Annotated in this window: 79 protein-coding genes, 3 tRNA genes and 1 pseudogene (2 of these 83 only partly in view); 20 read left to right on the plus strand and 63 right to left on the minus strand. The window is 48.1% G+C overall.

Going from position 1 to position 115343, the window contains the following annotated elements; all coding sequences use genetic code 11:
* The 3 genes from IPM52_02100 to IPM52_02110 form a co-directional block, all read right to left on the minus strand.
* Positions 1-281, minus strand: partial view of a hypothetical protein gene (locus tag IPM52_02100; protein MBK9290415.1) — the 5' portion only. The gene continues 529 nt to the left of window position 1, outside the view; 281 of the gene's 810 nt are visible here — the first part of the coding sequence; it begins with the start codon at positions 279-281; the stop codon falls past the left edge of the window.
* A 339-nt stretch (positions 282-620) separates the two neighbouring features.
* Entirely contained in the window at positions 621-2315 is a 1695-nt protein-coding gene (gene ggt, locus IPM52_02105; protein MBK9290416.1) for a gamma-glutamyltransferase, read from the minus strand.
* Complete coding sequence (locus IPM52_02110) at positions 2312-3505, minus strand: aspartate aminotransferase family protein (GenBank protein MBK9290417.1); 1194 nt, start codon at positions 3503-3505, stop codon at positions 2312-2314. The genes ggt and IPM52_02110 overlap by 4 nt, the downstream gene beginning before the upstream one ends.
* 197 nt (positions 3506-3702) lie before the next feature.
* Between IPM52_02110 and IPM52_02115 the strand changes: the two genes are divergently transcribed.
* Entirely contained in the window at positions 3703-4512 is an 810-nt protein-coding gene (locus tag IPM52_02115; GenBank protein MBK9290418.1) for an SDR family oxidoreductase, read from the plus strand.
* Here the strand turns inward: IPM52_02115 and IPM52_02120 are convergent, their stop codons facing one another.
* From IPM52_02120 to IPM52_02130, 3 genes are read right to left on the minus strand one after another with little or no spacing between them, the layout of a single operon-like run.
* The gene (locus IPM52_02120) at positions 4513-5136 is read right to left on the minus strand and encodes a redox-sensing transcriptional repressor Rex (GenBank protein MBK9290419.1); all 624 of its coding nucleotides are present in this window, start codon (positions 5134-5136) and stop codon (positions 4513-4515) included.
* Positions 5133-5879 (minus strand): outer membrane beta-barrel protein, encoded by a 747-nt coding sequence (locus tag IPM52_02125; protein ID MBK9290420.1) that lies wholly within the window; start codon positions 5877-5879, stop codon positions 5133-5135. The genes IPM52_02120 and IPM52_02125 overlap by 4 nt, the downstream gene beginning before the upstream one ends.
* Entirely contained in the window at positions 5876-6646 is a 771-nt protein-coding gene (locus IPM52_02130) for a sulfite exporter TauE/SafE family protein (GenBank protein ID MBK9290421.1), read from the minus strand. The genes IPM52_02125 and IPM52_02130 overlap by 4 nt, the downstream gene beginning before the upstream one ends.
* 23 nt (positions 6647-6669) lie before the next feature.
* Between IPM52_02130 and truA the strand changes: the two genes are divergently transcribed.
* A complete protein-coding gene (gene truA, locus IPM52_02135) occupies positions 6670-7503 on the plus strand; it encodes a tRNA pseudouridine(38-40) synthase TruA (GenBank protein ID MBK9290422.1) in 834 nt (277 codons plus the stop codon).
* A 1098-nt stretch (positions 7504-8601) separates the two neighbouring features.
* Here the strand turns inward: truA and IPM52_02140 are convergent.
* Positions 8602-9666, minus strand: coding sequence for a linear amide C-N hydrolase (locus IPM52_02140; GenBank protein ID MBK9290423.1), 1065 nt, complete (start codon positions 9664-9666; stop codon positions 8602-8604).
* A gap of 104 nt (positions 9667-9770) precedes the next feature.
* Positions 9771-10997 (minus strand): aminotransferase class I/II-fold pyridoxal phosphate-dependent enzyme, encoded by a 1227-nt coding sequence (locus IPM52_02145; protein MBK9290424.1) that lies wholly within the window; start codon positions 10995-10997, stop codon positions 9771-9773.
* 145 nt (positions 10998-11142) lie between these two features.
* Here IPM52_02145 and IPM52_02150 point away from each other — a divergent pair, with 145 nt between their 5' ends.
* Positions 11143-11616, plus strand: coding sequence for an Lrp/AsnC ligand binding domain-containing protein (locus IPM52_02150; protein MBK9290425.1), 474 nt, complete (start codon positions 11143-11145; stop codon positions 11614-11616).
* A gap of 78 nt (positions 11617-11694) precedes the next feature.
* The gene (locus IPM52_02155) at positions 11695-14205 is read left to right on the plus strand and encodes a tetratricopeptide repeat protein (GenBank protein MBK9290426.1); all 2511 of its coding nucleotides are present in this window, start codon (positions 11695-11697) and stop codon (positions 14203-14205) included.
* A 206-nt stretch (positions 14206-14411) separates the two neighbouring features.
* Here IPM52_02155 and IPM52_02160 read toward each other — a convergent pair whose 3' ends face one another.
* From IPM52_02160 to IPM52_02230, 15 genes are all read right to left on the minus strand, one after another.
* Positions 14412-14645: a hypothetical protein gene (locus tag IPM52_02160; GenBank protein ID MBK9290427.1), complete on the minus strand. Its 234-nt coding sequence runs from the start codon at positions 14643-14645 to the stop codon at positions 14412-14414.
* 285 nt (positions 14646-14930) lie between these two features.
* Complete coding sequence (locus IPM52_02165; protein ID MBK9290428.1) at positions 14931-18083, minus strand: metallophosphoesterase; 3153 nt, start codon at positions 18081-18083, stop codon at positions 14931-14933.
* Between the two features lie 12 nt (positions 18084-18095).
* Positions 18096-19256: a restriction endonuclease subunit S gene (locus IPM52_02170; protein MBK9290429.1), complete on the minus strand. Its 1161-nt coding sequence runs from the start codon at positions 19254-19256 to the stop codon at positions 18096-18098.
* Entirely contained in the window at positions 19253-20821 is a 1569-nt protein-coding gene (locus tag IPM52_02175) for an N-6 DNA methylase (protein ID MBK9290430.1), read from the minus strand. The genes IPM52_02170 and IPM52_02175 overlap by 4 nt, the downstream gene beginning before the upstream one ends.
* A gap of 135 nt (positions 20822-20956) precedes the next feature.
* The gene (gene tnpA, locus IPM52_02180) at positions 20957-21418 is read right to left on the minus strand and encodes an IS200/IS605 family transposase (protein ID MBK9290431.1); all 462 of its coding nucleotides are present in this window, start codon (positions 21416-21418) and stop codon (positions 20957-20959) included.
* Positions 21418-24207, minus strand: a complete 2790-nt coding sequence (locus tag IPM52_02185; GenBank protein ID MBK9290432.1) for a DEAD/DEAH box helicase family protein — start codon at positions 24205-24207, stop codon at positions 21418-21420. Before IPM52_02185 ends, tnpA begins: the two co-directional genes overlap by 1 nt.
* 1192 nt (positions 24208-25399) lie before the next feature.
* On the minus strand, positions 25400-26467 hold the full coding sequence (gene rsgA, locus IPM52_02190) for a ribosome small subunit-dependent GTPase A (GenBank protein MBK9290433.1): 1068 nt from the start codon (positions 26465-26467) through the stop codon (positions 25400-25402).
* A gap of 6 nt (positions 26468-26473) precedes the next feature.
* The gene (locus IPM52_02195) at positions 26474-27085 is read right to left on the minus strand and encodes an N-acetyltransferase (protein ID MBK9290434.1); all 612 of its coding nucleotides are present in this window, start codon (positions 27083-27085) and stop codon (positions 26474-26476) included.
* A gap of 60 nt (positions 27086-27145) precedes the next feature.
* A complete protein-coding gene (locus IPM52_02200) occupies positions 27146-27910 on the minus strand; it encodes a response regulator transcription factor (GenBank protein MBK9290435.1) in 765 nt (254 codons plus the stop codon).
* Between the two features lie 11 nt (positions 27911-27921).
* Positions 27922-30045: a PAS domain S-box protein gene (locus IPM52_02205; protein MBK9290436.1), complete on the minus strand. Its 2124-nt coding sequence runs from the start codon at positions 30043-30045 to the stop codon at positions 27922-27924.
* Positions 30046-30077: 32 nt separating this feature from the next.
* Positions 30078-31178, minus strand: coding sequence for an alpha/beta hydrolase (locus IPM52_02210; protein MBK9290437.1), 1101 nt, complete (start codon positions 31176-31178; stop codon positions 30078-30080).
* Between the two features lie 46 nt (positions 31179-31224).
* The gene (locus IPM52_02215; protein ID MBK9290438.1) at positions 31225-32052 is read right to left on the minus strand and encodes a GNAT family N-acetyltransferase; all 828 of its coding nucleotides are present in this window, start codon (positions 32050-32052) and stop codon (positions 31225-31227) included.
* A 39-nt stretch (positions 32053-32091) separates the two neighbouring features.
* Complete coding sequence (locus IPM52_02220) at positions 32092-32508, minus strand: hypothetical protein (GenBank protein ID MBK9290439.1); 417 nt, start codon at positions 32506-32508, stop codon at positions 32092-32094.
* Positions 32509-32519: 11 nt separating this feature from the next.
* The gene (locus tag IPM52_02225) at positions 32520-32885 is read right to left on the minus strand and encodes a hypothetical protein (GenBank protein ID MBK9290440.1); all 366 of its coding nucleotides are present in this window, start codon (positions 32883-32885) and stop codon (positions 32520-32522) included.
* A gap of 70 nt (positions 32886-32955) precedes the next feature.
* Positions 32956-33543, minus strand: coding sequence for a porin family protein (locus IPM52_02230; protein ID MBK9290441.1), 588 nt, complete (start codon positions 33541-33543; stop codon positions 32956-32958).
* 391 nt (positions 33544-33934) lie between these two features.
* Here IPM52_02230 and IPM52_02235 point away from each other — a divergent pair, with 391 nt between their 5' ends.
* Together IPM52_02235 and IPM52_02240 are read left to right on the plus strand one after the other, a co-directional pair.
* On the plus strand, positions 33935-35815 hold the full coding sequence (locus IPM52_02235; GenBank protein ID MBK9290442.1) for an ABC-F family ATP-binding cassette domain-containing protein: 1881 nt from the start codon (positions 33935-33937) through the stop codon (positions 35813-35815).
* Positions 35816-35832: 17 nt separating this feature from the next.
* Complete coding sequence (locus IPM52_02240) at positions 35833-36174, plus strand: DUF2750 domain-containing protein (GenBank protein MBK9290443.1); 342 nt, start codon at positions 35833-35835, stop codon at positions 36172-36174.
* 1 nt (position 36175) lies between these two features.
* Here the strand turns inward: IPM52_02240 and IPM52_02245 are convergent, their stop codons facing one another.
* The 11 genes from IPM52_02245 to IPM52_02295 form a co-directional block, all read right to left on the minus strand.
* Positions 36176-37093, minus strand: coding sequence for a hypothetical protein (locus IPM52_02245; GenBank protein ID MBK9290444.1), 918 nt, complete (start codon positions 37091-37093; stop codon positions 36176-36178).
* Positions 37094-37137: 44 nt separating this feature from the next.
* On the minus strand, positions 37138-37974 hold the full coding sequence (lgt, locus tag IPM52_02250; protein MBK9290445.1) for a prolipoprotein diacylglyceryl transferase: 837 nt from the start codon (positions 37972-37974) through the stop codon (positions 37138-37140).
* Between the two features lie 104 nt (positions 37975-38078).
* On the minus strand, positions 38079-39098 hold the full coding sequence (locus IPM52_02255; protein ID MBK9290446.1) for an HmuY family protein: 1020 nt from the start codon (positions 39096-39098) through the stop codon (positions 38079-38081).
* Position 39099: 1 nt separating this feature from the next.
* Positions 39100-41337 carry a TonB-dependent receptor gene (locus tag IPM52_02260; protein MBK9290447.1) on the minus strand — a complete coding sequence of 746 codons (2238 nt, stop codon included), beginning with the start codon at positions 41335-41337 and terminating at the stop codon, positions 39100-39102.
* 5 nt (positions 41338-41342) lie between these two features.
* The gene (locus tag IPM52_02265) at positions 41343-42599 is read right to left on the minus strand and encodes a T9SS type A sorting domain-containing protein (protein MBK9290448.1); all 1257 of its coding nucleotides are present in this window, start codon (positions 42597-42599) and stop codon (positions 41343-41345) included.
* Positions 42600-42712: 113 nt separating this feature from the next.
* Entirely contained in the window at positions 42713-43048 is a 336-nt protein-coding gene (locus IPM52_02270; GenBank protein ID MBK9290449.1) for a hypothetical protein, read from the minus strand.
* A 181-nt stretch (positions 43049-43229) separates the two neighbouring features.
* Positions 43230-43952, minus strand: a complete 723-nt coding sequence (locus tag IPM52_02275) for an MBL fold metallo-hydrolase (protein MBK9290450.1) — start codon at positions 43950-43952, stop codon at positions 43230-43232.
* 82 nt (positions 43953-44034) lie between these two features.
* Positions 44035-48261 (minus strand): alpha-glucan family phosphorylase, encoded by a 4227-nt coding sequence (gene glgP / locus IPM52_02280; protein ID MBK9290451.1) that lies wholly within the window; start codon positions 48259-48261, stop codon positions 44035-44037.
* 57 nt (positions 48262-48318) lie between these two features.
* Positions 48319-49911: an alpha-amylase gene (locus IPM52_02285; protein MBK9290452.1), complete on the minus strand. Its 1593-nt coding sequence runs from the start codon at positions 49909-49911 to the stop codon at positions 48319-48321.
* Positions 49912-49944: 33 nt separating this feature from the next.
* The gene (locus tag IPM52_02290) at positions 49945-51249 is read right to left on the minus strand and encodes a glycosyltransferase family 4 protein (GenBank protein ID MBK9290453.1); all 1305 of its coding nucleotides are present in this window, start codon (positions 51247-51249) and stop codon (positions 49945-49947) included.
* On the minus strand, positions 51246-53207 hold the full coding sequence (locus tag IPM52_02295; GenBank protein ID MBK9290454.1) for a glycogen debranching enzyme family protein: 1962 nt from the start codon (positions 53205-53207) through the stop codon (positions 51246-51248). Before IPM52_02295 ends, IPM52_02290 begins: the two co-directional genes overlap by 4 nt.
* Positions 53208-53631: 424 nt before the next feature.
* Here IPM52_02295 and IPM52_02300 point away from each other — a divergent pair, with 424 nt between their 5' ends.
* Positions 53632-56391, plus strand: coding sequence for a S9 family peptidase (locus IPM52_02300; protein MBK9290455.1), 2760 nt, complete (start codon positions 53632-53634; stop codon positions 56389-56391).
* 131 nt (positions 56392-56522) lie between these two features.
* On the opposite strand, the gene IPM52_02305 is transcribed toward IPM52_02300, so the two are convergent.
* The 8 genes from IPM52_02305 to IPM52_02340 all read right to left on the minus strand — a co-directional run bounded on the left by IPM52_02305 (position 56523) and on the right by IPM52_02340 (position 65612).
* Complete coding sequence (locus tag IPM52_02305; protein MBK9290456.1) at positions 56523-57074, minus strand: 2-oxoacid:acceptor oxidoreductase family protein; 552 nt, start codon at positions 57072-57074, stop codon at positions 56523-56525.
* A gap of 9 nt (positions 57075-57083) precedes the next feature.
* Positions 57084-57869, minus strand: coding sequence for a 2-oxoglutarate oxidoreductase (locus IPM52_02310; GenBank protein MBK9290457.1), 786 nt, complete (start codon positions 57867-57869; stop codon positions 57084-57086).
* Positions 57870-57882: 13 nt separating this feature from the next.
* Positions 57883-58971, minus strand: coding sequence for a 3-methyl-2-oxobutanoate dehydrogenase subunit VorB (locus IPM52_02315; GenBank protein MBK9290458.1), 1089 nt, complete (start codon positions 58969-58971; stop codon positions 57883-57885).
* Positions 58972-58989: 18 nt separating this feature from the next.
* The gene (locus IPM52_02320; protein ID MBK9290459.1) at positions 58990-59217 is read right to left on the minus strand and encodes a 4Fe-4S binding protein; all 228 of its coding nucleotides are present in this window, start codon (positions 59215-59217) and stop codon (positions 58990-58992) included.
* Positions 59218-59429: 212 nt separating this feature from the next.
* Complete coding sequence (locus tag IPM52_02325; protein MBK9290460.1) at positions 59430-60779, minus strand: pyridoxal phosphate-dependent aminotransferase; 1350 nt, start codon at positions 60777-60779, stop codon at positions 59430-59432.
* Between the two features lie 132 nt (positions 60780-60911).
* Positions 60912-61598, minus strand: coding sequence for an Mpv17/PMP22 family protein (locus tag IPM52_02330; protein MBK9290461.1), 687 nt, complete (start codon positions 61596-61598; stop codon positions 60912-60914).
* 2 nt (positions 61599-61600) lie between these two features.
* Positions 61601-63661: an acetate--CoA ligase family protein gene (locus tag IPM52_02335; protein MBK9290462.1), complete on the minus strand. Its 2061-nt coding sequence runs from the start codon at positions 63659-63661 to the stop codon at positions 61601-61603.
* A 157-nt stretch (positions 63662-63818) separates the two neighbouring features.
* Positions 63819-65612, minus strand: a complete 1794-nt coding sequence (locus IPM52_02340) for a DegV family EDD domain-containing protein (protein MBK9290463.1) — start codon at positions 65610-65612, stop codon at positions 63819-63821.
* A 280-nt stretch (positions 65613-65892) separates the two neighbouring features.
* Here IPM52_02340 and IPM52_02345 point away from each other — a divergent pair, with 280 nt between their 5' ends.
* The 3 genes from IPM52_02345 to IPM52_02355 all read left to right on the plus strand — a co-directional run bounded on the left by IPM52_02345 (position 65893) and on the right by IPM52_02355 (position 73543).
* Entirely contained in the window at positions 65893-68310 is a 2418-nt protein-coding gene (locus IPM52_02345; GenBank protein ID MBK9290464.1) for a DUF5060 domain-containing protein, read from the plus strand.
* Positions 68311-68499: 189 nt separating this feature from the next.
* Complete coding sequence (locus IPM52_02350; protein ID MBK9290465.1) at positions 68500-72069, plus strand: T9SS type A sorting domain-containing protein; 3570 nt, start codon at positions 68500-68502, stop codon at positions 72067-72069.
* Positions 72070-72088: 19 nt separating this feature from the next.
* Complete coding sequence (locus tag IPM52_02355) at positions 72089-73543, plus strand: hypothetical protein (GenBank protein MBK9290466.1); 1455 nt, start codon at positions 72089-72091, stop codon at positions 73541-73543.
* A 79-nt stretch (positions 73544-73622) separates the two neighbouring features.
* On the opposite strand, the gene IPM52_02360 is transcribed toward IPM52_02355, so the two are convergent.
* Positions 73623-74153: a YceI family protein gene (locus tag IPM52_02360; protein MBK9290467.1), complete on the minus strand. Its 531-nt coding sequence runs from the start codon at positions 74151-74153 to the stop codon at positions 73623-73625.
* A 24-nt stretch (positions 74154-74177) separates the two neighbouring features.
* Positions 74178-75053: a pirin family protein gene (locus tag IPM52_02365; protein ID MBK9290468.1), complete on the minus strand. Its 876-nt coding sequence runs from the start codon at positions 75051-75053 to the stop codon at positions 74178-74180.
* A 210-nt stretch (positions 75054-75263) separates the two neighbouring features.
* On the opposite strand from IPM52_02365, the gene IPM52_02370 reads away from it, so the two are divergent.
* Positions 75264-75337 (plus strand) — tRNA-Asp (locus tag IPM52_02370).
* Positions 75338-76074: 737 nt separating this feature from the next.
* Here IPM52_02370 and IPM52_02375 read toward each other — a convergent pair.
* The 14 genes from IPM52_02375 to IPM52_02440 form a co-directional block, all read right to left on the minus strand.
* Entirely contained in the window at positions 76075-76986 is a 912-nt protein-coding gene (locus tag IPM52_02375; GenBank protein ID MBK9290469.1) for an IS3 family transposase, read from the minus strand.
* A 2-nt stretch (positions 76987-76988) separates the two neighbouring features.
* Positions 76989-77324, minus strand: a complete 336-nt coding sequence (locus IPM52_02380; protein ID MBK9290470.1) for a transposase — start codon at positions 77322-77324, stop codon at positions 76989-76991.
* Between the two features lie 687 nt (positions 77325-78011).
* Positions 78012-81242 (minus strand): type I restriction endonuclease subunit R, encoded by a 3231-nt coding sequence (locus IPM52_02385; GenBank protein MBK9290471.1) that lies wholly within the window; start codon positions 81240-81242, stop codon positions 78012-78014.
* Positions 81239-82198, minus strand: a complete 960-nt coding sequence (locus IPM52_02390; GenBank protein MBK9290472.1) for a virulence protein RhuM/Fic/DOC family protein — start codon at positions 82196-82198, stop codon at positions 81239-81241. The genes IPM52_02385 and IPM52_02390 overlap by 4 nt, the downstream gene beginning before the upstream one ends.
* A 19-nt stretch (positions 82199-82217) precedes the next feature.
* Entirely contained in the window at positions 82218-82658 is a 441-nt protein-coding gene (locus tag IPM52_02395) for a GxxExxY protein (GenBank protein ID MBK9290473.1), read from the minus strand.
* 29 nt (positions 82659-82687) lie between these two features.
* Positions 82688-83833, minus strand: a complete 1146-nt coding sequence (locus IPM52_02400) for a restriction endonuclease subunit S (protein MBK9290474.1) — start codon at positions 83831-83833, stop codon at positions 82688-82690.
* Complete coding sequence (locus IPM52_02405; GenBank protein ID MBK9290475.1) at positions 83830-84375, minus strand: ORF6N domain-containing protein; 546 nt, start codon at positions 84373-84375, stop codon at positions 83830-83832. The genes IPM52_02400 and IPM52_02405 overlap by 4 nt, the downstream gene beginning before the upstream one ends.
* A gap of 4 nt (positions 84376-84379) precedes the next feature.
* Complete coding sequence (locus IPM52_02410) at positions 84380-86518, minus strand: N-6 DNA methylase (protein ID MBK9290476.1); 2139 nt, start codon at positions 86516-86518, stop codon at positions 84380-84382.
* Between the two features lie 535 nt (positions 86519-87053).
* Positions 87054-88109 (minus strand): DUF1848 domain-containing protein, encoded by a 1056-nt coding sequence (locus IPM52_02415; protein ID MBK9290477.1) that lies wholly within the window; start codon positions 88107-88109, stop codon positions 87054-87056.
* Complete coding sequence (locus IPM52_02420; protein ID MBK9290478.1) at positions 88109-90223, minus strand: hypothetical protein; 2115 nt, start codon at positions 90221-90223, stop codon at positions 88109-88111. The genes IPM52_02415 and IPM52_02420 overlap by 1 nt, the downstream gene beginning before the upstream one ends.
* Complete coding sequence (locus IPM52_02425) at positions 90220-91278, minus strand: ATP-binding domain-containing protein (GenBank protein ID MBK9290479.1); 1059 nt, start codon at positions 91276-91278, stop codon at positions 90220-90222. The genes IPM52_02420 and IPM52_02425 overlap by 4 nt, the downstream gene beginning before the upstream one ends.
* A 15-nt stretch (positions 91279-91293) precedes the next feature.
* Positions 91294-92601 (minus strand): hypothetical protein, encoded by a 1308-nt coding sequence (locus IPM52_02430; GenBank protein ID MBK9290480.1) that lies wholly within the window; start codon positions 92599-92601, stop codon positions 91294-91296.
* A 974-nt stretch (positions 92602-93575) separates the two neighbouring features.
* The gene (locus IPM52_02435) at positions 93576-94424 is read right to left on the minus strand and encodes a LexA family transcriptional regulator (GenBank protein MBK9290481.1); all 849 of its coding nucleotides are present in this window, start codon (positions 94422-94424) and stop codon (positions 93576-93578) included.
* Between the two features lie 175 nt (positions 94425-94599).
* Positions 94600-94770 carry a Lacal_2735 family protein gene (locus IPM52_02440; GenBank protein MBK9290482.1) on the minus strand — a complete coding sequence of 57 codons (171 nt, stop codon included), beginning with the start codon at positions 94768-94770 and terminating at the stop codon, positions 94600-94602.
* A 321-nt stretch (positions 94771-95091) separates the two neighbouring features.
* Here IPM52_02440 and dinB point away from each other — a divergent pair, with 321 nt between their 5' ends.
* Positions 95092-96237 carry a DNA polymerase IV gene (gene dinB, locus IPM52_02445; protein ID MBK9290483.1) on the plus strand — a complete coding sequence of 382 codons (1146 nt, stop codon included), beginning with the start codon at positions 95092-95094 and terminating at the stop codon, positions 96235-96237.
* 186 nt (positions 96238-96423) lie between these two features.
* On the opposite strand, the pseudogene IPM52_02450 reads toward dinB, so the two are convergent.
* A pseudogene (locus IPM52_02450) lies at positions 96424-96789 on the minus strand (pentapeptide repeat-containing protein).
* On the opposite strand from IPM52_02450, the gene IPM52_02455 reads away from it, so the two are divergent.
* The 8 genes from IPM52_02455 to IPM52_02490 all read left to right on the plus strand — a co-directional run bounded on the left by IPM52_02455 (position 96718) and on the right by IPM52_02490 (position 108198).
* Entirely contained in the window at positions 96718-99657 is a 2940-nt protein-coding gene (locus IPM52_02455; GenBank protein MBK9290484.1) for a DNA polymerase III subunit alpha, read from the plus strand. The pseudogene IPM52_02450 and the gene IPM52_02455 sit on opposite strands and share 72 nt — an antisense overlap.
* Before the next feature lie 88 nt (positions 99658-99745).
* Positions 99746-101221 (plus strand): hypothetical protein, encoded by a 1476-nt coding sequence (locus IPM52_02460; protein MBK9290485.1) that lies wholly within the window; start codon positions 99746-99748, stop codon positions 101219-101221.
* A 16-nt stretch (positions 101222-101237) separates the two neighbouring features.
* Complete coding sequence (locus tag IPM52_02465) at positions 101238-101720, plus strand: chemotaxis protein CheW (GenBank protein ID MBK9290486.1); 483 nt, start codon at positions 101238-101240, stop codon at positions 101718-101720.
* A gap of 3 nt (positions 101721-101723) precedes the next feature.
* Positions 101724-103124, plus strand: a complete 1401-nt coding sequence (locus IPM52_02470) for a tetratricopeptide repeat protein (GenBank protein MBK9290487.1) — start codon at positions 101724-101726, stop codon at positions 103122-103124.
* Entirely contained in the window at positions 103117-103626 is a 510-nt protein-coding gene (locus IPM52_02475; protein MBK9290488.1) for a chemotaxis protein CheW, read from the plus strand. Before IPM52_02470 ends, IPM52_02475 begins: the two co-directional genes overlap by 8 nt.
* A complete protein-coding gene (locus tag IPM52_02480; GenBank protein ID MBK9290489.1) occupies positions 103623-105878 on the plus strand; it encodes a response regulator in 2256 nt (751 codons plus the stop codon). Before IPM52_02475 ends, IPM52_02480 begins: the two co-directional genes overlap by 4 nt.
* A complete protein-coding gene (gene cheB, locus IPM52_02485) occupies positions 105875-106942 on the plus strand; it encodes a chemotaxis-specific protein-glutamate methyltransferase CheB (GenBank protein MBK9290490.1) in 1068 nt (355 codons plus the stop codon). Before IPM52_02480 ends, cheB begins: the two co-directional genes overlap by 4 nt.
* Positions 106939-108198 carry a response regulator gene (locus IPM52_02490; protein MBK9290491.1) on the plus strand — a complete coding sequence of 420 codons (1260 nt, stop codon included), beginning with the start codon at positions 106939-106941 and terminating at the stop codon, positions 108196-108198. The genes cheB and IPM52_02490 overlap by 4 nt, the downstream gene beginning before the upstream one ends.
* Before the next feature lie 495 nt (positions 108199-108693).
* Here the strand turns inward: IPM52_02490 and IPM52_02495 are convergent.
* The 4 genes from IPM52_02495 to IPM52_02510 all read right to left on the minus strand — a co-directional run.
* Positions 108694-108782: transfer RNA gene (locus IPM52_02495), tRNA-Ser, on the minus strand.
* Between the two features lie 24 nt (positions 108783-108806).
* Positions 108807-108881: transfer RNA gene (locus IPM52_02500), tRNA-Pro, on the minus strand.
* A 193-nt stretch (positions 108882-109074) separates the two neighbouring features.
* A complete protein-coding gene (locus IPM52_02505; protein ID MBK9290492.1) occupies positions 109075-113928 on the minus strand; it encodes a T9SS type A sorting domain-containing protein in 4854 nt (1617 codons plus the stop codon).
* 241 nt (positions 113929-114169) lie between these two features.
* A protein-coding gene (locus IPM52_02510) for a TonB-dependent receptor (GenBank protein ID MBK9290493.1) crosses the window boundary here: on the minus strand, positions 114170-115343 show its 3' portion. It continues 1112 nt past the right edge of the window; only the last 1174 of its 2286 coding nucleotides appear in the window; its start codon lies beyond the right edge, outside the window; it ends in the stop codon at positions 114170-114172.

Raw genomic sequence — 115343 nt, forward strand, 5'->3', positions numbered from 1 at the left:
ACGCTTTTATTTTGCCAGTAGAAGCGCCGATCGCCTTTTTCAAGCACATAATCTTTCCAGTCAATCTTTAGTGAGAAAGCCGACTGACGATGGTTTTCAGGAAAAGGCATTCCCGGATTCGACATCATTGATCGCATCAACCCAAAACCCCAACGGTCGTACTCGTAAAAAGTGTACTTGCCGAATTTGAAGTCGTTGAGTTGCTGGGTGAATACAGCGTTGGAAATGACAAAGAGCATAGCCAACAGGCTAATTTGTCGGATAAGTGTGGGCTTTTTCATCGGGCTTAATTTGTTTGTCCAAAGAAAGCCTCAATATCACCATTTGTACATACGCTAAACACCTTAGTAGCACGGAATTACCAGGTCAGATTCTACCGGCATCCAGTTTAGGGGCACTATGCCAGTTTTTTTAATCTGCACAAAAAATCAAGCAAGAACAACCATGTTGAAAATCAAAGTTATATATGAATTTGCGATCAGTGACAACAAGGTGCACAAAGCTTTTTCGTGTCATGATGAAGGCTTGAAAAAACCGCATCTAAAACTGCATGATGCAAAACCGCACCTTCTATGGTGGTGCCAGGTTCGCAATTCGCCGGTCATGCTATGAAGCTATGCTTAATATCCTGCTGCCTGACCGTCTTTTCGCGATTCGGATGCTCCGTAATAGACGCCCGTTTTGGGGTCGCGCATGATGGCCTGGTATCCGCCATAGCCTCCCATGTCGAATTTGATGCGGTGCCCCATCTTCATCAATTCGCGTATGGTTTCATAGTTGAAACCCGATTCCAGGTTGACCCAGCCTCCGTCGCTCATTTGTCCGCCGGTGGGTTCGGGGCTGCCTTCGTGGCTGATGCGCATGGCATCGCCTGCTTCCTGCAGATTCATGCCGAAATCGATCAAGTTCACCAGGATCTGCACATGGCCCTGAGGCTGCATGGCGCCACCCATAAGGCCAAAGCTGAGCCAGGGCTGGCCGTCTTTGGTCACAAAACCCGGAATGATGGTGTGAAATGGGCGCTTGCCGGGCGCATATACATTGGGATGTCCTGGCTCGAGGCTGAACGATTCGCCCCTGTTTTGCAGTACAAAACCCAGGCCGGTGGGGGTCATGCCGCTGCCCATGCCACGGTAATTGCTCTGGATAAGCGAGACCATATTGCCCCATTGGTCGGCCACCGTCAGGTAAATGGTGTTGTCGGTTTCAAGTAGGCCGGCCGGATAGCTTTTTCCGGCCTTATTGGGGTCGATGAGTTTGGCGCGCTCCCGGGCGTACTCCTTCGAGATGAGGCGCTGCACCGGAATGCTGGCAAAGTCAGGGTCGGCATAATACCTGGCCCGGTCTTCGAAGGCGAGCTTTTTGGCTTCCACAAAAGTGTGGATGTAGTCGCGGCTGCCAAATCCCATGCCCTTGATGTCGTAGAGCTCGAGGATGTTGAGCATCTGCAGCACCGCAATGCCTTGTCCGTTTGGTGGAAGCTGCCAGACGTCGTACCCACGGTAGTTGGTCGAAACGGGCTCAACCCATTCCGATCTGTGTGCGGCAAGGTCGGCGGCACTAAGGAAACCCTCGTTGTCGCGCATGTAGCGCTCGATGGTGGTAGCTATGCTGCCCTCGTAAAACGAACGAAAGCCTTCGCGCGCTAGAATCTTGTAGGTATTGGCCAGCCAGGGGTTGCGAAAGATATCGCCTTTTACGGGGGCGGTGCCATTGGGGAGGAAGACATGCGAAAAACCGGGATAGGATTTCAGCCGCTCGGCATTGATTTTCCAGTAATATGCAATCACGTCGGTAAGTGGAAAGCCTTCCTCTGCATAGCGGATGGCAGGCTCGAGCAGGCTTGCGTGTGGCAGTTTGCCAAAACGTTTGTGCAGTTCATTCCAGCCGTCCACACAACCCGGAACTGAAACCGACAAGGGGCCATAGGATGGAATCGTCCTGATTTTGTTCTTCCTGAAATAGTCGTAAGTGAGTTTCATGGGCGAACGGCCGGAGGCGTTGAGGCCATACAGCTTTTTGCTTTCTTCGTCCCATACAATGGCAAAAAGGTCGCCGCCAATGCCGCATCCGGTTGGCTCTACCAAACCCAACACCGCATTGGCTGCAATGGCTGCATCCACCGCCGAGCCACCTTCGCGCAAGATCTGGAGGGCAACCTGGGTGGCCAGCGGGTGACTGGTGGCAGCTATACCGTTGCGGGCAATCACCTCCGAACGGGTTGCGAAGTTCCGGCCTGTGATGCGGTCCTGCCCATAAAGCAGCGAAAACATCGTAACAAGCAGTAAGGTGAGGGGGTATGCGAAAGTTCTCATGCAATACATTGGTTTAGTGATGCTTCAACAAGTGATATGGCTTCTTCTATTTCGTTTTCGTTGATGGTGAGCGGAGGAGCGATGCGGAAGCTGCCCGGGTTGAACAGAAACTGATCCACCACAAGGTGATGTTTCTTGAATGCTTTCATCAGTTGGTCAATGCTCACCTCAGGCTCGAGCCCGACACCCAGCATCAGTCCCTTACGCCTTATGGTTGCTACAGCCGGATGGGCTTGCAGGCGTTGTTCAAAAAGTTTTCCTTTGTGTTCGGACTGGATATGAAGTTGTTCATTCAGAATCACTTCCAGTGCAGCCAGCGATGCGGCGCAGGAGACTGGATGGCCTCCGAAGGTGGTGATGTGTCCGAGCTCCGGGAGATAGGTAAGCAGGTGCATGAGTTGTTTCGAAGCCACGAAAGCTCCGATGGGCATGCCACCCCCCATGGCCTTGGCCAGGCAGAGGATGTCGGGCACCACGCCATAATGCTCAAAGGCAAACAGTTTTGCTGTGCGCCCGAATCCCATTTGTATCTCGTCGAAGATCAGCAGTGCACCTGTTTCGTTGCAACGTTGGCGCAAGGCTTCGAGGTATCCGGGGACGGGCAGGATGATGCCGGCTTCGGCTTGTATTGGCTCGATGAGCACGGCGGCAGTGTGCTTGCTTATCAGGGAAATCTGATCGAAGTTGTTGAAGTCGAGCATCCTGCCACCGGGAACCAGCGGCCGGAATGCGTTTTTCATGGCTTCGTGGCCCAGCACGGAAAGCGCACCTGCCGTGCCTCCATGATATGCGTTCCGGAAATAAACAACCTCGGAACGGCCAGTGGCACGCCTGGCCAGTTTGAGGGCTCCCTCGATGGCCTCGGAACCTGAGTTGACAAAATAGACACTGTCGAGCGTGGCAGGAAGATTTTCGGCAAGCCTGGCAGCCAGTTTCACCTGGGGCGAATGCACAAATTTGCCATACACCATCACATGCATGTATTGCTCCAGTTGCGCATGGATGGCGCGCAGCACATGCGGATGCCGGTGCCCTACATTGCTCACCGAAACGCCCGAGACCAGATCAATATGCCTGTTTCCCTGGTCATCGTAAAGATAGATGCCTGATGCTTCGACTATTTCAACCGGGTCGTCAACCACCGATGGCAAACCCATATGCAACTGAAACAGCTGTCGATTGCTGAGCATAAGCCGAATTTTAGGTCAAAGTTATGCCAAAGTCTGATTCGCCGATGCGGCGCCTCAAGTTAACGTCCTGCAGCAACCCATTTTAGGTTGCCAGACTTATCAGCTGATTGAATGATTGAATTCCACGGATTTTTATATGTGCACATGGCTGTTGGCCGTAAAGCTTTGCCGGCTTACATTTGCCAAAAATCCGAAAGATGAGAAACAAAGTTGTACTGATCACCGGGGCATCTTCGGGCATCGGTAAGGCAATGGCTGTGGAAGCTGCCCGACGCGGCGCACGCCTGGCCATCATGGCCCGAAATGCATCAGCACTCGAAGAAACAGCATCCCGGTGCCGGAAATTGGGTGCAGAGGTCTTGGTTTTTGCCGGAGACGTCAGCCAGGAGGCCGACTGCAAAGCTTTTGCTGAAAAAAGTGCAGAGACTTTCGGCCGTATAGACGTGCTCGTCAACAATGCGGGGATTTCGATGCGTGCCTTGTTCAACGACCTGGACCTGAGTGTGATTCGTAAGGTGATGGATATCAACTTCTGGGGAACGGTTTATTGCACCAAATATGCCTTGCCCTACCTGCTCGAAAGCAGGGGAACCGTGGCGGGCATTTCGTCTATTGCGGGCTACAAAGGCCTGCCCGGGCGCACAGGTTATTCGGCTTCCAAGTTTGCCATGCATGGATTTCTGGAAGCCCTGCGCATCGAGAACCTGCATCGCGGTTTGCATGTGCTCATTGCCTGTCCGGGATTTACAGCCAGCAATATCCGCAATGTGGCTCTGGCTGCCGATGGTTCGGCCCAGGGCGAATCGCCACGCGATGAGGCAAAGATGATGCCGGCCGAAACGGTGGCTGTGCATGTGCTCGATGCCATCGAGAAGCGACGGAACTCCATCGTGCTCACATCGCAGGGCAAGCTGACAGTGTGGCTGAATAAGTTTTTCCCGAAGCTGGTGGACAGGCTGGTATTCAACCATATGGCCGAGGAACCCGATGCGCCCTTTGCAAAATAGTCAGCGGGCCTTGCGCATGAAATAGGCTATTTTTTCGAGCTTGGTGTTCAGGTCGAAGTTTTCAACCATCACATGAGGAGGCACCTGCAGCGAAACGGAAGTGAAATTGAGTATGCCGATGATGCCGGCATTGACCAGCAGGGTGGTGATTTCGCGGACGTATTCGCGGCTGACAGCCAGCACTGCAATGTGGATATTCTCTTCACGGATCACACGGGGCATTTCCACAATGTTATAGGCCGGAACAGAAGTGAGCGAGTGGTCGTTGTGCCCCAGAAAGAACTGGGCTTTCAGCACCAGGGCGGTGCCAGGTTCGAGAAACGACTCATACAAGGCCAGGCCGGGTTCGCCCATGCCCACAAAGCACAGGTGACGAGGCTGCGAAAAATCGAGCGCCGCGTTGATCTTTCCAAGCAGATGCCCGATGGGGTAGCCTTTGTGCACATCGCCCTCGGCGCCCAGAAGCATCAGGTCGCGGCGCACATTGGCTGCACTGGTGCGCGCCAGCCGGGCAAGATTATGCGAAAAAATATAGCCGTACTGCAAATACTGGTATTGCAACAGCACCCGACGGTAGCCGATGAGGCGCTCCACAGTTTTTTCCGGAAGATGGTACGGACTCATTGGCGGCCTATCGTTTGCATTATCCCCAAACGAAGCAGATAACTTTTGTAGCTCACCAGCGGCATATTGGGGTTTTCGTAAATGCCCGCAAAACCAATCTGGGTGCGTCCGTTGAGCATCAGTGCGGTATTCGGTAGCATGTTGTAAGTGAGACCAATGCCAAGCAGGAAACCGGCATCGTAGGTGTTCATCAGGTTGCTGCTCAGCCCGCTGTAAACCGTACGGTATAAACCCGGTTCCATGATGGGTTGCGAGATGCGCTTCATATCCTCGGCATCGAGGTAAAGCTCTTCGAACCCCTCGTGCGTATTGGCCAGCAACAAAGCGAAAAAGATTCCTGCCTCGGCCTGGATACCCATGCTATTATTTTGCCTGACATACATGCCTGTGAGTGGAACCATCAGAAAATCGGACTGATACGCCACGCGGCTGCGGAAATAGCACCTCCAGCAAACCTTGGTAAAATCCTCCCCGGGACGCAGCCCCATCAGGCTGGTGTTTGTGCTGAAATTGCGTCTTTCCCAAAGCAGCTCTGCCTGAACGGCGAAATCGTCGTTCAGACCATATCTCAGCAATGCTCCTGTCTGCAAACCGTTTTTATCCTCAAAATTGGTCAACAGGCTGGCATTGGCTATATCGCCTTTGATCAGCCCGCCGGTCAGCCCGAAACTCAGGGTTCCACTTTGTGACCGGGCAGCTGCAAAAGCTAAAACACATAAAGCAATGAGCCACAATCTTTTCATAGCCACATCATGCCAATCCAGATAAACCCAACCACAACCGACAGGCTGGCGCCTGCAATCTGGAGTCCCCGCGAAAAGGAGGGTTTGTAGCGCTCGCTGCCATGTTGCGAAACATAACCAAGCAAATAGCTGAAAACAACCATGGCTATGATGGTACCCATGCCAAAGGCTATGAGGTAAAGCGCTGAATCGGAATTGTTTGGAAAAGCAAGCGTAGGCAGCACGCCCAGGAGGTGCGATACCCCTGCAAACCCATGTACCGTTCCAATCAAAAACGCTGGTGCAAAGCTGTGGGAGCTGCTCACTTCGGTGTGTTCGTGCGAATGCGCATTTGTGTTTTCGTGTGCGTGCGGGTGCACATGGGTGATGATCCTGCCATCGCCGGTGATGTGGCTGTGCGGATGGCTGTGCGCTTCGGGCTTGGTCCCGAACACACGCCTGAAAGCCCACAATCCGATTCCGATAAGCATGAGGCCCACAATGACCTCGCTGTAATGCGAGATGGCCTCGACCGGAATATAGGCCCGGAAAAGATAAAACAACAAACCAATGAGAAGCATCCCTGCTGTATGGCCCAGGCCCCATCCCAGACCCGTAATCCATGCCTTCGTTTTGTTGACAATAGCCAAAGGAGTTACCGCAGCAAGGTGGTCAGGTCCTGAAACAACATGCAATATGCTGGCTATCAGTCCTATCAAAAATGGGTGAAGATGCAGGTGTGGCTCATGGTGTCCGGCGTGGAGGAGCATGAAAAGCAGGGAATCCATCTGTCCAAATTTTGGTTAAAGGTATGAAATCTGATGCTTTGGCCAGCCAAGTGCAAACTCATGGTATTGTGAAGTCCTGTTATCTTTGTCCGAAAAAAGTGCCAAGATACTTTGCACATCTGGCCTACGACGGCACAGCCTACCACGGTTGGCAGGCTCAGGACAATGCCCACAGCGTGCAGACAGAACTGGAAAAGTGCCTGAGCCTCAAGCTGAATGAAGCTGTCCGGCTCACGGGCTGCGGAAGGACAGATACGGGCGTCCATGCCAGAAATTTCTTTGCCCATTTCGACCTGGAAGCGCCCATTGATGCTGACAGAAAAAATAAACTCGTTCAGGAGGTAAACCATTTTCTGCCAACGGATATAGTGCTTTTCGACCTGATCAGCGTTGCGCCGGATGCGCATGCCCGCTTCGATGCCACAAGCAGGACATATAAATATTACATCAACACGGTGAAGCAGCCTTTTTCCCGGCATTATGCCTGGTATGTCTATGGCCACCTGGATGTGGAACTTATGCAGCAATGTGCTGATTTCCTGTGCACTGTGGACGACTTTACGAGCTTCAGCAAGCTGCATTCCCCTGCCAGAACGAATATCTGCAAACTATCCGAAGCTTCATGGACGAAAACTGATGGCGGCCTGGTGTTTACCATCATTGCCGACCGTTTTCTTCGCAACATGGTCCGGGCCATCGTGGGCACCCTGGTTGAGGTGGGCAGGGGCCGACGCACCTACGACGATTTCGTGGAGCTTACCCTTGCCCGCAACAGAAACAAGGCAGGCTTATCGGCGCCTGCCCATGGGTTGTTTCTGGAAGAAGTATGTTATCCGGGATCAGTATTTGTCCTTTAAATGCAGGGCTGGTTTTTTGTTCGAAAAGAAAAATGTTAACTAGCTGTTAACACTAAAATTTTTCTATGCCTCTACATTTGTTAGTTCTTAAGACTTCATTTAGTATGAAACGTCTAGTGTTTCTTACCAACCTATTGCTTGCTGCAAGTTTTTTAAAAGCTCAAAAGACCGAATATTTGTGGCGATACTACACTCCGGGTAATACCGGAATTATGGGGATTATTGTGAAGGATTATGGATCGATCATGATGCGAACCCTTATTTTTCAGCTTACGTTCCCGCCTGGGAGGAAGGAGGTTTTTCAAAATTTTTGGTCAGCGAAAACCGGTGGTTGAATTATTCAAATGTGCAGTATCCGGTAATAGGCAGCACTGCTGATGTCGGAGCTTATCCGAAAGCAACTTTCTGAGCTTGCTGTAGAAATTATCATTACAAACTCCATTGGACAGGTTGTCAATCACTTAGTTTATTCCCGGGACAGTGATATTCGCCAACAGGTTCAATGGGATAGAAGGGATATGAACGGGAAGTGCTGTCCGCCAGGAGTTTACACGTGCTTTCTTAAGGTTGGTAGTTACACAGGTTTCGTAAAACTCGTTGCACTGTAAACTGAACAGCATACGGGCTTCCGGAATGAGGGCGCAAAGCTCGGAGTTTCTGGGTTAAAAATATGCACTGATCATATGCATAAATCCAGAAGTTCAGATCGGAAGAAATACATGATAAAACTCTGAAGCATCGAAAAGTTGCCCGGAAGCCGGTAGGCCCGAAGTACGTTCCGTGTGGCTTGTAAAAAGATGGTTTTTGATGGGCGTTGATACTTGTCCGGATCGTACTTCTTCCTGCCGGAAAATAACTTTCAGACGAACCTGCGCGAGCTTTCTATACGGATGAATGACCTTCGAACAGCAACCACCACATGTTTGCCAGCAGATTATCGGCTTTTAACCTGATTGATGCGGACAGGTCATGAAAAGTGCTGTTGGTGAGGAGCAAGGAAGATTATGGACAGGTTAAGTGGTGACCAAAGGATAAAATCCAATTCACCATGCAACAGGTGTACCAACCGACAGAAAACCAATTTCGTGAATCAGATTATCAGATACCCTGAAACTTGAATGGGGTAGCCTTAATAAACTTATCCGATACTTCACCGGCATAAGGCTGTCCTTTGATTACCGGAAGCATGCGCACGCCGGATTTAGGGGCAAAATCAATTTTCTTCAGATCAACCCAAATGGTGCTTGGATAGAGGACATCCTCATAATAATACACCAGGTCGGTTTGATTAGCCACAACGCGCCAGCGGGTTGTACTCAGGTCGAGGGATTGGCCGGATTGGATGCCAAAAGGCACACTCAAATTGCGAATCAGACTAAATACAGCAGCAGTGGCAATGTGGGTGCTGTCCACCTCAGGCAGGTATTTCAGATAAAAATTAGCGCGCACAAATCTGTCTGCAGCTTTGTTGGTTCCAGGCAAAAATTCAAATCCGTTGATGGCGTCCCAGTAACTGTTGATTGCCAATTGTTTCTCAAAAGTCGGGGAGTTTGTGAGTACATTATAGTCTCGATCGTGGTAAATGTGTAACTTCCCTTCGACATATTCAAGGATCGCATTATCGCCTGTGGCATCCGATAGGGAAAGGTGAATGGTAGTTTTTATATTTGTGCCCGGTATGTTATCGGTCACTACAACAAATTTCTCTTTCCTGAACTCCTCTACAGCCTCGGCAACAGTGGCAAAATTATCGAGTGCATACTGCGCCCACATTGAAATGGCCAGACCTGGCTTGTCGCCGTTTTTTACAAAATCCGGATAGATGGATTCCGTCAAAAAAAGCATGTTGGCCATAAGACCTTTTTCGTTCATCCCATCCGGAATCCCTAAATCCCATGAACTTATACATACACTGCCATATTTGGAAGTCCAAACAATCGATGATTTTTCACCGGTTTCGCCATTGCGTTGCATGCCTCGTGGAAAAATCCACATGTTTCCTGGAATGGGGATGGAAAAATCCATGCTCCGGCCAGTGATTATTTTTCCTTTTTGCTTCTTGTAAACAAACCTTGTACACGCGTCGGATTCTGTTCCAGTGAGAAGCAGGCTGAGCGTAATAGCAACAGTTGCAAGAGACCAAAGAAAAGTTCTTTTAAACATGATAATGATGATTATAGGTTGTGGGCGCAAATGTAAAAGAAAAGCCGGATTTTCGGATCCGGCTCAAAATAATTTAACATACCATTTTTTGTGAAAGTTAAGTCTCAGGCCAATTCGTGGCTTGGCAGCAATCGGGTTTCTTTCAGGCATTGATAGATGCGTTTCCAGGTATTTTCGATGTCGAAGTCGAGGCCCACGCTGAAGCGGATCAGGCCTTCCGACATGCCCATTTTGCGCTGCAGCTCTTCGGGTACTTCCGACGAAGTGCTTTTGCCGCTGTTGCTGAACAGGGTTTTGAAATATCCCAGGCTCACAGCTAAATAACCCACATCGGCCAGTTCCATGCTTTCCATCAGGCGGGCCGCATTCTCGGCAGTTTCCATATCAATGGCGATCATGCCACCGTAACCAAAGGCCGGATGCATCATTTTTTTCAGGACTTCGTGGCCGGGATCGTCCTCAAATCCGGGATAACGGACTTTGATGCCGGCTTCTCTGAATTTTTTGGCCAAATAAGCGGCATTGCGGCTATGCTGCTGCATGCGGATATGCAGGGTGTGCATGTTTTTGAGGATCGAAGCGCTGCGGAAGGGGTCGAGCACGGGTCCGAGGAGCATGGCGGTGCCCTCGTTCACGTCGATCAGAGCGTTGATAAATTCCTTGCTTGCACAGATAGCGCCGGCCACACAGTCGTTTTTTCCGTTGACGAATTTGGTGAGGCTGTACACCACCACATCGGCGCCCAGCAGGGCAGGGGCTACTATCAGGGGCGTGAAAGTGTTGTCCACCACCAGTTTGATGCCTTTTTCGTGGGCGATTTGTGCCAGTGCGGGGATGTCGCTGATCTGCAACAGCGGATTGGTCATGGTTTCGGTGTAAATCACTTTGGTATTGGGTCGTATGGCTGCCCTCACTGCATCGTGGTTGGTGATATCCACAAAACTTACGCTGATGTTGTAGCGCGGCAACCAGTTTTGCATGAATGCAAATGTGCCCCCGTAGGTTGTCAGGCTGCAGACGATATGGTCGCCGCTCTTGCACAACTGCAGCAAAGCCGATGTGATTGCTCCCATGCCACTGGCCGTAATCCATGCCATCTCGGTGCCTTCCATGGCCGCCATGGCCTCGGCCAGGTATCTGTTGCTCGGATTCCAGTGCCTGGAATACAGAAAACAGCCTTCAGCCTCACCATGAAAAGTGTCGGTCATCGTTTTGGCCTGCATGAAAGTGTAAGTGGCCGAGTCGGTTACGGAGGGATTCACGTCGCCGAATTCGCCAAATTGCTTGAGCTCGAAAAGGGCGCGCAAGGGGTTGTGATTTTTATGCGACATAGTGTGAATTTTTTATCAAAGTTAGGAATAAAACGGAATTCAGGATTGTTGTATAGCACTGTAAAACCGTTTTTTTGAAAAAAAATAAAAAGTGTAAGTGCAAAACTCTATTTTTGCAAAAAATCGAACAAAAACCACCTCAAACATGCACGATGACTTTCATATTGATAGCCTCGACCGCCGCATCCTCTCCATTTTAATCGAAGATGCACGCACACCTTTTGTCGAAATAGCCCGCCGTTGCAACGTTTCAGGAGCTGCCATACACCAGCGTGTAGCCAAGATGCAGGAAGCCGGGCTGATCAGCGGGGCACATTTCAAGCTCAACCCCAAAGCCATGGGCTACCATACCTGCGCCTTTATCGGCATACAGGTCAACCTGGTCTCGAACAGCACACACAACAAAGTATATCAGCAGATTATGGAAATCCCGGAGATTGTGGAATGCCACCATATCAGCGGAAAATATTCCCTGCTGGTTAAAATTTACACCCACAACAATGAGCACCTGAAGAAAATTATCGTCGAAAAAATCCAGAGCATACCCGAAATCACCTTTACCGAGACCTTCATCTCGCTTGAAGCCGGATTCGAGCGCAGTTTGCCAGTGGAGACATAATAATAAGGTGCAGCTAAATCTTTTGCGCAAGGTGTTTTTCGGCTTCGCCGTAACACAGCAAATGCTAATTTTGCCCTGATGACAGGCAAGAAACTACTTTCGGGCATCCTGCCGGCGTGCTTACTCATGTGCTTTGCGCTGACCGGAAACAGCCAGCAGCTCAGGCATGTGTTCCAATACCAGATCAATTCCAGGACCAATGCCCAGCATCAGCTGCGGGGCAATCAGGCTGTGCTCAGCGCCCTGGCAGCCTCGGGAGACAAAGACGTGCAGGACCTGGAGCTCAGATACAGGCTCAGCCTCGAAGCCACACTCAGCCAGGCCGGCAACGACTTCTACGAATGGAAGGTGCAGCTTATCCCCGAATTCACCGGTGGCGATGCAACATACCGCCAGTTTGACCTGAGCAGGGTGCTCGTGCCCGACCGTTGCAGGTTGCAGGCCGACGGAAGGGTGTATGCCAACGTGCAGGGTTCCGACGAAACAAGCCTCGGAAGCGCCTTCAGGCTCCGCCTGCCAGGCCATACCAGGCACCCTGTTTTTTCGGTGGACTATCTGTCGTTCTCCGGTCAGCGACGCGACGAAATCATCCAGCATATCGGCAATGTCAATCAATACTGGGCTTCTGTGAAACTGCTCGACAGCCTGCTCCTGCATGCCGAACGCGGAGAAGCCGACCTGAGGGCAGGATTTGCCGGCTTGTTTGCTGCACGCGACAAACTGCGCAAAGCCATACTCAACGCCAGACAATCGCTCGAGAAGTCTTATCAGTACGGCGCCAACGACCCGGCAGACCTTCAACAGCGCCTCCATGCAGCCGAACGCTTCATGACCCGCTACAAGACCCTGCTTCAGGACTACCGCGACCCCCGCGATAAAAATGCACGCCTGATCGCACGAGCCATCGGCCAGGCACAGACCACCTACCTGCGTGCCTCCATCAAAGGCGATTATCGCGATAACGAGCTGATGCTGAGCATGTCGCGCCTTTGGCCCGACGACCAGCTGCTGGCACAGTTCGAACGCATGGGCTCCGACGAAAGCGAGATGCCCGGCACCCAGGCCCTCTTTGCCGAGGAAGTTCGCCTGGCCGACTCGCTGCTCGCAAAATCGGACTATGCCTTTGCTCTCAACTTTTACGAAGATGCACTCAGCTGGGCAAAGCTGAGCGGACTGCAGGTGAATGCCCCCTCGCTGAACGAAAAAATGGATGCTGCACGGCTTGGTCTGCTCCGCTCACACCTGCATATTGCCGCCAGGGCAGTGGCCACAGGAAATATGCAACTGGCCGAAAACTACCGCGACAAGGCCGCACAATATGCCACCGTGCGCAAATCGGAACAGCTTGCACAACAACTGCCCCGTCAGAGCGACGACCTGGTGAAAGCCTACATCCGCCAGGCTCAGCAACTCACCGACCAAAAACGTTACCAGGAAGCCATACGCATGTATGAACAGGCCGCCGCCGCTGCCCGCGACTTTTATAACATCGAGCATGAGCTGGCCATCACCGAAGGGCTTTTCCGGACACACCGCATGGTCTATATGGACCTGGTGAAAGAAGCCGAAGAGCTGCACAATGCCGGCCGTACCGAAGATGCCCGCAGGAGACTTCAGCAGGCGCTGGCCTACCGTGCCGACCATCCGGAATACCTGCGCACCTCGATGGAAGCCGTACAGCTGCAACAAAAAATAGGACAGGGCAGCGCCATACCCCTCCCGCCCACCAACGAACGCCGCACCTTTCCGCAAACATCGGCACAAACACAGGCCGCACAGGAAGCCAAACGCGAAATCCTGCGCCGCATCCCTGAGGTGCAACTCAAAGCCTGGACCAACGACCTGCCCGAAGCCTGGCGCATGTACGACGAACTGCTCCAGCTTCAAAAAACACACCTGCTCGACAACGATGCCGAGCTGCGCAAGGCCTTTGTCGAACTCGACGAGCGCCTTATCGAACGCATCTGCCTCAACCACAGGCTGAACATCCAGGAATGGACGCAGAAAGCCCGTCAGGACCTTCAACGCGGCATCCTGAGCGGGGTGGAAAAGATGCTCACCGATGCCGTGGAAGTGGCCAACAGCAACCGCGGCTGCAAACTCGATGCCACCGAAGCCCAGCAAATGCTCGAACGCCTTGCGCCCGTCTTCGCCTACCAGCGCGAATACCAGCAGGTGCTCGACGCCATCGCCACACGGGGCATCAGGGAAGCTGCACCTTTATATATTACTTTCGACCGCAGTGTGGCCGCTTCCAATGCCGAACGCTTCGGAATCAGGCACCAGAATTTCGACAGCTTTGTCCGCAGCCAGAACAGCCTGCAGGTGCTCCTTCAGGCGGCTGAATATTACCTGGAACAAATGAACGACGAGGCCCTGCTGGGACTCATCGCCTTGCTGCCGGAATACCAGTTTCGCCGCGATGAGGTGATGCCCTTGCTGCAACGTGCCGCCACCCTGTTTGCCGTTGCCGACCGTACCAAAGGCGTGGGACGCAACGGCATGGCCATCAGCGACCTGGCCCGCACCGACCAGCGACTACTCCCCCTGCAAAAAGCCTACCGCCAGGCCATCAGGCAGTTAAGGTGAGGGATGAAAACCACTCCTCCCGATTGCCGACCAAGCTCCATGCCGATAAAAACAAGCTGTTCACTGACTCACATGAGGATATAAAGCACGCATCTGTGATGTATTCTTTTCCAGCTGCATGACAACACATTGAAGTAGAGTGGTTTGGTAGGCTCAGTCAGACCCTCGAGAAGATTCAAGGCCGCCCGTCCAACCAAATGTACAAACTACTCCCAATAAAAAATCCTAAATAACAAGCAACACGCTCGTGGCCGAAGGGTTACGTTCAACTGCACAAAGGCTCCTGTTGCCTGCTCCTTTGAACGATACTTATTTACCCAGTAACGAAATGTGTAAAGCTTCATCCCATTTGCCATTGCAAACGACCTTTGACTTTGACCGCTTTGCTCCCACTGCTCAACCAACAAAAACATTTTGTCTTTGCGCTCTTTACGAATCATATCCCAAAAATTTTAAGCGCAAATATCTGCAACCCAACCCCATCCTAAAATATGCTCATGGCTGAAGGGTTACACAAGTTTAACCATCCAGTTAGGATCTGCAATAAACTGCCCGATTGCATGTCTGTCGTGGGTTATGAGGATGCAAAAAAATCAAACCACCGAAGGGTGGGAGAAAAAATAATTGAATTTATTCTTGGGTAGGTGAAAAGCATACTCTTTTGCAAGCTTTGGTTTGTGTCAGGGCTTGTGCGGATTGCTAATGTGCTTACACCTGTGCGTTGGCTATTTTTTATCATGTTTCTTTCTGTCTGCTTCAAGTCTTAATTGGCTTTCAATTGGTATTCCTAAAAATGCACAAATTCTTTGTCTATCTCTAAAGTCAACTGGGTGTCTGTGTAGGTGATTAACTACCATTCTTTTCAGCAAGTAATAAGACAATGGATGTTTCTCAACATAATCTTTCAATGTTTGCATATCTCTGTCGGGGAAACCTGAAACTTGGTCGAGTTTAATTAAGAAATTAATTAACCTAACAGAGGCAAAATCAAATTCACTCTGAACCATTTGATATTTGTCCATTAATTTACTTGTGCCAACAGAATCAGAAATCTTCTTAACAAAAGTGTATGAGATTTGAGTGCAAAGTGAAAACAAAAGTTGTCTAGCAATTTTCTCTACCTTTTCTTTTTCAACTTCTCTTTTTTCTCCATCTGTTCGATTTTCATTCCGTTTTTCTTCAATCTTTGAAATTATTTCTTGTAGTTGATTTATTATAAAGTCAGTGTTGTCGTTTAATACGGAGAAAAATACATTCAATGTCCTTAGTCCAAGGGTGTATGTTTCTTTAAGTAGTTGATATTTCACAGGACCAGTCAGTGAGCCACTTGGATTGTTCTTTAAAATTTGTCCTATTATTTCAATCAGTTTAAAACTCAAATTCAATTTTGAAACAATATCAATTTCGCTAACATCTTCATCTAAATCCCATGTTGGTTTATCTTCTGTTTCTTTTTGCTGCAACTCTAAAGAATCTTGCTTTGAATTTTCTTCGTTTCGAACTTCTTCAACAGATTTTGATTTAAGATACAGTTTTGGCAATTCAGTAACTAATTCATGTAAATGAGAAATGTCGTTTTCAAGTTTACAAGGATTCAGTTCTTTAAAAATGTCACTTGCATTCTTTATCAATTCAGTAATTATAAATTCATCACTACTAAAGTGAATTAAAAACATGAGAATGTTTGCAAACTCTGTTCTGTAAAGTCGTTGACATAATTTTGAAATTACTTCTCTGGTTTCTTTCTTGGCGATGTTTTTAGCCAAGTATTGAGCCTTAAAATAGTAATAGGTATATTGGTATTTAAACTCAATTGTATCTCCAAAGGAATTTAAGACACCCACCTTAAAAAGCGTTTCAATTGTTTTATCTGCCGTCATTGAAGCAGGCAAATCCATTTTTGTAAATTGACTTATATCCTTATGAAAGGTGTCAAATTCATTGCGAGAAATGATTGTTGTCTTTTTATCAAAGAAAAAGTTTGCTAATTCAGCACAATAACTTTGATAAGTGTTTAGCTCAGATTGTTCTCTGATATTGTCTGTAAGCGATTTTAATATTAATAGTTGATAGTAGTTTCCGTATGAACTTACTTGCAAATCATGAGGATTAGTTGACTCTAATGCTTGCAAAAGAATTAAAAGGAAAATTGGATAATTGGGGACAATTCTTTGACCCATCGCAATGCTAATTGAACGCATTGCATTGTCAATTTTCTTATAAGTTTCCTCGTCTGTTACAAAATCCTCTCTCCCCAATGTATACCAACGATGAATAAGTTTAGAACGCATCGAGTGATTGAATTCGAGAATCTCGTATTGATGAAAATCTGAAAACAAATCGCCAGGAGTTTCTTCATCTGCAATTATTTCTTCAATTGCCACTAATTCGTTACCGATAAAAAGTAAATTTTTGTAGTAGCTACAAATGCTTTTAATAAAGCGGCCTTTTGCCTTTTGATTTTTAAGTGGATTCTTATCAAAATCATCTATTAAAATAAAGACATTTGAAATATCTTCCTGCTTAAAATCTTCTAAAGCATCTGTTCCATATTGATTGATAAACTCTTTTTCAACGAGTTTTTTGAAATCGTCAAGCCCCGAATTTTTTATGCTTTTACCATCAATTATTATTGGCACATAATTTTTTTGGTAAAGTGTTTTAAATACTGTTCTTAGAAGTGATGTCTTGCCAATATTCTCACCTCCAAATAACAAGTATTTTGAGTTAGGTTTAATATTCCTGATAACACTTTCGGCATTTTCAAGAAGGATTGAAATGTTTTCTTCGCTACTTTCTTTCGTGTTAAAGTATCGGAGTGTCGGATAAACATAAATATCACCTAGTTTAATATCTGATTTGTATGGGTGCCTGAATTTGCCACCAACGTCATTTAAAACTTCTGAAAACTCACGAGTAACATTGTATTTAGATTTGAGTTTTATTTTGCCTCTTTTGTAATTTACCCATTCAGCATCACTTGCAGACAATTCATATTTATCTTCATTCCAAAAGAACGTGTCAATTTTAAATGATTGTGTAGATAGGTCGAAGCCTATTAGATGAAATTCGCTCTCAAAGATGTTGCCTGAATCCTGCAAAACAGAACCTTCAATATGATAGACAGTATTTTCTTCAAGGTCATCAATCATTTCTTTTGATGCCGTATGTTCATGCCCTGTCAAATAAAAATCGGCAGTTTTATGAATATGAGTTGCAAATTCTCTCCTGTTTGTAGGATTTAACCAATGAAATGGGTGATGGAATAAACTGATAACTAAATCTGCTTTAGCATTGAATACTGTTTCAGGAAAAAGCGTAGTTGAATAAAACATTTTCCCGTTCTGTTCATGTATTTCAGACATATAGGCGGTATTGTAACAATGAAATACAATTCGTTTCTCGCCATAGTCGAAAGGATAAACAGAAAGTAATGGATGGTCGTAAGCAGGTTTTACAGTTTCTTGAATTGAATCTCTAAAAGAAAAGTAGTTTTTCTGAACTTCAACGCATTGATTAATAACCGAATCATCAATCGCAGAGTCACCGAGGCGTTGTATGATGGTTAATTGATTTTGTCTTGCTTTTGTGTCAATGCCAAAATCACAATCATGATTTCCGGCTATTGTAAGTATCTGAATTTTCTTCTTACTATATTCTTCAAGTTTTGCTTTAAGGCCTTTTAGGAAATTTGCACCAACCTCATATTCCTTTTCTTTGCCCGAAAATGCAATGTCGCCAGTTACTACAAGAAATATTCCCTCATATTCTAATGTAGTATTCCTAATCGCTTCAAACAGTTTTTCTTCTTTTTTGAGAACAGAATTTTCACCTTCTTTAAAGTGAATATCCGATAATTGAATTAGTAATATTTTCATTTGAATATTTTTCTATGATGTTATTGAATTGTTTTGTTTTACACTCAACTCCCCCCTAAACGCCTTTTGGCTTAAACTGCCATACAATTTCTCCAACTCCTGCAAGCTTTGTTGGTATTGGGTTTTGAGGGATTCTGTTTTTTCTACGATGCGGGCAAATTGGGTTTGGAGTTCGATTGGTGGAATCAGAATTTTTATTCCTTGTAATTCTTGTGCGTTTATATTTGCCATTCCTACAATGCTTTTACACATACCGAGCAATGTTTTTTTACCATGAATAGAATTCAAATAGCCCCATAAAAACCAAGGATTTGCCTTTTCATTCGTCCTAACACGAATTAAGTAACCAGCAATTATCATTTCTGAATCTTCATTGAAGACACCAGTTTTTCCGACTAACTCTTTAGAATTAGTTCGATTGAAAAGTAAATCCCCTTTTCTAACAACATATTTTTCTTTCTCCTTATCGTCAACAATATTGATGTATTTCAACTTTGAATAATCCATGTAACCATCAGGTGTGATATTGTTCATTCTCAGATATGGATACAATCCTTCATCTTCGGCTGGACTGCTTGTGCCATATTTTACTTCGGTAACAACATCTTTTATTTTACCCTTCGTAAATTTCTTTCTGTTTGTTGATGGGTCTCCAAACATTTCCAAAAACGTGCTTTTCAAAAATTCATCCAGCAGGCGGATGCTTTCTTTGCGTTGGGCTATCAGGTTTTCGGCTTTGCTTAATATGTTGGCGATGTGGAGTTGGTCGTCAATTTCTAAATCAGGAACTTCAAGTTGTTCCAATGACTTCCTGTTTATGTGCATGATGGTTGAACCAGTAGCTTTCCGCTTTAGATATTCTGATTTGGTTTGCAGAAAACGATAAATGAAAAAAGGTGAAAACTGTTTTTTGTTTTTCACTTTCAATTTTACCATAGTGCTTCCTACATAACCACTTTTGCCAATACCCATTTGCCCAACAGAACCGTCCCAAACCAATATAATATCATCTTCTTGAGCTAAAACTCCATCTGCATCTAACGTGTAAAGAGGTTTGTTTTCATTTCGGAAATCGTTTGCTTGAAACACACGTATTGCGCCTTCCTGCTTTTCTTCAAGCAATTTGTATTTTCTGCCTTTCTCTATTTGAACTATGTCTTTTAGTAATGTCATCGAATCAATGACTTTAGTTCTTTTAAACCACTTTGAATATACCCTTCAATGCTTTCCAATTTTGCGAAAATCACATTCGGTTTTTCATATACCACTTCTTCATACACTTCCTCTTTGTAGGTGCTCAGGTTTAGGTTGTAGTTGTTTTCTACAATCTCTTTTTTCGGCACCATAAAGTATTTTTGCTTTCGGTCGTTGTCTTTTTTTGGGTCTCTTGCTTTGTATCGGTGCACAATGTCGGGTAAATCGCTTTCTGCAATTTTATTTCGCTTATCGTCTAAGCTGTAGCCGTCTGCTTGCATGTCGTAAAACCATACATGGTCGGTTTCACCGCCTTTGGTAAAAATCAAGATGGCTGTGCTTACACCTGCATAGGGTTTAAATACTCCACTTGGCATAGTAATCACAGCTTTCAGTTCGGCTTTTTCAATAATCAGTTTTCGCACCGCCTCAAATGCTTTTCCGCTGTTTTGTATCACACCGCTTGGCACAATTACGGCAGCCGTTCCGCCCTTTCTCAGCATGTTAAAAATGCGTTCTACAAACAGCAGTTCGGTTTTGGTAGTGGGTATTTTCAGCCCTTCATTAATATCGCTTTTGTCTATGTTTCCTGTAAAAGGCGGATTGGCTAAAACAATATCAAACTGGCTGTCTTCATTGTAGCTTTTGCTCAGGGTATCTTTGTAATCAATTTTAGGTTCATCAATGCCGTGCATCATCATGTTCATCAACCCCAAACGCACCATGGTAGTGTCAATGTCATAACCTACAAAGCTTTTATCTAAAATGTCTTTTACCTCCTGTGTCAGCACGACACTAATGGCGGCACGTTCAAAACCGTCTTCGTCTTTCTGCAACTTGGCAGGGTCTTTTTTTCTTACCAAATCGGTAAGGATGTATTGATAAGCACCCAACAAGAAACCGCCCGTTCCGCAAGCAGGGTCGGCAATGCGTTGCCCCAATTGCGGAGCAACCAATTCAACCATCAGTTTAATAATATGCCGTGGAGTGCGGAACTGTCCGTTTTTACCTGCTGTGGCAATTTCACTCAACAGCATTTCATACACATCACCTTGTATGTCCTGAAAAGCATGTCCGCCTTCGGTGGCATCTCTTTCAATTTCTTTGAATATTTCCTCTATAATGTTGATGGCAGAAACCAGCAAACTGGCTTTGGGCATAATAAAAACAGCGTTTGCCATGTGTTTGGTAAAAGGAGAAGTTCCTCCGTTCAGTTCTTTTAAAAACGGAAACACTTTCATTTGCACATGCATCAGCATTTCGTCTGCGGGCTTGTGTTTAAAAACACTCCAACGCAATTCGTTTTTATCAATGCTTTCGTTGCTGCCCGGAATATTGAATTTGCCCGAAAACCGGGAGACATATTGTTCGCCTGTCCATTCGGCATCCCGTTCCCGTTTGGCTTCCAAATCGTCCAAACGCTTCATAAAAATGAGGTAGGTAATTTGCTCAATGGCGGTTAAAGGGTTGGCAATGCCGCCTTCCCAAAAGTTTTGCCAGAGCTTGTCTATAAGCGATTTAAGCGTTGAATTATTTTGCAGCATAATGTTTTGTATTTAATCCCGAAGGGATTTGATGTTTATAGAAAGCGCCAAAATGGCAAATATGCGACCCCGAAGGGGTCGTATGAATCATGGTCAATTCATTGCTATAAACATGTGAACCCTTCGGGTTCTTGATCATTCTATCCATTTGAACAAATAATCTTCTTTAAATTCTATTTCAAACTTTTTCAAAAAATCAATATACTCCTCTCTGAATGTTTGCTTCTTGTGATGTTCCTTTTGGTTCATAATGTATTTCACTACAGAATCAATTTGCGAATGACTGTAAGAAAAAGCCCCGTAACCCTCCTGCCAATTGAATTTGAATTTTGACAGTTTCTTTTCCTTGATAAACTCCGTTGAGGATTTCTTTATTTCTCTGACTAAATCAGACAGGCAACACGAAGGTTTCATTCCTATAAAGAAATGAATATGGTCGGGCATTCCATTAATGGCCAGCAACTTTTGTTCTTTGTTTCTGATGATTCCTGAAATGTATTTATACAATTCTTCTTCCCACAATGAATTAATCAAGCATTCACGATTCTGAACGGCAAACACGACCTGTACATATATCTGTGAAAATGTTCCCGCCATTAAGCTGCTATTACTTGTTCGGTTAAACTTAAAATTTCGTCAATCTCTTTTTGATTAAAAATGCCTCTGATCCCTTCGGGGTGAAGCATGGTAAAAGGAGATTCAATCAGGTTGCGTTTACTCACATTACCTTTCTCCAAAACGAAATTCTTGAGCAAATCAAGAAATTGAAGCTGTCGGCTGGTGAGGTAGCTGTGTTTGGAAACAAAATCATCAAATGCTTTGGTAACTGTTTCGGCAAATGTTTCCAATTGCTCAATGCCCAAAATGTGTTTGATAAATTGCACCAATACCGCTTTGCGGTGGTTGTAAACCTTACGAAGCAAATCAATGGTAATGTGCGGATACTCGTTTTGCAGTTCTTCTGCCAATTGCTCGGCTTCATCCGTTGTGATTTCTTGCCCTTGTTTAAGTTTTTGTAAAATAGGACTGCTTGAAACTAATTCATTGATTTTCTTTTCTACCAGTTCACGGTATTTTGCCACACTCAACGCTTCGTGTTGAGGACCAAACTCCACAAATTCCTTTTCGGCAACAATGTCTTTCAAATTGAATTTTGCAGGTGCTAAAGGAATTACCGCTTCACGGAACTTCATCAACGGTGAAAGTTTCTGAATTAATTCATCAAACTTGTCTTCGTTGATGGTTTCCCAAAAATGATTGCTTTGTGCTTGTTGAATCAATTCCTGCTCTCTTGCTACAGTGTTGATGCTCAAAGGCAGTTCGCCAATTTCTTCAATGATGCTTTCTTTAAGTGTTTCAAACTTTTCTGTTTCACCAGCCAAATGTGCCAATGAAAGTTCTACCATGTCTTTTTCAAATCGCATGGCTTTGAAATCAACATTTGAAACCGTGCGAAGCAAGGGTTTTACAACGGATTTCAAAAAATCCATTTTGTCTGGTGTGAGGTTGCTCCAGAAGTTATCATCCGCTAGGCGTTGCAATTCATGTTTGGCTTCCATAATCACTACCGAATTTTTCGGCAGTTCTTCCACTTGCTTTCTGATTTTCTGAACCTCTTTGTTCACAATTTCAGCATTGCTTTGTGTTTGGGCTTCTTCAATCTTTTCCAATCGCACGCCAAACAAGCGAACAGGCAAAGGAATTTGTCCTTTCAGTTCTTTACCTCTCGGGTTGAGTTTGAAATATTCAAAGTTGTCCCAACAATCCAGAATCAGGAAATTGTCTTTTTGTGTGCACCAAGGTTTTATTTTTTCAGGTTCGAGTAAACGAGTTCCTCTGCCTATCATTTGCCAAAATTTGGTGTAGCTGTACACAGGTTTTGCGAAAACCAAATTCACCAATTCACGAACATCAATACCCGTGTCGAGCATGTCCACACTAATGGCAATTCGTGGCATGTCATTACTCACAAACTGGTCGAGTAATCCGCCTTTGCCATAAACCCGTGGGTCTTCGCTTACCAATACTTTGGCCAATTCGCCTTTGTATTCGGGATAAAGCGAATCAAAAATTTCTTCTACTCGTCTTGCATGGGCTTTGCTGATGCAAAAGAAAATCGTTTTCCCTGGCAAAACTCCGTTGGCATCTTTGATGCATTCTTCCATGAATTCACGGACAATCAAAGCGTTTGTGCCTCGGTTGATTACTTTCTTTTCAATCTCTGTTCCTTCGTAGTTGATTTCTTCAATTTCCTTTCCTTCCAACATTAGTTTTTGTTGGTCTTCCAAAGAAATTGTCCGCTTGTTTATTCCTTCATCCTGAAACTTGGTTTTAATTTTCATTACCTGAAAATTGCTAAGGAATGGCGGAATGTGATTTACGGCTTCTTCGTATGAATAAGCAAAAGTCGGAACGCCATCTTCACATTCAAACAATTGAAAAGTGTTATGGTCAATTACATCCGTTGGCGTGGCTGTCAAGCCAAGTGTAATGGTATTGAAGTAATCAAGAATTTCCTGATAAGTATTGTAAATACTTCGGTGGCTTTCGTCCACTACAATCAAGTCAAAGAAATGCGGACTCAAACTTTTATCCTCACTTCGAATGATGTTCGACATGGTCGGATAAGTTGAAACATAAATTCGTCTGTCGGTGGCAATTTCTTTTTCGCCTTGTTTTGGCCAGCGTGGTTCGTTGGGCAAATGTTCTTTGAATGCTTCCAAAGTTTGGTCACGAAGGGCAATTCTGTCAACAAGAAATAAAACTCTCTCTGCCCACCCTGCTCTCATTAATGCGTCTACCAAGGCAATGCAAGTTCTTGTCTTGCCCGTTCCTGTCGCCATTACCAACAAGAATTTGCGTTTCCGTTTTTCAACGGCTTCCATTACAGCACGAATAGACTGAATCTGATAGGTTCTCCCAGCAATTTTAGTGTTAATAAGTTCCCCAGTTAATGGCTTTCTCGATTTACGCAAATAGGCATAACGTTCAAGGTCGTCTCGTGTTGGAAAGCCAAATACTTTCTGCGGTGGGTAATTTTCTAAATCCCAAAAGTAAATGTCGTATCCATTTGTATAAAAACAGAAAGGCAATTCAACGCCTTGTGTTTGTTTAATGTTGTAGCAATACTGTTTGGCTTGTTCCCGTCCAAGTGCAGCGTCCACCGAAGTCTTTTTAGCTTCAACAACTGCAAGCGGTTTACCGTCCTTGCCTAACAAAACATAGTCGCTGTATTGGTGTCCAGCGTAAGGAGTTATCGGTTCTTCAACAACGGTCAAGTGAATATCAAATTCCTCAATTACCTGAGTTCGGTCAGTTACATTCCAGCCCGCTTGTTTTAAGCGGTTGTCAATGATTTCTTTCCTTGTCAGTCTCTCGTTTTTCACTTTTATATTCTAAAATTTATAGTTGGTCAAAATACACAAAAAATCCGTTTTGTTGTCCGAATGTTCTGTCAGTGCGTTGGCAAGAAACGGCTCTTTTGGATTTGCTGAAGGGTCGGCTTGTGGGCAGGGCAAAGCCAAATGTGCCGTTTGCGGGCTGGTATAGAATTTCAATATTTTTTGTTCGGTGGGAAAAAAAATAAAACACAAAAGGGTAGGCAATGAGTGTCGGCTTACTCGCTGTCCGTTTGTTGAATCATTTCTATGTATGTGTTCACCTCTCAAAATGGTTTACTTTTTTCTTGTTTATGTCAGTCGTTTAGTTGTTGTCGTGTCGTCTTTTACGCTTGCTGGTAACGATAAGCATTTTATTCATCGTTTCCCTGCAAATATAATCCATAGTTGAAAGAAGTCATATACTTGCTGCGGGTTAAACAGAAAGACTTGGGAAATGATGAATAAAATGAAGTTGGACTAAGCCGCCTGGCTATAGGTTTTCTATGAATGCTTTATTCAGCATGACTGTTTTAGAGATCACTCTAATGTGATGTTCCTCTTTTTCATAGATGTAAAACGATTGATAATCTTGGATTTTTTTGTAGTCAGGGCATAAGCAATCCCATGATGGCCGATGAGCCAATGAGATGATGGAAATTTGTCAATGAACGAAATGGGTAAATGCTTACCTATCCGGGTTTCAACATGCCGGCAACCTCAGCAGGTACAGGTTTTATGATTACTGGTTGGTTGGCAAATGTTAAAACTATATAAAAACCGTTTAAGTCAATAGGTTTAACAAAAAAAATCAGAATGTCTTAACATATTGATAAATAATTACATAGAAATTCTACATCGGGTGCCCTTTTGATATGCTGTTATACAAAGGCCGGTTTTCAGGGGTTTTGGGATGTGTTGGGTCGCTTTGTCGCCAGCATAAGGTGATTGGGAAAGCGTTAGATGCCCGGCTCAGCCCAAAGGTCAGCAGGTGAAGGGAGCTGCTCTGGGGCTGACAACGTCCGCTGAAGTACATGCGAGGTTTTTCGGGATGGTTGGTTACAGGAAAGCGGATGGTCCAGGGTTGGTGCTGTTGCATCCGGCACTATAGTATAAATCATTGTCTATGAATCAAACCAACACCTTGTATTATATGTCAGACTGAGGTGAATGGGGTAGGGCAGGATGGGGGTTCCGGGCATCAGCCATCCAGGTGGTGGTTGCCTTTTTTGTAGTTTTTTTTCATCTTGCCAAAGGCCTTGTCTTTCATGCGGCGGGTTTCGGCTGTGGCTTCATGATGGGCTCTTTCCCTCTCCAGGCGGAGGTAGTTGTCGAGGGTGCCCTGGTCAATTTCGCCGGCTTCGACAGCTTGAAGCACTGCGCAACCCTTCATGGAGGTATGCCTGCAATCGCTGAATCTGCATTGCTGCGCAAGACTTATAATGCGGTCGAATGTGGTTTCAAGGCCGCTGGCGGTATCCGCTATTCCCACTTCCCGCATGCCTGGGTTGTCCACGAGTATTCCGCCACTTTCGAGCACCATCAGTTCCCTGTGGGTGGTAATGTGGCGTCCTTTGTTGGTGATCCCGCTGATCAGACCTGTTTTCATCAGATTTCTGCCGGCAAGATTGTTCATCAATGTCGATTTACCGACACCCGAAGAACCAAGCATGCAATATGTTTTTCCCTTTTTTATCATATTGTTAAGTATCACATAGCCTTCCCGGGTTGAGTTGCTGATTGCGATTACCAGAATTTCAGGAATTCTTGCTTTGATGAGGTTTTGCAGCTCTTCAAGCTGTTGCGCGCCAATGAGGTCGGTTTTGCTGAGCACGATAATCGGTAGCACATTGGATGCGTGGCAAATTGTAAGGTATCTTTCGAGTCTGTTTATACTGAAATCCCTGTCCACGGCCTGCATTAAAAAGGCAAAATCGATGTTTGCCGCAATAAGCTGAATCTCTCCGGTCTGGCCAGCGGCCTGACGTTTGATGAGGGAGAATCTTGGAAATATTTCATGAATAATCGCCGGCCCGGAATCGAAGGTTGTTAAGGCTACCCAGTCGCCCACGGCCGGAAAGTCTTCGCGGCTAAGCGCTGTGAACCTCATGTTTCCGGTAATTTCGGCTTCGTATTCGCCTGATGCGGTTCTTACCTTGTATCTTTCCTTATGTTCTGCAACTACCCTACCTACTTCAAAGTTGCTTAAATGGTGTTCGATTCTGAATGCTTCGAACTTATTATTGTATCCTAATTCTTCCGGGGTCATTTGTTTCTAATGCGTTATTTCGATTTTAGGTTTTCCCTTTTCTTTTGGTGGGAAATATGTTTCAAACTCATTGAGTTCTTCTTCATTGATTTCGAATGCTTTATCTTCGTAAAACCTGCCCTTTACCGTTCGGAAAGCATCCGCATTTAGTTCCAGTGCCATAAACGGTTCGAAGTTGAGTCCGTCTTTTGTTGTGATGCCGTATGCCTGTGCATTTACAAATCCAAATCGCCGGTAATATGCCGGATGCCCGAACAGTATCATTCCGGCAAAGCCTGATGATCTGGCAATTGAGATTGAGTCGGTTAACAGTTTTCCTCCTATTCCTTTGTTCTGCCATTCGGGAAGCACCGAAACAGGCCCCACGCACAGCACTTCATGCTCATGGCCCATATTGTCGATAACCTTTGCTCTGGTGGTAATGCTGTGTCCGACGATTCCCTGCTCCGCAATTGCTACAAGGTCGAGTTTGGGGATATAGCTATCACTCTTTCTGAGTTTGTATAAAACAAGGTGTTCGTCGCATCCGGGTTTGAACAGATTCCAGAAAGTTTCTCTGGTGAGGTGCAATGTGGTTTCAAATTCTGCGGCTTTTGTTTGCCTGATTTCTATCTTCATTAGGGGTGATTTTACTTTCAGATTTATTGTTTGATGCTCCAGGCGTTTTGGCGGTCATATTTACATATTGAGCCATTCGCGAAAGCTGGCTGCACGGTCGGTGCTTACGATGGTGTCGAAATCATCTTCCGGTTTTGGTGCAAGTATGAGTTTAATTCTGCCTCTGGAGTAGGCATGCATGCTTTGGATTGATTTCAGGGCGATGATAAACTTTCTGTTGATTCTGAAGAATTTATCAGGGTTCAGCAGGCTTTCAAGTTTGTCGAGGGTATAGTCAAGGGTAAATGTTGAGCCATCTGTCAACCGGGTATACACTGCGTTTTCGTGTGCAAAACAATAGGCGATATCGCTAACCTCGATCACCTTGATTTTTGATCCAATGGTTACGGAAAAGCGGTCGCGGTATTTTTTTTCATCGGCCGAAAGCAGATTTTTAATGGATTGAAGGTTGATTACCGGACGATTGTTGCTGCTGAACACCTCATATTTCTTTAAGGCAGCTGCAAGTTCCTCGTGTACAATGGGTTTAAGCAGGTAATCGATACTTTTAAGCTTGAAGGCCCTGATGGCATATTCGTCAAAAGCTGTGGTGAAGATGATCGGACAGGAGATATCAACTTGTTCGAAAATGGCAAAACTAAGGTCGTCTTCGAGGTGGATATCGAGAAATATCAGATCGGGTTCGGGGTTGTTTCTGAACCATTTCACCGAATCGCTCACCGATTCAAGTTCGGCGACTACACGAATCTCCGGATTAAATTCGTTGATCATGTTTTTCAGGCGGAGTGCTGCAAAGGCCTCATCTTCAATTATTACGACTTTCATTGTGGAATTATTTACACCGAAGTTGATTTTTCTGGTTTCAGCAAAGGTAAACGGGCAATAAAATGCCCGTCGGATATCAGAAAAGCTGGGTGGTCGTTGCTGACGAGCGCATAGCGGCGTTTAATGTTGTCGAGACCAACGCCTGTAGATATTGGTTTTGTTTCGCGCAGGTTGAGGTTGTTCACGATGTTGAGCCTTCGATTTTCGTCAACAAAAATGTTGATTAATAATGGTTTGGACTTTGAGAATGTGTTGTGCTTAATGGCGTTCTCGATGATCAGTTGTATGGCCAGGGGGAGAATAAAAAACTCGAGCCAGGTTTTTTCGATTTTGATTTCAACCCGGATCTTGTGCATAAACCTGATTTCGAGCAGAAAGAGGTAGGCTTGCAAAAAATCCATTTCGGTACTCAGGCTGACAAGATCTTTTTCCTTGTATTCCAATACATAACGATAGACTTTCGACAGCCTTTCGGTGAACGATTCGGCAAGATCGGGGTCGAGCTTAATGAGCGAGGTGAGCACGTTGAGGCTGTTGAACAAAAAGTGTGGGTTCACCTGTTGCTTGAGCACTTCGAACTGCGACTGAAGGTTTTCTTTCTGGAGTTTGAGCAGCTGGGTGTTGGCCTCGGTGAGTTGACGTGTTCGCTCGGCTACACTCTGCTCGAGCGAATTGTTAATTCTTTCGAGTTCCTCTTTTGCTTTTAATAGATTCATCTCCTGTCGTTTGCGCTCCGAGATATCGATAATGATGCCCCTACGGCCGGTAACTTTACCATTGCTGATGATTGGGGAGCCAAAGACCAGGACCGGACAGCGCGTGCCATCATGCTTTATGGCTGTATATTCCGATGGTTCGGTTAACATGCCGTCGTTCGAAGCTTGTATGTTTTTGGCTATGAGCGGCAGATCCTCTTTAACAAAGCAATCGAGCACCGAATGCATTTTGCCCGGCTCGTTTGGAGGCGGACCAAAAAAGGCATATCCAGCTTTGTTGCCAAAAACTACATTTCCTTGCATGTCAAGTTCAAATACCGGCTGAGGTAAGAAATCCATAAATTCCCTGAAATTTTGCTGGCTTTCTTTTGCTGCCTGCTCGGCTTCTTTCCGGCGTGTGATGTCGGTGATGATGCCATCAATAAAAATTTGTTCACCCGCTGTGTGGCCTGCTCTTTTTCCGCTTTCATGCACCCAGACAAGCTTGCCGTTTTTATGGATAATCCGGTATTCGATGTCGTAGTGCCGCTGCTCGTTCATGGCTAATGCGATAGCCGCCCTCACCTGATCCTGGTCTCCGGGATAAATCAGCGAGGCAAAACTTGCCCCAGGCTTGTCGACGAGCTCGCTCGCATGGTAGCCGGAGATATCGAATATCTTTTCGCTGATGTAGATCATAGTGTAATTCCGGTCGAAAAGGCAACGGAATGCTGCACCGGCAAGATTCGTCAGGATGCTGCTCAGCTGCTCCCTGCTTTGGTTAAGCTGTTCGGTAAGCTGCTCCCGTTTAAGTATCTCCTCCTGAAGTTTAAGGTTAAGCTGTCGCTCCTGTTCGATCAGTTTCCGGGCATATGCTGCCTTTTCCGTTTCAGCCCGCATGTTTGCTTCCATGATTGCCCTGGCAGATGCCTCGCTGATCAGTTCGCGCCCGAGCCTTTCAGCCTCTCGCACCGATCTTGCACTGTCGTCGGAATAAATTAGCGCTTCGAGTACCATCATCAGGAAAATGTTCAGCACAATCATGTAGTAAACATTGTTCAAAACGGTGGTTGAATCGCTTTCCAGTCCAAAAAATAACATTGCAGGAATGATCACAAGCGGTGTGACGATCAATCCACCTAAAAGTGCTGCTGCAAACTGTATGGCAAACCTTTTCAGAGGCTTGGTCCTCCAGGGAAGTTTCCTGTTGAGGCGGCGCACCAGCTGCAAACTGGGAACAGTGAGCAAAGCGGATGCAAAAAAGGTGAACATCAGTCCACGCAGCATACGCATGCCAAGCTTTAGCAAATCGGCAAATAGCTCAGGAGTGTTGAAATAGATCTGCGAGATAACGATGATTTGCATTCCTAAAGAAAGCAGAATCAGCACTTTGATAATCTTTCCCGGTGGAATTCCTGAATTTGTATCAGCTTGGTTCATGGTTTGCGAAATCGTGGGTGTGGTGAACAAACTTAGCAATCAATTTTCTGATTCCGGGAACCGTGGAAAATATCATTGACAATATTTTCCTTTAATCGCTGGGGCTCCTCAAACAACGGTCCGTGTGCAGAATTTTCGAAGATATAGAGCTTTTTTATAGGCGCTTCGAGCTGCCCGAAATATGCTTCTGTAAGCGCTGAATTTACCGTCAGGTCATGCAATCCGCAAAAGAAAAATACCGGAATTTCAAGTTTTGGGTATCTTGCGGCAAAGTTTGTATTGAGTGTCTGGTTTTTTAAACCGGTTCCGGGAAGAAAAAATAATTTAGCTTTCCAAATGTTGAATTTTTCGGCTAAAGTGTACGCTTTACAAGTCATTACCGGCACGAAAATGCCACCATAAACCGATTTCATTTCCCGCATTGTTCCAATTCCAAGTTTGTGCATGAGCTTGTCTCTGAGTGCAGCATTGTAGAATGCCTGAAGATCTGCTTCGCTGGCAAGCTGATTGAACTTGTTTAGTCGTCTGATTGCCAGGTAGTTATTTTGGGCGCGCAATTGATTGTTTATATATGCGTAAGCAATTCTTTCCGATGCAACCTGATTGGTTATCTGACCCATTGCAAGATAGGCGTGAAACAAGCCGGGATTTTCGGCCACAGCCGGCAAAGCTATTGTTGTGCCACCCGACCATGCCATGATGTAGATCTTTTCTTTGCAGAAGCGATTGCGGAGGTAATTGGTTACTTCAATTGCATCCGAAACAAGTTGTTCGAGGCTCATGCTTTCGGCGGTTACTTTCTTGTTGTACGACAGGCCTCCGCCGCGTTGTTCCCAATAGTAAACAGTAAAAAACTGCTCAAGACCGGGCTTGTACTTTTCGAACAGGAAATAGTTCGGGAAGCAGGGACCACCGTGCAGAAACAGCAAAACAGGATTTGCAGTGTCCATCGACAGTATAAACATGCCTTGTTGCACTCCACCGATTTCGATAAAAATTTTTTCCGAAATACTATTGGTTAAAAGCTCGCCGGAATCGTTTTTAAATACCTCGGGTTTTCCCGGACTTTCTACAAATAAAAGGGCAATGAAACCTGATGCCAGGGCGAGAAAAATTATTAATGACAGCATCATTCTGTATTTTGTTTTCGAAGTCATAAATTGATATCAAATAATGATGCTATTCTATTAAATCAGTCAGTTGGTAATAGGGAATTTTGTAAGTTGGTTCGAAACCGAGATGCAGCGCAAGTCTATAGGAGCCGGTGTTTTCGAGCCTGCATGCCCAAACCGGTTCCAGATTATTTTCGATACAATAATCAATGAGCGCAGCGCAACAATGCCATGCCAGACCCATGCCACGAAATGCCGGAATTGTTTCAATACCAATTTCAAGATAGCCGTCAAGTAGAAATGCCGAGAATGCTGTTGAGGCAACGGTTTCGCCGTAACTTACACTAAAACCTGCGCCCATTTTAACGAAATCATCAGCATTATTCCAGAAATTTGAAGGGACAACGCTTCCTTTAAATGTGGCAAAAATTTGTTCGTTAACCGGTTCAATACGAAACCCATCTGGCAACATGGGTCTTTTGCATTTCCCGAATTTCTGTTGGTTAAAACGGAAGTTTACCCTTGTTTGCAGCTCAATTTTTTTCTTCAATCCGTTACTGTTTGCCCCGTTATGCTTTAAATCAGTTATCAAACCAATGACATCGTTCCAGCCATGAGGAAAAACCTGTAACCATTCTGTCCCGTGTAGCTTAGATTCTGTGTTAAGGACTTCGCTTCTCAGCCATTCCTGTGCCGGTTCCCCGGCCTTACCAACCAAAAGCGACATCCCATATGGATGTCTGATATAAACAGTTTGTGGTGCGTCCGGATTATCGGCATAGACCTCACCAAAAACATGGCCTTTTAATACCGCCAGTGCAAACAGATGGTTGTATGGAACCAGCCGTATTACTTCTATTATTTGTTTGTAATTTAGGGTTTCGATGCGTTTCATGCTATTCCATTATAATCAAGTGAATTTAGCAATTTACAATTAGTGCTCCATTGCCGGCAAAAACATATCACGCATATGCAATCCGCCTTTTAATCCAAGAATTGGAGTGATAATTGCAAATCCCAGATCGATGATTCCTGTAAACCAGAATGTTGTCGGAAAGCTTTTATCAAATGCCATAAATACGAATAAAACCACCACATAGAATAGTCGGCCAAATACCAGACAGCCTATATTGAATGCGTATCTGCGTATGTTTAAAGACGACAACAGCTGTAGCCAAGCGAAACAAAGAAAGAAAGAACCAAGGAAGATTGCATAAAAGGGGTGCATCGCAGGATTATCTATGATTCTTCCGGTGCCGATTGCAAAGATGTAGATCAATCCGGCCATGGTATCCCAAACTCCGCCGGCGGCAAATGCAATTGCTGGTTGTTTCAGGTTTATTTGCTGCATAACTACTTCTTTTACTGTATGATGTTCAGATGAAGCGATATTTTTCCTTCGCCCTCGATACTCTGATACCTAAGCTTCCAATAGCCGGAATATGCACCAAAGCTTTCGTTGATTTGCCATGTTCCGGGATCAGAGATCCGCTTGCTGAAGCACTTTTCTCCATGCGGATCAATTAGTTCGATAAGCAGGCTGCCGCTATTGATGCTGATGCTTCCTTGGAGAAGTAAGGTTTTGTTGTTTTCAGCCGAAAAGACAACAACATAGCCGGTGGAACCCTGTTTCAGTTCGGTGTTGAATCCGTGGCGGATGAACGGCTCTTTCTGGCATGCCAGGATCAGCAGAAGCAAGCCGAAGCTGATGTTTACGATTCTTTTCATGGGATTTGATTTTATTGGTTAGTTTGTAAAAGCCATGAGGCGGTTTTGTCCGCCTCATGGTAGATGCTCATCAGAATTTTTTAACTATACCAAGCCGGAGCGAGAGGTAGTGGTGCTTAAGGTTTGTGTTGACGCCTTCGACCTCAACATCCCTGTCTAAGAAGTTGAACTTGATGCCGGGAGCTAAGCTCCAGTTCTTGCCCAAAGCATAATTCATGCCAGCAGCAGCCTGAAATCCAAACCCGTGACCGGTGTCGCCCACGAGCTCCCCTTCTTTGTTTTCGATTTCGATGTGATTGTACAATCCAGCGCCTTTAACAATCAGCGACCATGGCGTATTGCCAAGGCTTTGCCTGAACTGAAGCCCAAGAATATAGCCTGTTTCCTCGAACGAAACTTCATTGCCTGCAAACGACTCATCGGCTCCGAACCTGTTGTAGCCCCAGCCACCGTAAAGTCCAAACTGAGGGATAATTTCGTAGCTAAGAAGCCCTTCGAAGCCGAAGCCGGGGTTGAGTGTGGCATTGCCCGGCTTTGCTGTGGAGACCGAAGCTCCTGTGTTAAGTTCAAATCCGAAACGGTTTGTTTTTTCCTGCGCAAAGAGGTTTCCACTGAGCATCATCGCGATTGCAACTGCAAAAATTGATTTTGTTTTCATTTTGTTAAAGTTTTAATTATGAATGATTTCGAAGCAAATGTATGTTCCGCGGCTTGCCACAATCAATTAAAAGCGGGCGAACGCGCTCATCCGGCAGGTGAAACCGAACGTGCTTATGGCGAAAGTGAAAGGAAAAGGGCGATGATGCAGGCTGGTTTGTGTTTTTTTACCAGGGTTCGATCCGACAGAGCCAGGTCTTTTTTTCCTTGCAGGGCATTCCTCGTGTTGTTATGGCACCAAAGCCCCAATATTCACGTGGATAGGTTTGACAGCATTTTCAACATATGGGCGCATTGATTTTCCACCTTTCAACCGGTGCATATCACCCACCTTTCTGAGCCGGAAATGTCCTAAAGTTGTATGTTTGCACCCGGCTGTTAACACCTGCTTCATGAACCTGCTTTCCGTACATCAGCTCAGCAAAGGGTTTGGCGACGAGCCTTTGTTTACCGGCCTCAGTTTTGGCCTCAGCCGGGGCGACAAGGCTGCCATAGTGGCGGTGAACGGGGCCGGAAAAACCACGCTGATGCGCATCCTGGCGGGCAGGGAAGAAGCCGATGGAGGGACAGTTTCGTATGCCGAAGGCGTCCGACTGGGATACCTGGAGCAGTATCCCACCTACAACCCAAACCTGACCATAGCCGCCCTGGCTTTTGGTCCTGACAATCCCGTGAGCCGGCTCAGGCAAGAATACGAGGCCCATCTTGCCCTTGGCACTTCAGCCGGTAACTTGGAGGAATACAGCAAACGGCTCAACGAGCTCACCGCCAGGATGGATGCAGCCGGGGCATGGGACTACGACCGGCGCCTCGGCGAGCTCCTCACGCGTTTCGGGCTCACCGACACATCGCGCACCATAGGCTCGCTTTCGGGCGGCCAGCTAAAGCGGCTGTCGCTGGCTCTGGTCATCACCGACAGGCCCGACCTGCTGCTGCTCGACGAACCTACCAACCATCTGGACATCGAAACCATCGAATGGCTCGAAAAATACCTCAGCCAGGTGAATATCACCTTTCTGATGGTGACCCACGACCGCTATTTTCTCGACCGGGTGTGCAACCACATCTACGAGCTTTTCGACAGAAAACTTTATGTGCACAGGGGAAATTTCAGCTATTACCTCGAAAAAAGCGCCCAGCGCGAGGAAGCCCTGCGCATCGAAGCCGAAAAAGCCGGACAGCTGCTGAAACAGGAAACCGAATGGATGCGCCGCATGCCACAGGCCCGCACCACCAAATCGAAAAGCCGGATAGCTGCCTATTACGAGCTCAAAGAAAAGGTGGCCCAGGTGCGCCGCCAGCAGGAAATAAAACTTGAGGTGCAGATGCAGCGCATGGGCAGCAAGGTGCTCGAAATGAGGAATGTATCCAAACGCTTTGGAGACACGGTCATCCTCGATCATTTCGATTACATGTTCACCAAAGGAGAACGCATCGGAATTGTGGGGCCAAATGGGGTGGGAAAGACCACTTTTCTGAACATACTCACAGGCAAGCTGCCCCCTGATGGCGGGCGCGTGCTGGCAGGCGATACCATGGTCTTCGGGTATTACACCCAGGACGGGCTGCAGTTCGATGACGACAAACGCATCATTGACGTGGTGAAAGAAATTGCCGACATTATCGATCTGGGCAACGGAACAACCCTTACGGCACAACAGATGCTCACGAGGTTCCTGTTTCCGCCCCGAAAGCAGAATCAGCTTGTAGCCAGCCTGAGCGGTGGCGAAAAACGCAGATTGCATCTGCTGACTGTGCTGATGAAAAACCCTAATTTTCTCATCCTCGACGAGCCAACCAACGACCTCGACCTGGTAACCCTCCAGGCGTTGGAGGAGTTCATCCGGCAGTTTTCGGGTTGCCTGATCATGGTCACGCACGACCGTTATTTTATGGACCAGGTGGTTGACCAGCTTTTTGTATTCGAAGGGCAGGGGAAGATACGCGGTTTTGTGGGAACCTACAGCGAATACCGCGAGCTGGCCACAGCCAGTGAGGAAAAGAAAGAAAAGCCGGTCAGGGCCGCCGAAAACCGGCAGGAGCGTACCCCTAAACCACCAAAGCGTTCATTTCGCGAGCAACGCGAGTATGAGCAACTCGAAACAGAGATTGCTGCACTCGAGGCCGAAAAAGCGAACTGCGTCAGGGCACTGGGCGAAGCCGGACTGCCTTTCGAAGCGCTTCAACGCATCTCGGAACGCATAGTGGCAATAGATGAGGAGCTGGATATCAAGACCTTGCGATGGATTGAACTGGACGAAGCCGGAAAATAAAACCAAAATATAAAGCTATGGAGCAGCAGTACATTGACCATTTTTTTGATCAGTGCATCAGCCAGGGAGAGGTATGGCTGTTGCAGGCCGATGATGGCATGTTTGCCATGGTAGAGGATGCGGACGGGATGAGTATCCTGCCCATGTATGCCACAAAGTCAGAAGCACAGGCCTCGGCCATTGATGAGTGGTCGGACTACAAGCCTGAGCCCATGCCGATGCGCGAACTCATTCAGTGGCTTACAGAGATGTCGGACGATGATATGTATGTGGGTATAGCGGCAGGAGGCAACAAGGTCATACCTTACCCCGCATCAATTATGCAGCAGGAGCTGATCCTCCGCAGGCAAAACCGCTGAACTACTGCCTTTTCATCATTCTGAGCAGGTTGTTTTCCTGCTTCAGTTTCTCTTCCTGCAGTTTGATGCGTTTTTCGGTTTCGGCTTGTTTCAGCTTCAGGTCGGCTATCCTGCGCTCATTTTTCCTGATCTGCTGATCGGCCTTTACGATGTTTTTCTGTACTTTTCTGACGTCGGAAGATGTTTTGCGCAATTCGCGCTGTTGCGTTCTGAGGATGGTTTTCAGGCCCTGATAGTCGTCGGAAGAGGGACTTAAATTGTTGAGGGTAAACTGGGTACGGGCGATTTGTTTTACTGCGCTGTCCTGGGCCGCACGATGCAGCTCGAGTTCCTTTTCGGTGCGCAACCTGTTGGATTGTGCGCGCGATATGCCTCTTTCGAGCGATACCTGCTGGCGTTGCAGTTTTGTCAGTTCTTTCTTCAGGCTGCGCAGGTTGCGCTGCTCATTCTTCACGGCCTGAGCCTGCACGCGTGTGGCCTGTTCGTGCCCGAACCGCTCTGCAAAATTTTGAGCAGCACCCAGGAGCTCGGGTGTCGTGGATGGTCCGAATGGTTTCCCCTCCATCTCAAACCAGGCTGTCAGCCGGACGCCTTCGCGCGAATCGTATATGTTGGCCGTAATGGTGAGCGGACTGTTGGTGATCGCCGGTATGATGTAGTTAGTTGCAACATATTCATTTGTAAATACCTTGTAAACAGGCTTTTCTGAGCCTTTGCCGGGTCGCCGTGACTCGCGTTGCAAATAAGCCTTCCAGGCGGCTTCAACTTGTTTTTTGGTGGTTCCTTCGATAAGTAGTGCAAAGCCTCTGGCTTCGAGGCTGTCGGTCTTGCGGCTTACTTCCGAACTGCGGGGAAGCTCTTGTCCCATGCTCATCGAATCTGTGATGATCAGCATGGCGAGGATGAGTATTTTTTTCATTGGCTGAGGGGTTGGTTGGTCAATGAGAGTTTTTGCAGGACAGGTTAACGCTTGCTTTTTCGAATGCCAAGTTTATCGGGAAAGGCAAGTATCAGCATTCCGGCAATCGTAAACGGAATGCTCAGCCATTGTCCCATGTTGAGGGTCATGTTTTGTTCAAAAGCAACCTGCGGTTCTTTGAGGAATTCGACGAGGAAACGCGAGCCGAAGATCAGGATCAGGAACCAGCCAAAGAGGAATCCGGGTCTTTTTTCGCCCATGCCCTGGCGGAAATAGGCGTACATCAGGAAAAAGAAACTGCTGAGGTAAATCAGGCCTTCGTAAATCTGGGTGGGGTGCCTTGGATCGGTGCGCAACTCAGGCTCGGCTGCCCGTAAAAACTGAAATCCCCAGGGCAGGTGGGTGGCATGGCCAAAGATTTCGGAGTTGAACAGGTTGCCCATGCGGATGAAGAAGCCCGCCAGTGCCACCACAACCACAATGCGGTCGAGGATCCAGATGATGGGCTTGCCGTGTTTCCGGCTGAAAAAATAGAGCGCGATGATGATGGCTATGGCTGCCCCGTGACTGGCGAGTCCGCCCTCCCACACTTTGAGGATCTCGATGGGATTGGCCAGGTAATATTCAGGCTCATAAAACAGGCAATGCCCCAGCCTGGCGCCAACCACGGTTGCAATCAACATCCATGTGCTCAGCTCGTCGAGCACCTCCTGCCTGATGCCTTCGCGCCGGAACATGCGCTGGACAATGTAATAACCCACTATGAATGAGGCTGCAAACAACAAACCATACCAGCGCACTTCGCGACCACCCAGCAAGGGCAGCCATTCGGGAAAGTGAAACATGGCCGGACTTACGTCCCAAACTATATGCAACAACATAAGCAAGATTTTCTGCAAAAGTAGAAAGAATACCACGCGACGCTCTGCCCGACATCAAGCTTAATAAAAGCTTAGCCGGGAACCCAACCCCTTTTACTTATGTGCTAAAGTTTCTGAAATTCGAAGGTCGGATAGCCTTTTTCGCCCTGATTGTTGTAGAAGCCAATAAACCGCAGCTTGTAGTAAAAGCCACGGCTGTCGCGGATCAGATAAACTTTTTCGGGCATGGGCTCATAATACACATTGCCGCTCGACACATCGCCCAGCACTTTTTTCCAGTCGAATCCTATCACATCGCTCTTTTTTAGGTAATTAGCTGCAGTAGCACGCTGAAAGTCGATGGCATCAAAGTCGGGCTCAATCATCTGCACAGCTTCGGTTTCATAAGGATTAAGCAAGACTCCGGTCACCAGGTATGGATAAGCCTCGCCGGTATTGGTGAAGAGTAGGGTGGTGTATTGCGTAAACAGGAGGTCGTAACTGTCCTTGGGTGGCTCAGGATACACCTGCTGATGCTTCGCAAGAGAGTAATAGGCAAAGTTGCGGCCTTGCTGCTTTTCGACCACAGCCTGCCGGAGACCGCTTCCATTGAGATTGGCATAGGTGAAGTAATACTTTCGGCCTACCAGGCTGTCGAAAGTTATCTTGACTCTGCCCAGCGGATTGCCGTCGGCATTGATTCCGCGGTCGAACACATACACCTCGCGTGCGTAGGTGGTGTCGTTTCCCGAAATGGTGATCCAGTTGCGGAGCACCGTGCTGTCGGGATTGCCGCTCGAGGGGTCGAAGCGCATCTGGAGGCCGGTGGCACTGGTTACCTCTGAAAGCTGATACTTTCCGGTAGGTGCCAGCATGGCGAAATTGGCCGTGTTTGGCCGGATCAACACACCGGTGGGATGCGACTCGAACATCAGGTCGAATTCGGTACGCTCGTTGGTGGCTACCACAAGCTTGTTGTTCAAGCTGTAATACACCTGATATTTATAGTTTTGGGTCATGGCAATGGTAGCCGTGATTTTGTCGCCCCTGTCGTGTGGTGCAATGCGCTCATCTTCCTTAAAGCAACTGCTTAATAAGGGCAACAGGCTAAAAATCAGTGCAATATTCGAAATGGTCTTCAGCATGTCAAAATTTGTCGAGGTTTGCATTCAGCCGCACAAACCAGGTTCGTCCCCAGCCCACAGGCGAGCTGCCGCCTCCGCCCCCGCTGTGTATGCCTCCGCCCCCGCTGTCGCCCACCACACCGATATTGGTGTTGTTGAACAGATTTTTCGCGCCAAGCTGCACGGTAAGTCGCCTTGCAAAAAAGGCCCGGGAGGCATTGAGGTCGAGGGTGTGATAGGCCTTCATGATGGTTCTGAATATCGTACCATCCTGAGCTACAAACACTTCCGGGTAGTCGCCATTGTATTTGTAATACAGTCCGAAGCGCGTGTCAGTTTTTTGCCAGGTGTAGCTGGCCTGGGCAATCACATCGGTGCTGTACACCATATCTGTTTCCGGCAGGTTGAGCTGCACCTGCTGACGTCCAGTTTGTCCGACCCCGAATTTGAGTTCCAGCCACGGATAGAGGCGGTTGTTAAACTGCAGCTGATAGCCCTGCGAGATCATCTTGTCGAGGTTCACATAGGTGTAGAGCTGGTCGGCGGTGTTGAGGGCAGCGAGGGTGATGCTGTTGTTGATCACATTGCGAAACAGGCTGGCTTCGAGGCCATAGTCGTAGGTAGGTTTTTCGTGGTGATAGCGCAGTGCGAGGTTGTAGTTTTGCGAGCTTTCGGCTTTGAGGTTTTCGTTGCCACGGATGTTGTGGTTTACGTCCACAAACTCCAGGTACAGCTCCTTGAGCGAGGGCGCCCTGAAGCCTTTGGCGGCCGAGGCGCGCAGGCTAAGGCTTTCGCTCAGGTCATATTTTGCGTTGAGCGAATACACCAGCGGCGCTTTGTACCGCGTATTATAGCTGTAGCGCGCTCCGGGTTGCAGCATCAAACGCGGGCCGGGTTGCAGTTTAAGGCTGAGAAATGTGGCGTAGTCGCCAATTTGCTGGTTCCTGCCCAGGATACGCCGGCCAACTCCCTGTTCTAGATTGAGGTCGATTCCCAGCTGGTAGTTGAACCAGCTGCCCATGTCGCTTTTGCTGAATTCGCTGCGCAGCAGCCACTGGTCGAAGCGTGAGGTGTCCTGATCGAACACATTGCTGGTCAGCACTTTTTCGAGGGTGGTCAGGTCTTTGAACCAGGTATTTTTGCGACGGTCGTAGTAGGCATACGAGCCTAGTACGTTCAGGTAGCGGTTGCTCCGTACTTTTTGGTTCAGGTCGAAGCGGGTGGTGAGGCGGTTGGTGGTGAAATCGCTGTCGAAAGCAGTTTCGAAATAGGGTTTGAGCAGGTTTCCTTTATCGCGCAGGAGCTCGTTGAAATAGGATACGTTGAGCCGTGCACGGGTACCCTGATGGGCATAAGCGGCCGAGAGGTCGGCATTGTACTGGCGTTTAGGTTTCCAGCGCTTGGAGCGGGTGGTGTCCACCGGACTGTAGCCTCCGAAGAAATTGCGGGCGCCTGCAGCCGACATCGTCCAGCGGTTTCGCGACATGGTACTGCTGGCATTGAAATTATATACGCCCACCGATTCATAATAGGCTTCGGCACGGTTGTTCCAGCGGGCATTGGCCTGGTCGCGGGTCAGGATGTTGATCACACCTGCCAGGGCATTGCTGCCATAGATCACCGACATGGGACCTTCGATAATCTCAATCTGCTTCACGTTGTAGAGGTTGAGCTGGCTCAGGTCGATGTTGCCATTCATGCGGCCGATCACCGGAACGCCATCAATCAGAAATTTAATGTGCTCACCTCCAAGGCCTTGCAGAGTGATCTTTGAGCCAAGCGCGCCATCCACCATGCCGCGAATGTTCAGCTCGCCCGTCATCAGTTCACTCAGGTTGTTCGAGGCCCGCTGCTCAATGTGTCTGGCACCTATCACTTTGACCCTGAAAATGGACTTGTCCACGGGCTGGGGGGAATACTGACCGGTGACCACCACCTCATCCATATTGAAGACCTGTGGTTGCAAACTCAGCTGTTTTTTCTCGCCAGGCCTGAGGGTATCGGTGAGCAGGTGATAGCCCAGGGCCGACACCTGCACCAAACCGGCGGATTGCACGGCGATTCTGGCATGACCATCAACGTCAGAAACCGCGGCCAGATTCTGGCGGCCGTCGAACGACCTGAAATTGATGTGCGCAAACGAAACAGCTTCGCGCGAGCGGGCATCGCGCAGGCTGAGATGCGCCTCTTGTCCGGCCAGCCAGATCGGGCCGGACAAGAGCAAAAAGACCGCAAATGTCTTACTGAGTTTGCGCATCATATGATTTACCTGTTAATCAAAAGCTTCTGACGTGATGTTCCAGCGTCTCCGACAACTTCTACTACGTAGGCTCCTGGTTTGAAGGCGCTTATGTCAACCGAGGACCTGCCGTTCAAAGCATTTCCGTCCTGCGATAGTACAAGACGACCTCCAATATCAAAAATCCTGAGTTGTTGCAGGTTGCCTTGTTTCATTCTGATATTTAGTTCATTGACAGCAGGATTGGGGTAGAGGCTAAAGAATTCCTGCTGGCTGATTTCGTTCTGGCCGACCAGCGACAGCACTTTTTTGGTCAGACCGGTGCGGCCTGTGCTTGTTCCACTGAAATAGTTGAAGGTGAGCTTGTGGATGTTGCCGTTGCGATCTTTCACGAAATATGCCAGCGAATCGGTGATCTGCCACTGGAAAAGCGCCATGTTGAAATTCTTCCAGTCGTGCCCGATGGTGGTGCGACTTTCCGAAAATGGCTTGGAGGTCCAGTCTTCAAAAGTCGGAGGCACAGGGTGATGTTTGGCAACCCCGACACCAAGGTTGCTGGTCACACCCACAACCATATAGGGCGAGGGTGCACCGGTGTTGTCATAAACCGTGGCAATATAGCGGCTCCACTGCAGGTCCCAGCTGCCGATCTCCGGTTCGCGGTCAACTAGGGCATTATTTACCAGTGAGTAGTAGATGAACAGCCTGCTGGCCTGGAAGGGGGTGGCATCCACCGAGGCAGTTATTTCTTCTGTGCCATCAATGTTGGCAAATTTGAAATGCCAGGTGTTCTGTGTGGAACGTTTGCGCTGAATCCATAGTTTTTTCAGGCTGCCGTTGGTCAGTTTGATTACAAAAATCGAATCGCCCACCACATCGTGGTTGATCATGTTGTACACCCCCCATCCATAATCCGGATGCCCGAGCGCGTTGCGGTTGAATGCGCCATCTTCCCAGAGGGTATCGGAATTGTACATCTTTGGCCAGTCGGCCATGCCTGAAATATCCACATTATTCCATGCCGAAGTGTCGCCCAGCGGGTAAGTATAAAGCTCGGCTCCGGCACCTTCGTTAAGCAGGATGCCAGCCGACCAGCGGGTGGTGTAAAAGGCGATGTCCCAGTTGTTGCGGGGTTCTACTTTGACAACACCATTTTGCATGCTGTAAAATACATCATTGGCATAGCCAGGTCCCATGGTCACGGTGTCGTTCACGGGATTGGCCATCAAACGGGCGCTTGTTACTGCAATCAGAATGATCAATGCTTGTAAAATTTTTCTCATTGTTATAAGTATTTGTAAATGAATGATTAACTTTAATGATACCATCAGACGCAAAGGCATGAATCAGCCTTTGGTTGATTAAAAGATTTAAAAATGTAAAGCTGGAGGAGATTTTATGCCAATGCGGGGGGAGCGCGCAGGCCTTTTCCGGAAAGATAGAAGAATCTGGTGACCTCAGGCCGGAACTCAGCGAATTCCATCCTGTTCCAGCCCAGGACGTCCAGGCCGGATGTACTCCGGATAGTCAGTACGGCATAAGCATGTCCATCGTCACCTTTGTCGGACGATTTATGAAATTTCTGAAAAGTCTTGCCGTCGTCGGATTTGCCCGGTTTGTTCAGGGGCTGATGGTGACCAAAGAAATCGTGACCGAAGATCCGTTCCTGGTGCAGCACAATCAGGTCGCCAATAAAGAGCCAGAACATGGCAAAGGCCATGATCAGCTTCACAAGTCTTGAATTGGCGACAGGGTGCATATAAAACTGTTAAATCGGTACAAAAATATGTTAATAAACATTAGGAGACACAATTGGTTGCCTCCCCAGAACCAGGTATTTTCCAAAAGATTGTTAAAGAGATGTTAACATAAACAAGGATGAAGGCGCCACAGGATAATCATCCTGGGTGCCTTCACCTAATCCGTATTTCAGCCTCCGACACCATGCGAATCAGTCTTTGCACTTCGTCCAGGTCGGTTTGCCCGTAATGGTAGGGATAGACCACCTTGGGATTAACCTTTTGCACTGCATCGGCCAGCATTTCCGGGCTCATGGTAAAAGGTAGGTTGACGGGCAGGAAGGCGACATCAATTTTTCCGAGTTGGGTCATTTCGGGGATGTTTTCGGTGTCGCCAGCCACATAGATGCGTTTGCCGCCCATGTTCAGAATGTAGCCATTGCCTTCACCTTTGGGGTGATATGGGGTGCCATCGTTGCGCATGTGTTGGATGTTGTATGCGGCAACAGCCTCTATTTCAATATCATTCCACTCTGTGCGCTGGTTGTTCGATATTGTTTCGTAAGCTACATCCGGCACAAAAAATTTCAGACAAACCGGCGCAACGATCATATAGGTATCCGGCCTGGTGATGGGACGAAGGGCGGCGGTATCCAGATGGTCGCGGTGGTGGTGGGTAAGCAGGATAAGGTCGGCCTTGGGCAAAGTCTGGTAATCGGCTACCCTGCTCCAGGGATCAATATGTATGACTTTGTCGTGCCATGTGAGGTAAAGCGAGGCATGTCCTACAAAATGAATGTGTACTTCGCCTTCGGTGGTGTGGAGGATGTCCTGCGATTTTAGTGGCGTGAACAACATGGTGAATGCAAAAGCAAAAACTAAAGGTTTCATTTTCATTTCTTTGGCTGCAAAACAAATAAAAAAACCACAATGTTCGCCTGGGCTTGCATTGTGGTTCGATTTGATCAGTTAACGGGACTCAGATCCATTTCACCAGTGGGAAGTCCTGGCGATGTGGCAATTCCGGGTGGTTGGGATAGATACGGAAGGTGTAGTCGTACACCCCTGCGCGGTAAATAGGCACATTAATATGGTATTGTACCCAGTTGTCGCCCTCGGCCACGAGGTTCATTTTTTCCACAAAGATGATTTCGTTGATTTTGTCGTGCAACTTGCGTCCGAAGAGCAGCTCGATGCCCACCTCGCCTGGTTGGAGTCCGGGGGTTTTGAGGGTGATTTCGGCCACGAAATTTTCGCCGAAGTTGAGGGGGCGCACGGTGGGGTCCGGAATTTTTATCGAGCTGATTTCGATGTTGTTCCATGCCTCGCTCACCTTCTTTTTCCAGGCAGCCATGTGTTGCGCAAGTTCGAAGTCGTGGGCATTGATGGCCTTTGCGCGGGCAATCAGTTTGTTGTAGAATTTGGCGTAGTAATCCTCAAGCATGCGCTTCATGGTGTAGTGGGGGGCAATCATGGCCAGGTTGTTCTGGATGAACTTCACCCAGCGCTCGGGGATGCCTTGTGCGTTGCGGTCGTAATAGGCCGGGATGATCTCGTTTTCGAGCAGGTTATAAATGGTTTCTGCATCCAGCTCGTCCTGAAACTGCTGGTTTTCGTAAGTGCGTTTTTCCTGGATAGCCCATCCGGCATTGGGCTTGTAGCCTTCGGCCCACCAGCCGTCGAGCACCGAGAAGTTGAGCACGCCGTTCATCACCGCTTTCTCACCGCTGGTTCCCGAAGCTTCCATCGGTCTGGTGGGGGTATTGAGCCAGATGTCGCAGCTGCTGGTCAGCCGTTTGCCGAGTTCCATGTCGTAATTTTCGATGAACAATACTTTGCCGGTGAACTGGGGCATGCGCGACACTTCGATGATGCGTTTGATCAGGTCCTGGCCTGCACCGTCGCGGGGGTGGGCTTTGCCGGCATACACAAAGATGACCGGCCGGTCGGCACGATTGACGATTTCGGCAAGCCGTTCGAGGTTGTGAAACAGCAGATGGGCACGTTTGTAAGTGGCAAAACGACGGGCAAAGCCGATGATCAGGGCTTTGTCGTTGATGGTTTCCAGGGTTCTGAGGATAAGCTTGGGGCTTTCCTGCCGGCGGGTGAGCTCGTTTTTGAGCCTGTATTTAAGGTAGGTGGTCAGGTCGCTTTTAAGCTGTTGCCTGATTTGCCAGATGTCTTCGGCAGGAAGGTTGTAGATGTTTTGCCATAGCTCGGGGCGGTGCTGGTTGGCTTCGAAGTCTTCGGGGAAGTTCGATTTGTAGAGTTTCTGGAAGTTGGGGTCGGTCCAGGTGAAGTAGTGTACTCCATTGGTAACATGGCCGATATGCAGTTCGTTGGCAAAGTAGCCCGGATACAGCTCCTGGAACATTTCGCGCGAAACCCTGCCGTGGATCTGGCTCACACCATTCACTTCCTGGCTCAGGTTAGTGGCCAGCACACTCATCGAGAATTTTTGTCCCGCTTCGTTGGGCCTGAACTTGCCCAGGTTTACGAAGTCGTCCCAGCTGATGCCCAGTCGTTCGGGGTAGTGTGGCATATAGGTACGCAGCAGGTCTTCGTCAAAGTTGTCGTGTCCGGCCGGCACGGGGGTATGTGTGGTAAACAGGGTGGAGGCCCGGACGATTTCTTTGGCCACATCAAAGCTCACCTGATGGTCTTTGATGATCATGCGCAGGCGCTCGAGGCCGATGAATGCTGAGTGTCCTTCGTTGCTGTGGTAGATAAGCGGATTGATGCCGATTTTGCGCAGCAGGCGGATGCCACCGATGCCAAGCACCATTTCCTGTTTGAAACGCATCTCATTGTCGCCGCCATAAAGCTGGTGGGTGATGCTGCGGTCGTCGGCATTGTTTTCTTCGATATCGGTATCGAGCAGGTAGAGCGACACGCGACCCACAGGCACCCGCCAGGCCTTGGCGGTGAGGTTGCGGCCAGGGAGGGCAATCGAGACCATCACCCAGTTGCCTTCTTCATCGCGCACAGGCTCAAGGGGCAGGTGGGTAAACTTCTGCGGTATGTATTGTGCCACCTGATTACCCACCGGGGCTATTTCCTGCTGGAAGTAGCCATAGCGGTACAGCAGACCCACACCAATGATGTTGGCCCGCGAGTCGCTGGCCTCTTTCAGGTAGTCGCCGGCGAGCACGCCCAGACCTCCGGAATAGATCTTCAGGCTTTTATGCAAGCCAAACTCCATGCTGAAGTAGGCGATGGGTTCGGAGCGCTCAAGGGGCTGATCCATATATGCCTTGAACTGGGCATATACCTTATTTAACCTTGCAATGAATTCGGGATTGTTTTCCAGTGCATCCATCTGTTTGGCACTCAGGCTTTCCATCATCGGGATGGGGTTGTGGTCGGCTTCTTCCCATTTTTTCGGGTCGATCGACTCGAAGAGGGCCGTGGCCTCGTAGTTCCACGACCACCAGAGGTTTTGGGCAATCTCGTGAAGTTTCTGGAGCTCTCGGGTGTAAACAGGCTGGATCAGAACTTTTTTCCAGGTAGGTTGATCTTGTTTTTCCAATGTAAATGGTCTTAAGGTTTCTACAAATTTTCGTGATTCGAATACCACCGCACGTTTTTCGAGTTTGGTCAGCGCATGGTTCCAGGCTTGCTGATAGTTGACAATCAGGTCGTTCCATAAAAGTTTGCCTGCAATGGCCTGGGCTTCGGTGCTGGGTATTTCGTTGCTTTCGCGCTGCTGTTCGGCATAGCGGCGGATGAGCGCAGCTATTTGTTCGAACACTTCGGTGGTGTTGTCTTCGTTGCGGTCGATCACATGCACGGCACGTCCGTCGAGGCCGGCACCGCGCACCCACAGGCCAAAACCTGCCAGACTGGTGGTGATGGTGGGCACGCCAAAACTGATGCTTTCGAGCGGTGTGTATCCCCAGGGTTCATAGTATGAGGGGAATACGGTCAGGTCCATGCCCGAAAGAAAATCGTAATAACTGAGGTTGAATATTTTGTCATCACCATTCAGGTACACGGGCACAAAGATCAGATGCACGCCGCTGGCGTTTTGCTGATGCATGCCCAGCTGCTGAATGGTCTGAAGCACAGGGTCGTGGTCATGGTCGGGGATAAAATGGGTGACAAACTGCTGACCCTGGATGCCGGTACAATCAGGATTTTCGAGGCAATCGCGCAATTCGTGCACCGGGCCGCTGTGGTTGGCCGGCACGGCAATGATGCCCACCACAGGACGTTGTAAACCACCATGATTCTGCAGGCTGTTCAGGGCCTGGATAAACAGGTCGATACCCTTGTTCTTGAATTCGTACCTGCCGCTGTTCAGCACCAGCAGCGTGTCTTCGGGCAATGTGGAGCCAGCAAGCAGCGAGGCCACCTTGAGAATTTTCTTCCTGCTGGCGATGCGTCGGGTGCGGAGTCTGGCCTGATCGCCGGCAATCATGTCATCGAAGCCGTTGATGGTCAGCACATCTGGTTTGCGTCCCAGAAACTGTTCACACTCCCGTGCTGTGATTTCGCTCACTGTGGTGAAAGCGTCTGCATGCTTGGCCGAAAGGCTTTCGAGCGATTGTTGCGAGGTGATGCCAAATCGTGTGGCTGTGGCCGAGGGCTGGTAATCGGTCAGATTGCGATAGAGCGGAAGCCCGTTCGATGAGATGCAACGTCCGAGAAATGTGGCATGCGTGGTGAATACCGTGGCCAGCTGAGGCAGATTCTGCTTGAGATACAGCACTCCGACGCCGGTCATCCACTCGTGAAAATGTGCCACCGCCTTGTCGTTGCCCGGAATGAAATTGAGGTAAAAACTCTCAATAACCTTACCGGCGGCATAGCCAAACATGGCAGGTTCGATATAGTCCCACTGACCATGCAACGAATCGAGCTGGTAAGTTTCCCAGAATTTGGCAAAGATGTCGTTCTTACTGCCGAAAAATGTCGTAAAGTCGATCAGGATGGCAACGGGTCGGCTGGGGATATTCCACCGGCCCACGCGAAAACGAAGTCCATCGGCAGCAGCCTTTTTTCTCCATTCGGCAAAAAGCGTCGGGTCTTCGATGAATAAGGGGTGTTTTTTGGTGCGTTTCCAAACGTCGGGACCAATCGTGATATAATGATCTCCAAACATCTGGCGGGTGAGCCGGGCCTTGCTCGACAGTACGGTGTAGATGCCACCGACCATATTGCAAACTTCCCAACTGACCTCAAAGAGGTATTCGGGTTTTTTCATAGCGAAATGGATGTTTTCCTTGGTTAACAGGAGGGGAGGGGGTGCAGCTTTGCGGGCTTATCCCAGGAACTCCTTCATTTTTTCTTCCACCTTTTTACGGGCCTCCTTCATGCGTGTCTTGCTCACTTTGCCGGCCTTTGCCCTGGCTTCCTCGAAAGCTTCCCGGGCTTTTTTCGACATATTGGGCAACACCTTGCTCACCAGCTCCTCACCGGCCTGGTTCAGGGCTGCAACGAGGTCGTCGGCTTCGAGTTCTTTAACCAGTTTTTTGATTTTAGCATCCGACATTTTGGCAAGGTCTTCAAGTACCGGCTTGATTTCCTGCTCTTTACGACGTACGCTGTCTTCGATCTGCCGGGCAGCCTTTTTCACCTGTGTGATGGCCGATTTTCCCAAAGCAGCGCCAAGGCTGAGCAGGGCTTCGCCGGTTTGACGCAGCTCTTCTTCGGGCGAAGAGGTATGGGGTACGGCTTCGTTGACACGGATGGTGAAATCGGCCAGCACATTCATATAATTGATGTAGGCCTCATAGGGCGAGGGGTAGTGGTTGAAATATTTGTGTACCACCCCGTCGGAGAACCATTTTGTGCACATATAATAAAAGTGATCCGAGGCCTGCAGGTATTGCCAGTCGCGAATCAGGGCTTCGTCCTGCGAGGCCCGTACCTTTGGCGCAAGTTCATACAGACGTGCAAAGGCTTCGTCCTGCATATTGTTGCCCAGCCAGGCGGTGATGTCGCGCTCTTCGTCGGCCCACGAGATGGGGTAGGGCACGTGGATGGCGCCCACGGGCTGTAGCTTTTCGCCCAGTTCGGTAGGCGTAGCAAACTGATATTGAGTGCCTTCGAGTATGGCTGCTGGTAATTTTTTCATGAAATCGAAGATGCCTGTGGCAGCCCACTGGTGTTCGCCAAAGGTTTCGTAGTCCATAAAGATGTTCACAACCTCCTCTTTCTCGTTCAGGTTGTTGAGCCAGCCGGCAAATTTTTCGGCGGTCAATGGCCAGTCGGCCCAGCTTTGCATGCCAAAGCGGAAAGCAATGTCGTCGCTCAGCCTGAAGTTGCGCAACAACACCTTTAGTTTTGGGTTGATGGCATTGGCGTACATGTAGTTTGGACTTTTCCAGCCCAGCACATGTTTTGCGCCTTCGGTGAGCATCACCTTATAGCCCATTTCGGCCACATCGGCTCCGATCTGGTCGCTGTATATCAGCTCGGTATTTCGGAAGGCGGTGGGGGTGATGCCGAAGGTGTCCTGAATTTTCCGGGTATGCAGCGCCACCTGCCTGATGAACTCTTCCTTATCGCGCAGCGAACTCAGGGAGTGGGCGTAGGTTTCGGCCAGGATTTCCACCTGACCCGTAGCCACCAGCTTGCGGAAACTCTCAAGCACCTCGGGCGCATAAAGTTCCATCTGCTCGATGGCCAGACCGGAAATCGAAAAACTAACCTTGAATTTGCTCCCCAATGTCTTTATCTGATCGAGCAGGATGCTGTTCATGGGCAGGTAGCACTTTTCGGCTATCCGTCGCATGATCATCCGGTTGAAGTATTCATCGTAGTAGTAGTGGTTTTTGCCGATGTCGAAAAACCTGTAGGTTCTCAACCTGAATGGCTGATGCACCTGAAAGTAAAAACAAACTGATTTCATAGGGTTTGTTTGTATAAGTTACCTGCCTGAGGGCTATTGTTTACTTTTTTTGGTTTCGTTGAGAACTTTCTCGTAAAGCTTCCTGATTTTTTCGGCTGCTTTGGTCCACTTGAGGTTGTCCACTTCTTCGCGGCCTTCCTTGATGAAAGTTTCCGACAGGGCATTGTAGTGGCATAGGCCATAAATGGCATCGGCCATGCCGTCCACATCCCAGAAGTCAACCTTGAGGGCATGTTTGAGCACTTCGGCAACACCCGACTGCTTGGAAATGACCACAGGCACGTTGCTGCGCATGGCTTCGAGAGGCACGATGCCAAAAGGTTCTGAAATAGAGGGCATTACGAACACATCTGTCATGGCAAAGAGCCGGTCCACATCATCGCCTTTCAAAAATCCTGTGAAATGAAACTTGTGCCCGATGCGTAACTGGGCTACGCGTTGCACCATTTTGTTGAGCAGGTCGCCGGTGCCCGCCATAACGAAACGGACGTTGTTGTCGCGCTGGAGTATTTTGTATGCAGCTTCCACAAAGTATTCGGGGCCTTTCTGGAAAGTGATGCGTCCGAGGAAGGTGACTACTTTTTCTTTTACCTGTTTTTCAGGCAGTTCCATTCCGGATTTGTCCACAGGTTCAACTGCATTGTGCACGGTAATGACTTTTTTGGGGTCGATTCCATAGCGCTCAATAACGATGCGTCTGGTGAGGTTGCTCACGGTGATTACCAGATCGGCGGCTTCCATGCCACGCCGTTCAATGGCATACACTTCGGTGTTGACGTTTTCGCCTGTGCGGTCAAATTCGGTGGCATGCATGTGCACTACCAGTGGTTTGCCGGTGGTTTCTTTGGCAGCTATGCCTGCGGGATAGGTGAGCCAGTCGTGGGCATGAATCAGGTCGAACTCATGCCTGGTGGCAATGGCCGAACCCACCAGGGCGTAGCGCGACACTTCCTCCATGAGGTTGGTGCCATACTTGCCCGAAAACTCAAATTTCTGAGAAAAGACAGGGCTGCGGAAGGTTTCGGTCACCTTGCGCTGTTCTTCCACCATGGTTTCGAACTGTTCCGGGCCGACATATGGGATGATGTTTGAGCCAATCTCCATATATTGCACCCTTTCCCAGTATTCGCGGGTTTCTTCTTTGTCGATGTCAATGGTTACTTCGCTGGCGTTGAGCAGCCTCACAGCCTCCTGACTTTCGTCGCCATAGGCTTTGGGCACAACGAACAAAATCTCCACATCGTGTTTTGCCAGTCCTTTGGTCAGGCCGAAACAGGCAGTGCCGAGGCCACCGGTGATGTGGGGAGGAAATTCCCAACCAAACATCAATACTCTCATAGCTTGGAATCCTGGGGTTTGAGTTGATCAATGAGTTGTTTTATCTGAATGAGGGCAGCAACACTCCACGCCTGCGAAATGGCGCCTCTTGCTTCGTGGGGCGGGTCGCCGTCGTACACTTCGGATATGCTTCCCAGTCCTGCTTCAAACATTGCAGGCTCGAAATTGTGATAGAGTTCCTTCACTAGCCTTAGTCCGGATCGTCCGTTCAGGCTGAGCCAGCCTTCGGCAAAAAACAGGCTGAGCCAGGGAAATACGGTGCCATTGTGGTAGGCTTCGTCGCGTTCTTCCGGGCTGCCGGTGAGCATGCCTTTGTATCGGGGGTGTTCCGGACTCAGGGTGCGCAGCCCGCGTGGGGTGAGCAACTCGTTTTTTGCTTTGCGAAGCACGCTGTTCTTGATTTCGTCAGTCACCGGAGTATAGGGCAGCGATACGGCAATCACCATGTTTGGTCGCACGGTCCAGTCGGTCTGGCTTTCCCAGATGTGATCGGCAAGATAGGCGCGGCCGCTATCCCAAAACATTTCGGCAAAAGCCTGGGGAATGTTGTCGGCCAGCCCTTGCCAGTCGGCAACAAACTGATGGTCGCCCGAGGCATTGGCCAGTTCGATGGCAAAACGTATTGCATTGTACCAGAGCGCGTTAATTTCAACCGTATAGCCTGGTCGGGGGGTTACGGGCTTGCCTTTCACGTACACATCCATCCAGGTGAGGGCCATGGCCGGACTGCCTGCGCTGATGAGCCCTTTATCGTTCATAAACACCTGATAATCTGCGCCATTTCGGTAAGCCTCGAGAATGGTTTTCATCACAGGCCCATATTTTTTCCAGACTGGTTTGGTCTGACCGGTATGCTGCACATATTGCTGCAAAGCCCAGAAAAACCAGAGCGGCGTGTCGGCCGACTCATATTCGGGCTGGTTGTTGCGGTTGATATTCGGGAAAAAAGGCCCGCGCATGCGCTCAACCATGCTGTCGATCACCTCGGTGAAAGTTTTCTGGTCATTGCGTGTGAGCAGCAGTCCAGGCGCAGCGATAAAGGTATCGCGTCCCCAGCTTCCAAACCATGGAAAACCGGCAAGGATGGAGGTTTTTCCTTCCGTTTTCACAACGAACTGCTCTGCCGCGTTGATCAGGCAGTTCTCGAAGCTGTCGCGCGGTGTGCGTTTGCGCAGCTCTGTGGTGAACCTGCGCTTCATGTCGGAAGGGGCCATCGGCTCCAAGCCGGCCGATACAATGATGGATTCGCCTTTGCGGATGGGCAACTCAAAGAATCCGGGCGAAAACAGGTCTTCGTTGTGCGGCAGTCCGAGCTCGGCATCCTTTACGTATTCCACATTGTAGTACCAATCCGGCACATGCACGTATTCGTTTTCGGCCGAGAGTTGCATGTACAGCCTCGAATAACCGTGGTACATCTGCCACGACACCCCATTGGTGCAGATCTGGGCGGAGGTGTTGGCATCGAGATTGGCCCTGGTGAGCTGGTGGATATTTCGAAATGCCAGAAAAGGCTTGAGCCTCAGTGTTGTAGGCGAATGTGCTTCGAGTAATGTATAACGGATAAGCAGCCTGGCCTCGTTATGGGCAAAAAGCATCTCTTTGCTCAAGATTACCCCACCCACACGATATATCACCTGCGGGATGGGCTCGCCCACAAATTCGCGCAGGTATTTGTGCCCTTTGGGGTCGTGTATTCCGTTGGGATACATCCTCAAACCAAAGTTGAATGCTTCGTCGTGTTGGATCACTGTTTCGTCGATGGCCGACAACAGGAGATGGTTGTGATGATCGAGCTGAGGCTGAGGCACAACGAGCAATCCGTGGTACTTTCGTGTGTTGCAGCCGGCAATGGTGGTGGCCGAATAGGCCCCCGACCGGTTCGACCGGAGCAGCTCGCGGCTCAATGCAAACTCGAGATTGATCAGTTGTTGCTTATTGAACGCAATATAGGTCATATGCTGTGTTGGCTTTTGCGCTGTGGCTTACAAAGGTAAACAGTTCGCATGTAATGGACAAACAGCTTATTTCAACTGAAAATTATTATGTGTGGCATCCGACGCGTGTTTGTAGGAAACAGGAAAGATTAAAATGAGCACTGTTTCACGACAATTGATTCATCAAACGATTGCGAAAAATCGTTTAGTTCGCTCCCATCAACTTATGAATGTCAAACCTCGAATTTTCAGGCCAGTAATTTGTGAAAGGTATTTTTCAACCTTTTTGTGACGAAAGGTTCTTGTTTCATCGGACTGGCCAGAGAAATGCCGTCGTTGCCTTTTGCAAATCTGTATCAACCGCCAACTTGCCTTGCAGCGCCGGAGCGGAAATCCTTTACTTACATTTGTCAGTAACTTATGGTTTAACTTCAATTTTCCCCACATGAAAAATCTGACCACCATACTGATGCTCACATTGCTGCCATTGTGGACAGCAGCTCAAAACTGCCGGGCGTTCAGTTTGCCTGATTACGACCGTTGGCACGACATTAACTCTTTGAAAATCAAAAACGACGGGAGTCTTGTGACCTGGGAATGGAATCCGCAGAAAGGCGATGGAAAATTGATCGTTTACCTCACCTCAACTGGTGCATACGATACCCTTTACCGGGGCTACGATGCGGCATTTCTGCCTGCAAATCAGGGAGTAGTGGCCAAAATTAAACCTTACAGGGAGCTCATCAGAAAACAAACCCTCGACGGGGTGAAAAAAGACAAGCAAACCAAGGACTCTCTGGTTGTGCGTATGTACAGTCCCGATACCACACTGAAATTGGAGGGCGTTCGTTCCTACAAAGTCCCGGAAAAAGCAGGAGCGCTTGTTGCCTGGCTGTTCGACGAAAACTATGGTCCGAAAGTTGATACGGCCAGACAGGACAGCAGCGCCAGGCCGGTGAAAAAACCAACGCGGCTTAAACAGGCAGGTAAAGTGTACACAATGGGAGTGCTTAATACCAGCACTTTAGAAACCATTTACTTTACCAATGTAAGCGATTATGCATTCAGCCGTGAGGGTGTGCTGTCGTACGTGACCCAGAACGACAGGGGCGACAGCAGCTTTGTGTGGTTATGGTCCGAAAAACAGCCGGCGCCTGTGCGCATTGATGCCCGTACGGGCTGGATGAGCCAACTTTCATCCGATCCGGCCGGCCGGCAATGGGCTTTCCTGCATACTGCCGACACCAGCAAACGTAAGATGTACAGCCTTTGGTATTACAACCAGTCCAGCCCGCCGGTGCGCATGCTGGCCGACAGCAACCACAGGTCTATACCAGATGGGTTGTGCATCAGCCCCGATTATATGCCCCGGTTTTCCGACGATGGCACAGCGCTTTATTTTGGTCTCGGGCGAAAACCGGCGCCATTGTCGAAAGATACACTCACACCCGACGAAAAGGTGAGTCTCGACATCTGGCACTGGAAAGATGGTCAGCTGCAGAGCCAGCAACTGAAAAACCTCGACAGGGAGCAAAAACGCACCTGGCTGGCCGTGTACTATCCTGCCAGAAACAGCCTTTTGCCCTTGGGTACCGGGCCGGAAATCGACCTGAGTCCGAACCTGAAAAATCACCCGCAGGTCATGATTGGCGTGGATCCACGTCTGTATGAGCAGCTATCGAGCTGGGAACAAACGCGTTATGCAGACATCTGGATGGTCAATCGCATCACCGGCCAAAAACGCCTGCTTTTGCAAAAGCACAACAGCATTTATAGCCTGTCGCCCGACGGGCTGTATTTGCTTTATTACCAGATACCCGACAGCTCGTGGTATAGCCTCGAACTGAAAACCAATCTTTCTTTGCGCCTAACAAATGCGGAAGATGTTTTTTATGACGAACGGAACGATATCCCGCAACCGGCTTCAGCCGCTGGCCTGGTAGGTTGGCGCGATGCCACCACGGCCCTTGTGAACAGTTCGGGCAAACTGTGGCTGCTCGACCTGACCGGTAAAAAACGGCCACAATCGTTCGCTGCACCCGAAAACACCATTGTCCGTGCCATTGTTGCCGACCGCGACGAACCATATCTTCCTGAGGTACTTCCGCTTACGATTTACCACAAACGCACTAAAGCCATGGCCATCGGACGTTTGGCGCTAACATCCATGCAATTCATCATGAACGACTTTGAGCCATTCCATTACTCCCGTTTTCAGAAAGCCAGAGAGCGCGAACTGTATGTGTACACCGCTGAGAATTACTCCGTTTATCCCGACTTGCGTCTTACAAATGACCTGATGCAGCCTGGCAGGCCAATATCCGATGCCAACCCCTGGAAAGAAGAATATTGCCGTGGCAAGGTTGAGCTTGTTGGCTGGCGGTCGTTCAATGGCGACCAGCTGGAAGGGCTGCTCTACTACCCGGCCAATTTTAATCCTGAGCAGGCTTACCCGATGATTGTGTACTTCTATGAGCAGCACAGCGACGGATTGCATCGTTACCTGATGCCCAGGCCCTCGCGCTCCACGGTTAATATTCCTGAATACACCTCGCGCGGCTATTTTGTGTTCACTCCCGATATACGCTATCGTGATGGCTTTCCGGGCAAGAGCGCCTACGACGCAGTGATCAGCGGCACCCAAAGCCTGATCGAACGTTATCCGTTCATCAACCCGCAACGGCTTGGTATTCAAGGACAAAGCTGGGGTGGGTACCAAACCGCCTGGCTCATAACGCAAACCGGAATGTTCAGGGCCGCCATGGCAGGTGCGCCGGTAAGCAACATGACCAGCGCTTATGGCGGCATCAGGTACGAATCGGGGGTGGTGAGGCAGTTTCAATACGAGCAGGGCCAAAGCCGCATCGGCGGGAGCCTGTGGGAAAACTTGCCGCTTTACATCGAAAACTCTCCTTTATTCTATGCCGACCGCGTTACCACGCCCCTGCTCATCATGTCGAACGACAACGACGGGGCAGTGCCATGGACGCAGGGCATCGAGCTGTTTACTGCACTCAGACGACTTGGCAAACCTGCATGGATGCTCAACTACAACAATGCCCCGCACAACCTCAGCCGGAGGGCCGACATGGAGGATTTCACCCTTCGCCTGCAGCAGTTTTTCGACCATTACCTGATGGATGCCCCCATGCCGGATTGGATGGAAAAAGGAGTTCCGGCAATTGAAAAGGCCCGACGACAGTAAGTTGCTGTAAGATATCAACTTAAAGTAGCACAACTAAACCGGCCGTTTATCTGGAGTGTGCTGCAAGGGACAAAAAAGGCTGCCAGATCAAGGAGGCAGCCTTTTATTGTTGGTGTTGGTTAATGAAGCATTTAATTCAGGCGGTAAGCTTTCAGGTTATCCATGCCAATGTGGATGGCTTGTTCGTTTAGCGGGATGAGTTTGTGGTAGCGTTCCGGCAAAGATTTTTTCAGGCCAAGGATCACATTCTCAAGTTCTACCACTGGTTTGACTTTAAGAAAGGCCCCGAGTACAATCATGTTGAAAATCTTGGTGTTGCCTGTTTCGGCGGCCAATCGCGCACCTTCGATCTGGTAGATGTTGATATCCGTGCGAACGGGATGACGGGTAATGCCGTTGGGGTCATAGAGCAGCACACCTCCGGGTTTTACTGATTTTTCGAATTTGTCCATCGACTGCTGGTTGAGGATGATGGCGGTATCGAAAAAGTTGAGAATGGGCGAGCTGATGCGTTCGTCGCTGAGTATGACGGTAACGTTGGCAGTGCCACCGCGCATTTCGGGACCATAGGATGGCATCCAGCTCACCTCCTGGTTTTGCATGATGCCGCCATAAGCCAGGATTTTGCCCATGGACAACACGCCCTGACCGCCAAAGCCTGCGATGATGATTTCTTCTGTCATACCTGTCGATTATTTTGCGTTAATCAAATTGCCATCAACCTTGATGTCGCCAAGCGGATAGAAAGGAAACATGTTTTCTTCCATCCATTTGTTGGCATCGTTTGGCGTCATTTTCCAACCCGAGTTGCAGTTCGATACGATTTCGACGAACGAGAGCCCCGGTTTTTTGTCGCGCTGGTTTTCGAACGCTTTTTTGATGGCTTTCTTTGCCCTGCGCACAGCAGCCGGGGTGTGTACAGCCTGCCGGCTGACGAAATAGGTGCCGGGCAGTTGGGCTACCAGCTCAGTGATTTTGAGCGGGTTACCCATCAAATGGGTGTCGCGGCCATAGGGCGAGGTGGACGACTTCATGCCCGGCAGGGTAGTGGGGGCCATTTGTCCGCCTGTCATGCCATAGATGCCGTTGTTGATAAAGATGATTACGATGTTTTCGCCTCTGTTGCAGGCATGGATGGTCTCGCTGGTGCCTATCGCCGCCAGGTCGCCGTCGCCCTGATAGGTAAACACGATTTTGTCGGGCCACACCCTTTTGATGCCTGTGGCAACTGCAGGTGCGCGTCCGTGCGCTGCCTGGGTCATGTCGATGTTCATAAACTCATAGGCCAGCACCGAGCAGCCCACAGGCGCTACGCCAATGGTATCTTCCTCAAGACCAAGTTCTTCAATCACCTCCATGATCACCCTGTGGGCTGTGCCATGGCCGCAGCCAGGGCAATAGGAGAGGGGCTTGTCGGTGAGCAGTTCTGTCTTTTTGTAAACCAGGTTTTCCGGTTTTACGATTTCTTCAAAACTTATGGTTGTCATTGCTTCAGCCTCCTATGATTTTTTCTTCCATGGCCTGGAGTACTTCTTCGGGGGTATGCACCACCCCTCCAAACCTTCCGAAGTGTTCCACTTTTGCACAGCCTTTCACGGCAAGCATCACATCTTCCACCATTTGTCCGGCGCTCATTTCCACAGCCAGCCAGCCTTTGACGCCTTTTTTGCAGTATTCCTGCAAGGCTTTGGAGGGGAAGGGGAAAAGGGTGATCAGGCGGACGAGCCCGGCCCTGATGCCTTTTTTGCGGGCCAGCTGAACTGCTTTCTGGGCGATGCGGGCACTTGAACCGTAGGCAACAAAGATGTACTCGGCATCTTCGCACTGGATGGCTTCGTACCGCACCTCATTTTGTTCGATGAGCCGGTATTTTTCCTGCAGATGCTTGTTGTGTTTTTCCATTTCGTGCGCCTCGAGGTCGAGCGAGGTGATGATCCGGCGTTGTGTACCTTTTTTCTTGCCCGTGGTAGCCCAGGGGTAACGCTCGATGACTTCCTGGTCGGTGAGTCGGGGAATCGGGTCGAAAAGTTCCACTTTTTCCATCATCTGACCGATGATGCCATCGGAGAGGATGAGCACGGCAATGCGGTATTTGAAGGCCAAATCGAAGCCAAGCTTCACAAAATCAGCCATTTCCTGCACCGAGGCCGGAGCCAGCACAATCTGCCGGTAGTCGCCATGTCCGCCGCCTTTTACGCTTTGGAAATAGTCGGCTTGCGAGGGTTGGATGGTTCCCAGTCCCGGACCTCCGCGCACCACATTGGCATACACACAGGGCAGCTCGGCACCTGCAATATACGAAAGACCTTCCTGCTTGAGGCTGATGCCCGGACTTGAGGAAGTGGTCATAACTTTTTTTCCTGCCCCTGCAGCTCCATAGACCATGTTGATTGCCGCCACCTCACTTTCGGCCTGCAGCACCACCATGCCGGTTCGCTCCCAGGGTTTTTCGGCCATCAGATACTCAATCACCTCCGACTGCGGAGTGATCGGATATCCGAAATAGGCGTCGGCACCGGCACGGATGGCCGCCTCAGCCAATGCCTCATTCCCTTTCATCAGACGAAGTTCGCCCATAATGCTTTATTTAATAAGTGATTAACTGAGTTTTACTTTGTAAACGGTGATCACCCCGTCGGGACAAACGATGGCGCAGTTGGCACATCCGATGCACTCGTCGGGTTTTTCCATATAGGCGTAATTGTAGCCTTTGCCGTTTACCTCTGCTGCCAGGCTGATGACTTCGGTAGGACAGGCGGGAATGCACACACCGCATCCTTTGCATTTCTGCACATCAACCACTATGGCGCCTTTGACCTTTGCCATGGATAACAATGTTTTTTATTTCACAAACAAATCTACACAATCGCTTGCAGTGGCTAAGCACCTGCATCAGCAAAATTGCCTGCCGGAACGTAATTTATAAGTGTTTTAAACAATTTATTTTCCCGGCCCTTTAAATTAGCTGTCATACGAACTATTCAGAGACGTCTAAGTTATTGAAAAACAATGTGATGCAAGGTAGTTTCAAATCTTGTTCATTCCGTTAACGGATGATCGGCATGGAAACATTTCAGGCGGTATTCCAGGTCGGGAAACTGCGAGGGCTGGATGAGCGAGGTGCAGGCACGGATGCCTTCGGTGCGCTGGCTTCCGGTGATGTCGAGCGAGATGGCGCTGATGCCATAGTAAAGCATTTCCTCCAGCAGATCGACACCGCTGAATCCCGGATAGGAATAGGTGAAGTAAAAGCCGTCGGCAATGGGCTTGTCTTCGTCCATATCATACACAATCCTGAAGCCGTTGTCGGTGAAAAGTTTTTTCATAACGGCGGCTTTGTCGCCATACACCTTCACAGCTTCCACGAAATTGAAAATGCCGTCGTTGGCTTGTTTGAGCAATGCCGTCAGGGCATATTGGGCTGAATGCGATGTGCCAGAACTGAGCGGATAAAGATTGCCAAAAATCATGGTGTATCCGAAGCAATCGCTATTGTAGTAGCGTTTCAGGTCGGGATAGCAGCGTGCAGCAAGGGCATCGCTCAGGAGCATCATGCCAATGCGCTCCCCTGCATAAGAGAAAGCTTTTGAACTGGAAATGAGGAGGATGTATTTGTCGGTATAGTGAGCCACACTGGGTTGGTAAGGAGGAAGTCCGGGCTTACTGTAGTCCTGGCGGAAGTCCATCCCGAAATAGGCCAGGTCTTCAATCACCACTACGTCATATTTGTCGGCCAGTTCGGCAATAATGCGCAGCTCTTTTTCGGTAAAGCAGATCCAGCTGGGGTTGTTGGGGTTGCTGTAAATCAGCGAGTGGATGTGGCCCTTGGACAAATATTCTTCGAGTTTTGGCCGCAGTGCATCCCCCCTGTAATCGTACACATCAAAAGTCTCATACTTGATATTGAGCACTTTATGCTGTTGCTTGTGCACAGGAAAGCCAGGGTCGATGAATAATGTGGTATCCCTGTTGGCATGAATCCGGCTCAGGGTGAGGAATGCCGCAAAACTTCCCTGCATCGAGCCAACGGTAGGCAGGCAGTTGTCCGGACTGATGTCGATGTCGAGAAACAGTTTTGCAAACCTGGCAATCTCCTGCTTCAGAGGTGCAATACCTTGAATATCAGGATATATTGCGGCAACTCCCTTGTTCAGAGCTTCAATCTGGGCATCAACACCTACCCGGGCAGGAGGCAGTCCGGGTATGCCCATCTCCATGCGGATAAACTTCTGTCCTGTGGCTTGTTCTATCTGATCAACCAGTTTTTTGATCTCGCGTATGGATGCCCGTCCGATTTTCGGGATGCCGGATTTCCTGATCAGGTCGTCAACTATTGTAGCATCTATTGGGGTTTTGGATCGGGTGGAAGAATGCTGCGCTGTGTGCATACCGTGATAGTTTGTTAAGGATTACACAAATGTAGGCAAAAGCCATAAACGCTTTGCAAACGATTGCAGCCATGGTCTAATTTAAAATGATTTTAATCTCCGGCCAAAACCGGCCGGTGGCAGAAAGCCGGGTTATTTCCGCTTCGCGGCCAGACTGAGTATCACGCCGAGTGCCACGCTCAGCAGGGCTGCAAACAACACCTGATGTTGTTCGGGAAGCAGGAAAGTGAGCGTATGCGCGGGGATCCAGAACAGCGGAATGGTTTTTTTGAAGACAAAATTCCAGAGGTTGTCCCAGTCGAGTGCAGGCAGGATGCGGCGAAAAGGTATGGGGATGATGAGCGCTTTCAGGCTGCCGTTGCAGGCAGCGATATGGGTGTCGGTGATGCGGTGAAAAGTCATCATCACAGGTGCATAAATGGTATTCATGGCAGTGCTGATGGACAGTGCCGTGATAAATGATTTGAAGCTCAGCGGACCGGCCAGCGAGGCGCGTGCCCCTTCCAGACCGAGGTATTCCACAAAAGTGGCAGTACCGGCCGAAAAGATAATGAAAGCCATTTTGATGGTGAGGCCGATGAAGCCCCATACCACGGCTTTGGGCAGCAGGCCGAAGCCCGGACGGTTGTATTCGCCTGTGCGCAACCGCAGGGCCAGGCTTTCGCCAAAGGTGGCCAGCAGGCCAAACTTGACAAAACTCATCCACATGCCATGCGCTTCGTTCATCGTGTGGTACCATGCGCCTGCCTGTGGTACAAAAAGAAAGAGCATGGCGATCAGCAAGAGTGCGAAAATGAGGATCAGGTCGGCTTTTTTCATGGTCAGATGCGTTCGATGCGTATTCTGGCGTCCACAGCCACCAGGGCATCAGGGGTGCCCAGGAGCGGGTTAAGGTCGAGTTCGGCAATTTCGGGTGCTGCTTCCAACAGCGCCGACAGGCGGAGCAACACTTCTTCGAAGGCTTCGATGCGAATGCCGGCTTGCTTGCGGTATCCCTGCAAAAGCTTGTAGCTCCGCAAACGGCTGATCATTGCCCTGACTTCTTCCGGACTGAGGGGTGCCAGCGCCTGCGAGAAATCTTTCAAAACTTCGATCATAATGCCTCCCATGCCACACAGGATGAGCGCGCCAAAGCTGCCTTCGCGCTTTGCGCCGGCGAAGAGTTCCAGGCCGCTCAGCATCGGTTGCATCAGAACGCCTGTGGCACCATCAATCTGCATCATCCGTGCAAAAGTTGCCTCCACCTCATCATGGCTTCTGATATTCAGCGCAACCCCGCCTACATCTGACTTGTGCACCGGGCCAACAACCTTCATTACCAGCGGAAAACCAAGCTGTTGCGCAAACTGCTTTGCTTCATTGGCTGATGAAACCACGGCCTCCGCCGCCCTGGGAATCCCTGCGGCATCGAGCAAAGCCTGCACCTGTTCGGGTGGCAGGTAGCCTTCGGCTGCATCTGCGATGATATTTCTTACTTTCTGATGATCAATGAGATTTGTGTTGTCGGATTGTGCAGCAGGTTTTGGGGTGTTTATCACCGCCGACAAAGCCCTGCCCAGGCTCACCTCGTCGGGGAAGTTGATGTGGCCCTTGCCGATGAAATAGTCAATCTCACGGGCAGCTGTGGTCACCGAGGGCAAAACCGGATAGATGGGTTTGCTGCAGCTCAGCATTTTATGGTGAAGCACTTCGTACACATCAAAGATTTCGGTCAGGCCCGGTGTGCCGAAGATGACCGCCATGGCATCAATCTGATCGAAGTCGTGTTCCACGGCATCTATGATGTGCCCGAGTTGTTCGGCTGTGCCTGTAGCCAGGAAGTCGATAGGGTTGCTGACCGATGAGCCCGGAAAGAGCTTTTCTTTCAGTTGCTCGGCTTTGGCTCCGCCGATGGGCGGGATCTGCAGGCCTCCGTTCGACAGGGCATCGGTGAGCATTACAGCGGGACCTCCGGCATGTGTTACGATTGCAAAGTTTCTGCCCCTGGGTTCGGGGTGCATAAATACCGAGGCCACAGCGATGAGCTCTTCGCGTCCGTAGCATCTAACGATACCGGCCTTGCGGAAAAGGGCGTCAACTGCGGCGTCGGGACTGGCGAGCGCACCGGTGTGTGATGAGGCTGCACGGCTGCCGGCCTCGCTGCTTCCGGCCTTGATGGCTGCGATGCGACATCCTTTGCGAATCAGGCTCGACGCATGGCGAAGGAGCTTTTGCGGCTTGCTTATGTTTTCGATGTAGAGCAGCTTCAGCCTTGGATCGCGCTCCGGATCGAAGGTAAGATCCATGTGTTCCAGTATTTCCTCTACCCCGAGCTGGGCCGAATTGCCCACTGAGAACACATTGGCAAAGCTTAGCCCTTTAGGGATGCCGGCCTCCATGATGAAACAAGCGGTGGCCCCGGAGCCGGAGATAAAATCGGCGCCTTTGGGGTCGAGCTTAGGGATAGGATAGGTAAAAATACTATGATGATGCGGGGTGAGGATGCCCACACAGTTTGGCCCGATGAGCGATGCCCCGTAGCGGTTTACCGTTTGCACAATACGTTCCTCCAGCTTGCGTCCTTCCGCGCTTTCTTCGCTGAAACCGGCCGAAAGGATGATGAAAGCCCTGGTTTGTTTTTCTGCTGCCAGCAGCTCTACCAGGTCAGGCGTATATTTTGCTGCAATTGCGATGACCGCCAGGTCGGTGGGTGGCAGCTCGTGCGGATCGCGATAGCTTGGTATGCCCTGCACACTCGTTTCTTTGGGGTTAAGCACATACAGCTCACCGCTAAAACCTCCGTCAATCAGGTTTTTCAGGACTTTTCCACCCGGCTTGCTCACATCGTTCGAGCCGCCGGCAACCACAATACTGTTGGGGCGAAGCAGTTGTCGGGTTATCATAAGGTTGCTTTGTTCAAAAATTAACAGTAGAACGCAAATGTAGGGATTGTGGCCGAGTTGCCTGATTTTTTCTCCTTATTTAGAATCAGTCAAATAAAAAAAGCTGCCGGTGGCAGCTTTGAGGATATAAAAATGGTTGAATGGTTAAGAGACTGTGTTATTCGAGCATGACACTCAGGGCAACTACGCCTGGACCCACATTGGCTACCAGCACTGGAGAAGCCTGTGCAATAAATTTGGGCTTGAGTCCGGTGAGGGCTTCCATTTGTTCGGCGTACCATTGTGCACCTTCTTCGTTCATGGCGTGCGAAATGGCATAGCCCCACACTTTTTTTCCTTCGATGAACCTGGCCATTTCTTTCATTACCAGCTTCATACTCGATTTTTCGGTGAGTGGTTTGCCAAACACATTGGTCTTGCCGTGGTTGAGCACCTCAACCACAGGCTTGATTCCCAGCAGTTTGCCAATCACGCCTTTGGTATGGCTCACGCGGCCCGAACGCACCATGTATTTCATGGTTTTGGAGGTTACCAGGATGCGGTTTTTCTCAACCCATTTGTCTGCTTCAGCTACAATTTCGTCGTGGCTCATGCCGTTGGCAATGCATTCGGCTGCCCGCAAAACGGTCAGGCCCAGCGATGAGGATACACGTTTGCTGTCGATCACAGTGATTTTTTTACCGTTTTCTTCGGCTGCGCGCTTAGCTGCATTGAGGCTGTTTTGCCAGGTGCCGCTCATACCCGAGCTGATGTTGATGCTGATCACCGAGTCGAAGATACCGCTCATGTGATTGAAACGGTTCACAAAGTCGTTGAAACCCGGCTGAGCCGATGTGGGTTGCACCTCGGAGGTTTGCATCTTTCTGAAAAACTGATCCGGCTGGATGGTGACCCTGTCGATGAAAAATTCGTCGCCGAAGTTTACGATCAGGGGTACAACCTGGATCTGATAAGCTTCGAGCAGGCTTTGGGGGATGTCGCAGGTGCTGTCGGTGATCAGTCCGATGGGATATTTACGGTTGGATGCAATTTCGTTTTGCATCACCATATCATCCACTTTTTTGTAAGTAATCTTGCCTATTTTGCCAATTTCTTCGAAGAGTTTCCAGGGTTCGTCGGTGTGGATGTGGATGCGCATCTTGCTGGATGAGCCGGCCACGACCATGGAATCGCCAAAATTGACCATGAGGCTTGCGAGGCTTTCGCGCGATAGATTTTCGCCAACAATCATGGCCTCAGTGCAATAGCGGTAGGTAATTTCCTCATGGCGGATGGCATCCACCGATTCGGCTACCTCAATCTGTGCCGGATCGATATTCACGGTTTCCTGTCCGTTTTCGAAGTAATTGAACATGCCTTCGAGGAACACCACAAAACCTTTGGCTCCTGCATCCACCACATTGTTTTTTGCCAGCACAGCCATCTTGCTGGTGGTGTCCATGAGCGATTCGATGGCTCTTTTCAAGCCGTCGAAGAGGAGCTTCAGAAAGTCTTCTATCTGATCTTTAAGCTGATAGATGTATTCTGCCCAGTCCTTGATTACGGAGATCATGGTGCCTTCCACCGGATTGGCGATGGCTTCGTAGGCATAGCGCACGGCCTTGTACATCGACTCGGCAAAGGCGCTCACAGTCAGGGTTTCTTCGTTTTTGATTTCGTTGCTGAACCCGTACAGGAACTGTGCAAAGATGATGCCTGAGTTGCCTCTGGCGCCATTGAGTGCGGCATCGGCCAGCGAAATGGCTGTCAGTTTGAGGTTGGGTTGCGGCCTGGCAGTGCTTACAATACTGCGCATCGTCGAGGCCAGGTTGGTGCCGGTATCGGCATCGGCCACAGGGAATACGTTGATCTTGTTGAGCAGCTGCTGGCTTTCGAAAATTCGCTGAGCCCCGGCCACGAAGCTGTTATACAGTTGAATGCCGTTGATTTCAGTGATTTTTTTCTTTTCCAAGGCGAGTAGTTTTTGTGAATGATACTTTTAAGCCCGCGCAAATATAGACAAACCTGCTTACGTCGGTGGATTGTCCAGATTATCAGAGTGTTTTTTATGTGTACAAAAATATCTAATGAATTGGCAATTAACTTGTTAAATAAAATTTAAATGGTTGCATGTGTTGATAAATTTTTTTCAAGGCATTGAAATTTAGTGTGTTAATAAATTAACAAAACGATCATTGAATCATCTTTGGCACGATTTGGGTTAGTCTGCAACATACGATTATCTTTGGCACATGCGATTGGCTTTTATCCTGATTTTGTGGTTGGTTAGTACAGTTTGCCGCTCTCAGGCACCTGTTGTCCTTAGTGCCCAGGTGTTGCATTTGCCCCGGAACCAGTACGAGTTGCTTGAGCTCAGGGCGGAGATAAGCACAACCGTGCTTGCGCTTTACGATTACGACTCCATTGTTTTCGGGGGCGTGTTTGTCAGGCCAGGCGGCGATACGCTGGTTATTGAAGGGTTTTATTATCAGCATTTTACGAATGATGGGAATCAGCTTATCGCTTCCGGACAACCCCACTTCAGGTTAAGATTCACGCCCGATGAACCAGGCAAATGGACGTATCGTTTATTTGTGAACGACCGCAACGGAAGCTGGCAAGGCGAAGCCCAGAGTTTTCAGATCTTGCCTGGTACGCGGCCAGGGTTTTTACGATTCAATCCCGAATCGGCGTACCTGCACCGGCCGGATGGCGAAGTGGTTTTCCTTGTCGGAGAGAATATTGCATGGGCCAATACACCTGCCGGAGGCGACAGCATGACCTATTACCTGGGGCAGCTGCACGCGCACGGGATGAACTTTGCCAAGCTGATGATGACTCCATGGGCCTATCAGATCGAGTGGATTGAAAGCGGTTGGCGCAATTATGGCGGCCGCCAGTTACAGGCCTTTATGATGGACAGCATTTTTCGCATGGCCGACAGCCTGGGCATCTACCTTCAGCTCGCCCTTTCTATTCACAACGAGCTCAACTTCGGATATCCGGCTGAGGACTGGACCTCAAATCCGTACAACATTGCCAACGGAGGTTGTTGCGCCAACGCCTGGGAATTTTTCTCCCATCCGGCAGCCCTGTCAGCTTTTCGCAACAGGTTGCGCTATCTGGCAGCTCGATGGGGCTACTCCACCAGGCTGTTTGCCTGGGAACTTTTGTCGGAGGCCGACAATTTTCCATGGTATCGTACATATCAGCAAGCCATTGCGCAGTGGAGCGCACAGATGGCGGCCTACCTAAAGCAGAAAGACCATTATCGAAGGGCTGTTTCGGTGGGTTTTGCCCTTGCTTCGAGCAATCCACAGGTGTGGCAGTCGCCGGATATCGACTTCACACAGCTGCACCATTATAAATATACCCCCGACATAGAGGGCGAGATAGCCGCACTGCATGCCACTTACCTGAAGTCGTACAACAAGCCGGTGCTCACGGGTGAATTTGGTCTGGGCCATGTGGGCGACTCGCTGGTAGTTTGGGATCCGGAAGGACGGGCGCTGCACAACAGCCTGTGGACTGCGGCAATGACAGGTTCATTCGGAGGAGTAACCCCTTGGTTCTGGGAGAATTATATTGATGCGCAGCAACTCTACCCGGTATTTACCCCACTTGCACGTTTTATGAACCAGGACGAAACCCGACCCGACCAGCTGGTTCCTGTGCATTTGCCTTCTGCTTCCGCCGAGTGCCTGCCTGTTGTCGTCAATCCCAGGTTCGACCTGTTGCAACGTGCGCCTTCCAATACGTTTGAGTTGTTGCCCGGCGGAATCATGCAGCCCGTTCAGGACAGCCTGCCCGTGTTTCTGTTTGGGCCGCAATCGCTGCTTGCAGGCCTGCGCAATCCGCCAAAGTTCAACGGTCATTGGCTGCATGGCGGGATGATGCGCATCAGCACAGGTGTGCAGGCCCTGAACGCAATCATTCAGGTCAGGGTGGATGGACAGGTGTGGCTTGAGCAAAATGCCCAGGCCAACACGGATTATGTGCTGTTCATACCACCAGGCACACATCAGGTACAACTCGACAATCGCGGTCAAGGATTATTTAGTTTGCTGGAGATCAATAAAATAACCTTTGAAAACTATGCGCCTTCCATTCGGGCATTTGCTTTGGCTGGAACCGACAGAGCGCTGGCATGGGTGCACAACCGCCACTCGCACTGGCAAAATGCAGCTACTGGAAATATCCAGCCTGCAACGGGAAGCATCAGCTTTCCTGGCTTGCAGGGCAGGTTTGTGGTGAGTTTCTTCAATACCTATTCCGGTGAGAACGATTCAATTAAGCTGATTGACTCTGGACGGGAAGCGTTGACGCTGCATTTTGATGCGTTGCCAGCCGACCTGGCACTGCGGATTGACCCGGCTCCGGTTAAAGTCCTGCCCGCCATGATGTCCGAAGTCAGGGTATTCCCCAATCCTTTTCACGATGCTGTTCGGATTGTTCCGCAACCGGAGTCTGGTCAGGTAAACCTGACCCTTATTATCACCGACCTCACGGGCAGGGTGGTTTATCAGAGCAATGCACCTGAAATGCCCGGAGGCAGTTTTTTGTGGAATGGCCGGACCAGCGATGGTTTTCTGGTCAGGCAGGGTTGGTACATCTTTCGTATCTTCTCGGACAAAGGTCTGGTAATCAGTGGAAAGATTATCAGATGGTGAGCCTTACGGGCCGATCGCGTCCGGGTTTTATCGCAAAACTGCGCACTCTTCAATCCCTCAATCTGGTTCAGAGGTTATTTTCATTTAGAACCACCGGACTTCTGAATCCAGAACCGCAACAGAAAGTCGACTTACATCACAATATCTTGTACCTTAGCCTCTTCAAATGATTACCCTTGCCCGAGAGATATGAAGAATCTTTACCGTTTCATGGCAGTATTGGCAGCTACCGGATGCCTGCAGCTTCATGCGCAACTGCCGCCTGGCCCACTACCCCTGAGTAGTGCCGATTCGCTCAAACTGATTTCGTTACCCGAATGGCCATTCGATCCCTCATCCCGCAGGATAAGTTTGCCAGCGGTGGTGGACAATTCCGCAACGCCCTACATGCGTCCGCTCATTGCCCAGGTGGGCCTGGAATGTGGTCAGGCGTCGAGCATTGGCATCATGTTTACATACGAAATCAATGCCAAGCGCAAGGTTCCGGGAAATTTGCCTGAAAACCAATATGCTACACATTTCACCTATAATTTTCTGAATAACGGAAGCAATGCCGGCATCAGCTATTACGAGTCGTTCGAGGTTGTGAAATATGCCGGCAATCCCTCGGTGGCCACTTATGGTGGCATGGCCAGTGGTGGCCCGTCGCGCTGGATGGATGGTTATGGCAACTACCTGGCTGCGATGAAAAACCGCATCGAAAATGTGTACAGCATAAAAACCAATACCCTCGAAGGCTTGCAAAAGGTGAAGCACTGGATTTACGATCACGGTGCAGGTTCGGAAAACGGCGGCATGGTGAGCTTTTATTCGCAGTTTACCAACCCTCCGAACGTTTTTCCGGCCGGGGTGCCCGAGGCAGGAAAACACGTGATCACCTGGTGGGGCAGCAATCCCGACCACGCCATGACCATTGTGGGCTACAACGACTCCATCCGCTGGGACTACAACGGCGATGGCCAATACACCAACCATATTGACCTGAATGGCGACGGCATCATCGATGTGCGCGACTGGGAGATCGGCGGATTCAAAATGGCCAATACCTACGGCAGCATCAGCGGCTGGGGCGACCAGGGCTTTTCGTACATGATGTACAAAACCGTTGCCGACGCCACGGGCAACGGCGGCATCTGGAACAACCAGGTGGTGCTGGCCGAAGTGAAAGAAAACTACATACCAGCCATCACGGCAAAAGTCGGTTTGACCTATCCTTGCCGTAACAAGCTGAAAATCATGGCAGGTGTTTCGCTCGACCCTATGGCAACCGCTCCGGAATACAGCCTGAACTATCCTATGTTCGACTTCCAGGGAGGCTGCCATCCCATGCAGGGCAATGGGGCTTCGTCCACCATCGAAATTGGCCTCGACCTTACGCCATTGCTGCGGTACGTGCCCACAGGTACACAGGCAAAATATTATCTGACTGTGATAGAAGACGATCCGGGCAATGGCCACAGTGGAACCATCAATTACTTTTCGCTGATCGACTATACAGGTCAGACGCCCGTTGAGACTGCCTATCCTCAAACCAATATTCCGATTCAGAACAATACGTTTACCCATTTACCACTTGCTGCCACCATCAACTATCCTGAGGTGACAATCGACACCTCAGCCATTCCACCCGTAAACCTTTATGTGCCTCAACAAATTCAGCTCCTGGCAGAGGGTGGCCAGGCACCATATTATTGGTACAAACTCTATGACGTCGCTGTGCAGCACGACCAGCAGTTGTTTTCCATGACCGGAGGCACGCCCTTGCAGGTAAACGGCAATGTGTCGGGCTATGCCGAGCTGGATCTGCCTTTTGAGTTTCCTTTCTATGGCGGGCGCTACCAAAAGATATATCCCACCGTGGATGGATTCATTATGTTCGAACCTTCGCTTTTGCCGTGGCCGTATTATTTTGCCGGCCGAAGCTATCTGATTCAGAATAAGATCATTGCGCCAGCTCTGTCCAAGCCTTTTCAGATTACCGCGGGCACGGATGGCATCTGGGCTGAAGTATTCGAAGATTATGCGATTGTCCGCTGGAGGTTGTCGGTGTACGGACAGTCGGGCAACGGTCAGGTGCAGATGGCAGCCAGATTGCATAGCGATGGACGTGTTGAGTTTTTCTATGGCAATTTCGATGTGGCCTCTTTCGTTGGGAGGTTTGCCGGCATTTCGGCAGGCGATGGTGTCAATTATCAGCTCATTCATGGGCCGGGATTTTTCACCCCCATTCCGCAGCAACATACTTTGTTTGTTCCACATTTACAGAACCATCACATTAAAATCAGCAAACAGGGCCAGCTCGAGATCATGCTCGAAGATTATACCGACAGCCTGTCGGTGCGTGTGCTGGTGAGCGACCAGAATGGCATAAGCGATGTCAAAACCCTGAGCCTCTTCCCGACGGGAATGGTCATCAATTACGACCTCATGGCAGGCGATGACCAGCAGATTGACTTTGGAGAAACGGTGACCTTGAATATCGGATTGACCAATGCCAATCCGTTTCCCGTTAATGGCGGACAGCTTAGCCTTCAACTCGAAGACCCGTTTGTATCCACGAGCTCAGGCGGTATTGCGCTCCCACCGGTAGCGCCCGGTGAGTCGGTCAGTTTGCCCTCCGCCTTCGTGTTCGATGTGTCTATGCAGGTGCCCGACCAGCATCGTTTTCTGGCCACGCTCAGCTGTGTTACCTTCGATGGAACGTGGACAAGGCCAGTCTGGCTGACAGCATTTGCCCCAAACTTCGTTATTCCATCCATTCAGGTGGACGATGGGCAGAATGGCATCCTCGAACCAGGAGAGACAGCAACCCTGATTGTGAACCTGCAGAATGCCGGGCATGCACCTTTAAATAATGTAGCTTTTCAGTTGCTTACCCAGGATCAATATCTGAATATCATCGAGGGGGCATTTTTTGCAGAACAGGTGCAGCCGGGTCAAACCCTGCCGCTTGCATTCACTGTAAATCTGAGTGCTGAGACACCTCAGCAACACATGATTGAATTTTTGCTTCAGCTGCAGAGCGACATGGGCTACCAGCGTCAGCTGAGTTTTCCGCTTATGACCAGTGTGGCGGTCGAAAACTTCGAAAGCGGCGGCTTCGGCAGTTTTGCCTGGGAGATGGCAGGCCAGGCTCCCTGGACCATCAGCACACAACAACCCTGGGAAGGCAACTACTGTGCCCGTTCAGGTGCCATCCCTCACAGCGCCTTCAGCGAGCTGAAGCTCAATTACAATGTGGCCTACGCCGACTCCATCACCTTTTATTATAAGGTGTCGTCCGAAAACAATTACGACTACCTGAAGTTCTACATCGGCGCGGTGCAGAAAGCCCAATGGTCAGGCGAAAAGCCCTGGACACGAGCCACTTTTCCTGTAGCCTCAGGTATCAACACTTTCCGCTGGCGATATGAAAAAGATAACAGCGTGGTGGCTGGATCCGACTGCGCCTGGCTTGACTATATCGTATTACCGGTACGTACCGTATTCACCTCTATTGATGAGCCGCAGCAACTTTCTCTGAAAATCTACCCAAATCCGGCGGGTCAGTATCTTCATGTCGAGTTTGAGGGAGAACCCAACACTGGCTGGCATTTCATGCTCCTCGATGCAGGTGGCCGGCTCATCCGGCAATGGCATTCCTGGCAGGGCGCAGCCCAAAAATTCTCATTTTCGCTCGATGGACTCGCAAGTGGCAATTACCACCTGATCTATTCCAATGGAAAAGCAGCATACACCCGAACCATTGTCAAATTCTGAATACCTCTCTGGGCATCAGATGCTTGTAAAACGCGGTCTTTTATACCTGCTTTTGCTGTTGCTGTTTGTTCCTGCGCTGCAGCAACTCACCGGATTTGTGTCGGAGCGTCCGCTTGCGGGGGCTTTCGAAATCCGCGACCTTCCGCGCATAGGCGATCTGGAGCTGAAAAGCTGGCTTAATGGCAGTTTTCAGTCCGATTTCAATGAGGCACTCGAGCAGCACATCGGATTTCGCAACACCCTGGTGCGCACCTACAACGAGTGGCAATATCATATTTTTCGCAAGGCCAATGCCGAAGGTGTGATTGCCGGCCGGAAGGGCGAGCTGTTCGAGGAAGATTACCTCAAAGCCGCATCGGGCATGTTTTTCATCGGTGAGGAACATTGGCAGCGCAAGGCCATGCTGATCCGCCGACTGCAGGACACTTTGCAGAAACTGGACAAGCGTTTGCTCGTGGTTTTTGAGCCGGGCAAAGGAACCACACTGCGGCACAAAGCGCCATCGCTGTATGCAAATCAGTTTCAAACCACTAATTACGATGCCTTGAAACAGGCCTTCATCCATCAGGGCGTGGCTTTTGTAGATCTTCAACAATGCTTTCGCGACTGGAACGACACCAGCCGTTTTCTGCTCTTTCCGCACACCGGAACCCATTGGTCTTATTACGGTGCCTGGCTGGCAGCAGATACGCTGCTGCGCTACCTTTCGGGCCTGATGCCGGGACAAATTACCCCCATCCGACAGCAAGCGCTTGACCTCAACCGGTCAATACGCCATCCGGATGATGATATCTGGCTGGCAATGAACATGTTGTCAAAACCTCCTTCACAGAACCTTGCCTATCCTGTGTTGCAGATCGGTCAGAAACCAGCACAACGGCCATCGGTGCTGGTGATTGGCGACAGTTTTTACTTCAACTGGCAGAGCGATGGCATCATGGATGCGCTCTCGGAAGGCGGAGAGTTTTGGTATTACAACAAAATCCGTTGGGACCACCAGGGGCGTGAGATCGGGCCGATAGCGGAAGAAACAAGGATTCCACTGGCTTTGGCACATGATCTGATCCTCATCATGATTACCGAGCGTTTTCATCAAAACTTTGCCTGGAAGTTCGACGAACAACTCTACACCCATTTCTTCGACGATCAAACCCCGCAGCGTCAGCGTTTTTTCAATGAGCTTGTGGCCGCCAACGAACAATTTACCCGGCTGATTGCCGATGCCCGCAAAAGGGGAATCGATCTCACCAAAAGGTTGTGGATGGAAGCCGATTACCTTATGTATGAGGATTTTCAGCATCATCCTGAGCGCTATACCAGCCGCGACGACCGCATTGCCATCACTATGATGGCCATCCGCAGCACCCCCGAATGGCTCGAAGCTGTAGCCCGGAAAGCCAGAGAGCGGGATATGGATCTGGAAACAATGATCAGAATGGACGCCGAGTGGATTGTGGATCATCAATCCCAGTAGGGGCGGTATCTGTCGGCCGAAAAGAAAAAGCCGGGTTTAAGATGCCCGGCTTTTTGCTTGAAAGATAGGTTGCTTGTTATCAGGCCTTTACAAATTGCACTTCAGCAAACACTTTGACCTCTTCGCCAACCAGCACACCACCGGTTTCGAGCGCCGCGTTCCAGTTGAGCCCCCAGTCCTTACGGTTGATGCTTCCTGAGATGGAGAAACCTGCTTTGTGTCGTCCCCAGGGGTCTTTGTTAATGCCGCCAAACTCTGCCTTCAGGCTGATTTCCTTTTCCACCCCATGCATGCTCAGCGTGCCTTTCAGTTCGTAATCTCCGTCGGATGCAGGCTGCAGCGAGGTGGAGGTAAACTTAATCACCGGGAAGTTGGCTGCATCAAAGAAGTCGGCGCTGCGAAGGTGGTTGTCGCGGTCGTCGTTGTTGGTAAAGATAGAGGCAGTCTCGATTTCAACTTCAGCCCTGGCAGAAGTGAAATCGTCGCCGATGGTTTCGACGCTGCCGCTGAACTTGCGGAATTCGCCTTTGACATTGGTAATCATCAAATGTTTCACCTTGAAGGTGATTTCGCTGTGCGATGGATCGATGGTCCAGATAGTTTTGCTCATACGATTTTTATTTAGGTGTTGAAATTATTCTTCGAGGTATCCGAATTTCCCGCTGCGGAATTCTTCGTAAGCCTCCACGAGCTGGGTGCGGTTGTTCATCACAAAAGGTCCCTGAGCTGCGATGGGTTCGTTGAGGGGCTGGCCGGACATTACCAGGATAGTTGCCTTGCTTTTGGCTTCCATTGTGATGTGGTCGCCTGCACGTTCTAGCAAAACAAAATGGTCGGTAGGCACAGTTGTGTTGCCATTGATAAGGATGCTGCCCTCCACCACGAGCAGGGCAGAGGTATATCCTTCGGTGAAGTGCAGGCTGGTGCTTTGGTGCTCATCCAGGAATACATTCATAAACAGCACGGGGGAAAAGGTGCTGGCCGGACCTTTTTGGCCAAGGTATTCGCCTGCAATCAGTAAGGCATATCCCTGGCCTGGCAGATCCACGCTTTTGATGCGCTCGCGGGTAATATGTTGGTATTTAGGAGGTGTAAGTTTGTTTTCGGCCGGCAGGTTGACCCAAAGCTGGGCCATGTGAAAGTATCCCCCGGCCCTTGCAAATGAAGCTTCGTGGTATTCTTTGTGCAACACACCTGCTCCGGCGGTCATCCATTGAACCTCACCTTCGCCAATGGTGCCTCCGCCTCCGCTGCTGTCGTGGTGCGCTATACGGCCTTTGTAGGCTATGGTCACAGTTTCGAAACCCTTGTGCGGATGCACGCTTACCCCGCGCGGACGATCGGTGGGCGGAAAATAATGTTTCGAATTGTAATCCAGCATCAGAAACGGATCCATCCGGCGCATGTCGAGGCCGGGCATCGACGGAATAAAGTTGTGCACCCTGAATCCATCGCCGACAAAATGCACGGGAGGCGGTGCTACCAATTGTTCAATCTTTTTTATCGTCATTGGGGACATTTTACATAGACAATATCGATAAGGAAACAACTAAACAAAGATAATGTTTATTATCAGACATCATTTTCTTCACAGAGATGACAAAAGACCAGTCAGGCGAAGCTGGAAAAGAAAAAAATCGCCTGAAATCAAAAAAACACTTTGTGGTTTCGGAAAAGTGCGTATATTTGCAGCTGTTTTTAGCAAACGTTCTTTTGATCCGGATCGGTAGTTCAGTCGGTTAGAATACGTGCCTGTCACGCACGGGGTCGCGGGTTCGAGTCCCGTCCGGTCCGCTAAAGCTGTCTCATGAAAGGCAGTCCCGTCCGGTCCGCTAAAGCTGTCTCAAAACGAGGCAGCTTTTTTATTTGCTAAGCCGCTTTGCGAGATTATAATACGTGCCTGTCATCTCGTCAAGGGACTTGACGAGACGGGTTCGAGTCCCGTCCGGTCCGCTAAAGCTGTCTCAGAACGAGGCAGACAGCTTTTTTATTTGCTAAGCCGCTTTGCGAGATTGGAATACGCGCCTGTCATCTCGTCAAGGGACTTGACGAGACGGGTTCGAGTCCCGTCCGGTCCGCTAAAGCTGTCTAAAGAGGAGTTTTTTTGCCTTGGAGCCTGTCATTAGGACTGACGAGACGGGCGTCCGCTAAAGCTGTCTCAGAACGAGACAGCTTTTTTATTTGCTGAGCCGCTTTGCGAGATTGGAATACGCGCCTGTCATCTCGTCAAGGGACTTGACGAGACGGGCTCGAGTCCCGTCCGGTACGCTAAAGCTGTCTCTGTCTCGTCCTAAAAAAAGTTGACACTTTTTTGATGACTCGCCTGACACAAATTTACATTTTGTTTTTAGTCCTAAATCCGCTTAACGATTTTAATTTTGCATTGCCGATGAAAGCGGAAGTGAGCAATGCTGAGGAGCAACTCACCAGGAAATAAGTCGGTGGCTGACGAAGTAATTCGTTTATGAAGCCGGGTAGCAATATCCGGCTTTTCGTTGAATTACTTTAGAAGCCCCAATGCCTCAAAAAACCTAAACCTCTTCCATATCCACTTGCTTTTGTTTAGGTTGATAATAGTTCTTCCACAAGCGTTTTGGCATTGTACCATTGTTGAGGGAATGAGCCTCAAAAGGCGTTAGGTTGCCTATGCTGCTGTGTGGGCGAAGATGGTTGTAGGTGCTGATGGCAATAGCTACCGCTTCTTGAGCATGTGCAAAGGATTGGAAGCTTTCTTCCAGCAATTCTGTTTTCAGTATGCCGTTTACCCTTTCGGCAATGGCGTTTTGCAGCGGGTCGCCATTCTCAGTCATGGATATTTTGATGCGGTTTTTTTTCAGTATTTCCACATACTCATGGCAGCAGTATTGCACGCCTCTATCGCTGTGGTGGATTAAACCTTTGGTGTTTGGATTGTTTTTCAGTGCCTGTTTCAGTGCCAAAGTAGTGCCTTTTGCCGATAGGGTTTTATGAAGGCAAAATCCCACAATCTTTCGACTGAAGGCATCTGTAATCAAGCTCAGATAGCCAAAGCCATCGCCAATAACAATGTAGGTGATATCACACACCCACAGTTGGTTGGCAGCAATGGGAATGAACTCTTTTATCAGGTTGGGATACTTTCGGTAAGGGTGGTCGCTATCAGTGGTTTTGGCTTTCCTTCTGCGAACGCGAACCAGCAAACCATACTCCCGCAACACATCAAAGAAGGCATCTCTGCCCATACTGATGGTGTGTTGCTGGAGGAAACTGTCCATCATACCAAAGAGTTTCCTGCCTCCAATTCGCTTTTGCAGCTTTCGGTGGCGAAGCACTTCCTGCACAATCAGTTCCGCTTGAAACGCCTCTTTTTCCTGTTGTTTTTGGTACTGATAATAGGCTTGCCTGCTGTAACCAAGCAATGAGCAACACAAACCGGTTACCCGGTCAGGCTCCTGCTGCTCCACTTTCAAGACTGCTTGGTGCCATGCTTTTTTCGCAGGTCAATGCCGTATTGCTCCTTGCCAATATCCACCAACGCCTCCAACAGCTTGTTGTAAAGCCTTGCCTGCCGCAGTTCATGCTGCAATAGCTTTACCTCCTTAGGTAAATCCTCCATAGGCTTTACATCCGCTTGTTTGGACGGCTTCAGAGATTTGGTGCCCTTGCCCTTAAAATCCTGAACCCATTGATGTATGATTTGGAAACTGATGCCATACTTGGCTTGCAAATGGCGGTAAGTGCCACCGCCCGACAGGTAATCTGCTATTACCCGTTCCTTTAATTTTTGATCGTACTTTTTCATCTTTTCTTGTCCTAATTTAAGTTGATTTTTTGTCAACCTATTTCAGGACGAGACACTCAAAACGAGGCAGCTTTTTTATTTGCTAAGTCGCTTTGCGAGATTGGAATACGTGCCTGTCATCTCGTCAAGGGACTTGACGAGACGGGTTCGAGTCCCGTCCGGTCCGCTAAAGCTGTCTCAAAACGAGGCAGTTTTTTTTCTTAATCTGTTTTCTTGTTCTTAAAAAAAACTCCCAAGCGGAAACTGCTGAAAGTTTTTAAACATCAGAACGACGAGCTCAATTCTTCCTTGTGAGTTGGCTGGGCTTCTGCCGGAATATCAGGCGCTGCCCCAACGGTCGAGTGTAAGTGCCGTAAGGGATTGCGGGTGATTTCCTATCAAGTTACACGAAAAGTTAAAGCAGACTTCTGACCTTCGCATACCTCTGAAACCCTTATGGCATTTACACTTTGTTGGCAACTCGTGTTCATTCATATCCGTCTGTTTGTCATTTATTTAGCTTTATTTTTCTTGTCATTATCAATCTGCACTAAACTATCCATAAAGCACAAGTTTATTTTGTTTTTTTGAGCGTTGGACAAAATGGCTTTGCCAAAGTGCATTGTAAAGGCGGAAGCTCTTCCCGCAAACTTTGGATTTGGGTTGGCTTTGAGCGGTTTGCGGGATGTGCTTACGACTGTGCGTTGGCTAATATCGTCCGTAAATACTCATTCCTCCTCCAAAATATTGATGTTTTAAATGTTCATATACTAAGTTCGTTTTTAAGTCAATGTCGTCTGTCTGATAAGTCGGGTAGGGCAAAGTTTCAAACAAAGTCTTACTAACAGTATTAAAAACTGCTGCTGCTGTTACTGATTTGTCAGCCCATTGCTCAACTTTCAATTTTTCTTGTTTCAGTTCTTCAAGTAGCTCAATAGAGATTTTCTTGATTTCGTTTTTCTCTTTTTCGGATAACTTTTTACCGTGTCTAAGAATGTCGAAAATGGCTTTTTGCTCGTCTGTCAATCCTTCTCGTTTGGTGTCGGCTTCTTCTTCAGAATAGGAGTTTACGAGTTCAATCAATTTTCTAAAAGTTTCCTTAATTACAACTTCGTCTTTGCCTCTGTTATATTCTTCAATAATTTCCTGATAGCGTTTGTAATAGTCAACGGTCAAAGGGTTGCGTTCTACCATTCGTTTCAATTGCTTTTCAACTTTGTCTTTAAGTGATTGAACGGCTGCATTTTTATTTTTTGTCTTTAAGAAGTATTGTTCCAACAAATCAAAGTCCAATCCGCTTAGGTCAATGATTTTTTCTTCATTGTGTCCGGGTTCTGCAACCATATTTTCTATGGATTCATCAACCACATTCTGAATTTTTCGCATTAGCTCGGCAACGTCAGCACTTTCAATATTGTCTTCAATAGCGGTGTAGATTACATCAATGGCGTTCTTTCTCGGAGCATATTGATTTAGAACCTTGTCCGGTTGCAGGGCTTTGTATATCTTAAAAACCTCTCTTGCTAAAATCTGAAATTTACGTTTGGTTTCGTCATTGGTGTAAACAGCGTTTACGGCTTTTTCCATGGCAGCCAATTTGTGTAAACCGTCTGCCTTAATGAGTTCCTGTAAATCGAAATTCACCTCATCTTGCAGAAAGACTTCAGTCGCTTCTAATGCTTCTTCCAATTGTTTGATGAGTTCTTCTTTTGGCTTTACGGGTGGCTCTGGTTTTTTGCCTCCACCGCCTTCGCCATCTTCACCACCTGAACCATAAATTGCTAATGCATCCAACAAGGCAGTGTAAGTTTCAATGTAGTCCACAATCAAACCATTATTTTTTCCTTCGCTGATTCGGTTGGCTCTTGCAATGGCCTGCATCAAAGTATGCGACTTCAACGGCTTGTCTAAATACAAAGTGGAAAGGGTAGGCACGTCAAAACCCGTGATCCACATGGCACAAACTATCACAAAACGGAAAGGGTCATTTTCATCTTTAAACCTTGTTTCAAGGTCTTGGGTGTTCATTTTCTCTCGGTGTGGCTCAATGTCTAAATCCCATTTCTGAAACTTTTGTATTTCGTTTTGTTCCGGACTCACTACCACACAAATTTCCGTTTCCTCTATCCATTGCAGTTCACGACTCTTTTCTAATAACTCCTGGTCGCCATATTTTCCTTTGGCAACCTCTTTTTCCAATTGCTCCACATATTTTTTCCAATGCCCGGTAATCAAATCATACATTCTAACGGCAGTAAGTTTATCCAATGCGATAAACATTCCTTTGCCTTTGTAGCCACGGTTGCAGAAATGCCAAACAACATCTTTTGCAATGGCATCTAATCGTTTCTTTGCTGTAAGTATCGGATATTCCCGTGCAAATAGCTGTTCGACCCTGCTGCGTTGATCGCTGTCCAAATCTTCGCTTTCGGCATCTATTACGGCTCTTATTTGCTCATTGATTACAGGATTTTTCAAACCCAAATATTCGCCTCTGTTTTCATAGTAAAGTGGAACGGTTGCTCCATCATCCACACTTCGTTTGAAGTCGTAACGAGAAACATAATCACCGAAAATCCGCTTGGTTATTTCATCGTCTTTGAAAAGTGGTGTGCCTGTAAAGCCGATAAATGAAGCGTTTGGCAAAGCATTACGCAAATTCATTGCTAATTGACCGCCTTGTGTTCGATGAGCTTCGTCAGAAATGACAATGATGTTATCCCGCTTGGTAATTTCTTCTTCAAAATTGAATTTGTGAATAAGCGTAAACAAATAGCGGTGTTCTGAGCTGAGCAATTCTTTCAAATGCTTTCCGCTGTTGGCTCTCAATGAATCTGTTGCCCCTGCACGAACAACCGGTACTGCACCCACACCACTAAAGGTACCATAAATCTGTGTGTCCAATTCGTTACGGTCGGTTACTATTAAAAAAGTATAACTGCCTGTAAACTTGTGGTGAATTTTCTGGCAGAAGAAAACCATCGAATACGATTTTCCGCTTCCCTGTGTATGCCAAAACACTCCCAGTTTTTGTTTTTCCTCTAAACTGATTTTTCCTTGCCGGTAGAGTTCCTCCTTGTGCTTAATGTTTTCAATCGCCTTGTTAACACCAATAAACTGATGGTTTCGGGCAATTAGTTTTACTACTTTGCCCAAGGAATTATCAAACAGAATGAAGTTCTCAAACAAATCTAAAAAGCGTTTCTTCTCGCAAACGCCTACAATTATTCTATCCAATGCAACAATGCCTTCGTCTTCCTCTGTGATGCGTTTCCATTCGTGGAAATGCTGATACTTGCCTGTAACACTTCCAATGCGGCTTTCGATTCCATTGCTCAAAATCACAAAAGCATTGTAGTAAAAGAGTTTGGGTATTACGTCTTTGTAATCGGTGAAATTATCGTTGTAAGCGTTTTCTAATTTTCGGTGGGCTGCTTTCAGTTCTATGAACAGAAGCGGAATACCATTTACAAAGCCGATAATATCAGGTCTGCGTTCACGGTTGCTTTTGCCCTGAATCCATAACTGGCGAACAGCCAGAAAGTTGTTATTTTCTGCATTGTCAAAATCAAAAACCCTGAGTGTTTTGTTCTTAACCTGCTCGCCTTTTTCATTGATAAAGTCAACTGGAATACCATTACGCAGCAATTGGTATTTTTCGTAATTGATTTCTGCCAATGACCTGGTGATGCTTTCTTCAATCAGTTTTTCGTATGCCTGGTTGTAGGCTTGTTCGGGCAGATTGGGATTGAACTGTTTAAGCTTTTCAAGAAATATCTTTTTGAGCACAACTTCTTTTTTATTCAGTCTGCCCAATGTGCTGCCTTCGCCAAAGCTCTCTTTGTTGTATGACAATAGCGTATCCCAACCCAACCGATTGAAAAATAAATCAATCGCTGTTTGCTCTATTAACTTATCTTCTGAGTATTCCCAGGTCATATATTTCTGTTTAAAATACTGATGATTAACTGCTTCACTGTTTCCATTTCTTCGGGTTTGCTGGTGGCTACAAAAAGGGTAATAGCTGCCAATGCTTCATTGCTGATAATTGGTTCTTTGTTTTCTAAATAAAGCAGCCTGTTTTTCTCCAAAAAGTACAGAAAGCAGGCTGCCGCAATGCGTTTATTACCGTCAACAAACGAGTGATTTTTTACGATAAGATATAACAGCGTTGCTGCTTTTTCTTCGATGCTTTTGTATAATTCTTCGTTTCCAAAGGCTTGGGCAATTTGTCTTACCGAACTTTCAAAACTTTGATCTTTTGGTTTGGCGAATACATCAGAAGCAAAGGCCGGCTTCATTCTGGTAATCACATCCAGATATTCTTTTACATCGGGGTACACTGTTTGGCGGATGGTTTTGCCTTTTGAATCTAATTGTTGGTGGTCGAAGTCATCGAGCAATTCAAGCCCTTTTGCAAAAATTTGCAGCATTTGGCTGTCTTCTTGGGTGGCTTGTTGGGTAATGGCACGGCTTAAAATGCGAATACCTGTTTTGAGGTACTCCACCTGTTGCTGTTTTTCGGCCAGGCGTTTTTCATTAATAGCGTAGCCTTGTACAAGATAGTCTTTTAATCGTTGGGTTGCCCATTGCCGGAATTGGGTGCCCCGAATTGATTTTACCCGATAGCCAACGGATATTATGACATCGAGGTTATAGTATTTTGTTTTATACTTTTTGCCATCTGCGGCAGTTGTCAAGGATTCCTTGACAACTGAATTTCTTTGCAACTCCTTCTCCTTGAAGCAGTTGTTGATATGCAAGCTGATGTTTTGTTTGGTTTGATTGAATAAAGAAGCCATTTGCGCCTGCGTAAGCCAAACAGTTTCCTTTTCAAACCGAACTTCAACTTCGGTTTTCTTGTCAGGGGTTTTATATATGATTATTTCACTCATACTTCTATTTGTCCGTTCATCAATTGTCTGAACTCTGATTTATATTGATTTTGGGATTACCCTGATTTTTCTGCTTAAATTTGCTGTTGAGCAGTCTTTTGAACTCTAAACTTTTTGCTCCAAAATTGATAAGTAAACCTACTTCAAGGTCATAGGCTTCCAAGTAATTGATAGCTTGGGCAAAATGAACATCTTCCAGTTTGATGATGGCTTTCAATTCGACCGATACTACGCCTTCCACCAGAAAATCTACCCTTCGAGTTCCTATCTTTTGATGCTTATAATAAATGGGCATCTCATACTCTCGGGAAAAAGAAATCCCGTTATCTGCCATTTCGATTTCTAATGCTCTTTGATAGATAACCTCCTGAAATCCATTGCCCAACGCACGATGCACTGCCATAGCACAACCAATGATCTTGGATGTCAGCTCTGAATATTTGTATTGCTTGTTAATCATACTAATCATTTAATCAGCTTAATCATAGTTCAGACTTCTATTTGCCCACTCATCAGCCTCGGTAATAAAATATCCCGTGCCTCCCGGAGTTTGGTGTTTTGTTTTGCCACCACAAAAATTAATTTCATCAAGCTTTCGACCTTTTTATTGAATTCTTCAATTACATTTTTTGATGGCCAAAGAATTCTTAATGATTTTAAACTTTCTTGATTTATTCCAGGTTGAGCGGCATTTGCATTTAGTTGCTGCATCTTATCAAAGTAAAGTTTCTGATAAAGGGTGAAGAATAAATAATTCTGATAAAGTTCATCTTTACTTCTCAATAAGAAAACGTGTTCGTTTACGCAGCATTTTTCGTGCGGAAAATCGTCTTGAAACAAAGTTGTTTTACCGATGTATGCACCATCTTTGTAAATTAGAATATCCTTATTTTCTATTTTGCCACGATTCATATTTTCAAAGAATGCTTCGGTAATCAACTTTTCACTTTGATAATTATACTTACCCAAACCAATCACATTCTCTGCTCCAACACTTGCAATTCCTTCTTTTAGTTCTTTATCAATGCCTCCTTTTGGTCTTGAGCCAGATTCCAATTTTCCGTAAATATCCCCGATAGACTTTATTGACCATCCTTTTGGTAAATTCTGGGGTTCCCTGTCACCAAACTGATATTCGCCAAACTCAATTTTGTAATGCAGTTGAGCCTTCTCCTCCAGCAACTTAATCCGCTTCAAATTATTCTCTATCAAATCATCATAAGCCGATAAAATGGATGCGATTTTGCGTTGGGTGGGGAGGGGGGGATAAATAGAACTTTGATCGTAAGCTACATTTCTATTTAACCCAGGAACAGCCGCATCACTATTGAGCTTGTTCAAACCAAGTGTTTGAAACTTGTAATACAGAAAACGTAAATCATACCCATCTTTCGGAATTACATAATATGAAGTATCAATTGGAAAGAAATTTCTTTTTTCGTAATAAACAGTACCAACACTTCCCTTTCTTCCGATAATAATTCCGGGTCCGTCAATCAAATAATTAGTATGTGTGCCAACTTCACCAGCTGAACCATATACTGGATAATCGCCTGGAATTCTTGAATCTGCAGTTAAACTTTTTCCGTAGGCTAACTCACAGACATCAGCAACTTTTAATTTCTCCCACTTCATATCACCACTTCCTTTTTAATTTGTCCCAACATCATATCCAAAATATTACCCTCCAATTTCGAGAAGGCAAACCACTTCTTCCCCAAATCTTTCAAAGATGCACCCAAATGGTACAACTCCTTTTGGTCAATCATCAAAAAACGGTCGTGGCTGGTTTTTAATTCCTCAGAAGCATTATTTTGCAGAAATTTTCGCATGGCAACAAAAGCTTGCATAATTTGGATGCTGGCAATAATCGCCCTTTCTGTATTTAGAACAGCGGAAAGCATTGCTACGCCTTGTTCTGTAAACACAAAAGGTAGCGTTCGTCTTCCTCCATGTTCTCTTGAGGTTCCAAATTGGAACTTCAAGTTTGTCCATTCTTTTTCAGTCAACTGAAACATAAACTCTTCTGGAAATCTGAGAGGGTTTCTCTTTACCGCTCTGTTAATGAATTTGGTTTCTGTTTGATAGATTGAAGCTAAATCACTATCGAGCATCACCTGAACACCTCGAACAGAAAAGATTTGATTTTGAATATTTTCTTGTTTTACTATTTCCATAACACTAAATATTCAAGGCTTTATAATTCTCACTAATCAATTTCGCCAAAGCAATGGCTTCTTCGTTCAATCCGTCCAGTTCGATGTGTATTTCGTTCAGGCGTTCTTCGTAGTCAAAGTCCTCATCGGTGCTGGTGTCCACACCTACATATCGGCCCGGGCTCAGGCTCCAGTCTTTGGCTTCTATTTCTTTTAGCGTTACTACTTTGCACAGTCCTTCCACATCGGTATAAACACCTTCGGGGAAGCGGCTTGTGAGCCAATGGGCTTGTTTGTAGAAATACTCGGTTTCGTGCAGCAGCCCTGGTTCTTCCTCATCGGGGTTGCCGCTGAGTTGTTGTTGCAGGGCTTTCAGAGGCGCAATGCATTGCGCCTGTACATCCAATGCTTTCCAATCTTTGTTTTTGCTCAGTTGATATTCTTTGGCGGCTGTGCTAATGGCATCCAGCAATTGCTTAATGAGTTTGTCTTGTGGTTTGCGGAGTGTTTTGCACAAGTGGGCGGCCCTCTCTAAATCTCCCCCTGCAGGGGAGACTTTTGAATCAATCTTTATTAGTTCATTTTGTTGTTCGTAAATGCTTGCGGTTTCTTCAATTTTTAGGGCATCTACAAACGCATTTGCTTCTTTATTTTCTTTGGCGTATTTGGTGGCAAAGTCGCTAACGGTTTTCAATACTTTCTGCAATTGCTTTTGCAGTTCGGTTGTTGCTTCGGCTGTTTCTTTGGCTAAATCGGCAGAGGTTTGCAAATAGCTTTTTACGGTACTTTCAAATTTTTGGGTATTGCCTCTATACAGGTTTACAATGCAAATCAGGTTTTGCAATTGCTCGGGGCTAAAGTCGTTTACTTTGGAAGTAACTTTTCTGTAGATCTTCCTTGCATCAAGCATCAATACTGTATCCCTTCTGCGTTTCGGCAGTTTATCAAGGTCATCACGAAAATCAGCTAAATCATAGTTCAGACTTTCTTTTGCACGGTCAAAAAACCACAAGGTGCAAGGCAATGAACGGGTATAGAAAAAGTTGTTGCCAATGGCCATCATCACATCTACTGCGCCGGTTTTTACCAATTTTTCCCGTATATCTTTTTCGCTATGCCCGGCATCGCTGGCAGAAGATGCCATTACAAAACCTGCTCGCCCGCCCCGTGAGCTTGCCGAATGGGGTTTCAGATAGTTGTAGAAATACTGGATCCATAAATAATTGGCGTTGTCGTTTTTCGGGAGGTTCACTTTACCGTCCAACATCAGGCGTGGGTCTTTCTTAACGGCATCTTTGGCTTTGTCCACCCCGTCAACATTAAAGGGTGGATTTGCCATAACAAAATCGCACTTGCCTACGAGGTTGTGTTTGTCCTCGTAAAAAGTATTTCCTTCCTGTATGTTGCCTTCCAGTCCGTGCACTGCAAGGTTCATCTTTGCCAATTTGGTATTGAGTTCGGCTTTTTCCTGTCCGTAAAATGTAACTTTCTCGGCAGGTTTCAGTCCTTCGCTTTCAATGAAATAGCCGGTTTGCACAAACATACCCGCACTGCCGCAAGCCGGATCGAACACAATTCCGTGGTCGGGTTCAATGACGTTTACAATGGTTTGCACCAAACTCATAGGCGTAAAAAACTCTCCACCTTCCTGTGCGCCTGTCATTGCAAATTTGTTGAGGAAGTATTCGTAAATCTTCCCGAACAAATCGCCTTCGGCTTTTTGCAACACTTCTTTATTGAAAATGCGGAGCAGTTCCCGCAACAGGTCTTTACTGAAAATAGAAAAGTTCTTTGGCAAAACTCCTTTGAGGTTGTCGTATTCATCCTCGATCAGTTTCATAGCGTTGTCAATCGCTTCGCCTATGTCAACACTTTCGGGCAATGAAACCAAATAGTCAAACTGTGCCTTATCGGGGAGGAACATTGCATTGCGTTCTTCAAAATCTTTTTTGGTAACGGGTCGTCTGCCACGCTGCGGATGCACAGGCAAATCTTTTTCCACTTCTACTTTTACTTTCTGAAAGCGGTTGTAGGCGTGTCGTAAAAATATCAGTCCCAAAACAGGCATTGAGTATTCCGAAGCAGTCAGTTTACTGTTTGCTCTGAGTTGGTCTGCGGCTCTCCACAGTTCGGCTTCTAATTTTCTAAGTTGTTTTCCTTGCATTTATTCTTTCAGTGTCTTGTTAATATGTCAAATTTATCACTTATATCGGTGCGTTGACAAAAAACGGCTCTTTTGGTTTTGCGAAGGGTCGGAATGTGTGTCGGGCAAAACCAAATCCCGAAGGGTCGGGACAAGTTGTGCCATTTGTGAGGCTGGCTAAAATTACTCGCTTGTTTAATTATTCTTTTAGCGGTGCTCGTGAATGCTTCGCATTTGTTTTTAAAAAATGTGCGGTGGGAAAAAAATATAAAACATAGGGTCGGTCAGCGTGTTGGTTTAGATGCTGTCCGTTTATAATATCGTTTCTATGTCTTTGGTCACCTGTCAAAATGGTTTACTTTTTTCTGTTTCTGTCACTCGTTAGTTTGTCGTGTTGCTGTCTTAATACACTTGCTGCCAACGGTCGAGTGTATGTGCCGTAAGGGATTGCGGAGTAGTTTCCTGTCCACCGACACGAAAGTTTAAGCGGGGTACAATGCTCGAACACCAACTGAAACCCTTATGGCATATACACTTTGTTGTGTGTTCGGGCGTTTTATTTAATGATACTTTCGTTATTGTCATTGTGAAGTTTTAGGTTTTTAATTACAGTTTCTTTTGAAGTGTTTGCGTAACAATAAGTACATAAATGATTGCATGTATTATACATACCGATGTCCTTACTTATCATACATCCACATGCTTTTCTTTGTCCTTTGTCCTTTAATTTTTCAGCAGATAATGACATTTTATCAAATTCATTTCCAAAGAGTGTATTATAATCGGGCAATTTTCTGTAATTTAAGTAATATACAAGTTCTTTATCATCTGCAAATATTTTCTTCATCAATTCACCATCAATACAACGGTTGTGAGAAATATTATACTTATCTAAATCAATCTCTTCAGCACACGTAGCTAATGAAATTTCCCATCCTTCTTTTTTCCAGTGCTCTTGCATTTTCATTAAACCTTCAGCAATCTCATTCATTTGTATTGATGAAGGTTCTGTGCATTTTATTGTCTCTTTATTAAATAGAGAAGTTTCTTTTACAAGATTTCGCTGTACTTTTTGATAACTATTTATATCAATAAAGCTAAAGACTAACTTATCAGTAAACCCTTTTAATTGATTTCCAATATTCCAAATTCGTTTTAATATCTCACGTGTTGTTAATTCAGATGTTAAAATGATTGGGTCAAATCTCCATATTACTTTTTCTTTGCCAATTAATGAACTTAATTCTTTAAAAGTGTTAATGCGTGATGTAAGTGGAGGAATTTTTGGTTCTAGGTTTTCCTTCTCATAGTCATTAAGTGTATATTGAAAATAATAATGAATACCAAAACTATCAATCTCTTTAAGGTATGGGATTAAGGATTTTGGGTTTTTTGTCCAGAATACTATAACCTTACAATGTTTGAATGAAACATATAGAGGTTGTTGATTAAAAGGATTATACCAAACAATGTGCTCCTTTTTTATTCGATTAATAAGCCATTCAGAAAAAAATGCTGGAATATCAGTTGAACGAGAAGCAGAGATTATTACCGGAGACAGCGATTCTACTTTGTAACCAAAATCATTTATTATTTGGACTTTATCGTTCATTATCTTAGATATAATTCTCTTAATTTTCGAACTATGGTTTCAACTTCCAATTGATTTGCATATTTTTTCTTTACAATGTAGCGTTCAAATGAATCAATTACAGATTTATTGTCTCTAAGAGCTTTAGCATAATATTGAGAGGAGCTTCCTTTTTTGTACTCTTCTTGAAACCAATCTAAGTCTGTTTTAAAAGTTTTCTTTAGCTTTTTAGGTATCAGCGTTTCAATGAGATAATACACACTTGAATCACTATAAAAATCCTTTCCGATATCTGGTTTCATTTCATCGAACAATGAGGTTTCTATTTGAATTGTCTTTGATGTTTCAGGTTTATAATCCAAGGCCTCTTTGATTTTTTCTACAGCTTTTTTACCAATGCCTCTTATTTTACTGACAGAAATAAAAAAATTCTCATTAATAACTTTATGATTCTTTTCATATAATTCTGAGATACTATTGAGTTGTTCAGGTTTCAACTTACAACCTTTAAGTTTTCTTATTAAATCTGAATCATCTGACTTTAATGTAATTTGTTGATTATCTTCTTTGGGAATAGTAGGTTGGGGTTCTAAGAGTTTTGGTTTATCTAATTGTTTCTTAATTTCAGGCCTTTCTAGATTACCTTCCAATTCAATAGAATGTAATTGTTTAAAAATATGTTTGTAAACGCGTGATATATATTCAAGGTCATTTGATTCGAACAATTCATTTGTCAATGTTTTTGGCATATTGGCAAACCCAAAAATAATTCCCCAAAGACTGAAAGCAATACGAAAATCGCCTATTTCATTTGCAATTAGATAATCTTCTAATTTATCAATGTCTGATTCACCCTTTTGACAAAAAGCTGCAAAAGATTCAAGTGTAAGATTATTAACTGATTTTAACTCAAAAGCCGAGTATTCATTTAAGTTTCTTAACAATCCGTTAATGTATTGCTGCCAAGGGCTGCCATTCCATTGCTCTTGTAATTCATCTTTGAAAACCTTTCCCCCTGATTTGGCAAATTCATAACGTGATTGAATAAATTCATCACCACTATATGCTTCTTCTAAATACTCATTAAATAATTTTGTTAAAAATTCTTTTTGACCAGGGATGTTAATAATTCTGTTGTTTTGAATTATAGGCAAAGAAGCTGGGTCAGTTAACTCTCTTTTTTGTTTATTTTCAATAGTTAATAATATATTATCAAGGTTTTGTGTGTAATTATTGAATGCAAGGTCTTTATCTTTTGAAGATGCATAAAAAGGGGAGATTTGAAGTTTTGAAAAGTTATTTTGACGTACCCAGCTTTCCCAAAGATTTTCTTGTGTTAAAATGGAATAAAAATCACATTGGTATTCTGCTGATTTTTCTTTTATTATAAGATAGATGAATATCTTTTGTAGTCTTTCGTTAATAGATTTATAAAGTGCTCGTAATTGTTCTTCCTGAGCATAAGTTGCCTTCCCATCAGGACTTGTAATGATAGCCGATAGAGTGTTTTTTAAGATTCGAACAAGCTTTTTTAGAGAAACAACATCAGAGGAAAGAATTCTGTTTGAAGCTATAAGATATCCATATAACAGTCCTTTTAGCTTATTAATTCTGCGGTCTTTTGATATGAAGGATGAAATATCGTTTCTTGAATCTTCTAACTCTGTTTTGGTCCAATTAAAACTTTTTGGAAACTTTTCAGATTCGAAAATTGTAAGGCAGTTTTTATAAAGCGGAACCATTTTGGTTTCGATTGCCGGCTCAGATTTTGAAATAGTACTAATTAGTTCTTTATTATTTCGGAAAATGAATCTTGTAGTAAAAGGATTTAGGTAAATAGTTTCGTCAGCAAAATAATTTCCATTGTTTTCTTTTATTATATCTTCATTTACATATCTCGAATCAATCTCAATAACCATTGGGTAATTTTCTAATTCATTATCAGATATTTCAAACACAGGGAATTCGTTATAAATAAGAATTCGATTATTAAGAGGGTTCGGTCCCACTTTCTCAAAACGTTTATAACCAAAACCACGCTGTAAATAAAAACTTGCAGGCGATATTGATTCGCTCGAAATTATATTATTAAAATTGAGCGATGATGTTGGTATATATAATTTTTCTGGTATCATAATAATTCAGTATCAGAAGTTAAACTTGTTTCATACAAATCCTTAGGAACAGGATCAAAAAAATTTGACAAATTGCCAGAGTGCATAATATACAATGACTGATAAGTGCGAGTCAGAGCAACATAAAGTGGATTTCTGTCATCTTCACCTGAACAAGTGCATTCAGGAATAAAAACCGCTTCAAATTGAAGTCCTTTTGAGCTGTGATAGGTCATAATTTTTGGATTGTCCGAGTTAAAATTTAAATCAATATCTTCTCTAACTTTAGCTTCAACATTTAATCTCTTATTTTTTAAATAATTGGCTGCTCTTTCAACAAGGGGATTGTTTCTTAATAAAATGCCAACATCAACAAAATTTCTATTTTTAATGATTTCAGCAATAACATCAAGTTGTTTTTCAAATGTTGGATAATAAAGAATCTTAGGTTTTTCTGTACCTTCATTCTTGCAACGAATTTCTAAACTGTCTTTTTGAATATTAATATACTCTGCAATTCGTGCAACTTTCTTGGGTAATCTGTGATTGAATACTAATTGCTCCAAAGGAAAGCTTGTAATGTAGGCAATCTCTTCCATAGTAACTGTTTTTCTCCCTTCAATAAATTCATATAGCTGCTGTGCGGAATCCCCATAAAGTAGCAATGCCTTTTTGGCCTTATTTTTAAACAGAAGGATATCTTCCCTGGTAAAATCTTGAGCTTCATCTACAATAATATAGTCATAACTTCCTTTTCTCCAATCTCCTTTTTCCCACTTACCATTATTCTTACTCCAAAAAAAGCATTTATTATAAGTATCAACATTACCTAATTTAATACCTATTTGAGTAATCCCATCTGACATATATTGCTTAAGAGCATTTGTGAAAACAATAAACAAATATGAGCCTTTATTCTCATCTTGTATTTGCTTGGCTTTCCAAAGCGCAAGAATAGATTTTCCACTTCCAGCACAACCACTAACAATTAGTGAATTATCTGTTCTTTTATTTATGACCTTTACTTGATATTCATCAAGTTCAGAGTCTTTTACGTAAAAACTTCTTCTCGGCATAATTCTTTGTTTTTATTATAGTATTACGTTTTGGTTATAAGGACTTAACATAAAGGCATCCACGGTCATCTCTCCATTTTCTGTAAAAGGACAGATGTTTTCTTTGTTGATTAATTGCCTTGATTTTTTTACTGTAGAATTTATTATTTCTTGTTGTAATTGTTGTGAAACAATCATCCTGTAAGCAACTTTGCTTTTATCATTTGATTGTTTCGAATGCGTAACAAAAAAAGTTTTTTGATGAAAACAGTCACAAAAACAATCTCCGCTATGAACACCGCATTGTATTGGTATAAGCGTAGAGTATCTCTTTAATTCTCTTAAAGCTTGATTTACCTGACTATTCATTAGAATAGGATTATATGTTGCATGGTTAGATTTTGTAGTTACATCTAATAGCAAACATACACCATTATCTGAAAGTAATGGTAAGAACTTTTTTACGAAATCGTAATAAGAATTAACCAATCTCCCTTTTCCCATTGAAACAATCTCATTGATAAATTTGAAAGAAAGAATGAAATCAAAGGATTGTTTGATGTCGTTGACAATCTGGAATTCAGCAATATTGCTAAATACAATTTGTATTGTAATAAGGTTGATTTTTTTTGATGATTGATTTTTAATTCGGTTTATGATTTGTTCAAGAATGGTCAATGTTTCATTATTGCCATCAATTGCGAAAATAGTGACTTCCGAAACATTTTGCAGATGCTTTTGTATTGCTGTAATTAATCCGATTATATCGCCACCAGTACCACAACCAACAGATAAGATATTTAGATTTTTAGACGCAGCAGTAGCTTTCTGATATCCATTATTTTCAAATAAATTATCAAATATGCAGAATGATTCGGCATAACTTCTAGGAAAATAGGTTCCCAAATACTTTCTTATTTCTTCTCCAGTCAAATCAAGGTTATACTCAAATCGCTGAAAATCTGGTGCGTATATAGCTTTTAACTGATTGAAAATAAAGTCATCAATGTATGCAGGTAGCCTTGTATCTGTTTTTAAATACTCAATTTTCTCATCTTCAATTTTGTATTTTTCCTTAACAGATGAACTGTCAGGTTCAATAATTCTTTCTCCTTCAAACCAGTATAAATATTTTCCGTTTTCAAAAATAGCTTTCCCAATAAATACTTGCAGTCTTTGTTTTAATGAAATGTCATGGCAACAAACAATGAACTTATGTGTGAGTTGAATGTCTTTTGTCCATTTCGGCAATGTATCAAGACAACAGTCAAACACTTCAAAAGAAACAGTTAGTCTTAATGAATTAAATATTTCTTCAATATGTTTAATCAAGTCACTTTTCATTGTTTTGATGTCTTTTCACGCCTGACACACAACTCGTTTATAAGTATGACAAAATCATCCTTATACCACCACAAATGGGTGTATTTGTATGACTACTCCAGGTTTTCTCATGGTGAACAGGCATAAGGCTGTAAGAATAACCTGACATTGCCTGCACTTTTAATACGATGCTCCCTGAGTTCCTCATGCTGGTTTGGTAATATATACCTCCCAAAGTTAAAATTTTCTCCATAATCCCCCAACATAATGTTAACAAATCATAATAAGCTTTCGTTATACTCTTTGTATCAATCATATGCCGACTCGAATACGCTCTAACCCCCCAAACATAACCTCCACCCACGACAAAATCTGTCGCAACCTAAATTTTTCCCCTCGCCAAAGTCGCTCAAGTCGCCCTCTCGTCGCCACCGAGACACAGCCTCGCCCAGTCTCCCCTTCGCCCAGTCTCCCCCTCGCCCAGTCTCCCCCTCGCCAAAGTCGCTCAAGTCTCCCTCTCGTCTGCTCCTATCGTCGCCACCGAGACACAGCCTCGCCCAGTCTCCCCTTCGCCAAAGTCGCTCAAGTCTCCCTCTCGTCTGCTCCTATCGTCGCCACCGAGACACAGCCTCGCCAAGTCTCCCCCTCGCCAAAGTCGCTCAAGTCGCCCTCTCGTCTGCTCCTATCGTCGCCACCGAGACACAGCCTCGCCCAGTCTCCCCTTCGCCCAGTCTCCCCCTCGCCAAGTCTCCCCCTCGCCAAAGTCGCTCAAGTCTCCCTCTCGTCTGCTCCTATCTTCGCCACCGAGACACAGCCTCGCCCAGTCTCCCCTTCGCCCAGTCTCCCCCTCGCCAAGTCTCCCCCTCGCCCCCTCGCCAAGTCTCCCCCTCGCCAAAGCCGCCCCCTCGCCCAGTCTCCCCTCGCCCAAGTCGTCTGACAAGGTATTAGGTGCGTTGGAAGGGAAGTGGATCGCAGACTTTGGTCTCGCGGCTTTTTCAAATGTTCAGCTTAAGCTGGATAGCTTTAACTTCCTGACGCAACTGGCTGATTTGCTCTTCAATTGGTGTGGGTGTGTTGGGTGGATGGGGCATCTGGCTGGCGATGTAGTGGACGAATTTCCAGACTTCGCGCACCTGGCTGATGTGCAGTTCGTAGGGTTTGTATTCGGGATTGAGCGAATGCAGGATGAGTATGCCCTGGTCGGCGATGCGGTTTTCGACAATTTTAAAGACGATACCTTCTTCGCGGGTAAGGATGATGTAGGGCTGATGGTTTCGGATCTGGTGCCAGTCGACCACATATTCGCCTGTGACAAACGATTTGTCGGGAATGGGCAGCATGGAGTCGCCACTGATCTGGAAGGTGCGGTATTTTTTGTTGCGCGAGAGGAAGGGCAGGTTGAATGCAGGCAACACCTTAATATACTCAGGGTCGGCATAACCGTTGGTGTAGCCGGCTTTGGCTTTTTCGTCCACCAGCTCCACGTTTTCGTTGTTTTGTTTGTCCACAGTGGTGGCCAGCACCCTTAGCTGGCTGCCTTTGACGTACACATCGTATCCGCGTTCGAGCTGGCGCAGATGCAGCTCGCTCAATGCCCGGAGATCGACCTGAAGCATGGTGTCGATGGCGATGTTAAAAAACTTGCCAAAAGCAACAAGGGCTTCCAGCGAGGGTTCGGCCAGCTGGTTCTCGTAATTGCTCAAGGTGCTTCGCGGCATGCCCAGGGCAAGCGCCAGCTCGTCCTGGGTGAGGCCACGGCGTTTGCGCAGCAGACGAAGGTTGGTGCTAAAACAGGTCTGACCCTGAGGCTTTTGTGCTTCTGCCGAAACTCTTTTCCTGCCCATGACAAAAAATATTTTTCCAAAGATACATCAATCCAATCAAAAATGATTAAATTTTAGTCGGAAAATTTGATTAAAAAATAATCATGGACGGAACTAATCGGGTGTATTCGGTGATGTTGGGTTTTTGCATGGGTTCGGAGCTGTTGGTTAGCCCGTTGGCTGAGCCGGGGCCGACTCATGCGTTCTCCATGGCATCGATGCGTTTGAGCAGCTCTTGTGCTTCGGCAAAAAGGCGGTCCGACTCGGCACGGTTTACTGTGGAGAGGGCATGCGATTGTTTGAGGAGCTTCTCGTACTGCGCGTACAGCTTGTCTTTTTCAGATTTCTTGCGGAATAGTCCAAACATGGCGATAGCGTTTTTTAGTGTTTGCAGTGCTTTTAAAACAACAGAAAATAAACGTGTTATGTTCAGGGATTGTTCACGGCTTTCGGATAAGGAAACAAGGATTCTCATGACCAGGGTAACGATCCGACTCACCGTTCAGAATTCATGATTCATGATTCAAAATTCAAAATTCGCAGCTCACCGTTCAGAATTCATGATTCATGATTCAAAATTCAAAATTCGCAGCTCACCATCAACTATTCACTGATTCACTATTCACTATTCACTATTCACTATTCACTATTCACTATTCACTGATTCACTACTCACCACTAAAAAGCTATGGAACGCACGATTGTACACATGGATCTCGACACTTTCTTTGTTTCGGTAGAGCGGCTGATCAATCCGGCGCTGGAGGGTAAGCCGGTCATCATCGGTGGTTTGTCCGACCGGTCGGTGGTGGCCAGTTGCAGCTACGAGGCGCGTCGTTTTGGGGTGCATTCGGCCATGCCCATGCGTTTGGCGCGTCAGCTGTGCAGCCAGGCTGTTTTTATCCGGGGCGACATGGAGCTCTACAGCCGTTACTCGCGTCTGGTAACCGAGATTATCGCCGACAGTGCACCGCTTTACGAGAAGGCGTCCATCGACGAGCACTACCTCGACCTGACCGGCATGGACCGTTTCTTTGGTTGCTACAAATGGGCGCACGAGCTGCGGCAGCGGATCATAAACCACACCGGGCTGCCTATTTCGCTGGGCTTGTCGGCCAACAAGACTGTTTCGAAGATTGCTACCGGACAGGCCAAGCCCAATGGCGAGCTTCAGGTGCGTCAGCCCCAGATCCAGCCTTTTCTCGACCCGCTCAGCATCCGCAAGATTCCCATGGTTGGCGATGCGGCTTACCGCCTGCTCCGCTCCATGGGTGTGGCTACCATAGGCACCCTGCGTCAGATGCCTCCGCAGATGGTCGAACAGGTGCTGGGCAAAAACGGCCTCTCGGTATGGCGCAAAGCCAACGGTATTGACCCTACACCGGTGCAACCTTACACCGAACAAAAATCGATGAGTGCCGAACATACTTTCGATCAGGACACGACCGACCTTGTGGTGCTGCGCCGGACCCTGGCCCACATGGTCGAAAAGCTGGCCTTTGAGCTAAGGAGCAGCCGCAAACTGGCCGGCAACGTGACGGTGAAAATACGCTATGCCAACTTCGATACACATACCCGGCAAAAACAACTGCCTTACACGGCTTTCGATCATGTGCTGTTGCCGGTGGTGTACGAGCTTTTCGACCGCCTTTACGAACGCCGCATGCTGGTGCGCCTTGTCGGGGTGCGCTTTGGCCAGCTGGTGGGCGGGGTGCAGCAACTCGACCTTTTCGACGACCGGCCCGAACTCACCAACCTCTATCAGGCGCTCGACCGGGTGAAACACCGTTTCGGCCCCATGGCCGTGCAAAGGGCAGGAGGGATGGGGGGGTGAGGGGGGCTGGGGGCTGGGTACTGGGTGCTGGGTGCTGGGTGCTGGGTGCTGGGTGCTGGGTGCTGGGTGCTGGGTGCTGGGTGCTGGGTGCTGGGTGCTGGGGGGCTGGGTACTGGGGGCTGGGTGCTGGGGGCTGGGTTGTGGGTTCTGGGTTAGGGGATTCAATGGTGACGGGTAGTGAGTGAACAGTGAACAGTGATTGAGTGAACAGTGGTTGAGTGAACAGTGGGTGAGTGAACAGTGATTGAGTGAACAGTGATTGAGTGAACAGTGATTGAGTGAACAGTGAACAGTGATTGAGTGAACAGTGATTGAGTGAACAGTGGGTGAGTGAATAGTGAACAGTGGGTGAGTGAACAGTGAACAGTGATTGAGTGAACAGTGAACAGTGATTGAGTGAACAGTGATTGAGTGAACAGTGAACAGTGATTGAGTGAACAGTGAACAGTGATTGAGTGAACAGAGAATACTAAGGGGGCTATGTATCTGAATGTGCACAGTTATTACAGCTTGCGCTACGGCATGTTGCCGGTCGAGGTGTTGGTGGAGCAGGCCAGGGCTTTAGGCATTGGGGCAATGGCGCTCACCGACATCAATACCACCATGGGTGTGGTAGATTTTGTCAAAGAGTGTCGCCGGCATGGCATCAAGCCCATTGCGGGGGTCGAATTCAGGCAGGGCGACAGGCTGCTTTACGTGGGTCTGGCGCGCAACAATGCCGGTTTTCGCGAGCTCAACGAGATGCTTACCAGGCACAACCTCGATGGTTCGCCTTATCCTGCGCAGGCGCCCCACTTCGATCATGTGTATGTGGTTTATCCTTTCGGCAGCCGCAAGCCTGCTTCGCTGCGCGAGAACGAGTTTGGCGGAGTGCGCCTGTCGGAAGTGCCCCGCCTGCTCAGCTCCGAATGGCGTCATCATCAGCACCGCCTGGTGCTTATGCAGCCTGTGACCATCAGCGACGATACCAGCTGGTATGTGCACAAAAACCTGAGGGCAGTGGATCACAACATCCTGCTCAGCAAGCTCGAAGCCGGACAGCATGCTGCCCGCGACGAGGCGATGTTGCCCCCGGGCCGCCTCAAAGCTGCTTTTGCGCTGTATCCCGACCTGCTCCGGACGACCGCATGGCTCGAAAGCGAGTGCGAAGTAGATTTTGACTTCAGCACCATCAAAAACCGTAAAACCTTTACAGGCAATGCTGCCGACGACCGTGCCCTGTTGCACAAGCTGGCCCTGGATGGCATGGTTTACCGCTATGGCACAAAAAATGCCGAAGCCCGCCGACGTATCGAAAGTGAGCTGCAGATCATCGACAAGCTGGGCTTTTCGGCCTATTTTCTCATTGCCTGGGATGTGGTGCGCTACTCCATGTCGCGCGGCTTTTATCACGTGGGCAGGGGCAGCGGCGCCAACAGCGTGGTGGCTTACTGCCTGCGCATTACCGATGTGGACCCCATTGAACTCGACCTCTATTTTGAACGCTTCCTCAATCCCAAACGTACCAGTCCGCCCGACTTCGACATCGACTACTCGTGGAAAGAGCGCGACGAGGTGATCGACTACATATTTAAAAGGTATGGCAACAAACACACGGCCCTGCTGGGGACCATCTCCACCTTTCGTGGAAAAAGCATCTACCGCGAGTTGGGCAAGGTGCACGGGCTGCCCAAGGCCGAGATCGACGAGCTGGCCAACGATCCCCTCCGGTATCACAACCTCAACCACATTACCCGCCATATTCACGAAATAGCCCGTCATATCCTCGACTTCCCCAATCAGCGTGGTATTCACGCCGGTGGCATCCTCATTGCCGAGGAGCCCATCACCAATTATGTGGCCCTCGACATGCCCCCAAAAGGTTTTCTCACCACCCAATGGGATATGTATGTGTCGGAAGAGCTGGGCTTCGAAAAGCTCGATATCCTCAGCCAGAGGGGCATAGGTCATATTCAGGAAGCGGCCTCCATTGTGCTCGAAAATCGCGGACAACGCATCGATGTGCACGATGTGAAGACTTTCAAACACGACCCCAGGGTGAAAGAACTGCTGCGCCGTGCCGAAACCAACGGCTGTTTTTACATCGAAAGTCCGGCCATGCGCGGCCTGTTGCGTAAGCTGCGCTGCGACAACTACCTCAGCCTGGTGGCCGCCAGCTCCATCATCCGCCCGGGTGTAGCCAAATCGGGCATGATGCGCGAATACATCCAACGGTTTCACAACCCTCAGGGATTCAAGTATATACATCCGGTGATGGAACAGCAACTCAGGGAAACCTACGGGGTGATGGTGTATCAGGAGGATGTGCTCAAGGTGTGCCATCATTTTGCCGGACTCGACCTGGCTGATGCCGATGTGCTCAGGCGCATCATGAGTGGCAAGAAGCGCAGGAAAAATGAGTTTGAGGAGATTGTGAACAAGTTTTTTGCCAACTGTCGCAACAGGGGCTATCCCGAAGAGGTGACCCGCGAGGTGTGGCGGCAGATCGAGTCGTTTGCCGGTTATTCGTTTTCCAAGGCGCATTCGGCCTCCTATGCCGTGGAAAGTTTTCAGAGCCTCTACCTCAAGGCTCATTTTCCGCTGGAGTTTCAGGTGGCGGTGATCAACAACTTTGGTGGTTTTTACCACAGTTGGGTCTATTTCAACGAGGCCAGGCGGCAGGGCGGGCACATCCATCTGCCCTGTGTCAACCACAGCCGTTACCTCACACATATCGAAGGCCAGGTGATTTACATCGGATTTGTGCATGTGGCCGGTTTGGAAGAACATCTGGCCCAGCGCATTGTGCACGAGCGCCAACGCCATGGCCCCTACCGCGATCTGCACGACTTTATCGACCGCGTCAAGCCGGGCATGGAACAACTGGTGCTGCTTATCCGCGCCGGCGCCCTGGCTTTTACCGGACAGCCCAAATCGGGCTTGCTGTGGGAGGCTCATCTGTATCGTAAGAAAAGTGTGCAGGCCGACCCCCAGACGCTGCTTTTCCGCGAGGAAGCCCGCCGATATCAGCTGCCTGCACTCGAGCAGCATGCCCTCGAAGATGCGTACGACGAAATCGAACTGCTCGGCTTCCCGGTGAGCATGAGCCATTTCGATATGCTCAAAACCCCTTTCAGGGGTGAGGTACAGGCCACCGGCATGCTGCAGCACGTGGGCCGACAGGTGCGCATGCTCGGTAAGCTCGTCACCACCAAGTATGTACGCACTGTCAAAGGCGAAATCATGCAGTTCGGGACTTTTGTGGATCATACCGGCGAGCTTTTCGATACGGTGCACTTTCCTCCCTCGCTCAGGCAATATCCCTTCCAGGGACCAGGCATCTACCTGATGCTGGGTAAAATAACCGAAGAGTTTGGCCACCCGACTTTGGAAGTCGAAAAACTTGCCCGATTGCCCCTGATGCCCGACCCAAGACAGTAAATGAAATTAGTTGTTGCTTTTGCGCTTGTCTTGTGCTAACATTGCACCCTGGAATATCTGATTGTCCCACTTCAAAACAGGTTCAGCCATGTCGTCTTCCCAACAATCATCAACCAGCAGGCAAATCAAACGCAATTTCAATACCATCGTTGGCTCGGTAGCTGTGATGCTCGCCATCATTGTGACGGGTGTATTCGCCATGAAGTCAATTGCCGACCAGCTTCAGCTCAGCTACAAGGCCAGTGGTGCACTCAAGTCGCTGAAAATCACAAGTCTCGAGCTCATAGAACGGGTTTCTTCGGCAAGTGACAGTGGTGCAGACAAAATATCAGCCAAATGGAGTGTGGGCGAAATGAAAGATCTGGTTGCCGTTGAACTGCAAAAGCTCAATGATGGCCTGAAAGGCGATGGTGATGTGCAGGCCCTGGCCGTTACCTTCGACCGGATCTTCGAACGTTATGCTGGCCTGCAGCAGGTTATGTCCGGAGGTTCGGAGGCTGAGGCATACCACCGGGAGCTTAAAGCCTTGCATGAAGCCGTGGAATCGGGTATGCAGCTGATTAATGTGCTGGCGGCCAAGCTCGACCAGAAGGTGTTGAAACTGAGCGGAATGACTGATTTTGTGCTAAATGGCAGCCTCATCTCGCTTATCATTCTGGGTGTGGCCCAAATGATTCTTGTGGTGGTTATGAGTCGCCGGATCATGGAGCTCTTCCGCCGCATCCTGCGTGAGGTGCGCGAGGGCGTGGTTGTGATCAGCAGCGCTTCGGCCGAAGTGCAGACCACAGCCGCCGAGGTGTCGGCAGGCGCCGCCGAAACAGCTGCCTCCATAGCCGAAACTACCACCACCATAGAAGAAATCAGGCAAACCGCCAACATGGCCAACGAAAAGGCCCGACACCTTATCGGGCAATCGGAGCGTGCTGTGGAACTGGCCGAAAAAGGCCTGAGCACCTCCCAGCTGATGCACAACACCATTCAGGAACTGCGCCAGCAGATGCAACACGTGGTCAAAGTTGTGGATCATTTGGCCGAACAGAACCGCAATATCGGTGAGATCACTTCCACGGTGGCCGAAATTGCTGACCAGTCGAACCTCCTCGCCGTGAATGCCTCTATAGAAGCCGCCAGGGCAGGCGAATTTGGCCGGGGCTTCAGTGTGGTTGCCCAGGAAATAAGAAACCTCTCGGAACAATCGAAAAAGTCAACCGTACAGGTCCGTCAGATATTGAACGACATCCAGCAGTCCGTCGAACAATCGGTTAATCTCATCTACGAAAGCATAGCCAAAGTGGAAAGCAGCAGCCAGACCGTAGGTGAAAACCAGAGAGTTGTGGAGGCTCTGGCACAAACGATCGAGCTGACCATGGAAGCTGCCATGCAGATTTCTTCGTCGAGCGGACAGCAACTGGCAGGCATGGACCAGATTGTTCCGGCCATGGAAAACATCCGTCAGGCCAGCGAGCAAAACCTGGTGGGTATCCGTCAGACGCAACAGGCCATTGAAGATGTGAGCCAGATGGGCCATAACCTGAACCAGCTGATGGAGCAACTCTCGGTTTAATTCATACAGTCGTTTGATGATGACCACCGAACAGCACTTTCTTGTCATCAGGGTGCAGGATTTCAGTTTGTGTCTCCCGCTCAGCCAAATCGATCAGGTGACCGCAGCTGCTGCACTCAGACCTTCGCCGGGTAAGTTGTTTGCCCTGATGGGCCTGCTCGACCTTGGCGCACAGCTTGTTCCGGTGCTGTCGTGTCATCAGTTGCTTGGGCTCGAGGCCGCCGAATTGCATCCCAAGCATCGTTTTGTGGTGGTTCGAAGCGACAATCCTGACGGTCATGGGCCGATCCTGCTTGCCTTGCATGTGGATGATGTGCAAGGGTTGATAAACCTGGCCGACTTTCACCTGAGTCAGATCAACCTGAGCTCAGGGGCACAGCATCTTTCGCTCGGTCTGCTTTCCGACGGCAAGGAAAACCTATGGTTGTTCGATCTGCAACAATTGCTTCAGGGAGTGGATATTAAGGCGCTCGAAGCCTTGCGTCTTGCCTCAGGATGAGCCATGGACCAGACTACCAAAATCATAGCAGAACACATTGGCCGCTGGATGGGTATCACCATCGGTCCGAACCGCTACGCAGCCATGATGCGCAGCATGGCACAAGTTGCCGCAGAGCTGGGGTGGGGTAATGATCCCGTTGCATGGGGTGCCCGTCTGAGCCGTCATCCAGGTGCCGATGTCCTGCGAGTTTTGGCAAAACATATCACCATAGGCGAGACCTATTTCTTCCGCGAACAACCTTCGGTGGATTTCATCAGGCAGATTATCGCACCTGAGGTGCGCAATGCCATAGCACAAAACAAGACGCCTTACAATATCTGGACGGCAGCCTGCAGCACAGGCGAAGAACCCTATTCGGTGGTCATATTGTTGCTCGAAGAGATTCCGACGCTCAGTCCGGCCGAGCTGCAAATTCTGGCCACCGACATCAATGCCGAGGCTTTGAACAAAGCCCGCATGGCCTCCTACCGTGAGTGGTCGTTCAGGGTTACGCCTCCTCAGCTCAGGGAACGTTATTTCAGGCGCGAACAGCAAGCCTGGGTCATCTCGGAGCGGGTGCGTTCGTTTGTCCGTTTTCAGATTCATAACCTAGTCAACGACCCTTACCCATTCGGGCCTTCAAGCGGCGAAACCTGTCAGCTCATCCTTTGCCGCAATGTGTTCATCTATTTTGATCAGCCGACCATCGGGGCTGTCGCAAACAAGTTTTTCGATATCCTGGAACCAGGCGGATGGCTGATTACCAGTCAGGTGGAACTAAATGATGAGTTGTTTCAGGCTTTTATCCGCATCGGACATAGCAATGGTTTTTTTTATCGCAAACCGCTGACAGGCAGGAAGAACAAACAAGAGGATTCGCAACGTCCCAAAGAACAAATTCCCTCGCCAACCGGTGCAAAACAATCACAAAAGCTGGCAGGACAACAAAGCCTGCCAACCAAAAAGCCAACAGATACTGCACTGAAAAATAAGGTGTTATCTGATAAAAGCCATCAGTCTGGAAGGGGTGCTTCAGACATTACTACTGAGCAAGTTACGGACAAGCTGGCTGGCGTGGCGACCGAAAAAACTGTGGATTTCCCTGCCACATCTGCCGTTGAATCGCAGCAAACAGCGGCCGGCTTGTTTCGACATGCATTAAATCTGGCTGAAGATGGACAAACGGAACAAGCTGTGGCATTGCTTCAACAGAGCTTGTTTCTTGAACCCGGAAATCTGGAGACGAGATTTCAGTATGCACACCTGCTCTGGAAATCCGGACAGACGGAAGAGTCGCTCAAACAGTACTTTATCCTGCTTCGCACGCTCGATCAACTGGATGATGGGAAAATCGTTTTCGGCGGACTGTCGGCTGCTGCGCTCCGAACATTGTGTAATTTAGCAATTCAACGCCATGAATGACAGTTATTTAGATATCCTGCAGGCACGTGCCCAAAGGCTTGCAAAGCATCAACGTGTGGCTTCGAAACCAACCGAAGGCTCCAACATGTTGTTGTTCAGTCTCTTGCCTGAGACTTTCGCTGTGAGGGCTGAATGTCTGATAGAGGTAATTCGCCTGCCAGAGATCTTTCACATGCCTGGCATGCCCCCATATGTCACCGGGGTTTTTCATCGAAGAGGCATCATTTTGCCAGCCATCAATCTTAAGCTATTTTTCAACTTTCCCAAACCCGGACTCACAGCCTTGGATAAAATAGTTCTGCTCCGCACCAGCAGGCTCAGTTTTGGACTGCTTGCCGACGAAGTGATTGGTCTCGAGATTTTAACAGATACCGATATCCAGCCTCCTGCATCCAACGACTTCGCGGGCGCCATTGCCGGCATATACAATCATGCCATTCCGGTGCTGGATGTGGAAGTGCTTGCCGGACAGTTATTTGCAACGAAAAATGGCGTACAATGATGGCTGATGACTTTCTGGAATCATTGCGGCAGGATTTTCTGCTCGAAGCTTCGGACTACCTTGCCGAGATGCAGCAGGTGCTCCTCCGTCTGGAAGAGAGTTTGCCTGATGGGCAAAAAGCTGACGATATCGAAGTGGTTTACCGCACCACCCACAGCCTGAAAGGCGCCGCAAGGTCGGTCAACCTCCCCCTGATCGAGCAGCTTTGCATCAGCCTTGAGGATGTATGGAAGAAGTTACGCAATGGCGAACTTTCCCTTCAGGCGGGCATGTTTGATGTGTTTTATCAGTCCATTGATCTTCTCCACCACCTGCTCGACGATGTGCGACAGGGAAGCTCGCAGGCAGGGCCTTATCGTGTGGAGGAAATGCGAAAACGGGTGGATGCTTTGTTGCAGGGCCGGACAGGCCGACCCAGTCTGCTTCATGATGATTTTCTGGCTAAATCTGAACCCGAAAAGATTGAAAACTTTTCAGTTACGCAGCCTGATAATGTCAAAGCTGATGAGGTTGCACAGGTAACAGGTGCCAAAGCGCAGAAAACATTGCCGGATGAAGAAGTAAGTCCCAGATTACCAGGAAAGCGCACTTCCGATACAATTCGTGTGCCTGTCGTTCGCATTGAGCAGTTGCTGGCCGAAACCGAGGAGCTGTTGGCCTTGCACAACAGTGTGGAATATTTTGAGCGCCTCGTGGAACAGGTGATGGTAAGAGCCAAATTGACAAATAACCCATCGCAGCCCGATAAATCGGGCTTTCAGGAACAGGAACGCGAGCTGATTTCGCAGCTTAATTCTCTTGCCCGGCAGCTTGCGCAATACAAGCATACCAGCCTCCAGCACAAAACCTCACTGTTGCACGAGCTTCAGCACATGCTGATGTTTCCGATGTCGGAAGTATTCGAGCTGATGCCCCGTATGGTTCGCGACATTGCCCGAAGCAAACAGAAACAGGTCAATCTTTCGATATCGGGAGGCGAAACCGGAGTGGACCGTCGCATCATCGAAGGTATCAAAGATCCACTTATTCACCTGGTTCGAAATTGTATTGACCATGGCATTGAACTGCCAGAAACAAGGATATCTGCCGGAAAACCTGCTCAGGGAAGCCTTGCTATTCAGGCTGGAATTAACAGCGAAGGAAAGCTGCAACTGACTATTTCCGACGATGGCGCCGGTATCAGCACCCAACGCCTGAAAGAAAAAGCACTTTCGATGGGCCTCATCAGCCCTGAGCAGGCTGCTGCCATGAATGAATCCGAGGCGCAGCGACTGATTTTTTCGAGCGGACTAAGCACCAGCACACAAGTGAATGATATCTCCGGTCATGGACTGGGAATGTCGATTGTCGCAGAGAAAATCGAGTCGCTCTCGGGCACCATCGAGCTTGTTTCGGAAACAGGCAAGGGGACAACCTTCATCATCACCCTGCCGAGGGTGCTTTCGATGTTCAGGGGAATACTGGTGCGCGAACAAGCGTACAACCTGCTGATTCCTACACAGGTGGTTGCCAAGGCCATGCGTATCAAGCCGTCGCAGGTCAGGCAGCTTGCTACACTGGCGGTGGTTGACGTCGATCGGACTGCTGTGCCGCTGATCAGGCTTGCTCAGGTGCTTAAGTTGCCCGAAAAAGCCGGACGATCGAAGAAAGACGAATCGCTGAATATCCTGGTGGTGCGTTCCGGAAACCGGACGGTAGCCCTTGAAGTGGAACAGGTGCTTGGTGAAGAACGCGGTGTGGTGAGGCCTTTTCAAAACGGCATGGGTAATTCAGAATTTTTTGCCGGAGTATTCATTTTGAGCGGCGGCCAGATTGCCTTCGTCATGCGGACGGATGTACTGGTTGAACATAAAGCTACCATAACCTCCGTTGCAAAAGAAACACAACAACGAAAGCTTCTGGTGGTCGAAGACTCGCTCACCATCCGCAACCTGCTGCGCAATATGCTCGAAACTGCCGGCTACCTGGTTACTACTGCCAGCGATGGACTGGAAGCTTTTCAAAAGCTTGAAAAAGCGCAGTTTGATGCGGTGGTTACCGACATCGAAATGCCACGTATGAACGGTTTTGAGCTTACCCGCAAGATCAGAGGGCAGGCAAAATGGAAGTTTTTGCCCATTGTGCTGGTCACCTCGCTCGATAGTGAGGACGACAAACGCAAAGGCATGGATTCCGGAGCCAGTGCCTACGTAACAAAACGTGATTTCGAAAAAGGGAATCTGCTTCAGATTTTGAGTAACTTGCTGACATGAATTCCAATAGGAAAATCAGGGTACTTATTGTGGACGACAGCCATGTAACTCGAAGGCTGTTTGCTCATCTGATCGCGAACTCACCCCAAATGGAGGTTGTTGGTGAGGCGTCCGATGGCGAACAAGCTCTCGCCATGGTCAGTCGCCTCCAACCCGATGTGGTGAGCATGGACATCGAAATGCCTCATTTGAACGGCATCGAGGCCACCCGCCACATTATGGCGCATACCCCTGTTCCTGTGGTGATTGTCAGTTCTTTGTACAATCCCGGCGAAACTCGCCTGGCTATGGAAGTCCTTGCAGCAGGCGCCGTGGCCGTGATTCCGAAGCCGTCTGGCCCGGGAAGTGCTGATTATGAGAAGCTTGCAGCTACTTACCTTCGAACCTTGAAAGTGATGTCGGAGGTCAGGGTGGTGCGCCGCAAAGCTACTTCGCCTTTGGTTCAGCCGGCTCAAAATCAGGAATTGCCGAAGTCGGTGAATTCCACCATGCATTATAGCCTGGTTGTTATCGGCGCTTCGGCCGGCGGCCCTGAGGGCGTGAAACGCATCGTCAGTGATCTCCCTGCCGATTTTCCTTTGCCTGTAGCTATCGTACAGCACATTGACATTAATTTTGCCGAAGGTTATGCGCAATGGCTGGCTGCCGCATCAAAAAATAAAATCGTGATGGTGACAGGAGATGTACCCATGAGGGCGGGTTCGGTTTACATAAGTATCAGGCCTCAGCATCTGGTGGTCAAATCCCGCGAAATCATTGGTCTGAGCGATCACCACCCGGACAACGGGCTGAAACCTTCGGTGGATGCCCTGTTCAGGTCGGCAAGGGAGGTGTTTGGATCGCAATTGGTTGCAGTGCTCCTTTCGGGCATGGGCAAGGATGGGGCACACGAAATGCTTCGCCTCAAGCAGCTTGGAGCCTTCAACATCATTCAGGACGAACAGTCCTGCCTCGTTTTTGGCATGCCCGGTGAGGCTGCCAGGCTAAATGCACATCATGTGGCAATTCCGCCATCCGAAATTGTACCTCAAATTTTGAAAACCATCAAACACAATAAATCATGAATCCTGCATTCCATCTGCTCAACCAGGAAGGTTTCATTCTCGCTGTGGAAGACTCAGCCGTGCAGGCACGTCAGATCCAACGACTTATTGAGCAGTACAAAATGCGGTGCATTGTGGCTCGCAATGGCAAGGAAGGCCTCGAACAGGTAAAAAAGGAAAAACCCATCCTCATCATCTCCGACGTGGTGATGCCCGAAATGGATGGATATACCTTTTGCCAGATGATTAAAACCAATGAGGAGTTTCGGGATATTCCTTTCATGTTGCTCACCTCACTGAGCGATCCTTTGGATATTATTAAAGGATTACAATCGGGAGCCGACAACTTTATCACCAAACCATATGAGGAGAAATACCTGATTTCCAGGATCAATTACCTGCTGACCAACAAAATGATCCGCGACCAGAGTTCGTTGGACATGAATATGGAGATTGTATTTCAGAACCAGAAGTTCATCATCAACTCTGATAAGAAGCAAATCCTTGACCTGCTGCTTTCGGTTTATGAGGCAGCTATGGCAAGAAACAGTCAACTTATTGAAGCTCAGCGACAATTGCAAATTCTCAATGAAGACCTGAAGCATGCCAATGCCGAACTTGAGGCATTCGCACACACCGTTTCGCACGACCTGAGGGCGCCACTCAACGGCATTCAGGGCTTTCTCGAGTTGCTGGTCATGGATTATGGCAAAAACTTCGATGAGCAAGCCTATGAATACATTCATTGGATCAAAACTGCTGCCAATGGCATGTCGAATCTGATCACCGACCTGCTCAATTTTTCCAGGTCCTCCCGTGCCGAGATTCACCCGGAAGAGGTGGATGTTTCGGCAATGGCCAAAGAAATCTTGGACGACCTGAGGTTGTCCACCTACAAAGGCAATTATCAGATTCATATACAGCCTGGTATAAAAATACTGGCCGACAAGGGGATGATGCGCATCCTGCTCACCAATCTGCTGAGCAATGCCCTCAAATACAGCCAGAAAGTAGCCGATCCGCGGGTAACCGTCGGAATGATGCGCTACAACGGACGCGACGTGGTATATGTGAAAGACAACGGAGCCGGTTTCGATATGTCAAAAGCGTCAAATTTGTTCAAGCCTTTTGTTCGTATGCATACCAACGAGCAGTTTCAGGGTACCGGCATCGGGCTAAGCACTGTCAAGCGCATCGTCGATCGCCACAAAGGCGAGGTCTGGTGCGAGTCGGAACCCGGTAAAGGTTCCGTGTTTTATTTCACCATGGGTGGATGACCTGCTGGCCAGGGGGAATGAAAAGGATGGTGGTTTCTTCGATCTTGCTTTTTTCAATTGCTCCGGTGGTTTGTGAGCTTGTTCCGGTATCCGGACGTTGATGAAATCATTTTTTGCGACTAGGTTTACTGGTAAGCTTTAGGTTGTCCAACCCATAAAAACCATGTGTATAAAAGCCTCGTCCCTGTTTTGGCGCTTCGCGTCGTGCTGATGTGATTGGCGTAAAACAACACATTGAATTTTGATGATGCCATGATGAAAAGTTTTTTTAGGGTGAAACATAGGGTTAAACTCCCCATCAGGCACATTGCAATGTAGTGCAAATCAGCGTATTAGGCTCAAATTCGGTGGAGCAGATTTTCATGAAATCTCAACTCCACCTAAACTCCACCGGAAATGCTGCATCCGGTTGCATCCGGCTTCTGCCCTAAAAGCAGAAAACCACCGTAAACAGTGGGGTTTACAGTGGTTTACTTCAAACTTCATCAAAAGTTGCGGAGAGAGGGGGATTCGAACCCCCGGTCCGCCGATGGGCGGACAACGGTTTTCGAGACCGCCGCATTCAACCGCTCTGCCATCTCTCCTCTATGTCGGCGGTTGGTCCTGTGTCGGGGCAGCAGGATTCGAACCTGCGACCCCCTGCTCCCAAAGCAGGTGCGCTAGCCGGGCTGCGCTATGCCCCGATATGTGTTTTCTGGAAAGAACGGTTTCTGTCTGAATCCTGCCGGGCAGGCCTCAATTCAGGGGCGCAAAGTTAGCAATTATCCTGCTGCAAGCCAATTTTTACTGAAATTTTCTTCTTTACTGTCCATCACAAAAACGAACCGCCCGGAGGTTTGGTTTCTCCGGGCGGTCGTGAATTGGTCTTAAGTAGCTTTATTTCAAAAGAATACGTTGGGTTGTTCTTTCGTGGGTGCCCAGAAGGTGCATCAAATAAACTCCGCGGCTCCACGCCTGCATGTCGAAGTCCATGCGCAGGACCTGATCAGTTACAGGCACTTGCTGTTTCATTACAATGCGGCCCGAAAGGTCGGTTATCTCGACATTCATGTGGCTCGAGCGTAAGGCCTTAGCTTCCAGGTGGAAGACTCCGCTGTTGGGATTGGGCCAGATACGGATGTTTCCGGCCTCAATTTCTGTCAATCCGATGGTGCTTTTCACCTTGATATTTCTGGCTTCTGACCAGGGGCCATCGCCACAGAAGTTTGAAGCCTGGGCCTTGAGGCTGGCTATTCCTCTGAAATCGGGGTTCCAGTTGATGTTCACCGCAAGCTCGTTCAGCACCGCGGTTCCAGCGCCGGCAGGCTCAAGTTCCACGCGGTACGACTGAGCAAAAGCCAGCGATTCGAGGGTGTAGGATGACTGGTATCCATGCAGGAAGTCCACACTGTCGGCTCCGGCGGGCAGGGTCATCTGGCCGGGGATGTGCCATACATTGACCAGAGTGGAGCTGTTGATGCTTTGTCCGCAATAGGCATCTGCCACATGGAGGAATCCGATTGTTGCGGTGCTGTCGAGGCCAAGCAGCATCATGTACGGGCTGGTGGTAGCTTCGACCAGGGTGCTGTCGGACATCATCAGTTGCCACGGGCCGTTGCCGGTAAGGTTGATTTCGAGCCACATTTCCCCGCAATGGCACAGGTCGAGGCTTTCCGGCACGGCCAGGGTAGGCACCGGCCGAATGGTTACCTGAATACTATCAGTAACCACCCCACACGCTCCAGTACCGCTTGCGGAAAAGTATAGTGTGATGTTGCCTGCGGCAATATCCAGCAATCCTGGCATATAGGAGGTGATCAACTGGCTACTGTCGGCAAAAGCCCCATCACCGGGTGTCCACCAATGATATTGGACAGCATTTTGTGCCGTGGCCTGCAAGTCTATACCCGATGTGTTGGCACAAGCCTCTGCCGCTCCGCTAAGCTCAAGCACGGGGAGTTTGTGAATTGTATGTTCGCGCATTTCCGATTGTGTGGAACAGCCTTCCAATGCACTGGCCACCAGCGTAAGCTGGACGTTGCCTTGACCGAGGTCGTTGGTTCCCGGGGTATATACAGGATTGGGCAGGCTTGGGTCATCAAATTGTCCGTCGCCAGAGCTTGACCAGAGCAACGAAGTATAGTTAGAAGCTGTAGTACCCTGAATGGCAATGGGTTCGCCGGCACACACCTCTGTTGCATCAGCCACATTGAGTTCGACCGGCGCATTGATGTTGAGTTGCAGTTGGCTGGTTACGACAGTAGTTCCATGCGCGGTGAGGGTCAGTGTGACCAAACCTGCCTGTTGGTCAGCTTCGCTGGGGGTGTACACCGGATTCAGGATATTGGGGTTACTAAACGTTCCGGTGCCCGAGCTGGTCCATTGGATGGTGTTGTAATGCTGGGCCACTCCGTTAAGCTGAGCTACATTGCCGCGGCAGATATTCATATCGTTGCCGGCCCATGCGCTGGTAGCCACGCGGGGCGGGAAAACGATGTCGTCAATCCAGGCACGGTCGGAACCACTGCTCACCGAATTATCCTTCATGTATTCCCATTTGAGCACTTTCGGTCCGGCAGTAACCGCATAGCTGGCTTTGGTCCAGTTGACCGTACCCGACCATTGACCTTTGAGTTCGTTGTTGATGTAGAATTTCAGGTAATCGTAATTGGCCTCTGACGACACTTTGTACCAGAAGCTGATGGTATCGCTGATGCCCACCTCGTAATTCAGGACGAGCTGGCTGCTCTGGCTGTGGTTGATGGTGCCTGAGCGTGCTGCAAAGTTGCCTGCAAAGGCATCGCCCATCGAGATGGCCCAGGGCTGATTTCCGGCAAACGTCCACGCAAACTGGCTGAAATCGCCTGTTTCGAAATCTTCGGTGATCAGGCCGATCTTGGCGTTGTATGCGCGTTCGGCATTGTATGCCCCCGAGGTGGCCGAGGCCGCGAAACTGGCCATCGAACCGCTGGGTGCACCCGCACTTACGGTAACGGTGTAGCTGATGTTTTGCGTCTGGCCTGCAGCCAATTCAGGTATGGATTGGATTGGGTTGGACACTGTCAGGTAAGGACCGGTGATATTGAGCTGTGCGTTCACTTCGGCCGAGGCACTTTGTCCGGCATTGGTGTATGGGATGATGATCTGGACGGTTTCACCAGGGTCGAGCCTGCCATTGTTGTTGCCCGCAACATCGTTGATTGTAAAGTTGCCCAGGGTGAAATCAGGGGCATATGCCCTGACAGTGAACTGACTGTTCCAACCGGTGCTGCTGCAGTTGATCTGGAGCAGGATGGTGATCGGGGTATTGTTGGGCACGCTGTTGCTCACCACAAAACTGATGGCCTGAGGTGCAGTTGCCAGTGCCCCGGCTGCCACATCGCCCAGCGCAAAGGTATGGTTGCTGAAGGTAACATAAGGCGATTCGCTTGAAGCGGTTACAGTTACATTGGGGGCCAGCTCGCTGCCCACATTTTTTAATGTAAGGTCAAGGCTGATGTTTTCACCAAAGTCGATCTGGCCGTTGCCGTTCTGGTCAATCAGGTTGTAGGCGTTGTATATCATATAAGGCCCGGCAGGCGGAATACACTCAATAGTCTGTTCGTAGCGGTAATAGTTTTGCAGCACGGCAGTGATTCTTACCTGTACTCCTGGCAACTGCGGCAAAATCGGAATCTGAACGGTCCCTGTTTCCGATACTGCTGAGCCGATAATTTCATCATTCACCGTCAGGGTAATTCGGGCACCTGGATTTGCACTCACTTCGAATACATCCATGCCGCTGAGCAACACAGGCATATGGTTGACTGCCAATGGCTGCGGGATTTCGGAATAGACCGTCATGAACGCATCACCGTGATGATGGAAGAGCTTGAAGGTGATGTCTTTGTGCTGAGGATTGTAGGGCTTGCTCGACTGTTGCAGGAAATATTTGCCTGCGGCATTGGCAAATGCCGGCAATATGCCTCTTGATGCAGGGGTGGTGCCATAATCGGGCATAAACTGAGGCCACATATTGTCGTATGCCCCCCAGACATAGGCGTCATTTACAAATGAATAAGAAACTTCTGTGGCAGCGATCAGGCCCAGGGCGCCGGTGGTGTGGCGATGAAAACGTTCGGCAAAACACTCACTGCTGTAGTTGAATTTACCCGTCAGACAATTAACCGACCACACAAAGGTCAGGTTCTGGTTGGTGAGTCCGTTGAGGCTTTCGTTCCTGTAATAGGGTTCGCCCCAACCTGTTTCCAAACCATGGTCGCGGTGCTGCACCATGAAGGCGCCACTGTTGATGGCGGCATTCATACCTGCAGCATTTCCGTTCCAGTCGGTCAGGTGAGCTGAGTTGGCAGGGATGTAGTTGCGCCCGTTGGGACCGAAATAATTAACCACTGTGGCTGTGTTGGTGGCGGTGCTCCATGCGCCACCCGGGGTGCCGGAATAGATGGCATTCTGCCGCACCGGACTCTTTCCAAGGGCGTGTTGCCAGAACCCGTTGATCGTCTCGGAGCACAACTGAAACCAGCGTTCGGTCTGCCAGCCCATGGCTGTTATAGGGTTGTTGTAAAAAGCTGCGCTGGTGGGTGGGGTGCGTTCATAATCCAGGAATTTCTTGATCATATGTTGCAGCTCCGCGGCATTGCGGGCCGTAATACGGGCAAACACGATATCGGGCAGCCCGTTGTTGTTTACGTCAGCAAAGGGATTGTCAGAAATGTATGGATTGTATCCGCCCGGATGATCGTTGAGTGTGTGCGAAATGATGCCATCTGCGGCATTGGTACTGTAGTCTCCAAGGAGCAAAACAGCGGCCGGCGGAATGGTCCAGGTATTGTATGCGTTATTGATATAATTTTCAATGGCTTGCACTGTGTTTCCACCTACATCCATCAGGCTGACCACCTTGGTGATGATTCCCTGGCGTTGCCGGAATACCTTGATGCTGTCGGCCCATTGGGCAAAGGCAGGCCCGGTAGGGGTGATGATGAGGTATTCGGCACCCTGGTTGCGGTTGTTTACCCAATCGCGGGTGCGGGCGGCGTAGTCAATCTCGGGAAGAAGATCCGGATTCAACAAATGGTCTTCAATAATCGGGTCCCACCAGGGGCTTCTCAATCGGTTGTCGCCAACCGTGCCACGACTTCCATTGAACACAATCTCGGCTTCCACATGGTGGTAAACAACGAGCTCTTTGGTTACAGGATTGTACTGGAAAGGTGTGAAGCTGCACATGATTACATCCACGCCACGGATTTGTGTCTGACCACCCAGCACAAAAGGCTCAGCAGGATAAAACGCATTCTTGGAATAGATGTCCATGCGGCGGCTGTAATCGAGTGGGCTGTCATCGTTGCCCAGTGGAATGGCCGGTGCAGCCATGAGGTCAACATCACGAATGACCTGTTTTTGAACCGAAAGGATATTCAGACTGGCTGCAGCACCAGCGGGCAGGGCAACAAACCGGCTAAGTGCCGGCAAGTTGGGCATGCCTGCATCAGCAGGCAGGTAAATTCCCTGCAGTTCGATCACCTGACCTGAAAACCCGTTTTCTTCCACCGTGCTGATGGCCATGCGGGGAATATGAAACGAAAATCTCAGCCCATCTTGGGATGATCTTAACAAGGCGATGCCTTCAGATTTTGACGTATCAAACTGAAATTCGGTACGTTGTGCAAAAATTAATGCGCTGTTCTGAAGAAAAATGAAAATGATCAGGGTCATCATCAGGCCCCGTAAGTAGCTATTTTTCATTGAATTTGGTTTTGATGACACAAAATGCTTCCTGCAAATGTAAACAAGCTTGTGAAAAAATGTTAAACATGACCAACAGAATCTTGAATTTAAAAGGATTTATAAACTCAGATGAGTTAAAAGATGATGATATCCAGCTGGTTACATATTTCAATTGGTAAAATTAAAGCAGCAACCTATTTAATCCCGCAAAAAAAAGGCTGGTAGCAATCTGCTCCAGCCCGAAACTGCGACGCTAATCTCAGCGACTGGTGCTGATGCTCAGGCCTGCAAAAAAAGTGCGGGGCTTCATTGGGCCGTACATATAACCGGCATCGCGCATCATCCCAAGGTCAAAATCTTTCTGGAAACTGTTCAGAAGATTGCGGACACCTGCATGGCATTTCATAAGCCACTGATTTGGCAAGGCCAGGTTATAGGTTAATTTGAGGTCCAATTCGAGAAATGAGGGTGAGGTCTTCAGACAATCCTGGGGGATATAACCAGCATAGTGCAATACTGTCATCGGACCAGTAAATTTCGAGCTCAGCTGCGCGGTCAATCTTCCACTAATGTCTTGTGTCAGATTGGCATAGCCATAAACATCCGGAGACTTTGGCAGCTTTTTGAGTTTTTCTGCTTCCGGGTCTTCGCTCCAGGTCTCGGGTATTTCGTACCGGCTTGTTTGCCATGTGAATCCTGCCTGCAGACTGGTCTTAGGTCCAACCAGCAATCTTTGTTCAAGATTCACACCCAAAACCCTGGCGCCACTCCCATTGCGGCGTTCAACAATCATATTGCCGTTGTCATCAGTTTCTATGGTTTCGAGCACAAATACATCGTCAAGATGGGTGTAAAAAAGTTCGACAACTGCGTTCACGGGCACATCGCCAAGTTTTGCATTGGTTTCCAGCGAGGTGCTCAGACTTTGCGAAAATTCCGGCCTCAGGTTAGGATTCAGTTTGATGAGCATCACACCGCCGTTGACCGCAATGATATGCAGATCTTCGTCAAATGCCTGCGGGGCGCGGAATCCGGTGGAGAAACTACTTCGCCATTGGGTTTTTCCGTCAGGATTCACGAGCAGGGTAAAGCGGGGGCTCAGTATGGCTGATGATATCAGGTTGTGCCAATCGGAGCGCATGCCTCCCAGAATGCTGAACTTTTTCATTCGTAACTCAGCTTGTCCGTAGATACCGGCGATCCTTACATGTTGTTGTAAATCACGGTTATAGCCTGGCATCTGGTCGTGCATATGGTTTTGTTGCCACTCGGCTCCAGCCACAATGTTCAAAGGTAAACTTTGGTTTATCTTGTACATTCTGAACACCTGGGTCCCGCCCACAAGCGTAAGATCTCTGGTGTTTCCGTATGCATTCGGGTCTTGCCCGGCACCGTAATAGGATTTACGACGGATATGCTGTCCTGATGCATAC

The sequence above is a fragment of the Bacteroidota bacterium genome, assembly GCA_016715945.1.
In the GTDB taxonomy this organism is placed as follows: Bacteria; Bacteroidota; Bacteroidia; order Bacteroidales; family F082; genus JALNZU01.

Coding starts and splice junctions, on each gene's coding strand:
- IPM52_02355 (MBK9290466.1), top strand. CDS start 72,089: ATGCTTGTAAAACGCGGTCTTTTATACCTGCTTTTGCTGTTGCTGTTT.
- IPM52_02140 (MBK9290423.1), bottom strand. CDS start 9,666: ATGTTTAAAAGAACTTTTCTTTGGTCTCTTGCAACTGTTGCTATTACG.
- IPM52_02505 (MBK9290492.1), bottom strand. CDS start 113,928: ATGAAAAATAGCTACTTACGGGGCCTGATGATGACCCTGATCATTTTC.
- IPM52_02165 (MBK9290428.1), bottom strand. CDS start 18,083: ATGAAAATATTACTAATTCAATTATCGGATATTCACTTTAAAGAAGGT.
- IPM52_02155 (MBK9290426.1), top strand. CDS start 11,695: ATGACAGGCAAGAAACTACTTTCGGGCATCCTGCCGGCGTGCTTACTC.
- lgt (MBK9290445.1), bottom strand. CDS start 37,974: ATGTTGTTGCATATAGTTTGGGACGTAAGTCCGGCCATGTTTCACTTT.
- IPM52_02175 (MBK9290430.1), bottom strand. CDS start 20,821: ATGCTGCAAAATAATTCAACGCTTAAATCGCTTATAGACAAGCTCTGG.
- IPM52_02465 (MBK9290486.1), top strand. CDS start 101,238: ATGATGACCACCGAACAGCACTTTCTTGTCATCAGGGTGCAGGATTTC.
- IPM52_02235 (MBK9290442.1), top strand. CDS start 33,935: ATGAACCTGCTTTCCGTACATCAGCTCAGCAAAGGGTTTGGCGACGAG.
- IPM52_02150 (MBK9290425.1), top strand. CDS start 11,143: ATGCACGATGACTTTCATATTGATAGCCTCGACCGCCGCATCCTCTCC.
- IPM52_02200 (MBK9290435.1), bottom strand. CDS start 27,910: ATGAAAGTCGTAATAATTGAAGATGAGGCCTTTGCAGCACTCCGCCTG.
- IPM52_02420 (MBK9290478.1), bottom strand. CDS start 90,223: ATGATACCAGAAAAATTATATATACCAACATCATCGCTCAATTTTAAT.
- IPM52_02285 (MBK9290452.1), bottom strand. CDS start 49,911: ATGAAATCAGTTTGTTTTTACTTTCAGGTGCATCAGCCATTCAGGTTG.
- IPM52_02215 (MBK9290438.1), bottom strand. CDS start 32,052: ATGAAACGCATCGAAACCCTAAATTACAAACAAATAATAGAAGTAATA.
- IPM52_02230 (MBK9290441.1), bottom strand. CDS start 33,543: ATGAAAACAAAATCAATTTTTGCAGTTGCAATCGCGATGATGCTCAGT.
- IPM52_02430 (MBK9290480.1), bottom strand. CDS start 92,601: ATGAAAAGTGACTTGATTAAACATATTGAAGAAATATTTAATTCATTA.
- IPM52_02480 (MBK9290489.1), top strand. CDS start 103,623: ATGATGGCTGATGACTTTCTGGAATCATTGCGGCAGGATTTTCTGCTC.
- IPM52_02410 (MBK9290476.1), bottom strand. CDS start 86,518: ATGCAAGGAAAACAACTTAGAAAATTAGAAGCCGAACTGTGGAGAGCC.
- IPM52_02275 (MBK9290450.1), bottom strand. CDS start 43,952: ATGAAAATGAAACCTTTAGTTTTTGCTTTTGCATTCACCATGTTGTTC.
- IPM52_02300 (MBK9290455.1), top strand. CDS start 53,632: ATGAAAAATCTGACCACCATACTGATGCTCACATTGCTGCCATTGTGG.
- IPM52_02405 (MBK9290475.1), bottom strand. CDS start 84,375: ATGGAAATAGTAAAACAAGAAAATATTCAAAATCAAATCTTTTCTGTT.
- IPM52_02330 (MBK9290461.1), bottom strand. CDS start 61,598: ATGAAAAAAGCCGACCTGATCCTCATTTTCGCACTCTTGCTGATCGCC.
- IPM52_02210 (MBK9290437.1), bottom strand. CDS start 31,178: ATGATGCTGTCATTAATAATTTTTCTCGCCCTGGCATCAGGTTTCATT.
- IPM52_02470 (MBK9290487.1), top strand. CDS start 101,724: ATGGACCAGACTACCAAAATCATAGCAGAACACATTGGCCGCTGGATG.
- IPM52_02220 (MBK9290439.1), bottom strand. CDS start 32,508: ATGCAGCAAATAAACCTGAAACAACCAGCAATTGCATTTGCCGCCGGC.
- dinB (MBK9290483.1), top strand. CDS start 95,092: ATGGAACGCACGATTGTACACATGGATCTCGACACTTTCTTTGTTTCG.
- tnpA (MBK9290431.1), bottom strand. CDS start 21,418: ATGGCGGGAACATTTTCACAGATATATGTACAGGTCGTGTTTGCCGTT.
- IPM52_02455 (MBK9290484.1), top strand. CDS start 96,718: ATGTATCTGAATGTGCACAGTTATTACAGCTTGCGCTACGGCATGTTG.
- IPM52_02385 (MBK9290471.1), bottom strand. CDS start 81,242: ATGACCTGGGAATACTCAGAAGATAAGTTAATAGAGCAAACAGCGATT.
- IPM52_02400 (MBK9290474.1), bottom strand. CDS start 83,833: ATGAAGTGGGAGAAATTAAAAGTTGCTGATGTCTGTGAGTTAGCCTAC.
- IPM52_02255 (MBK9290446.1), bottom strand. CDS start 39,098: ATGCTGAAGACCATTTCGAATATTGCACTGATTTTTAGCCTGTTGCCC.
- glgP (MBK9290451.1), bottom strand. CDS start 48,261: ATGAAAAAACCCGAATACCTCTTTGAGGTCAGTTGGGAAGTTTGCAAT.
- IPM52_02415 (MBK9290477.1), bottom strand. CDS start 88,109: ATGAACGATAAAGTCCAAATAATAAATGATTTTGGTTACAAAGTAGAA.
- IPM52_02145 (MBK9290424.1), bottom strand. CDS start 10,997: ATGTCGCATAAAAATCACAACCCCTTGCGCGCCCTTTTCGAGCTCAAG.
- IPM52_02265 (MBK9290448.1), bottom strand. CDS start 42,599: ATGAGAAAAATTTTACAAGCATTGATCATTCTGATTGCAGTAACAAGC.
- IPM52_02460 (MBK9290485.1), top strand. CDS start 99,746: ATGTCGTCTTCCCAACAATCATCAACCAGCAGGCAAATCAAACGCAAT.
- IPM52_02395 (MBK9290473.1), bottom strand. CDS start 82,658: ATGATTAACAAGCAATACAAATATTCAGAGCTGACATCCAAGATCATT.
- IPM52_02130 (MBK9290421.1), bottom strand. CDS start 6,646: ATGGATTCCCTGCTTTTCATGCTCCTCCACGCCGGACACCATGAGCCA.
- IPM52_02120 (MBK9290419.1), bottom strand. CDS start 5,136: ATGAGTCCGTACCATCTTCCGGAAAAAACTGTGGAGCGCCTCATCGGC.
- ggt (MBK9290416.1), bottom strand. CDS start 2,315: ATGAGAACTTTCGCATACCCCCTCACCTTACTGCTTGTTACGATGTTT.
- cheB (MBK9290490.1), top strand. CDS start 105,875: ATGAATTCCAATAGGAAAATCAGGGTACTTATTGTGGACGACAGCCAT.
- IPM52_02380 (MBK9290470.1), bottom strand. CDS start 77,324: ATGAAAAAGTACGATCAAAAATTAAAGGAACGGGTAATAGCAGATTAC.
- IPM52_02245 (MBK9290444.1), bottom strand. CDS start 37,093: ATGAAAAAAATACTCATCCTCGCCATGCTGATCATCACAGATTCGATG.
- IPM52_02325 (MBK9290460.1), bottom strand. CDS start 60,779: ATGCACACAGCGCAGCATTCTTCCACCCGATCCAAAACCCCAATAGAT.
- IPM52_02260 (MBK9290447.1), bottom strand. CDS start 41,337: ATGATGCGCAAACTCAGTAAGACATTTGCGGTCTTTTTGCTCTTGTCC.
- IPM52_02170 (MBK9290429.1), bottom strand. CDS start 19,256: ATGACATTACTAAAAGACATAGTTCAAATAGAGAAAGGCAGAAAATAC.
- IPM52_02475 (MBK9290488.1), top strand. CDS start 103,117: ATGAATGACAGTTATTTAGATATCCTGCAGGCACGTGCCCAAAGGCTT.
- IPM52_02240 (MBK9290443.1), top strand. CDS start 35,833: ATGGAGCAGCAGTACATTGACCATTTTTTTGATCAGTGCATCAGCCAG.
- IPM52_02225 (MBK9290440.1), bottom strand. CDS start 32,885: ATGAAAAGAATCGTAAACATCAGCTTCGGCTTGCTTCTGCTGATCCTG.
- IPM52_02205 (MBK9290436.1), bottom strand. CDS start 30,045: ATGAACCAAGCTGATACAAATTCAGGAATTCCACCGGGAAAGATTATC.
- IPM52_02360 (MBK9290467.1), bottom strand. CDS start 74,153: ATGAGCAAAACTATCTGGACCATCGATCCATCGCACAGCGAAATCACC.
- IPM52_02390 (MBK9290472.1), bottom strand. CDS start 82,198: ATGAGTGAAATAATCATATATAAAACCCCTGACAAGAAAACCGAAGTT.
- IPM52_02295 (MBK9290454.1), bottom strand. CDS start 53,207: ATGACCTATATTGCGTTCAATAAGCAACAACTGATCAATCTCGAGTTT.
- IPM52_02125 (MBK9290420.1), bottom strand. CDS start 5,879: ATGAAAAGATTGTGGCTCATTGCTTTATGTGTTTTAGCTTTTGCAGCT.
- IPM52_02110 (MBK9290417.1), bottom strand. CDS start 3,505: ATGCTCAGCAATCGACAGCTGTTTCAGTTGCATATGGGTTTGCCATCG.
- IPM52_02335 (MBK9290462.1), bottom strand. CDS start 63,661: ATGATAACCCGACAACTGCTTCGCCCCAACAGTATTGTGGTTGCCGGC.
- IPM52_02345 (MBK9290464.1), top strand. CDS start 65,893: ATGCGATTGGCTTTTATCCTGATTTTGTGGTTGGTTAGTACAGTTTGC.
- IPM52_02320 (MBK9290459.1), bottom strand. CDS start 59,217: ATGGCAAAGGTCAAAGGCGCCATAGTGGTTGATGTGCAGAAATGCAAA.
- IPM52_02365 (MBK9290468.1), bottom strand. CDS start 75,053: ATGACGATAAAAAAGATTGAACAATTGGTAGCACCGCCTCCCGTGCAT.
- IPM52_02115 (MBK9290418.1), top strand. CDS start 3,703: ATGAGAAACAAAGTTGTACTGATCACCGGGGCATCTTCGGGCATCGGT.
- IPM52_02195 (MBK9290434.1), bottom strand. CDS start 27,085: ATGAAGATAGAAATCAGGCAAACAAAAGCCGCAGAATTTGAAACCACA.
- IPM52_02440 (MBK9290482.1), bottom strand. CDS start 94,770: ATGTTTGGACTATTCCGCAAGAAATCTGAAAAAGACAAGCTGTACGCG.
- IPM52_02305 (MBK9290456.1), bottom strand. CDS start 57,074: ATGACAGAAGAAATCATCATCGCAGGCTTTGGCGGTCAGGGCGTGTTG.
- IPM52_02490 (MBK9290491.1), top strand. CDS start 106,939: ATGAATCCTGCATTCCATCTGCTCAACCAGGAAGGTTTCATTCTCGCT.
- truA (MBK9290422.1), top strand. CDS start 6,670: ATGAAATCTGATGCTTTGGCCAGCCAAGTGCAAACTCATGGTATTGTG.
- IPM52_02290 (MBK9290453.1), bottom strand. CDS start 51,249: ATGAGAGTATTGATGTTTGGTTGGGAATTTCCTCCCCACATCACCGGT.
- IPM52_02350 (MBK9290465.1), top strand. CDS start 68,500: ATGAAGAATCTTTACCGTTTCATGGCAGTATTGGCAGCTACCGGATGC.
- rsgA (MBK9290433.1), bottom strand. CDS start 26,467: ATGACCCCGGAAGAATTAGGATACAATAATAAGTTCGAAGCATTCAGA.
- IPM52_02425 (MBK9290479.1), bottom strand. CDS start 91,278: ATGCCGAGAAGAAGTTTTTACGTAAAAGACTCTGAACTTGATGAATAT.
- IPM52_02160 (MBK9290427.1), bottom strand. CDS start 14,645: ATGATTCGTAAAGAGCGCAAAGACAAAATGTTTTTGTTGGTTGAGCAG.
- IPM52_02435 (MBK9290481.1), bottom strand. CDS start 94,424: ATGGGCAGGAAAAGAGTTTCGGCAGAAGCACAAAAGCCTCAGGGTCAG.